Origin of the sequence: Flavobacterium chuncheonense (assembly GCF_042686145.1) — a bacterium.
GTDB classification, from domain to species: Bacteria; Bacteroidota; Bacteroidia; order Flavobacteriales; family Flavobacteriaceae; genus Flavobacterium; species Flavobacterium chuncheonense.
The window spans coordinates 202337-283942 of sequence record NZ_JBHUPC010000010.1 but is presented as its reverse complement, the minus strand read 5'-3'; the positions used below and the strand labels follow the sequence as shown (position 1 = coordinate 283942).

Below are 81606 nucleotides of genomic sequence, written 5' to 3'. Positions count from 1 at the left end.
ATTTTAGGAAATGATTTGCGGTTCCTTAAAAGGTTATTTTTAAGGAAACACCTTGGAAAAGGTTACGTATTTTTTGGTACTTTTTTGTACGAGCAAAAAAGTACACTATGTATATACTTACAAATCGAAGATTCATGGATTCCTTAGGCAAAATAGAATCAAGACATAAAAAAGAAAAATAATATAAAAACACCTCCCAAACCCTCCTCGAGGAGGGACTCCCTCGCATAACAAATCGCAGACCAATTACCGTAATACAATTACGAAGTCAAATTGTATATTTACTACTATTGTCCTTTTCCGCAGTGTAGCAAATCCTTTTCATTAATAAATCCCGAATCCTTGTAGGGATTTTAGGAAATGATTTGCGGTTCCTTAAAAGGTTATTTTTAAGGAAACACCTTGGAAAAGGTTACGTATTTTTTGGTACTTTTTTGTACGAGCAAAAAAGTACGCTATGTATATACTTACAAATCGAAGATTCATGGATTCCTTAGGCAAAATAGAATCGAGACATAAAAAAGAAAAATAATATAAAAACACCTCCCTAACCCTCCTCAAGGAGGGACTCCCTCGAACCACTGATCACCTAGGCTATAAAATATTGTAATGTGAGCAAAGATGCTAACACTTCTCAAGGAGCAAATTTCTCGTACGACTGATTACTGACCACTGAATACTGACTCCTGACCACGACATCACATTAACACAAATAAGTTTGGCGCTTCTTAAAAAAAAGTTAATTTTGAAGAGGCCTTTTTCTGAGTGTGGATTGGTGAGGGCTAAAGTGAATACAAATGGAAAAATGAGTTTAGCACAACGGACATATACGAGTACCAATAATTACAGCTTTAAGACTATTGTAAAGGACAGTTTAAAGGGATACAAAAACTCATTTTATTTAGCCAAACAATTGGCACAACGCGATATTAAAGCGCAATACCGACAATCTTTTTTGGGTATGTTTTGGGCTGTAGCTCCTTTGCTGATTAATTCTTTGGTCTGGATTTTTTTGCAAGCTTCTGGAACGGTGAAATTAACGGCAACTAATATCCCATACCCTGTTTTTGTTTTGGTTGGAACGACTTTATGGAGCATTATTGGAGAATGCATCAATCTCACCATGCAAAATGTTAATGCCAATAAAGGCATAGTAACAAAAATAAATTTTGATAAAGAAGCCTTAATAACCTTAGGACTCATAAAGTTTGCTTTCAATTTTACCATTAAAATGGGGTTAGTTGTAATTTTTTTAATTGCCTTTCAAATAGTGCCCTCCGTCCATCTACTTTTAGGATTACCCTTATTAGCCATTACGATACTTTTTTTTGTAGCCATTGGAGTTTTAATAATGCCTATAGGGCTACTTTATACGGATATTGGTAGAATTATACCTATTGGATTACAGTTTTTAATGTATGCTACACCAGTGGTCTATGCTATGCCAACAGAAGGAGTAATGCGTACGATCATGCTGTTTAATCCTTTAAGTTATATCATTGAAGATTTGAGAAATGTAATTACAGGTTTTGAAGTCATGCATCCTATATTTTGGTTGCTATTTACAGGTATTACATTTTTGTTATTAGCAGTTGCGATGGTAATTTATAGAGTAGCCATGCCAATATTAACCGAAAGAATGAGTGCCTAATGGGAGAAGTGTTGATAAAAGCAGAGGGGGTATCCAAAAAATTCGCCAAAAACCTGAAAAAGAGTTTATGGTACGGTTTGCAGGATGTATACCATGGAATATTAGGAAAAACCATTGACAAAAGTTTACGTGCCGACGAATTTTGGGCAGTAAAGGACGTTAGTTTTGAAGTGCGCAGAGGAGAATGCTTGGGGTTAATAGGCCATAATGGTGCGGGAAAAAGTACGCTGTTGAAAATATTAAACGGTTTAATTGCCCCCGATGCAGGAACAATAACCATGTACGGAAAAGTGGGCGCCTTGATTGAATTAGGAGCCGGTTTTAACCCGATATTGACAGGACGCGAAAACATTTACAACAACGGAGCGGTAATTGGTTTTACCAAAGCAGAAATTGAAGCAAAACTGGAAGCAATTATTGCCTTTGCGGAGTTGGAAGAGTTTATCGATATGCCGGTGCAAAATTACAGTTCGGGCATGAAAGTGCGTTTGGGCTTTGCCATCGCCGCCCAATTGGAACCTGATGTGTTGATTATTGACGAAGTGTTGGCAGTGGGCGACTTAGGATTTCGCGTGAAATGTATGAACCGAATTAATGAACTACTACCTACTACAGCTGTTATTTTTGTATCACATGCTATGGCCCAGGTAACTACAGTTTGTACAACTGCTTTGTTATTAGATCACGGGCGATTGGAGCTTATGAGTAGTGAAATAGGAGAAGTAGTGGAGCAGTATTTTTTAAAATTTAAAAATGAGGAAGAGCAATTTATTGGGGATGGAAGCGTGGCTTTGGAACGTTTTGAATTTGTAAAGAATAATGAAAAAGGTAGGGAGCTATTCATTGAAAACGGTGACGACATAGTGGTTGAATTTGAGTTAAAAGTGAAAAAAGAAATTACCGATTTAAAATTTCGAATAGGAATTTTTAATATTGAATACAAATTATTAGCAGAAGTAGACTCAAGTACAACTAGTTTTAAAGCAAATATTAAAGAGGGTAAAATGCTAGTGAGAGTGATACTAAAAGGCATGTATTTGAAGTATGGAAAGTACAGCTTGCATTTACATGTTACCAATGGTGAAAGTAGTAAGAAAATATTACGTCAAAGTAATGTAGCCCATTTTGTGGTAAAACCCACCTTAACTGTAGGTGCTGATTTTTTATTAGCAAGTGAGTGGGAATAAATGAAGATATATTAAGAATGGAAGCAATTTTTATTCAAGCTAGATTAGGCTCAACACGTTTGCCAAATAAAGTTATTTTACCATTTTATAAAGAGAAGTCTATTTTGGAATTGTTAATAGATAAAATAAAAAATGAATTCAAAGAGCTTCCAATAGTTGTTTGTACAACTACTAATAAAGAGGATGATAAAATTGAAAAATTATGTGTTAGTTCAGATGTGATTTGCTTTAGAGGCGATGAATATAATGTTTTGAATAGATTTGTAACGGCTGCTGTAAAACATAATATTACAACAATTATAAGAATATGTGCGGATAATCCTTTTTTAGATATTTCATTATTAAAAGACTTAATGGAAAAATATAAGGTTGATACCAAAAAGGATTATTGGAGCTATAAAAATCAAAAACAAATTCCAGTGATAAAAACGCATTTTGGTTTTTTTGGTGAAATAGTTTCACTAAATGCTTTGAAAGCAGTTCAAACAAAAACGGATAATCCAGTTTATTTAGAACATGTAACAAATTATATTTATTCTCATACAAATTTTGATTGTTCTTTTTATGAATTGCCGGATTATTTGAAAGAAAGGAATGATTTACGTTTTACGATTGATGATATAGACGATTTTGAGTTAATGCAGCAATTGTATAAGAAATATGAAGATTTTGAATTTAAGTTAAGTGAATTAGTGAGTTATGTGTCTACTAAGGAGAATATAACAGAAAAGATGATTTACAATATAAATAAGTATTCGAAATGACCTACATAATAGGGGAAATAGGACAGAATCATAACGGTTCAGTTGAATTAGCAAAAGTGATTATCGATTTGGCTTCTCGAGAAATTAAAGACGAGCTTTTTGGTAATGTACTAAAAGGAATGGATGCGGTAAAACTGACCAAACGCGATTTGAAACAAGAATTGTCACAATCGCAAATGAATCGTGTTTACGATTCGCCCCATTCTTTTGGAAGTACCTATGGCGAGCATCGTGAAAAATTAGAATTATCAGACGAGGAACATTTTGAAGTTTACAAGCATGCCAAATCTTTAGGATTGGATTTTGTTGAAACGCTGTGTGCGGAAGGTTGTTTGTCAATCTTAAACTATTTTACTCCCGATAAGCTCAAAGTAGCCAGTAGGGATTTAACCAATTTACCGTTGCTAGCCGCTTTGGCAGAAACACAAATTCCAATAATTATTTCTACTGGAATGGCAGGTAAAAAAGAATTGGATGAGGCGATTGCTGTAATCAGTAAGTACCATTCCAATTTGTCCATTTTACACTGTGTGTCACAATATCCTACGGAACCTAAAAATGTGAATTTGAATACCATTGCCTATTTGCAAAAGTATTATGGCGACTATACTATAGGCTATTCCGACCATACTATCGGTATTTCAACTCCTGTTGCTGCAGTAGCTATGGGGGCAAAAATTATAGAGAAACACATTACCCTCGACCGTAGAATGAAAGGTACAGACCAAGCGGGGTCCTTAGGTCCTGATGGAGTACACCGAATGGTACGTGATATCCGTATTTTAGACCAGTCAATGGGGGTGGAAGATATTTTTATTGTGGAAGAAACCAAGGCTGCCAAAGTAAAATTAGAACGTTCGATTGCCACTAAAGTACCCCTAAAAGCAGGTGCCGTAATACGCGAAGCAGACATCCATTTGTTGTCGCCAGGTGATGGATTCAAATGGACCGAAAGAACAAATGTAATAGGTAAAACCGCTATAAATGACATTCAAGCAAATGAGGTGATTTATAGTCAAAATATTAAATAATATGGCAATAGAAATTAAAAGCATTGCATCCCAAACAGAATTGGATAATAGAAATAGACTCTATCAGCTTTTTCATGATTGCCCTATACCCGATAATGAACGTCTGAATAATTCAGGTTTATTCGTTAAAAGACAGGATTTAACAAAGCAACTTTTTTTTAACGATTTGTACTCTAAAATTTTGAATGTGCATGGTGTAATTATGGAGTTCGGAGTGAGATGGGGACAAAATTTAGTGACTTTAAATAATCTAAGAGGAATTCATGAGCCTTTTAATCACAGTAGAAAAATAATTGGGTTTGATACATTTGAGGGGTTCGTTAATGTTGATGCTAAAGATGGGAATCATGAAATAATTAAACAAGGAGCATTTGCTGTAACTGAGGGGTATGAAAATTATTTAGAGCAGATTTTAGATTCACATGAAAAAGAATGTCCCTTATCACACATAAAGAAAAACAAACTGGTAAAGGGTGATGCTCCTCTTATGCTTGAACAGTATTTAAAGGAACATCCTGAAACGATAATTGCTTTTGCATATTTTGATTTTGATGTTTACGAACCTACCAAAAAGTGTTTGGAATTAATTAAACCTTATTTGACCAAAGGCTCAATAATCGGTTTTGATGAATTAAATGATCCACATTTTCCAGGTGAGACTGTCGCAGTAAGAGAAGCATTAGGTTTAAATAATATAGCTGTTAAGCGAAGTAAGTATAGTGGTATTCAATCTTATATCGAATTTTAATGAAACTACCGAAACTAATTTTAACGGATATTGATGGTGTTTGGACCGATGGAGGTATGTATTACGACCAAACCGGTAACGAATGGAAAAAATTCAATACTTCCGATAGCGCAGGAATACTATTCGCCCGCAAATTAAATATACCAGTAGGAATTATTACCGGTGAAGATACAGCCATAGTAAAACGAAGAGCCGAAAAATTAAAAATTGATTTTCTATACCAAGGCATTTCCGATAAGTTAGCAGTGGCACAACAACTTTGTGAGAACTTAGGTATAAGCTTGGCTGATGTTGCCTATATTGGAGATGATATCGGTGATCTCAAATTATTACAAGCCGTAAATATAAGTGCTGCGCCAAGCAATGCGCCCGAATATATCAAGAATAAAGTAGATTTTGTAACAACAAAAGCGGGAGGTGAAGGAGCTTTTAGAGAATTTGTGGAAACCATAATTGGGCTTGATCGCATTTTAGAATTAGTATGAATGTAGAAGAATTCATAGACAAGTTTCAAAAGGTTGATTTTGATTTCGAAGGAGTAAATTGGTGGCCTTTACTCAAGGTACAAGTCGCTTATCAAATTCATTTGAAAATCAATGCTACACCCAATTTTACTAAAGTCAACCCCTATCAACACAAAAAGTGTAAAGGCATCAGCATAAAGGATGAAATCAAACTCTATTGGTTACATTATCAAAAAACTACTACTTGTAAAAATTTAGTAGTTACAGCCAATCATTTAAACCAGCCGCAAGGAGCAAGTAACGATTTTTACAATCCTTTTACCGACCCATTCATACATTTTTTTAAAAAAGAAAATATTTCGTACCTACTGTATAATGTTGCATCAAACCAGCAACTAATGGGATATCCCATACAGTTGTTGAAACGTAAATATGAAAAAAAGGTTAGGCAAGCTTTTGATAAAAATCTAGAGTTTCAGCAGCAATTGAAAACGCTGACCACATTTTTAAAAACACAATACGGACAAGATTTTGATTTGTACAACCATCTTGTAGTAAACATAATAAACAATCAAGTTGAATATTGGGCCTATCGTACCATATTGAAAAAAGCTAGGGTTAAAAATATTTTGTTGTATTGCTATTACAATAATACCATGATGGCCATTTGTAGAGCAGCGCAAAGGCTGAATATAAAAGTGATAGAATACCAACACAGTCAGGTAACCTCCAATCATTTTGCCTATAGTAATTGGTCAACTATTAGCAGCAAGTCCATTGGTTTTTTTCCGGCCACAATATGGGTTTGGCGAAGTAGTGATGCAGCATATTTGCAAGAGCAGTTTTTTAAATTACCAGCGTTACAATTTGTTGTGGGAGGGAATTTAAATGTTGAAATGGTTAAAAGAAAAAATATAAAAGCCGAATCGGTAAACAATACCATTAAAGTTTTGATAACGCTTCAAGGGATTCAAGTACCCGATTTTGTAATGGATGTTTTAAGTGAAATTCCAAATTTGATTTTCTACTTACGCTTGCATCCACGTTATCCGAATGATAGAGAATGGGTTGTACAGATGAAGCAACAATACGGCAACCAAATAGAAATTGAGGAGGCTAATAGTTTGGATTTATATACGCTTTTCAATAACGTGGATTTCCATTTAACAAATTTTTCGGGTTCGGCAATTGAAGCAGATTATTTTGGGGTTACCAATATTATCTATGGAGATAAAGGATATCTAACGTATAAAGCAGATATAGAGAATAAAAGGTATGAGTTTGTAAATAATACAGATGATTTAAAAAATAGTATTATCAATACAAGAAAATACACAACAGGAAAAACAAGAAATGATTTAAATGTATCCGAAATAATTACAGGATATTTTAATTGATTTGAATTTAAATGACACAAAAACCTAAAATATTAGTTTTTGCACACGAGCCCTACCTTAACGGTGCTTCGCATTCCTTACTGAGCATTTTAGTAGGATTGCAAGCGCATTATGAATTTAAAGTAATTGTTCCCGATTATGGTTTAATGACAGCGGAATTGGAAAAGAAGACGATTGCTTTTGAGGTTATTAACTTGCCACGATGTGCTTATTTCAATTGGGTTTCGATTGTGGATCATTTAAAAAAAACAATACACTATTACAAAACGAAACGAAGTTTTGAAAAGCAATTGGAAGTTGTCGTACATCAGTTTCAACCCGACCTTGTGTATACCAATACCTCGGTGATGGAATTTGGTTATGCAATAGCTAAAAAATACAGATTGCCACATATTTGGCACGTTAGGGAGTATAGTGATAAATTTTTTAATATTGAATATTTACCTTCAAAAAAGAACATAGTCAATAAAATGAAAAATAGTGCGGGATGTATATTTACGACGCATATTTTAAAAGAACACTGGTACGGAACAGCAAAAGTAAATGCGGAGGTAGTTTACAATGGTGTTTTACATAAAACAGAAGAGGTAACTTCAATTCAAAAACAAACAGCAAATTTTACAATAGCGGTAGTAGGAAATGTAATAGCACCCAAAAATCAAGTATTGGCGTTGGAAATATTCAACGTTTGCTATAAAAAAAATAATAAGTTGCGATTGCAATTTTATGGGGCTTATGGTAATGCCTATTATCGTCAATTACTAGATTATATAAACAGACATAGCTTAAATGATGTGGTACAATTTTTAGGATATGTACCCAATACACAAATTTATCATGAAATAGATTTGTTGTTGAGCTGTTCCGAAAATGAAGCCTTTGGGAGGACAATTATTGAAGCAATGAGTAAAAAAATACCGGTGCTATCAAAAAATATAGGAGGTCCTTCTGAAATTTTAAAAGAGATTCGTGATTACACATTGTTCAATACTTTAGAAGAAGCAGTAGTCAAAATCCATAAATTAGCAAATGATAATATCTATTATGCAGATGCATCCCGTAAAGGGTATGAATTGGCAAGTTCCAATTTTACGGAAGCGCAATATGTATCAAAAATAGATTCGATTTTTAAAGCAGTATTACATGACCAAAATTAAACCCATAGCCATACATTTACCGCAGTTCCATCCGATACCTGAAAATGATGCATGGTGGGGTAAAGGTTTTACCGAGTGGACCAATGTAACCAAAGCACAACCGCGCTTTGAAGGGCATTATCAACCGCATTTACCCGCCGATTTAGGATTTTACGATTTACGTTTGGAAGAAGCGCGTTTGGCACAAGAGGCATTAGCGAAACAATACGGTATTTATGGTTTTTGTTATTACCATTATTGGTTCAATGGAAAACGAGTCTTAAACGAACCTTTAGATCGTAAATTGCAAAATCCCAAAGAGGATTTTCCTTTTATGTTGTGTTGGGCCAATGAAAACTGGACAAGAGCATGGGACGGAAAGGATAATGATGTTTTATTGAAACAATCGTATTCACCCGAAGACGATTTAGCACATATGAGATGGCTTTGTTCCAATGTGTTTTCTGATTCTCGATATATTAAAGTTGGAAACAAACCCGTTTTTGCCATTTATCGCCAAGAGTTGTTTCCCGATATTAAAAAAACAATTCATAGTTGGAGGCAAATAGCAAAAGAAGAATTTGGTTTTGACGATTTGTATTTGTGTGTGATGGAAAGTTTTAATCAGCATGTGAATCCTAATGATTATGGTTTTGATGCAGCCATTGAATTTTCGGCACACCAAGTTATTCGCAATAAAGTAGAAGTGAAACGAAAACGTTTTTCTTTGATGAAACACAACGGTGAAACAATTGACTATCGTGATTTTGAATTAGGGGTAGCTCAAGCTATTGCCCGAACATTACCGGATTATAAATTGTACCGAAGTGTAACCCCGAGTTGGGATAATTCTGCTCGAAAAGGAAGTAAAGGAATAGTTGCAGTAGGTAGTAGCCCAGAATTATATGAAAGTTGGTTGTATAAAGTAGCTACTGGTTTTAAAGCGTATAGCAATGATGAAAACTTTTTGTTTATCAATGCATGGAACGAATGGGCAGAAGGAAATCATCTGGAACCTTGTACAAAGTACGGTCACGCTTATTTAGAAGCAACAAAAAAGGTATTGCATAAAATTGAAGGTTAAAGTTTCCATAATAGTTCCAAATTACAACCATGCTTTATTTTTGGAGCAGCGGTTGCAAAGTATATTGAATCAAACGGTTCAAAATTTTGAAATGATTATATTAGATGATAACAGCACGGATGATAGTTGGTTTATCTTAAAACAATACCAAGGACATCAAAAAGTATCACATTTAATAATTAATGAAGAGAATTCGGGTAGTCCCTTCAAGCAATGGCAAAAGGGCATTGCTTTGGCACAAGGAGAATATATTTGGATAGCAGAGAGTGATGATTATGCAGCTCCTGAATTTTTAGAAAAAGTTTTGAAGCAATTTGAGAAAAATTCAGAGATAGGTGTAGTATATGTGCAATCGGAGGATGTTGATGAACATGGTGAAAAAGTAAGTGAGCGTTTGAATTACACAACTGTTTTTAACCCCAATATTTGGGAGTACAATTTCAATGCTAAAGGAGATTATTTTATACAAGAATATTTATCACAGTTTAATGTAATTCCCAATGCTAGTGCAGTAGTGTTCAAACGGGATATAGTAAAACAGTCTTTTTTTACAACGGATATATTACAAATGCGAATGTGTGGGGATTGGCTTTTTTGGATTAAAATTTTAGAAACAACGCATATTGGATTTATCGCAGAAAAGTTAAATTATTTTAGAACGCATTTGGCAATATCGAGAAATCATAATCAAAATGATAAAAAGATACAGCGACTTATAGAAGAAAAAAAGATAAGAGATTATTTGAATTCAAAAGGCTACCATTGTATGGAAAGAGAGAAACTTTTATATCAAAACTACTTATCGTATTTTAAATTTACCGACTTGATTTTTCAAAGCCGTAATATTAAATTAACCAAACATTCTTACAGTAGTTTTTGTCTTAAAATGATATCGGAAAAAATAAAAAGAAAAATTTAGAAATGGAACACGAAAAGATAAGAATAGCAATAGTATCTCCTAATCAAAATGTTTTTTCCGAAACTTTTATACAAGCACAAAAAGAAGGATTACAGGGTAAGGTGTATTATTATTATGGAGGGGACTTACCAAATCAATTGGAAGGGTATGGAAAAGTGTTGGCAAAAGGAAAAAAAAGACTGTACACAATTTTACGTTTGTTAAAGATAACAGATTTAAAACCAAATGAATTGGCATTTTATAATTCTTTAAAAAGAAATAAAATACAAGTGGTAATAGCACAATATGGATTTACGGCCAATCGAATAATAGAAATATGTAAAAGGGCAAATGTTGCTTTAATTACACATTTTCATGGTTATGATGCCGCAGTTAATTCCGTTATAGAAGCCAACCAAAATTACCAATCTGTTTTTAAAAATAGCCGTTATGTAATTGCCGTATCACAATTAATGTATGAAAATTTAGCAGTTCTAGGGTGTCCAAAAGAAAAGTTGGTGTATTGTCCCTATGGTCCGCATAATGATTTTTTAAAAGTTCATGCAAATCTAAACACACAAGTTTTTGTTGGAATAGGAAGATTTGTAAACAAGAAAGCCCCTTATTTAACAATATTAGCTTTTCAAAAAGTAGTTCAATCATTTCCTTCAGCAAAACTCGTTTTAGCAGGTACGGGAGAATTACTAGAAGTTTGTGTTAACCTAGTAAAGCAATTAGGCTTAGATAAAAAGGTGTCTTTTCCGGGTATTTTAAGTCGTGAAGGATTTATTGAATATTTAAAGCATTCAATCGCTTTTGTACAACATTCAGTTACGGCTTTAAATGGGGATCAGGAAGGAACACCTGTTGCGATTTTGGAAGCGAGTGCTGCTGGACTTCCTATAATTGCTACCAGACATGCAGGCATACCAGATGTAATTATTAATAATGAAACTGGAATTTTAGTTAACGAACATGATGTTGAAGGGATGGCAAATGCAATGATATCAGTATTAACCAACAATGAACTGGCACAACGGTTAGGAGAGAATGGTAAAAAAAGGATTCAAGAATCATTTTCTATGAAAAAGTATTTGGAGAACATAGATGAATTAGTGAAACAATGTTGTAATGAATAATCCTTTAATATCCATAATTATTCCTACGTTTAATAGGGCACATTTGATAGGGGAGACCCTTGACAGTGTGCTAGCACAAACCTACAGTAATTGGGAATGTATTATTGTGGATGATGGTTCTGTAGATAATACAATAGAAATTCTTAAGGATTATGTGAATAGGGATAAACGTTTCCAGTTTCATCAGAGACCCTTAGACAGGCTTGCTGGTGGAAATGCTGCAAGAAATTACGGGTTTGAGTTGAGTAAAGGCGATTATATCAATTGGTTTGATAGCGATGACATCATGTTAGATAATTTTTTAACAAATGCCATAACTTTATTTCAAGAAAATGAAATTGATTTTGTTCTTTTTGATTATAAGATTTTTAAAGAGTCAATTCACAATATCGTTTATGTTCAAAATAATGCAACGCAAAATTTAATTGAAGATTATATAACCCTAAAAGTCAATTTTGGAACTTGGGCATTTGTTTGGAAAAGAGATTTAGTTTCAAAACTAAGTTTTGATGAAAGCTTAGTAAAAGCTCAAGATTTAGATTTTAATTTCAGAGTACTTATTACGCAGAAATATAAATATAAAATCGCAAATCAATATGGATTATTGTTAAGGTTACACGCCGATAGTATTGTTCAAGACTATAAAAAGAATAATTTTAAAAGTGCGAAATCCGAATTATATGTGAGAAAGCAGGTGTTTGAATATATGCTGCAAAATGACAAAATAAAGAGTATACAAGCACGATGTTTTGAATTGTATGTTGAACCTTTTATGAAGGTTTTACGTGCAGGGAAAACTTTTTACCTATTTCGTGAAGTTTATTCGTTGCTAAAAAACAATAAATCCATTTCGTTTAGCAATTGTATTTGGGCTATAGAAATGGTTTTTTACTTGCTTCTATATTATGTGTGTAAAAAAGGAGAATATAAATTAAAACATGTACTTTTGAGTTTTCAGTACTATTGATAGCAATAATAATTCCATATTATAAAATAGCTTATTTTGAAGCAACCCTTGAATCGCTTGCCCATCAAACCGATAAGCGATTTCAGGTATATATAGGGGATGATGCTAGTCCTGATGCTCCGGATTCAGTACTTCAAAAATATGAAGGACATTTTCATTTTAAATACCACCGTTTCGAAACCAATTTAGGAGGGAAATCCTTGGTGCAGCAATGGGAAAGATGTATGGAATTGGCGAATGATGAACCCTGGAGGATGATTTTAGGAGATGATGATGTGTTAGGTGTAAATGCAGTAGAAGTTTTTTATGAAAATTTAGAAACAATTACACAAGAAAAATCAAGTGTAATTCGCTACGCCTCCCAAGTTATTGATGCCAATGGACAATCAATTTCAATAATACACAAACATCCAAAGTTAGAAAAGGGAATGGATTTCTTATTGCGTAAGTCAAAGGGAGGTACAAGAAGTTCCTTAAGTGAATACATTTTTAAAACGGAAAAAGTAGAGCGAATAAAATTTAAAGATTTTCCATTAGCTTGGTCCAGCGATGTTTTGGCAGTGGTTGAATTTTCCGATTTTAAAAATATTTACACCATAAATGAGGCACTGGTTTATGTTAGAAACAGTGGTGCAAACATATCCAGTCAAGATGACTCTGTAGAGAAAAATACGGCTTTGTTCAGTTTTAATTATTATCTATTGTCACAATACAAAAAACAATGTTCGCAAGAGTTGGTACAATTATTATTTAACAATATTGAGAAAATTCAACTGAACAATAAGAGAACCCCTTTAAGATGGTTAAAATTAGGAGTGTTATATCTAAATTACGCTGAATTTTCCAGACCATTTAAGTTATTTCCTAAAATTAAACAAAGTATCAAATGAAGTTTTTAGTATTGGTACAAGACTTAAGAGTCTCTGGAACAAGTGAAGGTATCGTTTCACGTTCGTTTTTGGCAAAGTTGCGTAAAATTTACCCAGAGGCGTATATTGAGGTACACTACATAATTCATACCGATACAGAAGATAAATTGGATTTGCTTCCCGTAAATGCAATCACAAAACACTTAGTAAATTCTAAAATACCGGCCTATGTTACGTTCTTGAATCGATTTTACTGGCGATTGTTTCATACATCCTTAAAGGAACGTTACATTCAAAAGCAATTTGCCAATTATATTAAAAAAATTGATTACAAAGCGTTTGATAATATATTGGTAAGAAGTGCAGGTATAAATCATGAAATGATTTTGGCATTGAAGGATTTGCCAATATTGAAAAAAGCAATAATCAATTTTCACGATCCTTATCCGTTAACCTGGTATTATGGTGGTAAGACAAAAGTAAGTGCTTTGGAGTTGTTTCGTTTGAAGCAAATGATGAATATTGTACAACAGGTCCATGGAATTACAAGTTCAGCTCAATGTATGGCACATGATTTACAGCAATTATACGCATACAATAAAAAAATATTCACACTGACACATCAATATGACGCAAGTGTTTTCGACTGGTCAGATAGAAACCCAATTCGAAAAAAAGAAAGGAATATCAGTATTTCATATCATGGTGCTTTGATGTTCGGAAGGAATATCAAGAATGTGTTATGGGCTTATGAAGAATTATTATTAGAAAATCCAAAATATGTAGAACTTACAGAATTTATTTTGAGACTTAGAGGTGATGGAATTGCTAATTTAAAGGAACAATTTAGAAATACGGAAAATATAAAAATTCTGGATTGTCTTAATTTTGTTAGTTCTGCTCAGGAACAAATACAGGAAAGTGATATAGTACTTATTCTAGAAAACGGACCATTATATTGCAATACCTTGGTCGGGAAAGCACCTTTTTTGGCTGCTAATGAGAAACCCGTATTATGCATTTCACCAGAAAAAAGTGAATTAAGGAATATCATTCAGGACGAACGTTGTATTGCAGACATGAACAACAAAAACGAAATAAAAGAAAAATTAAAGAATTTAATAGAAAATCGACTAGTAGCATCTGAACAGTTTTTCCCTTTCGGGAATTATTTTTCTGAGCAAAATTTCATGAAACAAGTTAAGGACGTTATTCAAAGCAATTAAGTTAAATGTTTGGAATAAAGGCTTTAAATTTTGTTGTTTGTTGATTAAAAAATGAGAATAGGCTTAAATCCACATAAAGACCAGTTTATAGTTGCAACTGATTATTTACATCAGGTTGTGATGCCGGTGTATATACCAAACTTGGAAGGGTATTTTGCCAATAGTTTGACGATATTACAATTAAGTCTTGAATCATTGTTAAAAACAATTCATGACAAAACATTTGTAACAATTGTCAATAATGGAAGTTGTAATGAGGTAGTTGCGTATTTGAATCAATTAAAAGAAGAAAATAAAATTCACGAACTAATTCATACGACGAATATTGGAAAAGTTAATGCAATTTTAAAAGGTATTACAGGAAATAACATTGAATTAGTAACAATTACAGATGCAGATGTTTTGTTTTGTGAGGATTGGCAATTAGAAACGGCCAAGGTATTTCAAAAAATTCCGCAAGTGGGAGTAGTTGGAATAGTACCACAGTTCTGCAATTTTAAAGTCAATGCAGAAAATGTATTATTAGCAAATTTGTTGAATAAAAGGGTAAAGTTCTTACCCGTTAAAAATAGAGAGGCACTAATACGTTTTTATGATAGTATAGGTTGGGATAGAAGTTATAATAAAGAGTATTTAAAATATACTTTGGGGCTCGAATATGATGTGGATTGTAAGGTTATAATTGGGGCGGGACATTTTGTGTCTACCTATAAACGAACAATCTTTGATGAGGTTAATACTTTTGTACCATATAAATTAGGAGGAAATAGTGAAGATTATATTGACAGACTTCCATTGTTAAGGGATTATTGGAGGGTTACAACTTATGATAATTACGCCTATCATATGGGAAATACCCCAGAAGATTGGATGTTCGATAAATTAAAGACTATGCATAAAAAAGGGCACAATGATTATTGTTGTAATTTTTTGACTAGTAAAAGTAAAAACTCAAAATGGATAGTTTTTAGAAATAAAGTTTTTCGAAAATTAATACTCAACAAAACAGTTTTACCCTTTTTATATGCTAAATGGGGATTGCCAAACGAAAGTGTCAAGGAGTTTTAAGAAAGAATAAATTTAGTAGCAAAAACATTTTAAATAAAAGAATACTAATCATCAAACTTTCTGATAAAAATTAATTTAATCTTACTTAATGAATCCCGAATATTCCATAGTTATTGTTTCCAAAAATAGGAAACAGGAATTATTAAAAACATTACAGATTTTGGATCCTCAATTGGTGGGTACAGATACTGAAATCTTGGTTTTTCTAGATGGATGTACAGACAACTCATCAGAGTTAAAAATGGATTTCACAAAAGTAAGATGGTTTGAATCGGATAAAAGTATTGGTGCATCGGCAGCAAGACATTTTTTGTATCCAAAAGCAAATGGGAAGTACTTAATTGGATTAGATGATGATGCACATCCATTGCATTCAAATTTTAAAGAAAAGGTCAAAGAAATATTCCAACAACATGTTGATACAGGTATAATTGCATTTCAGGAAATAAAAGGAAATTTCGAATCCGATGCATTAGCTTTAGAATCGGTTCCTTCATTGGATCAAGAATACAATACGAATGAATTTATAGGTTGTGGTTTTGCAATAAGAAAAGAGGTTTATGAAGTGACAAACGGTTTTCCTATTTGGATTGATATTTATGGAGAAGAAGCCTGTCTAGCTATTGAAGTATTATCAAAAGGTTTTGATATTCGATACTCAAGTTCAATTAAAGTAAATCATAGGGTAAATAAAGAAGACAGAAAGAAACAAGGGAGAAATTATTTTAGATTCGGAAAACAATTGAAGAATACAACATTTTATTATTTGGTGTATTATTCATTTCCTTTTTATAGAATTGCAAAGTTATATTGGCACAATTTAAATAAATACGCTTTGAAAGATAAAGAGTATTTCAAAGTATATTGTAAAGTAATTGGAGAAGTAGTCAAGAAGGCGCCATCAGTTTTGCGACATAGAAATCCTATTGATAAAGGAGTTTTTCGGAAAATAAAAGAATTAAAAAAAATAAATTTTTAATTAATTATAATTAAAAAGAGCTAATGAAAACGATAGCAATCATTCCGGCACGCGGTGGTTCCAAAAGAGTACCGGGAAAGAATATCAAGCAATTAGGAGATAAGGAATTGATAGTGCACAGTATCGCCTATGCACAACAAAATAAGACAATTATTGATGAAATTTACGTATCTACGGATGATGCCAAAATAAAAGAGGTGGCACTACAGCAGGGGGTGAAAGTGGTGGATCGTCCTCTGGAATTAGCGGGTGATTTAGAACCAACAGTAACGGCGTTACAACATGTGTTAGAAGGGATTGGTGATGCAGTAGAAAATGTAATTCTTTTACAACCTACCAATCCGTTGCGCCCAGAACACTTACTCAAAGAAGCATTTGAATCGTTCGAGAGCGGTCAATACGATAGCTTGTTTACAGTAACACGAAACGAGCAAAAGTTGGGAAAAATTGAAGCCAATACGTTTATTCCCTTTAACTATGCAATAGGGCAACGTTCGCAAGATTTGGAACCTTTGTATTTTGAAAACGGTTTGTTATACATCAGCAAAGCGAATTTGATTCGAAATGGAATAATTGTGAGCAAACAAGCCTATCCTATGATTGTCAAGCATCCATTTGCACACGTAGACATCGATACCCAGGAAGATTTCGATTACGCTGAATATCTTTATACTAAATTTATAACTCACAACCCATAACTCACAACTCACAATTCACAACTTATACTATGAACCCATATATAACCATAGCAGAACGCAAAATAGGTCTTGATTACCCACCCTTAGTTATAGCAGAAATCGGTATCAACCATGAAGGGTCCTTAACCGTGGCGAAAGAAATGGTGGATGCTGCCCACAGGGCAGGAGCAGAAGTGGTAAAGCATCAAACGCATATTGTAGCCGATGAAATGAGTGGAGCTGCAAAAAAAGTGATACCGGGTAATGCCACGGTTTCCATTTATGAAATTATGGAACGTTGTGCTTTAAATGAAGAAGAGGAATGGGAACTCAAAAAATATGTAGAAAGCAAAGGGATGATTTTTATTTCAACTCCTTTTTCTCGTGCGGCTGCGGATCGCTTGAAAAAGTTTGACATTCCGGCTTATAAAATTGGTTCTGGAGAGTGTAACAATTATCCATTATTGGAGCACATTGCCACTTTTGGTAAACCCGTAATTTTGAGTACGGGTATGAATACGATTGAAAGTATTCAAAAAGCAGTGGCAATTTTCGACAGACATCAAATTCCAGTGGCGGTATTGCATACCACAAATTTATATCCGACACCCATTCATCTGGTCCGTTTGGGGGCAATGCTAGAAATGCATCAGGCTTTTCCCGATAAGGTATTTGGTTTGTCCGATCATACCTTAAACAACAACGCGTGTTTGGGCGCTGTAGCATTGGGAGCAAGTATTGTAGAGCGCCATTTTACCGATCATATGCAACGCACTGGTCCGGATATTGTATGCAGTATGGATGAGCAAGCTTGTAAAGCGTTAATTGCAAACAGTGCAGAAATAGCATTGATGCGAGGCGGAACAAAAAAACCAGCCGCTGAAGAGCAAGTAACCATCGATTTTGCTTTCGCAACGGTTTGTACGATTGCTCCAATTCAAAAAGGGGAACCATTGTCCAAAGAAAACATCTGGGTAAAACGCCCGGGTACAGGTAAGATCTTAGCGGAACATTTTAATGACATATTGGGTAAAAGAGCAACCCGTAGCATCGAAAACGACGAACAATTGAATTTCTCAGATTTTGAGTAGTTAAATAGTTGATAAATTCTATTTACATACCTTTTTAGATAAAATACAAAGTAGTCTAAATCTAAAATTGATTTAAAATTAACTTTATTTTGCGATTTCGAAAGCCTAGTGTTTCGCAGTCGAACGTTTGAATTGGAAAGTTTCCGTTAAGCAAGAAAAGCTATTTGGGAACTTTTAAAAACGGTACGAGTGCTGCTTCTTTTTGGTAATAATCAAGAGTCAGACAGATGAGGTACAGCCATTGTTTTTTGATGAGACGTGTTAATAAATTTGAGAATTGAAAGCACTATTTAGTTTAAAGGATACTTAACGCTGCCTTAGATTCCGCAAACGAGTGTCAATTCTTTGAAATAGCCGTTAAAAAAGAAAAGCTGTTTGAGGCTTTTGCCGAGTTCTTTTCTTTTAGGCTATAAAAAGTTAATTGACCGTTGAGGAATCAGGCATCGCCTTTTGGTACTTTGTGGCGATACAAAGTACGAATAATAAGAAAAAAGGTAAAGTTACTGGCAAAGTATTTTTTTAATTATATTAGAAAAATAAAATTTGAACACAGTCATTTAATTAAGATTATAAAAAATCTCGATAAAATAGAATTGAGTGTTTCTGATATCAACTTGCATTTTGTATACTTACACATTGAAAAGTAAATTTGATACTTCAATTGTATAAAAATGAAAAAAATTCTTTTTCTAACCGGTACCCGTGCCGATTTTGGTAAAATAAAATCACTAATCCAAATCCTTGAAAACCATCAAGACTTTGAGCCTTTTGTTTTGGTTACCGGTATGCACTTACAAAAAGAATACGGATATACCTTAATTGAAGTGGAACGTTGCGGATTTTCGAACATCCATACTTTTGAAAATCACACCCACGAAACCACTATGGATTTAACTTTGGCCAAAACAATCGAAGGCGTATCTACTTTTGTAAAAGATACGAATCCTGATATGATTGTTATACACGGTGATCGCGTAGAAGCTTTGGCGGGTGCTATTGTAGGGAGTTTGAATAACATCTTAGTTGCTCATATTGAAGGAGGAGAAATTTCAGGTACAATTGATGAGTTAATGCGTCATGCAACTAGTAAAATGAGTCACATTCATTTTGTGTCAAACGAATTGGCGAAAAAGCGATTGGTGCAAATGGGAGAGTTGAAGGAATCTATTTTTGTGATTGGTTCCCCCGATGTAGACATTATGTTTTCCAATACATTACCCGATTTAGAGGAAGCAAAACACTATTATGAGATTAGGTTTCCAGAGTATGCGGTAGCCATGTTTCATCCAGTAACAACTGAGGTAAAGGAAATGCAACACTACGCGGCCAACTTTGTAGATGCGCTACTACAAGACACGCACAATTATATAGTGGTGTATCCCAATAACGATTTAGGGAGTAAAATTATTTTGGAGGAATACCAACGTTTGAAAGGTAATCCTCGATTTAGAATATTTCCATCACTTCGTTTTGAATATTTTTTGACCTTATTAAAAAAGGCCCAATTTATTATTGGAAACAGTAGTGCTGGCATCCGTGAGGCACCCTATTACGGTCTGCCTATAATAAACATTGGAACAAGGCAACAAAACAGAGCATTACACGCCGATATTGTCAATACAACCTATAAGCAAGAGGCTATTACAAAAGCACTAGCGGAAATGGATACACATAAAGTAAAAAGGACAAAGGCGGATTTTGGGCAAGGAAAGAGTGCCGAATTGTTTTTGGAATCATTAGAAAAAAACGATATTTGGAAATTGAATCATCAAAAGCAGTTTAGAGACATTTAAATGAAAAAATTAGGAGTAGTCATTACCGATGGTGTAGGATATCGCAATTTTATCTTAAGTGATTTTATAAAAGAAGCGCAGCAACAATTTTCGGAAGTGATTATTTTATCCTGTCTTCCCAAATCAGCTTATGATACAATTGACTTGAATTGTACGATTATAGAATTAGAAGTTTTTGAAGAAGCGTTTCCTACATGGTTTTTTCGAAAAGCAAAAGAAGTAGCACATCTACAATTACATCGAAAAGGAAATTTTGGAATTACGGATAACTTTAAGGCCAATTATTCCAAAAACAATACTTCCAGAGGACACGCAACACGATTAATTTACAAACTGACTAATTTTTTCCATTCTGAAAAGTGGATTAATAGATGCAACCGTTGGCAACAACAAACCTTTAAGTCAAGTCCATTGACGCAACAATACAAGCAACTGTTGAAAACTTTGCAATTGGACCAACTTTTTTTTACACATCAACGCCCTCCGTATATTGCACCTTTAGTGTGGGCAGCTGAAATAAATAAAATACCAACGACTACTTTTATTTTCAGTTGGGATAATTTAGCGTCAAAAGGAAGAATGGCAGCTACCTTTGACTATTATTTGGTTTGGAGCGAAACCATGAAAAAGGAATTGTTGCAATATTATACTGCAATCAGTGCTGACAAAGTACATGTGGTAGGGACGCCACAATTCGAACCGTATGTGTTAGCACGATATGGCTACACACAAGAAGAATTTCACAAGCGGTTTAATTTAGAAGCATCAAAACCAACAATTTTATTCAGTTGTGGGGATGTTTCTACAAGTCCTAATGATCCTGTATATATCGAAGCCATAGCAAAGGCAATAAAAGAAAATAAATTGTGTCAAAGCGTTAATTTATTAGTGCGTACCTCTCCTGCTGAGGAGCCAAAACGTTTTGAACATTTAGCAAACCAATACAGTTTTATACAATGGAACTACCCAAAATGGGTGCAGTCACGTGCATCACATCAAGAGTCTTGGTCACAGCGAATTCCTACAGTGGAAGATGTTCACGATTTAAAATCGGTACTACAGCATGCAGCAATTAATGTCAATATGCTATCCACTATGAGTTTGGATTTTATGTTGTTTGAAAAACCGGTTATCAATACAGTATTTGGAAATGGAAATAATGGTATGCCAAACGATCAACGTTTTTTGCAATATGCACATATAGAGTATGTTATACAATCAGGAGCAACTTACGTGGCTACAGATGAAGAAAAATTAGTGGATAGCATCAATCAAGCCCTAGAAAATCCGGTTAAAAAAGGGAAAGAGCAAGAGCAATTGTTGAACATGCAGATAGGGGTGCCTTTGGAAGGAACCAGTTCACGAATAGCAGAAACATTGGCAAAATGGAGTTAGGAAAAAAGAAACGGATAGCTGTAATTTGCGATTATCGCTTACTGCCGGAACGGGTAGGAGGTATGGATCGTTTTTTTTGGAGATATGATGAACGGGCCAAAGAACTTGGACATACAGTAGATTGGTTTTTTCCGAATAAGGGTACGCATGGGGACTACCAAAAACTTAAGATAACAGCAGCTAAGGAGACAAGTTTAGAAAACTGTTTTATCAAACAACTTGTAAAGGATAATAGTGAATACGATTATATCGTAACCCATTTCATAGAGTTGTGTACCCCTTTTTTCAAGCAAATTAAAAAAGCCCTACCATTAGCAAAAGTTATAGTGGTGGATCATAACCCAAGACCTATAGGAGGGTATCCATTTAAAAAACGATGGCAAAAAAGAATAAAAGGTTGGTGGTACAGTAGGTATATTGATAGTTTTGTAGGAGTGTCCAAATATACAGTTTCGGAATTGTTAAACGACTTTGGAAATCAAATTCAAAAAAAATGTGAGGTCATATACAACGGTATTGACACAGCCCAATACAAAAGACAAAAAGAACGCAGACAAATTTATCCTACTTTCGTAGTAGCATCACATTTGCGATTTTCCAAAGGTATTCAAGATTTAGTGGCTGCAATTGCGTTGTGGCCAATAGAACAAAGAGAAAACTTAAAAATAGACATTTACGGAGACGGACCGCAGAGAGTAGAACTGGAAAAACAAATTCAGGAACAACAACTAGAGGCCAACATACACGTAAAAGGAAGTGTGGCCAATTTAAATGAAACATATGCCCAATACGATTATATGATTCAACCCACACACATGGAGTGTTTTAGTTTGTCAATATTAGAGAGTTTATGTGCCAATGTACCAGTTATTACGACTCCAGTAGGAGGAAATGAAGAAGTAGTGCAGCATGAAGTAAATGGTTTTATTGTACCCGTTGCTGATAGTAAAGAACTGAGTCGTTTAATAGGGCTAGTGTACAAAGGGGATTTAAAAATAACCAAAGAGGTGGCGGAAACCATACGAAAGGATTTTGATATCGAAACCATGGTAGACAACCACATCAAACAAATTGGATCACGATAAAAAACAAAGACAATACAATGAAAATTGCCTTTTTAACACCCGAATATCCACATCCTGAATTAGGGAGTGCAGGCGGTATTGGAACAAGTATTAAAAATCTTGCGGAGAGCCTAACGGATTTGGGACATAGTGTGCGTATTTTGGTTTACGGACAAAAAAGCGAAACCAATTGGCAAGAAGGTGACATTACCATACAAAGCATAAAAAACGTAAAAGTGAAAGGCGTATCATGGTATGCTACACGTAAAAAATTGAAACGTATAATAGATGATTTGTTTGAAGCAAAGGAGATAGATATTGTTGAAGTGCCAGATTGGACGGGTATTTCGTCATTTATACAACCCAAGAAATGTCCATTGGTGATGCGCTTAAATGGGAGTGATACTTATTTTTGCCACTTAGACAAGCGACCAGTGAAATTCTGGAACAAATACCACGAGAAAAGAGCCTTACAAAAAGCTGACGGTCATATTGCTGTGAGTCAGTTTACAGCAAACAAAACTAATAAATTGTTTGGAACACAAATTCAATTTACCATTATTCCAAACGGGATAAACGTTAAGAAATTTCAAGCGACTACTGCAAACGAGGCAGATGAAAATACGATATTGTATTTTGGGACCTTAATTCGAAAAAAAGGCCTTTTGGAATTACCGTTAATTTTCAACAAAATAATAACGAAAAGACCACAAACAAAATTAGTGTTGTTGGGAAGAGATGCGAAAGATATTCAAACAGGTTCGGCATCTACTTGGCAGCTCATGCAACCCCTATTTTCAGAAGAAGCCTTAAAACAAGTTAGGTATTTAGGAGGTGCACCCTACGATGAAGTACGCCAACATATAGCAGCTGCAGGAGTATGCGTTTTTCCAACTTTTGCCGAAGCATTACCGGTTTCTTGGTTGGAAGCAATGGCAATGAAAAAAGCAATTGTAGCCTCGGTTATTGGATGGGGGCCAGAAGTGATGGAAACCAATAAAGAAGGCTTTTTAGTACACCCACAAGATCACGACAGCTACGCCAATGCAATTGTAGAAGTACTAGACAATAAAGAGCAAAACAGAAATTTTGGGGAAAAGGCTTTTGAAAAAGTGAAAGCGGTTTTTGACAATCAGTTGATAGCAGAAAAATCTTTACAATTTTATAAGGGAATAATAGAAAGTAAGCATAATGGAATTTAAAACATACACCAATTCAAGAGGTGAAATACTATATTATACAGGAGCTCCCGATTTGACAAAATTGGAAGTAGTATCGCTTGGGTATGGAGACCTTTGGCACAGCTCTTTCGAGCAAGGGTATAAAAATGCTTTTCCTGAAATTGTTTATTTTGCTGTAGTCTTTTTTTGGTATGTAAGGGATTTTGACAATTTAGACGAATGTGTGAGTTGGCGAATGAATCCAGGAGCATTTGCAATTCGAAAATCAGTTTGGGATACCTTAAAAGGTTTTGATAAGGAGTTTAAAAATCCAACCATGCAGGCATTGGATTTTGGTTATAATTTGTTGAAAAATTCAGGAGGAATACCACTTTACGTAAAAGATTTGTTCAAAGAGACAAAGAATACAATGCATCAGATTTCGGCATTAGATCGATATGTTTTTTTTAGAAAGAACTTTAAAAAAGAACATACGTTGTATATGCTGTTTAGAGAAGGTTTTTGGAAAATTAAGGAATGGGATGCTTATTTTAAGGCAAAAGCGTATAAATTTCGCTCCAATTATGAGCGAATCCCAGTTAGGGAATTACAAACAATAGAAGGAAAACCGAGAGTAAGTTATATTATACCAACAATGTTACGTCAAGATTTTACCTTGACATTATTAGAGGATCTGAAAAAGCAAACCTATTTGCCTTCTCAGGTAATCGTTGTGGATGCTACTCCAGAAGACCAACGCGATGAAAAATTGTATAATCCTAAAGAGTACCCATTTGAAGTAATATTCAATTGGCAAATAACAAAAGGTAGTTGTAGAGCACGAAATGAGGCTATAGCAATGTGTACAGGGGATTATATTATTTTTGGAGATGATGATATTCGTATACCTGCTGATTTTGTTGAGAATCAAATTCGTTTGTTACAGACCTACAAAGCAGATGCATGCAATGGTTTAGATATAAGGGCAGATCATCAGCAACAAACACTGTGCGATTTAGAACAAAAACTGCATGATTTAGGATGTAAACGTTGGAAAGTAGGAGTAACACCTAACTTCAGTAATGCGAATTCATGTGTGAAAAAAGAATTTGTAGACTTGTTACAAGGGAATGATATTAACTATGATGGCGGATATGGTGAAGACAGTGATTTTGGAATTTCGTTAGTAAAAAAAGGAATAACGGTATTGTATAACCCTTTTGCGGCAAATCTGCATCTAAAACCTCCAGTAGGGGGATATCGTTTTTGGGGAAGTCAAGCAAAAAAAACAGGAAAGAAGAGAAAAGTACAACCTTGGGAGTTAGATACACCAGTAAAAAGAATACGTCCAGTACCAAGTCCGACAATTATGTATTTCATACGAAAGCAGTTTGACAAGCGTAGTATCAGGGAATACAGTATTAAATATTTTGTATTATATCTATCCAAAGGTAAAATAATAGAATTACCACTGAAGCTTATAAAATTACCATATAAAATAGTACAATTTAGAAAAGCGGTATTTTATGCAGATAAATTGTTACAATTAGGTAAACGTACGTCATGATCATGAAGCTAAGTCTAATCATCTGCACCTATAAGAGGCCTAAAGCCCTAAAAACAGTTTTAAACTCTGTTAAAGCGCAATCGATATACCCTGATGAAATAATCATTGTAGACGGTTCACCTGATAAGGAAACAGCTATAATGTTAGAGGAAACTTCGTTTTCAAAGCTGAAGTATTACCAAGTACTAGAAACGGATAGAGGTTTAACCAAACAAAGAAATTTTGGAATTCAAAAGCGAGCAGCAGACACCAATATTGTTTGCTTTTTAGATGATGATACCATTTTAGCACCAACATATTTTGAGGAAATTCTAAAAACATATGAAAACTTTCCAGAAGCTTTAGGAGTTGGAGGCTATATTACCAATGAAGTGACTTGGCAAAAAGTGGAAGAGAATAAAAGCATAAAAAAAGAGGCCTTTGTTTTCGATGGGTATAAAAGAAAAGAAGGGGCACGTTGGTTGTGGCGCAGGAGACTGGGGTTAGATAGTGATGCACCACCTGGTTTTTTACCCGAATGCGGGCACGGTAGAAGTATAGGTTTTTTACCACCATCAGGTAAAACCTATCGAGTAGAACAATTGATGGGAGGTGTAGCCTCTTTTAAGAAGGAGGTATTGGATACGTTTCAGTTTTCCACCTATTTTGAAGGTTACGGATTGTATGAAGATGCCGATTTTACGCTAAGAGTGTCTAAAACAGGAAAATTATACGTGAATACAGCTGCGCAACTGGAACACCATCACGATGCGGCTGGAAGACCAAACCAATACCAATATGGTAAAATGGTAGTGCGTAACGGTTGGTACGTATGGCGGGTAAAGTACCCTAATCCATCATTTAATGCCAAAATAAAATGGCATGCAATTACACTACTCTTAATTGCAATTAGGGCAACGAATACCATGACCACAACAAAAAGAAAAGAAGCATTTACAGAAACCTTGGGAAGAACCATCGGTTGGTTTTCCCTTTTTATAAAAAAGCCAAAATAGAAGCGCTTTGTCAATCTGGTAGTGATAACGCAATCATAAATATACTCTTGACGACTTTTTCCCAATGTAGCAAATCCTTTTCTTTACGCAGGGTTTATACTGTGAAAAAGGGATTAAGAAAAGCGCATTGTAGTATATAAAAAAAATCATCTGCTCAGCATATTTTCAACCGACCTCTTTTACATTTGCGTAAGCCTGTGCTTCATTTTTAACCACTCGGAATTTTACTTTTAGTTATCCAATTCATGTATCGAAGCAAAACTCCTTTTCCGTAGTGTAGCAAATCTTTTTCGTTAAAAAATCCCGAATCCTTGTAGGGATTTTAGAAAATGATTTGCAGTTGCTTAAAAATGAATAATTTTTAAGGAAACACCTTGGAAAAGGGAAAGCCTTTCTTTGGTACTTTCTTTAGGCTAAAGAAATGCGAAGCATTCATGAATACAAATGAAAAACCATTAACACGAATGAATAAAGTACAAGTAATGTTATAAAAGCAGAACACCTCCTCGAGGAGGGACTACCTCGTACAACAAATACTAAATACTTAATTAATAGGTTTTCAGAGTAGTATAATTGCAGAGTAAAAAACAAAATAGTCAGTTCAGCACATTTTTAATCGGCCTCTTTTACATTTGCGTAAGCTTGTAGTGTTCTTTTGAAAAGGGAGTCGGGAGCAAGTCCGCGAGCATTTGAGATTAAGAGGAGAAACAAAGTTTCGGTAAAAATATCCGGTCACTGAGCGGAGTCGAAGTGATTAGGATGAAGTTTCGGTATAATAGGGATGTAGCCATTTGTTGTAAGAAAAACACCTCACTAACCCTCCTCGAGGAGGGACTCCCTCGCACAACAAATCACAGACCAATTGCCGAAATACAATTACGAAGTCAAATTGTATATTTACTACTATTGTCCTTTTCCGCAGTGTAGCAAATCCTTTCCGCAAAAAAAATCCTGAATCCTTGTAAGGAGTTTAGGAAATTAAAACCGGTCCCTGAGCATTTGAGATTAAGAGGAGAAACAAAGTTTCGGTAAAAAAGGGAGGTTCCTTAAAATGGATAAATTTTAAGGAAACACCTTGAGAAAGAACAAGCCCTTTTTGGTACTTTTTTATTCATTTATGTCTATTGTTTTTCATTTGTATTCATGAATGCTTCGTATTTGGGCTTTAAAAAAGTACAGAGTTGTAATAAAAAAGGAAAATACACCATCGCACCCCACCTTCAGGAGGACTCCCACTCTCCACTGAACACCAGTCACTAATCACAAAAAAACACACCCAAGGTCCCCTCTAGGGAGGCAATCCCTAGTAACACTGACCACTGATTATTGTAAAATCGACTAAATAGGATTCGGATTTTCTTTACGCAAGGCTTACGGTTACCATGCCAAAGTTTTTTAAAGTGCTTCGAACTGTTGGTTTGGTTTTACCAGCTGTAGGTGCGGTGGTAAGTTATACGATTTCGTTGGTGCTCAAAAGCCTTAAAAGAGCATAAAAAATAGTTTGCCTTAGCTCTGGTAACCTTTGGCTTAACCAAATGAAAGCCTAATCTTTTTGGATTAAGCTTTTATAGTTGTATAGGTAAGGGATAGGAAGCATTTTCGAGAGAAATGGGTATTTACAGCAATTGCTACATTTAAACAAAGAGCCTGAAAAAAGGAGGAAATGTAAGTATGTAACCTAAAACAATAAAGATTAAACCTATCTGGTATAGTTTTTTTCCCATTGGAGGTTTTCTGCTCAAGAGTACGTTAAAACTATACCACAATAGTAGCCAGACGAATACGGTTAGTCCAACTTTTCCCGACAATGGCCCTACTGCTTTTATCCATTCTAGGGATGTTTTAACAATGGGACTTATTTCAGAACCTACGACTGTTAGTCCGAAAATTGTACAAGCTATACCACTTGCTAATATCGCTGCACCAGCTTTGTTTTCTTGTGTTGAGTTGTTTATTGAATTCATATTATTGGTGCTTTTTTAGTGATTAAAGCCCCTAGAAGTGCAGCAACAGCTACGCTTATAAAAGCAAGGCTTAACAACAACATAAGCGCTTTTCTTAAGTATTCATTTTTAGCAATGGTTTCACCAGACATACTGGCAATATAGGCTACAGCGGTAAAAATAAAAGGGGATAACCAGCCGATATGTTCTTTCCATTCCATACCAAAAGAGTGCCAGCTTGATGTGTTTTTTGAAGCCTTTAATAAAGCTTGTGGATAGTTGATAAGTAAATCCCCTTCTTTGGGAACCGCTCTGTACCAAGGATAAGTGATAAAAGTACCGCTAATAACAGTAAACCAGCACATCAACGCTAAAAACCAAATTACAGCTTGCATGCGTTTGTTTCGAATAATTCTACCTTCTTCGCTTAATAGTTCCTGATTGTAGCTTCTTAGCCAAACAAAGGAAGCTCCAAATGATAGTAAAAATAATGAACCTAATACAATACCATGTAGTAAACCAAAAATTTCTTTTGTTGTTAATTCCATAAAAGAGTGTTTTATGTAAAAGGATGTGTAAATCAAATATATAAAAATATTTTTTATGATTTACGACTGTAGTATCCATTATGGTTTTGCGTTTGTAGCTTGATCTTTTTTAGGAATGGCCCAGAGTATTGTACTGAAGGGACTCTGGAACTGACAGCAGATATGCTGGTTTGTTGGGGTGGCTTTAGCAGCTCTGTAGTTGCTAAGGCAAGTTTTACGATTTCGTAAGTGCTTAAAAGTCTTCATAAGAAGCACAAAAAATAGTTCAACTTTAGTTGTGGTGACCTTTGAGTTAAACAAAAGAAAAGCCTAATCTTTTTGGATTAGGCTTTTCTTTAATAAGAGCGCTTTTCTTTAAAAAAGTGCACAGCAATAAGTTGTTAGTATGGTTTAATTTTTAGCATGCAAAATGGAGTTCCTTGTGACACGAGCATGTAGTGAGAAATGGCGCCAGGAAAAACCCTTTTTGGTACTTTTTTATTCATTCATATTTATTGTTTTTCATTTGTATTTAGGAATGCTTCGCATTTGGGCTTTAAAAAAGTACATAATTCTGATAAAAAAGAAAAAACACCTCACTAACCCTCCTCGAGGAGGTACTCCCTCGCACAACAAAACACTGAACACGGATTACTGAATTAAAAAGCAATATCACATCAAAAAGAAACGCTCTGCCGTGGCAAAGCGTTTGAAATATTGAGAGGTTAAATAACATCAAGTACACTTAAACTGTTAAATGCACCATCGTGCAGGGGGTATTGCATCCCATTGACGAGCTGAAAAAATTCCAATAAGAGGAAATGGAGTTGTAAGCCATTACCAGCAGGCACTGCGGTTGGAGTCAAAACCACATTTGCAACAGTCATGTCTAAAGGTAGATGCACAACGGCACTTAACTGCGTATCAAAAAGCCCAGTGGCCATATCCAAATTGACAAAGGCAGTACGGAAACCAACATGAGTAGCACCTTCAGGTGATAATATATGTTCTAAGGGTACCAAATCAGCAAAGCTAACAACTCCGGTAGTGGTACTTAGAGTATAAGGGGCATGTAATATAGTTTGCAGTAAAGCCCTTTGGTTAAAATTAAAACCTTTTAAGAGTGCTTTACCTGTTGGGGTTTGTAAACCTTCGCCAACCTTTCGAGCACCTCTTACGGAATTGGTATCTAAATTTTTAATGCGATGCAAGACCGATAGCATTCGGGAACTGAGTCTAGGATCTTTTGCACGTTGCAAAACAGTTGTGATAGTGTTTCGTATTAATTTACCAGCTTGTGCAGTAGCACCGAATTCAGCAATATTCTCTCGGGTACGGACATAAGCAGGATCTTTCATAATTCTGCTTTTAGAAACCCCACCTTTCATGCGAACCAAGTGTCCATCAATACTTTTGTAAAAGGTCAAACCATCCAGAGTACCTTCAACTTTTAAAATAGAATGTTGTTTTGCCATAATTTTTAAAATTTAAAATGAATAAATAGAATTTGGGCCCTAAATTCATTTCAAAGCTAAGAGGTTTAAAATCAGCAAACAAGAGTTTGGTTTGGTTCGTGTCCTAAATCGTACCAAATGTCTCAAATCGTACCAAATGTCCTAAAATGAACCAAATGGCACTTGTTTTTTTAATAAAATGAGAAGATTCAAGTATACTTATGACATGTTACGGTAAATAAATAGTGTTAGATTGTATGGAAATAAGTTAGGTTGTCCCGTACATATCCCATACATATCCCGATAAAAAGGAATAAATAAAAGCAGATATAAGGTAGCGCTAAAAGACGAAATAGATTTTTATAAAAGAAAGCTATCGCTTAAACGAGAAGCATAGTATATTTACACTTTATACGAAGAAAGTAAAAACAAATATGAATTTTGTAATTATTACACAAGTACCACATATGCATCAACATAATAGTTATTATGCCTATGCCCCTTATGTAAAAGAGATGAATATTTGGTTCAAGTACTTGGAAAAAATAACGGTTGTGGCTCCGATGTGTAAAGATACAATTTCGCCCATTTGGGAGGATTACCAACACAATAATTTGCAATTCATACCGGTAGCTGCATTTGATGTTACTTCTTTTAAAAATACTTTAAAGACGATTATTCAACTGCCAAGAATTGCATATTCGGTTTACAAAGCTATGGCAAAAGCGGATCATATTCATTTAAGATGTCCAGGTAACATGGGACTTATTGGAGCTGTAGTGCAAATAGCTTTTCCAAAAAAGAAAAAAACGGCCAAATATGCTGGTAATTGGGAGCCTAATAGCAAACAGCCTTGGAGTTACCGCTTGCAAAAATGGATTGTGAGTAATACTTTCTTAACACGCAACATGCAGGTATTGGTTTACGGAGAATGGCCGAATCAAACTAAAAATATAAAATCTTTTTTTACAGCGACTTACAGTAAAGAGGAAGTAATAAGTAAAAGTCAGGGGATTAGAAGTGTAAAGGATGAAACCATCCGATTTCTTTTTGTAGGTACCTTGTCAAAAGGAAAGCAACCCTTGTATGCCATTCAAATAGTGGAGCAGTTGAGCAATAAAGGGAAGAAGGTGGTTTTAGAGCTATATGGGGAAGGGGTACTACGATCCGAATTGGAAAAGTATATTACAAAGCAACAACTGCAAGATCAGATACAGCTAAAAGGGAATCAAAATAAAGAAGTCTTGAAAGAGGCTTATCAAAACAGTCATTTTTTAGTATTAGCTTCAAAAAGTGAAGGCTGGCCCAAGGCAGTAGCAGAGGCCATGTTTTGGGGATGTGTGCCGATAGCAACCCCAGTTTCCTGTGTACCACAAATGCTAGACAATGGTAAAAGAGGGGTAATGCTGACGGAAGCTATAATAGAGGATGTAGAAAAAGTTGCGCAATTACTAGAGGATGAACAAGCATACAAACGAACAAGTAGTGCAGCACAAAGTTGGTCACAACAATTTACTACGGAAGCATTTGAACAAGCAATAGCCCAAGTCTTGTTATCATAAGGAGAAGATATTTCTGAATTAATTTTCTATTTTTACAGCAATAACCGATAATTGTATAAGTGTCCCATTCTTCTAAAATACGTATTCTTCAAATGATTGACAGTTTAGAGCCTGGTGGCGCAGAGCGTATGGCAGTGAATTATGCCAATGCTTTGCATCAAAAATTGGGATTTGCGGCTTTGGTAGCAACGCGAGCAGAAGGTGATTTGAAACAACAGCTTGAAAACGGAGTTGTGTACCAATATTTGGCACGTAAGAGAGTGATGGATTGGAAAAGTTTAGCGCTTTTGCGCAAGATGGTAAAACAGCATAAAATCACACACATACAAGCGCATAGCAGTTCAATATTTTTCGCAGTACTATTGAAAATAGTGTATCCATCGATTACAATAATTTGGCACGATCACTATGGGAATAGTGAAAATATTCAATATAGACCAAAACAAGCCTTGCAATGGAGTTCATTGTTTGTAAAACAGATAGTGGTTGTGAATGAAATTTTAGGGCATTGGTCAAAGCAAAACTTATGGTGCAAGCAGGTGCTGTTTTTGCCAAATTTCACCATAGCAACAGAAACCCAGATAGCGGAGGCAACGATTTTAAAAGGATTAAAGGATAAACGCATTGTCTGTTTAGCCAATTTAAGACCACAAAAAAATCATAAATTATTATTGGAAGTAGCTAATATTGTTCACAGCCAACATCCCGATTGGACGTTTCACCTTATAGGTAAAGATTTTCAAGACAATTATGCAAAAGAAATAAAAGAAACAATTGTCAAATTGAAATTGGAGAATATAGTTTTTATATACGGAAGCAAATCCGATATAAACAACATATTAGAGCAAAGTACCATTGGTGTGTTGACCTCCAATTCAGAGGGATTGCCAGTAGCAATATTGGAATATGCAAGAAAGGGATTGCCGGTTGTAGCGACAAACGTAGGGCAGATAGCAACGGTATTAGAAGGAGGGGAGGCAGGTGCTTTAGTAGCATCAGGTAATACAGATGATTTTGTGAAGGAGTTGATGAGGTTAATAGAAAACAAGGATTTACAAATAGAATGGGCAACGAAACTGAAGGAGAAAGTGAATCGTGATTTTGGAGTAGATACTGTAATAAATGCCTATTTAAAACAATTATGAGAGGCAATAAATTTACGTATACAACAGTGTTAGCAGCTCATGTAGCTTTGGGAATAGCGGTATTTGCGGCACCACTATTGTCGAAAGTTTACGGTTTTTTGGTACTTATTATGGGGACGGTTTTACTACTGAATACCAAAAATAAGAACAATGAAGCGTTAGTTTTAGCAGCTTATGCAGTGGGTTCAGAAGTATTGTTACGGATGACAGGAGGAAATCTAGTACATGAAATCGGAAAGTATGAAGTATTGTATTTCCTCATTTTAGGGATGTTTTATACAGGGTTTTCAAAACGGAGCTGGATCTATTTGTTTTTCATAATGCTTTTAGTGCCTGGAGTATACATTGGAGCTACAACTATGTTGGATGGAGTTAACGTTCGAAAAGCTATTATGTTTAATATACTAGGTGAGTTAACGCTCGGAATAAGTGCTATTTATTGTTACCAGCGGAAAGTTACGTTGGAACAAATGCAATACATTATCAAAGCATTAGCGTTACCTTTAGTAAGTGTTTTAGTGTATTTATTTTTATACACTCCTTCAATAAAGGATGTAGTAACAGGTACACAATCAAATTTTGAAACATCAGGAGGCTTTGGTCCCAATCAGGTGTCAACGGTATTAGGATTAGGGATGTTTTGTTTTTTGGCACTTTTAATGATGTATTCCAAAACAAGAAAAGAACAACTAGTACATTTAGGATTATTATTGATTGCTTCTTATCGCGGTATTGTAACTTTTTCCAGAGGAGGTGTTTTTACTGCTTTAGCCATGATGGCTGTTTTCTTTTTCACACTTTTTTGGTTTGCCAAACTAAGAACAAGAAATTTTATACTACGACTAGTACTTATCGGATTTGTTTTGGGAAGTTTGGTGTGGAGTTATTCGGTTATTCAAACAGGCGGATTGATTGAAAATCGTTATGCCAATCAAGATGCTAGAGGTAGGGAAAAGGAAGATAGTTTGGGAGGTAGAGAACAAATTGCAGGGACAGAAATTCAAATGTTCATGGATAATCCTATTTGGGGTATAGGGGTTGGAAACAACAAAGGTTACCGGGAACAATTAACAGGAATAGTGGCAGCTTCGCATAATGAAATTACACGCTTACTTGCAGAACATGGCGCATTTGGAATAGTAGCACTATTGATATTGATAGTGACGCCTTTGTTTTTATACATCAACAATAAAGCCCATTTGTTTTTAGTGTCTTTTTATATCTTTTGGGCTTTGACCATCAACCATGCTGCGATGCGGATTGCGGCCCCGGCTTTTGTGTATGCACTTGCTTTATTAAACGTTCAAGTAACAAACGATGACAAAAATACTCTACATCGGGAACCAAGTGTCCCGCCACAGACGGAATAAGACCACAATCGAAACATTGGGGCCTGCTTTGGAGGCGGAAGGGTTTACGGTAGTGTACGCTTCCAGCCAGAAGTATTTTATTTTCCGCTTGTTGGTGATGCTATGGCGTTGTGTAACGGTTGCCAAAGCCAATGCTATTTTTATCGATACCTACAGTACCAAGGCGTTTTGGTATGCTGTGCTATGTGCAAGGATAGCACGCTGGCGTAAAATTCCCTATCTACCCTTATTGCACGGTGGTAATTTACCGCAACGTTTAAAACAAAATCCTAAAAGCTGTCAACATTATTTTTCAAATGCCTATCAAAATATAACACCATCTCATTTTTTAATGAAGGAGTTGGAAGCGGTCGGGTTGGATAAAGTACGCTATATTCCCAATGCCTTACCATTACAAGAGTATCGTTTTAAAGTGCGATTGACTTTTGAGCCCAACCTTTTGTGGGTACGTGCCTTTGCTACGATTTACAATCCAGAAATGGCAGTGCACGTTTTAGTTGAAGTACAGAAAGTATATCCAAAAGCAACCCTTACGATGGTGGGCCCGGATAAAGATGGAAGCTTGGTTGCAACAAAGACTTTAGCAAAGGAGTTGGGGGTGTCCGTTACTTTTACAGGCCAACTTTCGAAACAAGAATGGCGAGAATTGGCAGCAAAGCATGCGATTTTTATCAATACAACCCATGTGGACAATACGCCCGTTAGTGTGTTAGAAGCAATGGCTTTAGGTTTAGCAATTGTTTCCACTAATGTAGGTGGAATTCCCGATATGGTGACCAATGAAAGCGAAGGCCTATTGGTAGAAGATGCCGCAGTAAGTGCTATGGCAACAGCAATAATGGATTGTGTTAATAACCCTATAGCGACTCGAAATAGGGTGCAAACAGCAAGAAAAAAAGTAGAAAACTTTGATTGGACTAAAGTGAAGGGAAAATGGATACAACTTTTAGAGGATTTGCCTCAAAAGGAACCATAAAAGCTTTTTTTAAATAATCTTCATTTGTTTAGCGAATGGAATAATTTCCTTATTTTGCAATGAAAACCTAACCCTATAAAATGCCGGGCTTTACCTCCATACATTTTGAAATTTCCGAACGCAAAATTTTATTGCGGGTTTTTGATGTGTTTTTTGTTTTTCTGTTTTTATTTCTAATCGGTGAATTTTGGGACTTCAATTATTTTACCTTTAGAGGAAACAATTGTTATTGGACAATAGTTTTAGGTGTCTATATAGCCATATTCGGGACCGTTTTTGAAATGTACAATTTGCAGGTTTCGAGCAATCGTTTTTTAATTACAAGAAGCGTGTTGTTAACCACTTCAGTAACCACTTTATTGTATTTGTTAACGCCTTTCTTTACACCTGAACTTCCTGGAAATCGTTTGCAAATCCTACTTTTTTATGGCTCAATTCTTTTAGCTTTATTGTTGTGGCGCAATTTGTATTTGATTTTTTTGGCATCGCACCGTTTTGTAAAGCAAGTGATTTTTGTGGGGGATGCCACGAAGATTATGGATTTGGCCAATGATCTAAAGACGGTTAATCCACATTATCATATAAAGGGATTTGTAGCGACAACTACGGCGAATAGTACGACATCGGTTATACCTGAAATCACTTTGGAAGATTTAACAGCAATGGTGCGTAAGCATCCTATTGCTGAAATTGTGGTGACACACGATGTAAAGGCGCAAAACTCGAAAGCCTTGTATGATGTGTTATTAGAATTATTAGAAAATGGAGTGGTCATTCGGGATTATACCGAATTGTATGAAGCAGAAACCTATCGTTTGCCTTTGTATGATAAAGACGAAGAGGTGTACCGTTTTTTTCCGTTTAGCCGAAGCAATCAGAATAAATTGTATGCAATATACAGCCGTTTGTTGGATATCGTATTATCAGTGCTTGGGCTGTTGTTTTTTATTCCGATTGTTCCAATAGTTTTCCTTTTAAATTTGATAGGAAACAAAGGACCATTGTTGTACAAACAACTACGAGTAGGTAAAAATGGAAAAACATTTGGTATCGTAAAATTGCGCACAATGGTTCCCAATGCGGAACAAAACGGTGCCGTTTATGCCCAAACAAACGATGTGCGTATTACACCAATTGGTAAATTTTTAAGACGCTCGCGTATAGATGAAATACCACAATTTATAAACGTCTTAAAGGGGGAGATGGCGGTCATTGGACCGCGTCCAGAGCGTCCTGTTTTTGTGGAACAAATAGCAGAGCGTATACCTTTGTATCAAACGCGTCATGTTATCAAGCCGGGTTTAACCGGTTGGGCACAGGTGAATTACCCCTACGGACAAAGTTTAGACGATAGTTTAATGAAATTACGCTACGATTTGTATTACATCAAACACCGCAGTTTGTATTTGGATTTGAGTATTACGGTAAAGACAATCAGTACGATTTTGTTCTTCAGAGGACAGTAAATGTAAAACAATGAAAGCCTAATAGTTTTGTAATGCTTTTGGTTTTAGTTTTAAAATGAGGTCTCCTAGTAATAGCACGTTGGCTACAAGAAAGGGACTCATGATTCCCAAATGCACTTTATCCAGCATATACGCCAAATACGCCAACTGACAGAATAAAACAATTCGTGCAAACAAGCGAAGGGATGGCGTCTGTTTTTTAAGGGTGAAATAAGTTACTAATACAAAAAGAGGATTGAATAACAAAGCATTGTAATTCCATAAAACTTCTTGATGGAACGAATACAGTCCTACACAACAAAAGAACACTCCTAAAATTCCTTGAACAGTAAAATACGTTAAGGTAATGGCTTTTTTTCGAGCCAATACGATTAAGGCTAACACTAGAATGATAGTGTAAATGCTGTTTAATACATTCGGTTGAAAGTTGTTTTCTGGTGCTTGGTAAAGTGTTTTTACCGGTTGCGCCAACAGTTCACCCTTTACTTTTGTCTGTTCCAAAGATTTAATGAATTCCAAAGGTAAAAACAAGCGCTCTGCTGGTTGGTCTACTTTGGTTCCAAACATCATGTTAATCCCTAATTTTTCAAAAAAATGTTGGTCAACATAAGGGAAAAGGATATCACGATACGTAATAGATACGGGTTTTAGCGTGCTAATGTATTCGGCTCCCAAAACGGCGTTCACCTTATCGATAACCATAGTGGTACAATTACGATCGATAAATTTGTAGGTGTAATAGCGTTCATCACTTTTTAACGAATGATAAAGCTCTTGGAACAATTGCTGTTTTTGAGCGGTTGTAAGGTTTAAAACTTGTTCGTATATCGAGCGTTTGTCATAACGATAGCTGTATTCAAAATCGGCGTAGGAACTGGTAGTAACAAAGTATTGCAAATCACCCTTTACAAATTTTAGCATGAAATTAGGGGTGTCAAAATCAAACGCACCATAATTGAAGACTACATCAAGACCATTTTTTGAATCTTTAATTCGGATACCAGTATGCCCATATAAGGAGTACGATTCATTTCCTGTTCCACAATTTAAGATGCTTATGGTAGCATTGTCTGATAAAGTAATGTTTTGGGCAAACCCCCAATTCATTAGTAAAAAGGTAAACAGAAAAAGTAGTTTTTTACTCATTTTTGCTTTTTTTAGTTACGTTGTATGGGGTGCTTTAAAGACCAAATTTTAGTTAGCGTTCATCTGCTTTTTAACGAAATACACTAAAATCAATTTTTAGGGAAAAGATATTAGAATATAACGCAGCACTTTGGTTGCCTAAATCCGTTAAAGCGTAATCTACCTGTATGCCTTTGTATCGGAATCCAACACCAAAATTGGGTTGGAAACTTAGTTTATCGGAATTGTCGATTTGGGTAATTTGTTGAAAGTTACCAACACCGCCTCTTAAGAATACCAAATCCAAGTAACCCGCTTCAAAACCTACCGCTGGGTCAATACTCACCAAATCACTAGATACAATGTCATTTGTACGGGCAAACTGCATGTTCAAATTTGCAGCAGCTGTTATACTGTAGTCATAGCGAATAATGTACTTTTTGGAAACACCCAATTGTGCTTTAGGTAAAGTGATTTCAGTAGTTTCAGGAAGTTCTTGGTTTTCGCCAGGAACAGCATCTTTAATTTTCTGAAACTCCTCTTCGTTAATAATCCATGTATTGTAAGTGGTGGTAATGTCGCGCAACATTAATCCAAATTTCCAATCTTGCTCGTCACTGATGTATTGTAGACCTAAGTCAAAACCAAAGCCCCAAGAGTTGGCAAAGTCGCCAATAATGCGGTGAATTACTTTTGCGTTTACCCCGTAATTCAAACCTTGCACGGGTAAACTTCTAGCGTATGAAACCGTTAATCCGTAGTCGGCTGTTGAGAAAAGTGAAATACGGTTGTAATCGATATTACCTTGACTGTCGATTAATTGTGTGGTGTTTAAGATGTCATCTACTCCAAAACGGATTAAAGAAATACCCACAGCACTTCTGTCGTCGATAGGCATTGCAAAACCCGCATAATCGTATTGGGCAATATTGGCAAAATAATTGGCATGCATCAAACTAATTTGTTTGTCCTCCAATTGAATTAAACCAGCAGGATTCCAGTATCCGGCATTAACGTCGTTTGTTTGCGCCGTTACAGCATTACTCATACCCAATGCAGCTGCATCCACACCGATACTCATAAATTCATTGGAATATTTACGAACCGCTTGTGAATAACCGAGTTGGGATAATACAATAATAAAACAACCTAACGTTAACTTTTTCAATAGCACAATTTTTTACTTTTCTAGAACAGCAAAAATATAAATTTTAAATAAGCATACTACTTTTACGGAAGTAATTCTACCATTGATTTAGTAGTAAGCCTTTAAAATCTTACCTATTAAACTCGAAAAGTATTCTAATATTGTATTACATTTGCTTAAAATTTAAGGTTATTTTCATTATGAACATTACTAAATACATTCCTAATGCGCTTACTTTGTTAAACTTATTAAGTGGTCTATTGGCCTTGATAAGTGTGTTTAATGGTTTTTACGACCACGCGTTTACATTTGTGTGTTTGGGTATCTTTTTTGATTTTTGGGATGGTTTCTTTGCTCGAAAATTTAATGTACAAAGTGATTTAGGACTACAATTGGACTCTCTTGCCGATATGGTAACTAGTGGTGTTGTTCCGGGTTTGATGATGTTTAAACTTTTTGAGAATATCCAAATGAACCAATCGGCGTATATGCTTACAGAGGACACCTATTATATGGGAGTAGTGCCTTACTTGGGTTTTTTAATTACATTATCATCATGTTATCGTTTGGCTCATTTTAATGTTGACCCACGTCAATCTACTTCTTTTATCGGATTGCCCACTCCTGCAAATGCCTTGTTGATTATGAGTATTCCAATGATTCAGTATTTTGACCGTTTTCAAGGGTTAACCGATTTATTGGATAATCCATATATTTTATTGGGAATAACAGTATTGAGTACTTATTTGTTGAATGCAGAAATTCCTTTGTTTTCGCTTAAATTTAAAAAGTTGACTTGGGCGGATGCAAAATTGCAAATTCTATTTTTGGCATACAGTGTTATCTTATTAGCAGTATGGCAATTTGTTGCCATTCCTGTTATTATCTTCTCTTATATCTTAGTTTCTTTAGTGTTAAAAGCGGTAGATAAACCATAGACTTTGGCGGGTAAAAAGCGTAATTCAGGCAGAAATTTTAAAGCTAAGAAAAATTCAACTTTTTCGTTTTGGAAAGGTTGTTTGAGTTTTTTCTTGACGCTATTTATTTTAGGATTGGGTATTATAGCTTATGAGTATCGCGATGGTTTCTTGTATTATTTAGGGTTTAAAACCAATAAAAATATTGATGATTTATCACCATCTGAACGTAAAATAGCCGATATACGTATTTATGAAGTCTTGCAAAAACATGCAGATAAAGTGTATGGTTTTGATGTTTCAGAATACCAAGGCGCTATCAAATGGGACGAATTGGGTAAAGTGGAAGATACCTTCGCGTTATCGTTTGTGTTTGTTAGGGCTACGGCTGGAAAAGATAGAGTTGATTCACGATTCAAAGATAATTGGGAAGGTGCTCGTGAAGCAGAATTGGTTCGTGGTGCCTATCACTATTATCGTCCAAATGAAAACTCGCTGGAACAAGCTCAAAATTTTATTGCAAATGTGCCATTAGGAGTGGGTGATTTGCCTCCTGTTTTAGATATTGAACAATTACCCAAGAAACAATCTATTGATAGTCTTAAAGTGGGTTTACGTAGATGGTTGACGGCAGTAGAAAAGCATTATAAAGTAAAACCGATTATTTATTCTGGCGAAAGTTACTATAACGATTTTCTTAAAGAAAGCTTTTCCGATTACCCTTTTTGGATAGCAAATTATAATTTTTGGCGGCAAGAACCCGATGTGCATTGGTTGTTGTGGCAATTTACCGAAAAGGCAAAAGTTGAGGGTGTACCCAGCATGATAGACCTTAATGTGTTCAATGGTAGCAAGATTGATTTGCGAAACCATATTATGTATTAATACTTTTTGTATTTTTGTTTCATCAATTACTGTAAACCGATGAACAAAATACTAACTGTTTTTAGTGTAAAAGATCTAGAAAACTTATCTGGGATTAAAGCACACACCATAAGAATATGGGAAAAACGATACGAACTTTTCGCTCCACAACGTACCGATAATAATATTCGATACTACACAACCGATGATCTTAAGAAACTTTTAAATATTGCTTTTTTAAATAGTTTTGGATATAAAATTTCTAAAATAGCTGCCTTATCGGATGGTGAAATTAAAGACTTGGTGCAGCAAATTCATTCTGAGAAAACAAGCGCTTCAATTGCTATCGCTAATTTTAAATTGGCTATGTTTCATTTCGATTCGGCTTTATTTCATAAAACATATGATGATTTAAAGAAGACAAAATCATTTGAAGTAATTTTTGAAGAAGTGTTCATGCCACTATTGGATGAAATTGGTTTGTTATGGCAAACGGAAACTTTAAAGCCCATTCATGAGCATTTTATTAGTTCATTAATACGGCAGAAACTTTTTTCAGCAATAGAACATTTGCAGTTACAGCAAGAATCGGTTTCAAATGATGAGGTGTTTGTGCTTTTTTTACCTTTACAAGAGATACATGAATTGGGTATATTGTACGTTCACTATTTGTTGTTGCAAAAAGGAAAAACTGTTGTGTATTTAGGTGAAAATGTACCAGTTGCTGATTTGAAATCGGTGACTTCTCTTTTTGATAAAATTACCTTTGTTAGTTATTTTACAGTTTATCCTACTACTGATAAGGTGAATGATTATTTGCTCGATTTTCACTATGAAATTTTACAAGAAAAAGGCAATCAGTTGTGGATTTTAGGAAGGCAATCACAATTTTTAAATAAAGAAATTGAGGGTATACGATCTTTTTCGAGTATAAAAGATATGTTGATGCTTACATAATTTTTTTTGTTTCGTTTCATTTTGTTTAACTATTTCATTACTTTTGTTAGACAAAATAATTGTATGAAAAAGAAAATTGCCATAATTGGTTCTGGTTTTGCGGCTTTAGCAGCTGCTTCTTATTTAGCACAAGCAGGCCATGCGGTTTCAATTTACGAAAAAAATGCGACTTTGGGCGGTAGAGCAAGACGGCTTTCGAAAGACGGCTTTCATTTTGACATGGGGCCCACTTGGTATTGGATGCCAGATGTTTTTGAAAAGTTTTTTGGTGATTTTGGAAAGACCACTTCAGATTTTTACAAATTGCATAAGTTGTCACCTGCTTATCGTGTATATTTCAGTAAAGACGATAGTGTTACGATCTCGGATAATTTAAGTGCTATTATAAGTACGTTTGAAAGTATTGAAAAGGGAAGTGGGAAAAAGCTTGAAAAGTTTATAAAAACAGCGCAAATGAACTACAATATTGCTGTTGGTGAAATGGTGTACAAGCCAGGAGATAGTGTTTTGGAATTGGTGAGTTTGGAAACTATTTTACGCGTTAATCAATTTTTTTCTACAATAAGTACTGATGTTCGAAAACAGTTCAAAGACGAACGACTACGTCAAATCTTAGAGTTTCCTGTTTTGTTTTTGGGAGCCAAACCATCTGATACTCCTTCTTTTTATAATTTCATGAATTTTGCCGATTTTGGTTTAGGAACTTGGCATCCTGAAAAAGGTATGTATGCTGTAGTAGAAGCTATGGTTGGCTTGGCGAAAGGTTTAGGGGTTGCCTTTAAAACAAATGCTGCAGTTTCTGAGATTATAGTTGAGAATAATGCTGCTAAAGGAATTGTGGTTAATGGTGAAAGGATTACAGCCGATATCGTTTTAAGTGGAGCCGATTATCATCATACGGAAACTTTGTTACAACCGAAATATCGAATGTATAGTGAAGCGTATTGGAATAAGAAAGTTTTTGCACCCTCATCGCTATTGTTTTATGTAGGTTTTGATAAAGAAGTGGATAATGTGGTGCATCATAGTTTGTTTTTTGACACTCCTTTTGCTCCTCACGCGGCTGAAATTTATGATTCAAAAGTTTGGCCCCAAAAACCGCTCTTTTATGCAAGTTTTCCATCCAAAACGGATAGTTTTTTCGCTCCAGAAGGAAAAGAAGCAGCAATTTTTTTGATTCCAATTGCACCAGGATTAGAGGATACGCCTGAAATAAGGGAAAAGTATTTTGATATAATTATGGAGCGTTTGGAAGAAATTACCAACCAAGAATTAAAAAATTACGTAATTTTAAAAGAGAGTTTTTGCGTAAACGATTTTGTAAACGATTATAATTCGTACAAAGGCAATGCTTATGGCTTGGCTAATATATTGACACAAACGGCCTTTTTAAGACCAAAAATTAAGAGTAAGAAAGTAGCAAATTTATTTTTCACTGGACAATTAACGGTCCCTGGTCCAGGGGTACCTCCTTCTTTGATATCAGGAAAAATTGTAAGTGATAAAATTTTAAAAACCGTTTAACTATGAAAGCTTTATTTGATACCGCATCGCTAGAGTGTAGTAAAAAAATTACCAATTCTTACAGTACGTCGTTTTCATTGGCAATTAAGATGCTAGCACCAGAAATTAGAGATTCTATTTATGCTATTTATGGTTTTGTACGTTGTGCTGATGAAATTGTAGATAGTTTTGAGGGTTATGAGCAAGAAGTACTTTTGGATGAGTTTGAACTAGAATACCAAAAAGCATTGGAGCGCCGAATAAGTGTAAATCCTGTTTTAAATGCTTTTCAGGCTGTAGTACATCAATTTGATTTGTATGAATTAGTAACTCCATTTATGGCAAGTATGCGTATGGATTTAACACAAAAAGAATATGATACTAAAGAAGCTTATGAATCGTATATTTATGGATCCGCAGATGTAGTGGGATTGATGTGTTTGAAAGTTTTTGTGAAAGGAGATGTAAAACGTTATGAAGAATTAAAGGAAAGCGCCATGCGATTAGGCTCAGCTTTTCAAAAGGTAAACTTTCTGCGGGATTTAAAATATGACCACGATACACTAGGACGTATGTATTTTCCTGGCGTGAATTTTTCAAGTTTAACTGTAGCCGATAAACAAGCTATTGTTCGGGAAATTGAAGCGGATTTTCAAGAAGCTTTCAAAGGTATTGTAAAACTGCCAACCGAAGCTAAGTTTGGAGTATACACTGCATATCGATACTATAAGAGTTTGTTAAATAAAATTAACCGAACAGCACCACAAGCTTTTTTAAATACGCGTATAAGAGTGTCGAACCCCTTAAAATTATTAATTTTGAGTAAATCGTATTTGCGCTATCAATTTAATATTATAACATCATGATTTTTTTGATTTATGTAGTCGTTACTTTAATTACCTTTTTATTGATGGAAGGAATAACTTGGTGTACCCATAAGTTTGTGATGCATGGTTTTTTATGGTATTTACATGAAGATCATCATCAGCCAAAGTATCAAGGTGTTTTTGAAAAAAATGATGCTTTTTTTGTGATTTTCGCTATTCCTAGTATTGCTTTGTTTTATTTCGGTATTAACCCCGATTTGAATTTTATGTTTTTCATTGGTTTGGGTATATTGTTGTATGGAATTGCTTATTTTTTAATTCACGATGTTTTAATTCATCAGCGTTTCAAGTGGTTTAAAAATACTAAGAATAAATACTTAATAGGGTTGCGTAAAGCTCACAAAATACACCACAAACACTTAGGGAAAGAGGAAGGAGAATGTTTTGGAATGTTGAATGTTCCTAAAAAATATTTCAAAATATAGATGGAAAAATATCTCTATTTGTTTTTAGATATTGCTACATTGGCAATACCATTGTTAGCGAGTTTTTATCCTAAGCATTCATATTACAAAAATTGGATTTCCCTTTTCAAGGCAATCGTGATTGTAGCGGTGCCTTTTTTAATTTGGGATGCTTTTTTTACGGGGTTGGGTGTTTGGGGATTTAATGCAACCTATTTATCAGGTGTTTTTTTAGGGAATCTTCCTATTGAAGAAGTGCTATTCTTTTTCTGTATACCGTATTCTAGTGTTTTTGTTTATTTTTCAATGGAGTATTTGCTTAAGGAGAATTATTTCAAGAGCATTCACCGTTTTATATCAGTAACATTAATCTTAATGGGTCTCGTGCTATTAGTGTTTAATTATAATAAATGGTATACGGCTTCTACGTTTTGTTTGTTGGTTGTTTATTTAGTTTGTAATCTTATTTTGAAACGCGATTTGTCGCTTCATTATTTTGCCTATAGTGTAACTTTAGTCTTCTTCTTTATTGTGAATGGTGTTTTAACGGGTAGTTTTATAAGTGAGCCTGTGGTTTGGTATGATGATGCTCAAAATTTAGGTGTACGATTGGGAACGATACCTTTCGAAGATGTATTCTATGGCTTTTTGTTGATTGCTTTGGTAATCGACTTTTTCAATTATTTTAGAAACCAAAAAAGATTAGGACTAGCCTAATCTTTTTGTTTATTTTTTCTCTTGATTTTCTTTTAAAAGTTCTCCTTTTCCGTGTATGATAGTGGTTTTCGGAGCATCAAAATCGATTTTCTTTTTTCGTAATTCGAAGTTTTGACCCAAGTAAACTCTTCGTACCATTTCGTCTTCTACTAATTCTTCTGGCTTTCCAGCTTTTAGAATTCCTCCTTCAAACATCAGATAGGTTTTGTCGGTAATGGCAAGTGTTTCTTGTACGTTGTGATCGGTAATCAAAATTCCGATATTTTTGTTTTTTAATTGGGCTACAATGCGTTGGATGTCTTCAACTGCAACTGGGTCAACCCCCGCGAATGGTTCGTCTAATAAGATGAATTTTGGATCGGTCGCTAGTGCACGAGCGATTTCAGTACGTCTTCTTTCTCCTCCAGAAAGTAAATCCCCTCTGTTGGTGCGAATGTGTTGTAACGCGAATTCGTCAATTAACTCCTCCATTTTAGCTTCTTGTTCCGCTTTTGAAAGATTGGTTAATTGTAAAACACTCATAATGTTATCCTCGATGCTCAACTTTCTAAAAACAGAAGCTTCTTGCGCTAAATAACCAATTCCGTGTTGCGCACGCTTGTACATTGGAAAATTGGTAATATCCGTATTGTCGAGATAAATGTTGCCAGAATTGGGTTTGACTAATCCCACAATCATGTAAAATGAAGTGGTTTTTCCAGCTCCATTAGGGCCTAACAAACCGACAATTTCTCCTTGATTTACTTCAACGGAAATCCCTTTTACAACACTTCTTTTTTTATAGGTTTTAACTAAGTTGTCTGCTCTTAATTTCATGCTCCGATTTTTGTACTGTTGATTTTACAGTAGATTAGGCAAATAAACAAATAATCAATTAAACTAGTAAGTGAATTAACAATTATTTGATTTGTTCTAGGGCTTCCCAAAATTCGTACGCTCTTCTCAAATGTGGGATGACAATAGTACCTCCAACAAGTGTTGCAATGCTCATCGCTTCCATCATTTCTTCACGGGTAATACCGTTTTTATAAGCGGTTTCTAAATGGTATTTGATGCAATCATCACAACGTAAAACGGCAGAAGCTACAAGACCTAATAACTCTTTTGTTTTAACGTCAAGTGCTCCTTCTGTATAAGCATTCGTATCCAAATTGAAAATACGCTTAATCACTTTGTTGTTATCAGCTAATAATTTTTCATTCATTTTAGCACGATAATCGTTGAATTCTTTAACTAAATCTGACATAATTATTTTGTTATTAGATCGGTTGAATTGTTTTGACGTTTTAGTACTGCTGCACTTATGAAAATACTGATTTCGTATAATATTAAAATTGGTACGGCTACAATTATCTGACTTAGCACATCGGGCGGTGTTATGATAGCTGAAACAACCAAAATGGCAATTAAAGTATATTTGCGGTAGCTTCTCAATGCTGCAGGTGTTACAAGTCCGATTTTAGTTAAAAAGTAAATGATGATTGGTAATTCAAACAACAAGCCACAAGCTACGGTTGAAGAGCGTAGTAAACTTATGTAAGATGATAAGTCAATATCATTAAAAATTTCAGCACTTACATTGTAATTGGCTAAGAAATTTATTGAAAGCGGTGCAATTAAATAGTAGCCAAATAATACTCCCGCAAAAAATAAAATTGAAGCTACTATGATAAATGAACTCGCATATTTTTTTTCTTTTTCATACAAGGCAGGGCTGATGAATTTCCAAAATTCCCACAAAATAAAAGGAAAGGCGATGATGAATCCAGCAGTAATGGAGGTCCACATGTGAGCCGAAAATTGTCCTCCCATTTCTCTACTTTGTATTCGAATTGGAATTTCAGTAACACATAAACTTTGGTCTAATCCGAATTTTTGTGATAATTCACATAGCAATTGATACGTGACAAATGATGGGCTTTTAGGACCAAAAAGGATTTCGTTGAATATAAAATCACTAAAAAAGAAAGCAATAGTTGCGCCTATTAATACAGCTGCAGTGCTTCTTACCAATAACCATCTCAATTCCTCAAGATGGTCTAAAAAAGACATTTCGCCTAAGTTCTTTTTTTTCATTATACGATACCTTCTTTTAAAATGTCATGTAGGTGTAAAATACCTTTGTAGTTACCATTATCAATCACTACAAGCTGTGTTATGGCGTTGTTTTCTAGTGTGTTTAAAGCATCTGAAACTAAAATATCAGAGCTGATGTTTTTTGGATTATGAGTCATGATATCTTTAGCTACTAAATGCGTAAAAGTATCGTTGTTGTTTAACATTCTTCGGATGTCTCCATCCGTAATGATTCCTATTACAGTATTATTTTCAATCACTGCTGTCACTCCTAAGCGTTTTTCGGAAATTTCCATGATTACTTTTTTAATAGAAGCATCAGGTGTTACTTGAGGTGTATGGGTGGTGTCAAGCATGTCTTTCACGCGTAAAAGTAGTTTTTTGCCTAAAGCGCCACCTGGGTGATACAATGCAAAATCTTCGCTTTTAAAATTACGCATCTCCATAAGTGCTACAGCAAGAGCATCTCCAAGTGCTAATTGTGCTGTTGTACTATTAGTTGGTGCTAAGTTATTAGGGCAAGCTTCTTCTTCTACAAAGGCATTTAAGATATAATGCGATTCTTTTCCTAAGAAAGAATTCTTGTCAGCCGTCATCCCAATTAAAGTGTTGCCAAAACGTTTTAGTAAAGGCGTAAGTACTTTTATTTCAGGACTATTTCCACTTTTCGAAATACAGATTACAACATCGTCTTTTTGTAGCATTCCTAAGTCACCATGTACTGCTTCTGCTGCGTGTAAAAATAACGATGGCGTACCGGTAGAATTTAAAGTAGCTACAATTTTTTGTGCAATAATGGCACTTTTTCCAATTCCAGTAATTACCAGTCGTTGCTTCGATTGATAAATGATTTCAACACTTTTTACAAAATCGTCATCAAGGTAGTTTACAAGGTCTGCGACACTTTTGCTTTCTGATAGTAATGTTCTTTTTGCTGCGTTTAATATAGTTGTTTTTGCGTCCAATGCTGCCATTAAATTTATGTTTTGTACTTTTAAAGAAAGTTGTATCTTTATATTTGCAAATTTAGGTAAAATCATATTAATAGAGAATGAAACCAAACGAAATTGATTTACACAAAGAATTAAAAAAATATTTCGGGTTTAGCCAGTTCAAAGGACTTCAAGAACAGGTTGTTAACAGTATCATTTCAGGAAATAACACATTTGTAATAATGCCTACCGGTGGAGGGAAATCGTTGTGTTATCAATTGCCTGCATTGGTATTGAATGGTACAGCAATTGTTGTTTCTCCTCTTATAGCGTTGATGAAAAATCAAGTGGACGCTATAAGAAGTATTAGTTCTGAAAATGGAATTGCCCATGTTTTAAATTCTTCGTTAACCAAAACAGAAGTCAATCAAGTTAAAAGTGATATTAAAGCTGGTATAACCAAACTGCTTTATGTTGCACCTGAATCATTGACGAAAGAGGAGTATATACAGTTTTTACAGGAGGTGGAATTGTCATTCGTGGCTATCGATGAGGCACACTGTATTTCTGAGTGGGGACATGATTTTAGACCTGAATACAGAAATTTAAAAAACATTATCAAGCAATTGGGCGATATCCCAATTATAGGTTTAACGGCTACGGCAACGCCAAAAGTACAAGAGGATATCTTGAAAAACTTGGATATGCCAGATGCAAATACTTTTAAAGCATCGTTTAACCGTCCTAATTTATTTTACGAAGTACGCCCAAAAACCAAAAATATAGAAGGTGATATTATCCGTTTTATCAAACAAAATAAAGGGAAATCGGGCGTTATCTATTGTTTAAGCCGTAAAAAAGTGGAAGAAATTGCACAGTTACTTCAAGTAAACGGTATTAGTGCAGTTCCTTATCATGCTGGTTTAGATGCCAAAACGAGAGCCAAACACCAAGATATGTTTTTGATGGAAGATGTGGAAGTCGTAGTGGCTACAATTGCTTTTGGTATGGGTATTGATAAACCGGATGTACGATTTGTAATTCATCATGATATTCCAAAATCTCTTGAAAGTTATTATCAAGAAACAGGTCGTGCAGGTAGAGACGGAGGTGAAGGACATTGTTTGGCTTACTATTCGTATAAGGATATTGAGAAGCTAGAGAAGTTTATGACTGGTAAACCTGTTGCAGAACAGGAAATTGGTTATGCACTTTTACAAGAAGTGGTTGCTTATGCTGAAACTTCAATGTCGCGTCGTAAATACTTGTTGCATTACTTTGGGGAATCTTTTGATGAGATTAATGGAGAGGGAGCTGATATGGATGACAATATGCGTAATCCGAAGAATAAAGTAGAAGCGCAAGATGAAGTAAAGTTACTTTTAGAAGTAATTCGTGATACAAAAGAACAATTTAAAGCTAAAGAAATTGTCTTTGCTTTAATGGGTAAAATTAATGCAGTGATCAAAGCGCATAAGATTGATGCACAGCCTCTATTTGGAAAAGGAGCTACGCAAGATGAGCGCTTTTGGATGGCTTTAATTCGTCAAGTACTTGTAGCGGGACTTATCCGTAAGGATATTGAAACTTACGGTGTGATTAAATTACGTTCTCGAGGGTTGGCTTTTATTCAGTCCCCTGACTCATTTATGATGACTGAGGATCATGAGTATAGCGAAGCGGAAGATGATAATATTGTAGCGGCAGCAAAAGCAACGGGAACTACTGATGAAGTGTTGATGGGAATGCTTAAGGATTTACGTAAAAAAGTGGCTAAAAAACTTGGTGTACCTCCTTTTGTAGTGTTTCAAGATCCTTCTTTGGAAGATATGTCTTTAAAATATCCTATTACTATTGATGAAATGGGAAGTATTCATGGTGTAGGAGAAGGTAAGGCAAAAAAATACGGTAAAGAGTTTGTTGATTTAATAGCGCGATATGTTGAAGATAACGATATTATGCGACCAGATGATTTGGTTGTAAAATCAACCGGTGCAAATTCAGGATTGAAGTTGTATATTATTCAAAACGTTGACCGTAAATTAGCTTTAGATGACATTGCAAAAGCTAAAGGATTGGAAATGGATGATTTGTTGAAAGAAATGGAGCAAATTGTGTATTCCGGGACAAAACTAAATATTAGTTACTGGGTAGACGATGTGCTAGATGAAGATCAACAAGAAGAAATTCATGATTATTTTATGGATTCGGAATCTGATAGTATTAAAGATGCTCTTGAAGAGTTTGATGGCGAGTACGATACTGAAGAATTGCGCTTAATGCGAATTAAATTCATCAGTGAAGTAGCCAACTAAAGATTATTTATATTTGTGTTACTTTTTTGAAAGGCCCTAATAGTTTTATTAGGGCTTTATTTTTTGTAATTCCTAAAAGCATAAATCCAGATTAATCGTGATATTTTTAGATTGACAATTGATAAAGTCAACATTACAACTGCAATTATTGGAAAAATGCGTAAATCAAATGTTTTTTCAAAAAATGGTGCGACTAGGAAATAGGTGATTAGTGCCTCAGCACAACCTAATGCATAATTCACAAACATAGCTCCAAAGAAAAACCCGGGCTCTTTTTCGAATTTTGTCTGGCAATTTGGACATTGTTCGTGCATTTTCGGAAAACCTAGTCCAAAATTGATAATCCCATTTTGAAATACTTTACCTTTTCTACAATTAGGACATTCGTTTTTTAATATACCTTTAATTTCGTTTAGCATTGTTTTTAATTTTTAGCAAAGTTAGTGTAATTGTGGGTTTTAAAAGTTTTGTATCTTCGCTTAAAAGTGTACAAAAAAGACATTTTTATGAATAGGTATCCAATTTACAATATTAATAATTTCGAAAGGAATACGTTTTCGGAAGATTTGTACGTGAATTCATTTAGGATGCACTTTCAAAAGCATGGTTTTATAGAAAGTATGCATCGCCATAATTTTTATTTGTTAGTATTTTTTACAAATGGTAGTGGGATACATACTATTGATTTTGATACTTTTTCAGTCCAAAGAGGAAGTTTATTTGTAATGCAACCCGGTCAAATGCATACATGGTCGCTTTCGGACGATACTGATGGTTATATTGTTTTTTGTTCTAAGGAAGTTTTTAATTTGTATTTTCAAAGTAAGGCAATCGAAGATTATGCTTATTTTAAATCGTTTAAAAATGTTCCGGATGTTTTACTTTCTGATGCAGAAATTAAAAAAATCAACTTTTATTTTGAGTTGATGTTATTGGAATATCAAAATGAGATGTTGTACAAAAAAGATAAAATTTTAAACCTTTTAGATGTTGTTTTTATTGAGATTTCTCGATTGAGTACTATTCAAAAAGATAATGTAAAGTCAAATTATGGTAATAAATTGAAACAGTTTGAACTTGTTTTGGAGCAAAATTTTAAAACGGAAAAAGCGCCTTCCTTTTATGCGGATGCACTTTCCATTAGTTTGAAACATTTGAATAGGATTACAAAAGAAATTTTAAACGAAACCGTTACGGCTTTAATCACACAACGCGTACTTTTGGAAAGTAAGCGCTATATGGTTGAAGGTAACTTAACGACAAGTCAAATAGCTGATTTATTGGGTTTTTCGAGTGCCAGTTATTTTTTAAAATTATTTAAAAAGCACACGGGACAAACGCCTAAATCTTTTAAGAATGGATTAAAGGATTAATCCACATAAACTTCTCCTCGATGAGGTTTTAAAACATCACGAAATTTAATCATGTCTTTTTCTTCCACCACTAAATAAGCAATCGCATACATGTCATTCAGAATTTCAAAGCCTGTTATTTGTAAATTGTGTTGCTCCATTACTAAAAATTCTTTTAGATGGATTTCATGATGTTCGGCAGTTTTAGCAGCAGCTGGACCTCTAAAGTCCCAAATTAATTTTATTTTGCGCATTTTAAGACAAGTTTTGCGGTTTCGAAGCAGCAAAGTTACAAAGTCAACTTTCAAATTGCTATTTTTGCATTTTGATTTATTATCCAAATTTATAGTTTCCTTACTATGCCACGTGAATTTCAATTTCAAGTTTCTCCAGAAGTAGCTGCCAACGAAAGTTTGTTGCGTCAGCATGTAGCTAAATTATTCCACGTTTCACCAAGTGAAATACAGAAAGTTGTGGTGGTGAAACGTTCAATTGATGCACGTCAAAAGGCAATTAAGGTGAATATAAAAGCGAATGTTTTTTTAGTAGGTGAGCCATTTGTGCCCACTACAATTGAACTTCCCGATTATCCTAACGTAACGACCAAACAAGAAGTAATTGTTGTAGGAGCAGGGCCGGCGGGTTTGTTTGCAGCTTTACAGTTGATTGAGTTGGGGTTGAAACCAATTGTTATCGAAAGAGGAAAAGATGTTCGTGGTCGTCGTCGTGACTTGAAAGCGATAAATAGAGAAGGGATTGTAAATGAAGATTCCAACTATTGTTTTGGAGAAGGTGGAGCCGGAACTTATTCTGATGGTAAATTGTACACGCGTTCTAAGAAGCGTGGCGATGTAGATCGTATTCTCCAATTGTTAGTAGGTTTTGGTGCAACTTCAGAAATTATGGTGGAAGCACATCCTCATATCGGAACAAACAAGCTACCACAAATTATTCAAGATATTCGCGAAAAAATTATTGCTTGTGGCGGTGAAGTTTTATTTGAAAAAAGAGTCACCGATATTTTAATTAAAAATCAAGAAGTGGAAGGTGTGGTTTTGCATGATGGCAGTAGTATTCATGCAAACAAATTGATTTTGGCAACTGGGCACTCTGCTCGTGATATTTTTGAATTATTGGACCGAAAACAAGTTCATATCGAAGCCAAACCTTTTGCTTTAGGGGTTCGTGCTGAGCATCCTCAGAGTTTGATAGATAGTATTCAATATTCATGCGATTTTAGAGGGGAGTATTTGCCTCCCGCTCCTTATTCAATAGTGAAACAAGTTGGAGGTAGAGGAATGTATTCTTTCTGTATGTGTCCTGGAGGGGTTATTGCTCCTTGTGCTACAGCGCCGGGTGAAGTGGTTACTAATGGTTGGTCGCCTTCTAAAAGGGATCAAGCAACTGCTAATTCGGGGATAGTGGTAGAGCTGAAGTTGGAAGATTTTAAACCGTTTGCAAAATATGGAGCGTTAGCTGGAATGGAATTCCAAAAAGCCATTGAGCAGAAGGCATGGCATTTGGCTGGTGAAACTCAAAAAGTTCCTGCACAACGAATGGTAGACTTTGCACAAAAAAAAGTTTCTGCTGAAATTCCCAAAACTTCTTATGTTCCGGGTACTACATCGGTTGAATTGGGTGAAGTTTTTCCAAGCTTTTTAACCCAAACCATGCGTGAAGGCTTTGCTTTGTTCGGAAAATCGATGAAAGGTTATTTTACCAATGATGCTATTTTGCACGCGCCTGAAAGTAGAACTTCTTCTCCAGTGCGTATTCCGAGAGATCCAATTAGTTTGGAACACCTTCAGATTAAAGGATTATATCCTTGTGGAGAAGGAGCAGGTTATGCAGGCGGTATTATTTCTGCCGCTATTGATGGTGAAAAATGTGCGCTTAAGATTGCGGAATCTTTGTGAGTTGTAAATAGGCTTTTCCAAGGTTTTCTATAATGTCTGATGCGATAACAGCAGGTTCTCCCTTTTCGAGTGCTACCAAATCCCCTGCGCAACCGTGTAAGTATGTTCCTAGTAAGCAACTGATTTCTGAGCTATAACCTTGTGCTAATAATGCTATAAGAATTCCTGTAAGTACATCGCCACTTCCAGCGGTTGCCATTCCTGGATTTCCAGAACTGTTGAAAAAGAAATTTCTTTTAGGGGTAACAGTGGTAGTGTAGGCTCCCTTAATGATAATGTAAATACCGAGTTCTTCTGCTAAATTGGCGGTCAACTCTAGTTTTTCAAAATCGTTTTTCCAATGTCCAATCCAACGGCTTAGTTCTTTCGGATGTGGCGTAAGGATGCTAAATCTTGGTATTTTATCCCAATCTTCCTTGTGTTCGGCAAGTATGTTTAATGCGTCGGCATCAATTACTAAAGGTTCAGTTGTTCTGCTTATTAATCGGATTGTTTCTTTTTCAGTATCCTCGTTAATTCCTATTCCAGGTCCTATAGCAATATGGTAATCATCTAAATCGATACGTTTGTCAAGGTGTTTTTCGCCATTAGGAATAACCATTACTTCTGGGTTTGCTGATTGCATGGCGGTGTAGCCACAATATGGAATTTCTGCTGTTACTAAGCCTGCTCCAGTACGTAACGCTGCTTTTGAGCTCAGTATAGCCGCGCCTATTTTTCCTAAACTTCCCGCTACTATTTTAACGTGTCCAAAAGTTCCTTTATGGCTGAATTTGTTTCTTTTTGGAATACGGTTGTGAAAATATGCAGCTGTAACCCATTCATAATTTGATTCTTGTTGCGCAATTGCATTTTGATTGAGCCCAATAGAAAGTAAGTTTAGGGAACCACTAAATTCCTGGTTCTCGGGTAGTAATAATGCAATTTTGGGTAATTCAAAAGTGAGTGTGTGTGTGGCTCTAATTATTGGGGCGTGTAAATTAGTTGCGTTGTTGTCGGCATGTAACCCAGAAGGGATGTCTATAGAAATGATATCATTATCGGCATGATTAAGGGTGTTGATTAGAGTGGCGGTAAGACCTTTTACTTCTCGATTTAAGCCAATACCGAATAAGGCATCAATAATGACAATGTTTTTATTGCTTAAATCGGGAAAGTCATCATCACTATGGAGGGATTTAGTAGGTCCTCCTGTTTTTTGCCAACGCTCAAAATTTTCTTCAAATTCGTCGGAGTAAGCAGCATTTGAAACGATAAAAACCGATACAATATAATGTTTAAGTTTGAGTATTCGTGCAATAGCCAATCCGTCACCACCATTGTTACCAGACCCACAAAAAATATAGAAATTGTGATGGGTTTTGTAGTGCTTTATTATCCATTCAGCGCACGTATTTGCGGCGCGTTCCATCAATTCTATTGAGGTTATGTTTTCCTTTTCTAAGGTTATTTGGTCAACTCTTTTGAGTTGTTGAGCTGTTAGGATTTTCATACTGCCGGAATTATATTATAAAGTTACATTTATTTTGACGATTTTAGTTCCGATTAGACTCAGCTTTTCTATTAACTTGACACATTTGAAGCTTTGATTCTTATTAATTTTTGTATTTTTGACACAATTCAAAATACTATGAGAGAAGAGAAGGTTATTTTAGTAGATCAAAACGATGAGCCGATTGGTTTAATGGAAAAGATTGCTGCGCATGAACAGGCGTTGTTGCATAGGGCTTTTTCTGTTTTTGTTTTGAACGATAAAAATGAAATTATGCTTCAGCAGCGTGCAGCTCATAAATACCATTCCCCTTTATTGTGGACCAATACTTGTTGTAGTCATCAACGTCCGGGTGAGACTAACATTCAGGCGGGCAAACGCAGGTTGCAAGAAGAAATGGGTTTTGAAGTAGATCTAAAAGAGCTTTTTCATTTTATATACAAGGCACCTTTTGATAATGGTTTGACAGAGCATGAATTGGATCATGTAATGATAGGGTATTATAATGAAGCACCAAATATTAACAAAGAAGAAGTAGAGAATTGGAAATGGATGGAAGTTGAAGCGGTAAAAGAAGATATGGCAAATCGCCCAGAAGTTTATACCGTATGGTTTAAAATCATTTTTGATGAGTTTTACCATTATTTAGAAAACCACAAAAAAGCTTAGTTTATGCAGGTTACAGTTTCACGAAAGGCTCATTTTAACGCTGCACATCGCTTGTATCGTAAAGATTGGTCAATGGAGAAGAACGATACTGTTTTTGGGAAATGCAACAATCCTAATTTTCATGGTCATAATTACGAGTTAATTGTTTCAGTAAAAGGAGCAATTGATCCAGAAACAGGCTTTGTGATTGATATTAAAATACTTGCTGATTTGATTAAAGAACACATTGAAGATGCATTTGATCATAAAAATTTGAATTTAGATGTTCCTGCTTTTAAGGATTTAAATCCAACAGCAGAAAATATTGCAGTTGTAATTTGGCAATTGTTGCGTCCGCATATTGACGTAACTAAACAATTGGAGATTACGCTGTACGAGACCCCACGAAATTTTGTTACCTACAATGGAAATTAATTTATGAATTTATATCCGTTACAATTTTATCCGATTTTAAAAGAGCGTATTTGGGGCGGGACCAAATTGAATTCGGTATTGCAGAAACCGGTGGTTTCAAGTACCACTGGCGAAAGTTGGGAACTTTCAGCCGTACCTAATGATGTGAGTGTTGTGAGTAATGGTGCTTTTAAAGGAAAAAGCCTAACTACTATAATTTCCGATTTTCCAGAAGAAGTATTGGGTAAGGCGGTTTTTGAAAAGTATGGTTTCGATTTTCCATTATTGTTCAAGTTTATTGATGCACGTGAAGATTTGTCGATACAGTTGCATCCGAATGATGTTTTAGCAAAAAAACATCATAATTCTCTCGGTAAAACCGAAATGTGGTATGTGATGCAAGCAGATGAAGGAGCTCGTTTGATTGTTGGGTTTAAAGAAGATTCTAATCAAGAAGAGTATTTGCAGCATTTAGAGGATAAAAATTTAATTGTACTCTTACAAGAGTATGCTGTTTCCAAAGGTGATGTGTTTTTTTTAGAAACAGGAACGATTCACGCAATTGGAGCAGGGGTTTTAATAGCAGAAATCCAACAAACCAGTGATATTACCTATCGTGTTTACGATTGGGATCGGGTAGATGCTCAGGGTAATTACAGAGAATTGCATACCGATTTAGCATTAGAAGCTTTAAATTATACGTCACATACCACTAAAATTGATTATTCTACAACTGTAAATGTTCCCAATAAATTGGTGCATTGCCCTTATTTTAAGACAAATAGAATTGTTTTGGATGGTACAGTTGATTGGAAAAGTCATGAAGGTTCTTTTACAGTATTCATGTGTACGGAAGGTGAGTTTAGGTTTAAAATGAATGAAGAGCTTTATACGTACTCAAAAGGAGATACCGTGCTCATACCAGCTCAAATTGAAGGTTTTGAAATAAGCGGAAAAGCTTCCGTGTTAGAAATTTATCTTTAATTTAAAATAGGTATAAATATATTGTGTAATTTTGCAACAAATTTAAAATACATACAAAATGGCTAGCGTTAAAAATTTGAAAAAAGAAATCAACTACGTTTTAGGAGATTTAGTGAACATCGTGTACGTTTGGGAAATGACTCATGGTGGTCAACCAACAGAAACTACTGATGCAATTGTAGATGATATCTATGATAATTATGATGCTTTGGTTACAAGAATCAACAATAAAAAAGTTGAGAGCAAAAAAGCACATTTTAAACAAATCCGTAACGATTACGAAGTTATTGCAAATCAAATAGTTGAAAAAATCAACGCTTTGAACTAAAAAAAATGATAAAAAAATGCGGATTTTTTTTTGCAAATATGAAATACAGAATTATATTTGCACCGCATTAGAGTTGCCGGTGTAGCTCAGCTGGCTAGAGCAGCTGATTTGTAATCAGCAGGTCGTGGGTTCGAGTCCCTCCATCGGCTCTAATAAAAAAAAGGAAAGTTTAACTTTCCTTTTTTATTGAAGTTCATAAAAGTTTATTTATACAGTAAATTAAGTCTTTTTGTTATTTTTTAGAACATTGTTTCTTTTTTTTTGGAAATACAAAAAACAGGCTTATATTTGCATCGCATTAGAGTTGCCGGTGTAGCTCAGCTGGCTAGAGCAGCTGATTTGTAATCAGCAGGTCGTGGGTTCGAGTCCCTCCATCGGCTCTAATTAAAAAGGAAAGCGAAAGCTTTCCTTTTTTTATTTCTACTATTTTTTCATTACATCTCATTAAAAAAATCTTTTGCTCTTTATCGTTGAAAAGTGAAATTTAGATTTATAAAATCAATTTCTTTTGAATTGATTGACTACTTTCAGAATCTGTTATTTTTAAAATATAGATGCCTTTAGATTGCAAGGAAGTATTAATGCTATTATTTTCTTTTGTGATTGTACCATTGCTTATTTTTTGTCCTGTAATGGAATATAATTCATAAGTGTTTGCTTGATTTAAATTGTGTACTACTATGTTTTTGTTTAAAATGGATATTGTTATATCTTTTACTGTATCAGTATCGTTTAAACTAAGTGCAGTTGTTTGTCCTGCAAGAATTCCTATATTAGGTGTAGCCTGATAGGCATAGTCTTTAATTGTCCACTGTGAATGTGTTGATACATTTAGTCTTGCCCATCCATAATGTATTTGCCCATTAATAATAAATCGTACACCTAAGTATTTGTCACCTTTATCTTTCCAATCATAATTACAAATTGTTTCTTGGCAGCAACAATCTCCTGCAGTAATAAAACCTATGTTTTCAAAAGTTTGAAATGAAGAAGTAAGAGTTTGGGATATTAAGTCACCATTATTAAGAGGAATTGGATTCGCAAACCAAGGTGTAACAGCAATAAAAGTATTATTAGGACCTTGATTTGTATAGATATGAAACCAGTCTATAATTTCATTATATGAAATTAGAGTGAAATCGGTAGTTGAATCATTGTTTAAATCGAGATTATAAGAGTCTCCTAAATTTTGACTTACATAATCAGGTATAATATCTGTATAGATGATTTGCGCGTGTGCTTTTAAAAAAAGATTTAAAAAAAGTAAGATGATTATGGGACAATTGTACTTAAATGAAGTAAAATTTTTCATGTCATTCTATATTACAAAAGTTACTTAAATTTAAGCGTATTATTTTTCTTAACAACTTGATTATCAGTTAATTTTTTTTATAAATATTAGTTAATATTTATAAAATAAGTTTTTGTGTTCGGCTTTTCGTAGCACTTATATAACCTTTCATCTATTTACCTTTCATTTTTATGTTTTAAAGAGAAAATGATCTACAAAGTGGGGTTTTAAAATTATTTTAGAACTTATTATAGTTTGAAAGTGAAATAACAGATTGATTTGAAATTCAATTTTTTTCTTAATAAAAAAGAGCGGCAGATGCCGCTCTTTTTTAATTTTCTTTTTTACGATTTTCAATGTGTTCGTCAAGCATTTTGCCGTATTTCGATTTTTTGATCTTTGGTGACATTTTTTTCGAGATAGTGTCAAGGAATGCAATGTTGATATCAGCAATTTCTGTAAGTGCTAAAAATGGAGCAATTTCATGATCGGCATGTGTAACGGCAAAATTGGCTACATAACGGTACTTACGGGTTAAGAGCCTGTTGTAGGCTTCGTTTATACTGTCTTGTGTTTTTGGATTAAAGTTCATTTCGTTATACAAACGCTTTTCCATTATTTCTAAATTTTCATTAGTAAATCTAGAGTTCATTTGTTTGAATTCTTCCCATAATTCTTGGTTTTTAGAACCTGTAACTTTTGCTGCAGCATAAAACTCTTTTAGTTTTGTAGTAATGTTCATTTCGCCTGGTTCAGCAAAAAAAGCCATATTGTTGTCTATAGAATTCGTTTGTCCACGATCTAAAAACAAGTATAAAACTTCTGGTTCGTCAATATTAACATAGGTGTCAAATTTAGAATTACCTTTAAACTCAATGCTATCTAATATAACAAGAGCAGTATCTTGAATTTTTTGTATATAAAGTTTTCCTTGTCCAAGGCCTTTAATGTCGCCTGACAAATGTAGGTTTCCTGTTTTGTTATCTTTTTCACAAGAAATGAAGGTTAAAACACTCGCAGCTAAAAGCAAAAATTTCTTCATAAAGTTTTTAAATATTAATTTATTGGGGTGAAACGGTTTCCATTAAATATGTACAAAGGATAGCTCCATATGTGCCTGCAATATAACCAAATATTGCTAATAAAACACCTACGCTCGTTAGTGAAGGGTGAAATGCCGATGCGACTACTGGCGCAGATGCCGCACCTCCAACATTAGCCTGACTACCAACCGCGATAAAGAAATATGGTGCTTTAATTATTTTGGCAATACCAAAGATTATGACAAAGTGGAAAAACATCCAAATTAAGCCAACCAATATCAATCCTGGGTTGTCAAGTACTGCTGTTAAATCCATTTTCATACCAATAGAGGCAACTAAAATGTATATAAAAACACTACCGATTTTACTAGCTCCAGCACCTTCGTACGATTTTAAAGGCGTAAACGATAATGCAATGCCTAATATTGTGGCCAGCGTAATCATCCAAAAGAAAGTTCCTCCAAAAGTAGAGGCAAAACTTTTAGGGTCACGAACCGCTTCGAAGTTGTTGTTGAAGAAATCGGCGAATACTTGAGATCCCCAATGTGAAAGTCCAACTGTTGTAAAGGCTATAGCGGCAATAATCATGTAATCTGTTAGATTTGGGTTGCGTTTTACACTTTCTTGATAAGTAGAAACTTTTTCTTGTAATTCATCAATAGAAGAATTGTCGGCATTCAACCATTTGTTAATAGTTTCTTTTTTGCCAATTCCGTATAATAGTGCGGCCATTCCAATATTAGCGACTACAATATCCACAAGAACCATAGCGCCGTATTTTTCTTGATTGTATTTGAAAATTTCAAGCATAGCGGCTTGATTTGCTCCACCACCAATCCAGCTTCCAGCTAAAGTTGACAATCCTCTCCATACTGCATCAAATCCTGCTCCTCCAACAGTTTCTGGAGAAAATAGTGATACAATTAAAATAGCTAAAGGGCCACCTAAAATAATGCCAAAGGTTCCTGCTAGGAAAATGATTAAAGCTTTAGGACCTAAATTTAATAAGGCTTTAAGATCAATACTTAAAGTCATTAAAACTAATGCTGCGGGTAATAGATACCTACTAGCTACAAAATAGATTTTGGAACTTTTTTCCAAAACCTCTCCTTTGTCATTTACTTCTGTCCATTCGGGAGAAATGATGTGAAATGAGCTGAAAATAGCCGGAAGAAGGTAACATAATAGTAGGGCCGGTACTACGGTATAGAATTTTTTCCAAAAACCATTTTCTTTAGAAGATGTAAAGAAAACGATTCCAATTAAGAACATTAATAAACCAAAAACAATGGTGTCGTCAGTAAAAAATGGAGGATTGTGCATGATGAATAGTTTGGTCACAAAATAAAGAAAAAATCCTCAAAATACTTTGTACTTTGAGGATTTTGTATTGATATTTAATTTGTTTTAGCCTTTTAGCCAAGCTTCTTTTAATACCTTTTTGCTATCATCAGTTGCTTGATAACCATTAACCGTTTCTTTTGGCATCATTACTTTACCGTTGATATCCATAACTTCGTTGTTACGTTTGATTTTAACCGAAATTGCATCACCATCTTTCCATTCCATACTTGACATAATCAAATCGTAAATGTTATCTAAGTTATAGTTTGTGCCATTTACAGCTAAGATTTTATCGTCATTTTTAAGACCTAAAGTGGTCATGAAAATGTTTAAATCAACAGCTGGTAAAATTCTAATTTCTTTTGTTGAGGGATCAATGGTTATGTAAGGCATTTGTCCTTTTAAGAATGGATTTCCTGGTACTTCTAAAGTAGCTTTGATAACACCCATTTTAGCGAAATACTCTTGGTATGGTATTGGAGTTTCTCCTGCTACGTATTTGTTTAAGAATTCTCCAACTTCAGGATAAGTAAGTGCTGTAATTTTACCAAATAATTCCTCATCTTTGAAAGCTTTTTTAGTACCATATTCATTTGCTAATTCTTGCATTAAATACAAGATTCCTTTTTGTCCGTTGCTATTTTCGCGAATAATAATATCCATACACATAGCAATCAATGCGCCTTTTTGGTAAACATTAAGGTACTGATCTTTATATGGCGCTTCCAATACGTTTTTACTCATTTTGGTAAAGCTCATACGGTCATTCATTTGATTGGCTTGTTCAATTTTTTCAGTCATTCTTTGGTAGAATTCATTTTCATCGATTAAGCCTTGATTCACTTGAAATAAATTGGCAAAATATTCTGTTACCCCCTCATACATCCATAAATGTTCTGACATTTGAGGATTGTTAAAGTCAAAATATTGAATTTCGTTTGAGTGAACCGTAAGTGGTGTTACAATATGGAAAAACTCATGTGACACTACATCTTTTAATTGCTCTTGTAGCATTTCTAATCCCATCATTTCTGGCATAACTACCGTAGTAGATGTTGGGTGTTCTAATGCTCCAAATCCTTTAGCATCGTTTCCTTTAGCATTCGACAAATACAATAAGATAGCATATTTTTTAGTAGAATTGATTGGTCCTAAAAAACGTTTTTGCGCTTTCATCATGGTCTCCATGTTTGGTGTAATGTCTTTAGCCGTATATTTTCCTGTTGGAGAATACACACTAATGATGATTTCCATATCATCTACCATAAAAGAAGTAAAATCTGGTTTACTATACATTATTGGCATTTCAACCAAACTTGCGTAACGTGGCATGATAAACACATCAGAAGTGTTGCTGTTGTCGGCATCGGTCATGGCAGAAACTCCTAATAAGTTTTCTGGGTGAGTAACAGTTAATTTGTATGGAATTTCTTCTTTTCCTTTAAAGTAACCCACAAAACCATGTGTGTTTAACATAAAGTTTTCTCCAGCTTTAATATTTGTTCCTGCAGGAGAGAATACATCATTACTATGTCCAGAAAAAGCACCTCCTGTTTCAGTATCGAAAGTATCGTTTACCCAATAGGTTATTTTTGTTGCTTTTTTAGCATCAGAAATGGTATAAGAGTTTTCATTGATTTTGCTAACATTTAGTTTGTTGCCTTTTGCGTCAAAAACTTCTAATTTTTCAATAAAACGGCCATAGTTGTCTTCTGAATAAGTTCCAGGTACTGTTTTTGGTATGTTAAAAGTAACCGTTTCAGTTGTAAAAGTAGGAGGTGTAATGGTTACCATTACTTTGTCGTCTTTTACGTTTATAAGGTCAATTTTTACATCAACTTCATTTTGTTTTGTTAAAGTTGTAGAGGTTGTAGTTTTACAACTCCATAACATGCTAACGATAGCAAGTGAAAGAATTATTTTTTTCATTTTATAGTTTCATTATTGTTTATAAGTAGAAGATACTAGTGAAATGTTACAGTAGGATTATAATGTTTTGAGAAAGACTGTGATGCTATTTACTAGTTCTTGCATTATAGGTAATTCAGGATTGCTATATGTTGCGTAGTTTTCTGTAGTATCATCGTTTACTTTTTTTAAGATATGATTCATATCGGTTATAATTTGAAGTTCTGCTTTTGGTTGTGCTTGTTTTAAAAGTTCAGCATCTTTTGTGCCAACTTGAATGTCTCTTGTACCATTCAAAATCAAAGTTGGAATTGTAAGTTTTGCTATTTCTTCTTGCGGATTATAGTGTATCCAAGAAGTTAAAAATGGCTGGACCTCTTTATTGAAAATGGATTCTAACATAGGGTTTTTATTTTCAAATGTTTTGCCTTCTGATAGAATTTTAAAATTATCTTCTACTTCTTTTTTTAGAAAAGGAGCTTGTTTCGCAATTTGATCCGTAATGGTTTTATCAATAGAATGAGCAGGCCCCGCTATTGAAATGAATGCATCCCCTTTTTTCTGAATGGCAATCATCCCGATTAAAGAACCTTGACTATGTCCTGCAATGATAATTTTACGGTATTTTTTTTCTTTTTGAAAATGATTAAGTACTGTTTCAGCATCTGTAATAAAATCGTTAAAACTTATAGAAGTTGCCTCTTTGATTTTACCTTGTTTCAATAAAGCTACGGTTCGCTTATCGTAAGTGTAAACAGCAGTGTTGTTTTTGGCAAGTTCTTCAGCAAGAAATTTTAGAGAGTTATTGGCCATACCCACTTGATTTCCGTTTCGATCTGTAGGGCCAGAACCAGCTAGTAAAATAACTAAGTTTGGTTTTTTGTTTGTTTCCGGAGTATAAAGATTGCCTGTAATAGTTTCGTTTATCGTAATTTCTTTTTTCTCATATTGTGCAAACATCGTTAATGAGAATAGTAGAATGAAATAATATAATTTTTTCATCTTAATTAGGTTGGGTTAGAGATTTAAAAGTTATAAAGTTAATGTTTCTTCGTTTGAAATAAAAAAGCTCCGTTTAAGGAGCTTTAGTTTAATCGAATTTATTTTTAAAATAATATTTACTGTCTAAATCATCGTCTTCTATTGGGTTGTATTTAACTGGCTTCGGTTTTGGTTTACTTCCCGCTGCCTTTTTTTTCCAAAGTTCAAAATTATCTTTTGATAATTTTTTCTTCATTAATTCGGTAAGATCGTTTTCAGAAATACCAAATTCTTCTTTTATTACTTCAAAAGGTTTTTTTTCCTCTTGAGCCATACTGACAATGCGTTCTATTGATTCATTGTCAAAATCCGTAATTTTTCTTTTTTTCATTACATGAAAATTAATTCACAATAGTATTAAAAGTTTATAGTTCAATATTAATAAAAAAAACAATTAAATTTTAAGGTCTTACCTTTTTTTGTCAAAATTTATTTTAAGCTGTATTTTGAATATTTCCATTGCAAAATAATTATTGAATGCTTCTAAAAGTTATATTTATTCTAGGTTTTTTCATTTTGCTTGATTTTGGGATTTGATGCTTGTAATGCAGTTGACTACCTTCTTTCATCAGAATAAGACTTCCATGTTTCAAATCAATGCTTTTTTTTATATCCGTTTTTGTGTTGTGTTTCAATTGAAAAACCCTGGTTTCTCCCAAACTTAGTGAGGCTACAATCGGATCTAGTCCCAATTCTTTTTCATTATCGGCATGCCAACCGTTGCTGTCGTTCTCATTCCGGTAGAAGTTTAAAAGAGCGGCATTGAACTGTAATTGTGTTTTGTTTTCAATTTCGTTTTTTAAAAACATTAAAGGGGTGTTCCATTTGTTAGCATTTAAAGTTAATTTGGAATAAGTATAAGTCAAACCTTGATCTCCAAATAGCGCTGTTAAACGGGGTTGTGGAATTTTTTTACCAAATAGTATAATGTCATCTTGCTGCCATGGTGTTTCTTGCATTATTTTTTCAAATAGTATATCAGCAGTTTCATTGTCAATGAAATTAGGGTAGTATTCAAATACCGCGTCTGGTAATGGCAGTATAATTTTCTCGTTTGGAAATAAATTTAGCATGCTATAAAAATAAAAAAAGCGATGTAAAATACATCGCCTTTAACCAAAACTTAATACTAAAATTATTTACGTTGCTCCAGTAAATTCTTGTAAATTAGACCTCCTACGATTGCTCCTAAAATAGGGGCTACCCAGAAAAGCCACACTTGTGATAGTGGTGTTCCTCCTACAAACAAGGCTTGTGATAGTGAACGTGCAGGGTTAACAGAGGTATTGGTAATAGGTATGCTTATTAAATGAATCAATGTCAAAGCCAATCCAATTGCAACTCCAGCAAATTTTCCATTTGCAAATTTGTCTGTTGCGCCTAGAATAACAATTAAGAAAAACATGGTAAGTACAAATTCTGCAACAAATGCCGAAGCCATAGAGTATCCCTGAGGCGAGAATGCATCAAATCCATTTGAGGCAAAAGCGCCTGCTTGAGTTGCATCAATTATAAAGCCTTCTTTTCCCATAAGGATGAAGTAAAGTGTGCCAGCGGCAAATATAGCTCCTGCGCATTGAGCTATGATATATGAAACCAATTCATTGGAAGAAAATCGTCCGCCCATCCACAAGCCTACTGAAACTGCTGGATTAAAATGACCTCCCGAAATATGTCCTACAGCATACGCCATAGTTAATACGGTTAATCCGAATGCTAAGGCTACTCCTGCAAAGCCAATTCCTAATTCTGGTATTCCAGCTGCAAAGAGTGCGCTTCCACATCCGCCAAATACTAACCAATATGTTCCAAAAAATTCTGCTAATAGTTTTCTCATAATTATAAGGGATTAGTTAATGCTCATGTAGTTAATTGAAGTTGTATTCGTTTTGTAAAATAGTACCAATTTAACTTTTACATTAGGAGATAGTTTTAATGAAGTTCTTACGGTATTACAAAACGCTAAGTTTGAAACTTTAATTTTCTTGAAATATGATAGAGGTAAAAGTGTTGTTTTTTTTAAAAGACAAATTTCTGCATGCAGATAAAAAAAGTTAGTAGTGTAAATTTGTCTCTCTGTAAACATTTTTTATAAAGTTTGTTTACGAATTTACTTAAAAAAATATTAATTATACAATAAAAATGTTTATTTTTTATTGATTTTTACATTAAGTAATGCAATAGCTGCGATTATGAGGGTTATTCCAACCCATTGTGAAAAAATTACAGATTCGTTCAAAATACTAAAAGCCATAATTACGGATACAGGAAGTTCAAGCGCTGAAATAATACTACCTAAACCTAAGCCAGTAATTGGAAATCCGGCATTCATAAGTAGGGGAGGTATTATTGTTCCAAAAAGCGCTAATACAATACCCCATTTTTCAAAAATATGAAGGTTGAAAGGTGTGTTTTGAGATAAAAGGGCAAAAACACCAACAATAATAGCTCCCCCTAAAAGCATGTATAGACTTCTGTTTGTTGTTGAAACGCCTAGTGCTATTCGATTTGCAGTAAACATAGTAGTGGTAAAAGACGCTGCTGCCAATAAGCCAAAGGTTAAACCTTTCCAGTCTATTTCAACTTTATTGTTTAATAAGTTTGTTGCTAATAATGTTCCAATTATCACTATAATTACTGCGCTTATTTTTTGTGCCGATGGTTTCTTTTTTTCCAAAATCCATTCCAGAAAAACACCCATCCAAACGGTTTGCATTAATAACACGATGGCAATAGACACGTTGATGTATTTTACACATAAGTAATAAAATACACTTGTAAAGCCAATTGATGACCCGGCAATTATTAATTGTGTGATATTTTTTTTTGAGGGTTTTGCTGTTTCTTTTCGAGAATTGCGTTTGAAAAACAATTGAAGCAATAGCAATCCGATTATGCCATATACAAATTGTGCTGTAGTAACTTCTGCAGTTGTGTAACCTTCTTTATACGCAAGTTTTACAAAAGTGGCAAGCATACCATAACTGATAGCACCAAAGGCAACTAAGCTTATTCCTTTTAATTTGTTATTATTCATAATAAGACACTCTAGCAACAAAATTAGGGAAATAGCCGAGATAAATGCGAATTGAAATTTTTGAGATGTATTTTAATAAAAAAGCAGCATCATTGGGATGCTGCTTTTTTTAAGAATGTTTATCACTATTAAAGATTAATAGGGAATACTTGATTATTTGAATGTGTGTAACTCGCTTGGTTGTCACAAGTGTTGTCACCATAATCTAATACTCCGTCTAAAAAAGTACCTTGTAAATCTAATTTTCCTTGCGAAATGTAATTGCAGGCATATTTTTTAACCAAAGTTTCCAATACTGTCATGGTTAATGTTGTTCCATTTGGACGGTTGATAGTATGTGTACCCGATATAATTTCATAAATGTTATCACCAAGAGTTAGTGTTCCTGCTCCAGCTGTTTGTTGTGTAGTCCAGGTTCCTGAAAAAGTAAAAACACCGCCAGTCAAAGTTGTCATTTTGCCATTCGTAATGGTTCGTGACCATTGCGGAATACTAGAATTGGTAGTTTCATTTTGGTAAACAATTGTTCCTTCAAGTTTGCGACCGTTTATGTAATAATCGTTACCTCTCACTATAGTCATTGTACTTCCGTAATTGATGACATAATCCGAAAATGTTATGGTTAAAGTTCCAGATCGTGTAATACCATTGTAGGTACATGCTGTTCCAAAATCGATAGTAAATGTTTTTGGAAACTCACCTGGATTGGCATTATCAACTGTGATAGTTGCGCAGTTTGAATTGAACGTTTCAAAGTTTGAATTATTTCTTGCAGTATACACAGAGTTGTCATTTGCGATTTCCAAGCCACTATTAAAATCAACTTCGTTGGCATAATCAATTTGAGAATTCGCAATCAATAAATCTTGGTCTAATGTTGGGTTTTCATCGTTGTCGTCTTTACTACACGAGAGGAATAGTACTGATACTAGCAGTAAGCATTGTAGAAAATGTGATTTTAAAATTTTCATGGTTGTAAAATTTAGGGATTATTACTTTTGAAAAATACAAAAAATATTCAATTAAAAGTGTTTTTATAAAAAAAGCCTGCAAGTAAAATACTGCAGGCCTTAAAGTATGAATGAAAAAAATTATTTCAATGATTCAAAATTGCGTTTCACAAATGAAGTTAATTCTTCACCTTTTAACAATCCTTGAGAAAGTTTAGCCAAATCTAAAGCTTGTTTTACCAAGCTGTCTTTGGTTTCTTGGTTTTCTGTAGCCAAAATTGAAGTAGCAAGTTCAGAGTTTGTGTTGACAACCAAGTTGTACATTTCTGGGAAATTACCCATTCCAAACATTCCGCCTCCACCAGACTGACTCATTTCTTTCATTCTACGCATGAATTCTGGCTGCGTAATCATGAAAGGAGCAGCATTACTATCCATTGCTTCTAGTTGTACCGCATATTTTTCTTTTGGAACAATTGCTTCTAAAGTCGTTTTTAATTGTTCTTTTTCTTCTTCTGATAATTTAGAAATTTGCGTTTCTTCTTTTGCGATTAACTTATCGATATGATCAGCGTCAACGCGAGCAAAGGTTAGATTTTCATTGTCCGCTTCTAATTTTTGAATTAAATGCGAAACAATTGGAGAGTCTAATACTAATACTTGGTATCCTTTCTCTTTAGCAATGTCAATATAACTATGTTGAGCGTCTTGGTTTGAAGCATAAAGCACAACTAATTTTCCGTCTTTGTCGGTTTGATTTGCGGCTAAGGCTTCTTTTAATTCTGCTAAAGTATAGAATTTACCATCTGTTGTTGGGTACAATACAAAGTCACCTGCTTTTTCGTAGAATTTAGCTTCCGAAAGCATACCGTATTCCAATACAATTTTAATGTCATTCCATTTGCTCTCAAAATCCTCACGATTTTCATTGAATAACGATTTTAATTTATCAGAAACTTTTCGTGTTATGTAATTCGAAATTTTCTTCACATTACCATCCGCTTGTAAGTATGAACGTGATACATTTAATGGAATATCAGGCGAATCGATAACTCCTTTTAGCATGGTTAAGAATTCAGGTACAATTCCTTCAACATTATCCGTTACAAAAACTTGGTTTTGGTACAGTTGAATTTTATCTTTTTGAATTTGTAAATCCGCAGCCAACTTAGGGAAATATAAAATACCCGTTAAATTGAAAGGATAATCTACATTAAGGTGAATGTTAAACAAAGGCTCTTCAAATTGTGTTGGATACAATTCACGGTAGAAATTGGTATAATCTTCAGTCGTTAAATCTGATGGTTGTTTGGTCCAGGCTGGATTTGGGTTATTGATGATATTGTCTACATCGATGTATTCTGTTTTGTAATCATCAGCTGCATTTTCTGGTTTTGGAAGTGCCTCTTTTTTTGTTCCAAACTGAATAGGGATAGGCATGAACTTGTTGTATTTGTTCAATAAGCCACTGATTTTACTTTCTTCTAAAAATTCTAAAGAATCGTCTGCAATGTGTAAGATAATTTCAGTTCCTCTTTCTGTTTTGCTGTGAGATTCCAATGAAAATTCTGGACTTCCATCACAAATCCAATGCGCTGCTGGTTCATCTTTAAACGATTTGGTAATAATTTCAACTTTACTAGCCACCATAAAAGCCGAATAGAAACCTAAACCAAAATGTCCGATTACTCCTGAATCTTTGGCAGTGTCTTTGTATTTTTCTAAAAATTCTTCTGCACCCGAAAAGGCAATCTGGTTGATGTATTTTTCAACCTCTCCCATAGTCATACCTAAACCTTGATCAATGATGTGAAGTTTTTTGCCTTCTTTGTCAATTTTGATTTCAATTTTAGGATTGCCATATTCTACTGCTGCTTCTCCAATGCTAGTTAAGTGCTTTAATTTTAAAGTAGCATCGGTTGCATTTGAAATTAACTCACGAAGAAAGATTTCGTGGTCGCTGTATAAAAACTTTTTGATTAAAGGAAAGATGTTTTCTACTGAAACGTTAATTTTTCCTGATGCCATATTTTTGATATTTAGTTAAACATTTTGTAACTTGATGGTCAAATTGAATACCAAAACATTTTTTCTGACAAAATGACGTGTTAAATGTTTGTAATATTTATCGTTTGGTTCAAATAAATACAGCTTTTGATTATTACCTTTGTAAGAGAAATATTTAAAAAATGACTAATATGAGAAAAATTATTGTACTCCTTGTGTTTTCAGTTTTTGTCTTTGGATGTAAGTCTACAAGTTCACCAGTTACTACAAAACTGGATAATAAAACTGAAGTAGCCTTAAAAGGGAATTGGAACGTTACAGGGGTAACGTACCCAGGTTCTGAATATATTAAAGTGACTTCTTTTGATTTGGTAGATTCCAAATGTTTTGTTGGGAGTAGTTGGAAATTTGTATCCAACAACAATAAAGGACATTTTGACTTAACAGGAAGCGGTTGTACAGACTATTCGTCTGATATTACTTGGTACATTAATAAAGATGGGCAGTTTGTAATGAAAATTTTAAATGCAGCTAAAGCTAAAAATGTAAACCAAGGTTATGTGTTAAAAGTAGCTAATATTTCGGAGAGTAGCTTTCAATTGATAGATCATATCAATGTAGGAGGTAAGCCAACAGATGTAGTGTATCAATTTCAACGAATTAATTAATCCCAAATAAAATTATGAAAAAATCAGTATCATATATTGTAATCTTATCATTAGGCTTATCATTTCTTTCAACTAGTTGTGAAGCTATTAAAAATACAAACAAGACGCAACGTGGAGCAGCAATTGGAACTGCTGCAGGAGCTGTAATTGGTGGTGTTTTAGGGAATAACCTAGGAAAAGGTGGAAACGGTGCATTAGGAGCTGTAATCGGTGGAGCTGTAGGTGGTGTAACAGGAGGTGTAATTGGTAATAAAATGGATAAACAAGCGCGTGAAATCGAGCAAGCTGTGCCTGGTGCAGAAGTAGAACGCGTAGGAGAAGGTATTCGTTTGGTTTTAGGAGAAAGTTCAGTGAATTTTGATTTTAATCAGGCTACTTTAACGGCTAAAGCAAAACAAAATTTAGATAAGTTGGTTCCTGTTTTTAAGGAATATGCAGATACGGACATCAAGATTTTTGGTTACACAGACAGTAAAGGTTCTGATGAGTATAATTTGGGTCTTTCTGAAAAACGTGCCGCTTCAGTTAAAAATTATTTAACAAGCAAAGGGTTAGTTGTGTCGCGCTTTGAAGTTGTAGGTATGGGGGAAGCAGATCCTATAGCCGATAATGAAACGGAAGCTGGTAGAAGTAAAAATCGAAGAGTAGAGTTTGCTATTGTAGCAAATGAAAAAATGATTCAAGATGCTGAAAAAGAAGCTGGAAAGTAATTAGTTTTTAGTATATTAAAAAAGGGCATCCAAATGGATGCCCTTTTTTAATTGGTATCAAACTGATAGGCAATTCCACCAGATAAATTGTACATGATTCCGGTTATTGAATTTGGTGTTTTACCATCATAAGCTGGTAAGCCATCAAATTTATAATGTTGCGAAACATTAAAAATAACAGATGCATCAACAAATAAGAATAAATTATAGGCTAACTTAAAACGAGGCGTAAGTCCCATAATTACATTGACAGCATTGTCAGTTCCTGTATTAATATTAGATTTTAAAACCGAATAACCTCCACCTGCATGAGCTATTAAGTTTAAAGTGTTATACATGTTAGTTTCACGGATTAATGTTGAAATGTTAACAGTTCCTTGCAATGAAAATCGGGTTATATTTACTCCTGTTTCTTTTGAGAAATTGGGAAGTATGTCCCTAAATGTATCGGATCCGAAATCGGTTTTAAGACCGAAAGTTTCGTCAAAATCATAAGTTACTCCAGCTCCAAAATGGGAAAAATTTGAAATACTAGGTGATGTTACGCCGTTCAAGCCATAATTGACTTCAAATCCGAATCGTTGTGCAAAAGTAGTGTTGTTTGTTAATAATGTACATATCATTAATGTACATGAAAAAAATAGTTTTTTCATTTTTGTTAAAATTAGTAATTGTTAGGTTTTTAAAATTTGGAGTATTAAAAATGATATTTCTTTTGTTTAATATTTTAAATGGTTGAATACTAGTTTGGGGTATTTTTTTTGTTTGTGTTTTATCTGAAAGTTATTTGTAATGTTCATTCGAATTTGTAAACTTGTATACTTGTAAAACAAAAAAAACATGCTTTTAGTACAATCAATTTCATTTTCATATCAAAAAAAAATAGTTTTAGAGGGTATAGACTTCAAATTAGAGAGAGGTAAAACAATGGCCTTAATAGGAGAAAGTGGTTGTGGTAAAAGTACATTACTAAAACTTATTTATGGGTTGTTTGATTTGAATTCGGGGTCAATTTATTGGAATGATGTGCAAGTTTTGGGGCCAGAACATCATTTAATTCCGGGTGTTGATGAAATGAAGTATCTAGCTCAAGATTTTGATTTAATGCCTTATATAACAGTTGCTGAAAATGTTGGTAAGTATTTGTCTAATTTTTATCCTGAAATCAAGCAAAGTAGAATCAATGAATTACTTGAAGTTGTAGAGATGGATGATTATGCAGATGTAAAAGTAATGCATTTAAGTGGAGGGCAAATGCAACGCGTAGCTTTAGCTAAAGTGTTGGCAAAGGAACCTGAGTTGTTACTTCTTGATGAGCCGTTTAGTCATATTGATAATTTTAGGAGAAATAGCTTAAGGAGACGTCTTTTTGGTTATTTCGAACAAAAGGGTATAACTTGTATAATAGCAACACATGATGCACAAGATGTTCTTTCATTTTGTGATCAAGTATTGGTTTTGAAAGATGGTAAAATGTTGGAATTTGAAGACGCTAAAACCTTGTATAATGAGCCAAAATCATTTTATACAGCATCTTTGTTTGGTGATGTAAATATGATTAAAGTGAATGGAGAACCTTATTTTGTATATCCTCATCAATTGAAAGTTTCAGATACTCCAGATTTTGAGGTAAAAGTAATTGATGCCTTTTTTAGAGGGAGTTATTATTTAATTGATGCAGGAATGAATGGTCGTACACTTTATTTTGAACATGATAGCGCTTTGGAAAAAGGTGTTACAGTAGGTGTTGAAATACAAAAAAAGCTTGTCAACTAGTACAAGCTTTTTCAAGTAAAAAATCCTTAGGTTAGGATTAATTAGTGCATTTTTATATTCTTATTTTAATTCCCATCCTATTCCGGTTGTAAATACGTAATCGGTATCAAATCCTGATACTGCTGGCTGGTTGTCATAATTCAATTGTAACCCTGTTTTTATATAAATATCAAAAGGTAAATCGTATTTCAAGTAACTGTTAAAGTCTGTTCTAAAACGTCCTTTTTCTGATAAACTTGGGTATGCATTGATGGAAGTGTTAAAGTTGATATTTTTAAAATTAAACATATTAAATTGAACAGTGATAAGTCCCTCTGTGGATTTTTTGTTAAGATTAGAGTCTAAATATTTCTCCAAGTTGTACACAAAACCTACGCCAGTCAGTAAATATAGTTTAGTGTTTTTAAACAAATATTTACCAGTACCCACACCTGGAGTAAAACGTGATTCAAGACCTTGACTTGAATTGGATAAAAAGTTTATTGAAGCTCCAATAAACCATCGGTTGTGAAGAAAGTTTTTAGAATCAAATTGCCAATCAATACGGTCAATATTGTCTGCGTTTTCTTGATAGGTATGTAATAAATTGTATTGTAATTTATGATTCCAATGATCGCTTAAATAGGTAACTCCACCGGCAAACGTTAATTGTCGAGTATCATTTGACCGAGATAAATTAAAACCTAAGTCAAAATTAGCTTTGAACCTTTTGAAGAAACGATTGTGAATTTTTTGCATGCTCACAATTTCGGTAAGTTCGACTAATTGGTCTTTATTGTCTACTCCGTGCATGATTAATTGCCCGTATTTGTTGGTTTTTAATGCGCCATATAATCGGGTACCATTAATTAGTTCAATTGTGTAGTTGTTTTCGAGTTGTAGGCTTACAACTTTATCAAATTCAATTTTAAAATCAGCGTCACTATAACTTGTTTTAACCGTAATAATATTATTCTTAAGTTCTTTAAATTCCCCTACAATAACATCCTTGTTTTTAAAAACTAAAGTGTCTTTTTGGGCATAGGTTAAGCTTGTGATACAGATTATGATTAAAGTGAATATTTGCTTCATATATTATGTATTTAAGCCTTATAGATTTCTAAAGTTTAGGTTTTAAAATTAAAAGATTTTTGCAATTCCAATACCTATAGCAAAGCTGTCATACCCTTTCCATTTCAAGTCGTATCCAAAGTTTCCTAATAATTCAAATTCCTTTGGCAATTCAAGACTGTATTCAATTCCTACTCTGGTGACGAAAAAATTTTCTTCTTTAGCAAATTCACCGCCTAGTCCAAATTGATAGGTAAAGTGTTTTCCTGGTTTATAACCAACAGCTAATAAGGAAGCGATTGGTTTTGTACGTTCGATAACTTCATTTCCGTCTGTTTTTTCAACAGCAAAATTTTCTGTAATAATGTCATTGTGTAAACCAATACTCCATTCCGGATTGAAATGGTAATTGTAATCCAATCCTATTGAGGGTAAGGATAACCATTTGGTATCATTTTCACTAGCTCCTTTTCTTAAATGAGTATGTCCTAATAGTAGCGCAACAGAATGATGGGGTTTGAAATTTTCTTCTTTATTTGGGGATTCTTGAGCCCATGTTTCAAAGCTCAATAGTAATGCTAGGATTAGTGTGTATTTTTTCATTGAGTTTTATTTTTTATGATTGATAAAAAAACAATATAGTAATGATGATAAATACGATTTAAAACAAATTGTAGTATTACTAAGTAAAGTAGATATGGTAAAATACGCAATGTTTTAAACTATAGCAAGTTATGTAAAAAAAAGGAGATTTGAAATGAGTTGTAAAATTTTAATGTATTTATTTACAAAATTGATATAATAGAATCGTCGTTAAAAGGATATAGTATCAGTTTAAAATCACAGCTGTTTTTATAAAATGTTAAAATAGAGGGCTGAAAATCAAACTTTTTTGATAATTTTATAATTTTGTGGTCTTAAATTAATAATATGACAATGTATAATTCAAAGATATCGGGTTTAGGGTATTATGTTCCTGATAATGTGGTTACTAATGACGATTTGTCAAGGTTGATGGATACCAACGATGAATGGATTCAAGAACGAACAGGTATTAAAGAAAGAAGACATGTTAATAGTCCTGATGATACTACTACTGCAATGGGAGTTAAGGCAGCTATTATGGCAATTGAGCGTTCTGGAATTGCAAAAGAAGATATCGATTTTATTGTTTTCGCTACTTTAAGTCCAGAGTATTATTTTCCAGGACCTGGGGTTTTAGTACAACGTGATTTAGGCCTGAAAACAGTAGGAGCTTTGGATATTCGTAATCAATGTTCTGGATTTGTATACGGATTGTCAGTTGCAGATCAATTTATTAAAACTGGAATGTATAAAAACGTTTTAGTAATTGGTTCGGAATTACAATCTAAAGGTTTGGATATGACAACACGTGGACGTGGAGTTTCGGTTATTTTCGGTGATGGAGCGGGTGCAGCAGTTGTTTCCCGTACAGAAGATAAAACGAAAGGAATTTTATCAACGCATTTACATTCAGAAGGACAGTATGCTGAAGAATTGGCGGTTATTGCACCAGGTATGGGAAAACGTTGGGTAACCGATATTATAAAAGAGAATAATCCTGATGACGAAAGTTATTACCCTTACATGAACGGGCAGTTTGTTTTTAAAAATGCTGTAACGCGTTTTAGTGAGGTTATTAATGAAGGACTTCAAGCAAATAATTTAGTTGTTTCAGATATCAATATGTTGATTCCACATCAAGCAAATTTGAGAATTTCTCAATTTATCCAACAGAAATTCAAATTAGAAGACAATCAGGTGTATAACAACATTCAAAAATATGGGAATACTACTGCAGCGTCAATTCCAATAGCTTTAACAGAAGCATGGGAACAAGGTAAAATTAAAGAAGGTGATTTAGTGGTTTTAGCAGCTTTTGGTAGTGGTTTTACTTGGGGGAGTGCTATTATTCGTTGGTAAATTATACAACATGAAAATAAAAAAAGCGATTCAATCAGTTGAATCGCTTTTTTTATTAATTAACTTTTTTATTAAAACATACCGCCACTGCTTTGTGCTTCGTTGGCATCACGCTGTTTTCTGGATAAGGCTCTGCTTTTACCACCTCCAAAAAGGTAATTAACACCTAAATAAACCGTTTGGTTTTCCCAATGAAAAGCACCGTATTGTCTGTGAGGAATGTTTCCATCAAATGCAAATCGCATAGTATCGAAAACATCGTTAAAACGAGCGGTTATGGTTCCTTTGCCTTTTGCAAAATTGTAACTTGAACCAACGTCTATTTTGTACATTTCTTTTCTTTCAAACTGGAGACTTAAATCGCGTCCTCTATAAAAACCGAATAATTGAAAACGTAAATTTTTAGTAGCAGTAAAATTGTTATTCATTCTAAAATTGAATGCGGTTACATCTACTGCGGCATTTTCAAATTCTCCAGTATCGGCATTTTGAATGGTTCCTTTCACTGTTTTAAAGTAAACATCGGCACTGGTATTTACCGACCACCATTTTGCAAATTTTAAATTGGCAGAAGTTTCAAAACCATATGCTTTGTTGTTGTTAAAGTTGTCATATGATAAAATAAGCCCATTTTCATTATTAGGATCGTCAAATACTACTCTTGAAATTTCATCGTTAATTAAACGGTAAAACGCGCCACTTGTAATCGAGCCTATTTTTGTTTTTCGGGTATAGTTTGCTTCAAATGAATTGGTAAATTGTGGTTCTAGTTCTGGATTACCTCGCGACTCCAATTGTACTGTCCTCCATTCTCGAATCGGATTTAATTGACCAATACTCGGTCTGTCAACTCTTCTTGAATAATTAAAATTGAACGAATTTTTATCGTCTTTTGTGTATGTTAAAAAAGCGGAAGGATAAGCTGTAAAAATATCATCGTTTACATTTTGTGTGTTTATACCTGTAGAAGCAAAGTCGGCTTTTAAATCAAAGTATTCTAAGCGCACACCCAACTGACCACTCCATTTTCCTAGTTGTTTCCCAATATTCGCATAAGCAGAATAAATATCTCTATTAAAATCGAAAACATTATAAGTTGTGCCAGATGTTTGCACATCATCAAAGGTGTTGGAGGTAGTTTGCAAACGTGTTTCTACTCCTAATTCTAATTTTGATGATTCCGTTAACGGGTTTACATAATCAAGATTGAATTGGAAATAATCGGTATTTCCATCAATGAAATTGAATCTTGAATAGCTATTGTATGGTGAATATATAGCTTCATTGTATTGGGTGTCTTCTGAATTTTTAGTTTTAGAATAGTTAAATTGTACGTCTAAAATCTCATCTTTTTTATTAAAATCATGGTGATACGATAAATCGTAAGTTTGGTTGTAACTATCATTTTCGTTGAAAAAGAATTGATCTGAATCTCTATTGTTGGCAGATGGGTTGTAATAACGAACGAAAGTTGTGCCATTTCCATTTACATCAGAGATGTTTTGGTTCGTGTAAAACGAAATATTGTTTTTATCGTTGATGTAGTAGTCTACTCCAAGTTTTATTAAATGCGAATTGTTTAAATTTTTGAATTTAAAATCCTGACGGTTTTCGGCATTAGTTTTTTCATTCTCAATAAAGCCGTTGTTTGCATTTATCCCATGATTGTAACCGTAATTGGTGTAGAAATTGACTTTACCAACTCTATAGTTCAAATTCAAGTTTGAATTTGTTTTTGGTGTAATGCCAAAAGTTACCCCCGTATTGATAGAACCATTGAAACCATCTTGTGAATTTTTATGCAAAATGATATTAATAATTCCACTCATTCCCTCTGGGTTGTATTTTGCAGAAGGATTGGTAATTAACTCAATTTGTTTTATAGAGGCAGATGGAATTTGTTGTAACAATTGTTCAACAGGTATATTGGATGGTTTTCCGTCAATTAAAACGCGAACATTTGAGTTACCGCGCATGCTGATTTCTTTAGTCTGCGGATCGATACTCAAAGTAGGAACATTGTTCATTATTTCTGAAGCAGTTGTTCCAGATGCAATTAAATCTTTACCAACGTTTATGACTTTACGGTCAATTTTTTGAACCATTTGCGATTGTTCTGCGACCACTTCAACACCTTCAAGTTGGGCAACATCTTCTTCAATTACAATTGTTCCTAAGTCGATTCTTCTGATTTCAGATAATTCGCATTTTTTTACAACGGTTTTGTAACCAATAAATTGAATTTCAAGGGTGTAATTTTTTGGAGCCAGTTTGTCGATGTCAAAAATACCTGCTTCATTGGTTATTCCTCCAGTAACCATGGTTTCATTTTCCTTAAGCACAACAGTTACATAGGGAAGCGGTTCGTTTGTGTTTTTGTCCATTACTTTTCCAGTAATTGAACCAGAACTTTGAGCAAATAAACTCATAAAATTGCTCAAAAGTAGTACAATTAAAAATTTTAGTTTCATTTGAAAAACTGTTTTGTTCTTTGATTGATGATAGCTAAAAGACAGATTAAATTCAGTTTCGTTACAAGTGAGCAGTTGTTTTATGATTTCTTTAACATTCCAAGTCCCGTAATCCATAAAAAACTAATCATGAATCATGAATTACTAAGGACTAATTATTAAATTTGCACCTTATAAAATCAAAGAAAAATGACATTACAAGAAACACTTACCCAACACATTCAGACAGCTGTTCAAAATTTATTCGATTTAACCATTGATAAAGTTGAATTTCAAGCTACGCGTAGGGAGTTTGAGGGTGATATTACTATGGTTGTTTTTCCTTTGGTGAAACTTTTAAAAGGAAATCCAGTAGAAATAGGGACTAAAATTGGAACTTATTTAGTAGAAAATGTTGCTGATGTTGAAAAATTCAACGTGGTTGCTGGATTTTTAAATATTGTTATTTCTGATGCCTTTTATGTGAATTATTTCAATTCGATAAAAGATAACGCAACTTTTGGATTTGTTGCGCCTGCTGAAGGTTCAAAAGCGATTATGGTGGAGTATTCATCGCCAAATACGAATAAGCCTTTGCATTTAGGTCACATCCGTAATAATTTATTGGGGTATTCGGTAGCTGAAATTTTAAAGGCATCTGGTAAAAAAGTATATAAAACACAAATTATCAACGACCGTGGTATCCACATTTGTAAGTCAATGTTGGCATGGCAGAAATATGGAAATGGTGCTACTCCAACGTCAACTGGTTTAAAAGGCGATAAGTTGGTAGGTAACTTTTATGTTGAATTTGATAAACAGAATAAAAAAGAAATCAACGATTTAATTGCACAAGGTAAAACAGAAGAGGAAGCTAAAAAAGAAGCACCTTCTATTTTGGAAGCGCAAGAAATGTTACGTAAATGGGAAGCGGGTGATGCCGAAGTGGTTGCATTATGGAAAGAGATGAACCAGTGGGTATACGATGGTTTTGAAGAAACTTACAGGAATTTAGGTGTTGATTTTGATAGCTATTATTACGAAAGTAACACTTACCTGTTAGGGAAAGAAGTGGTACAATTCGGTTTAGAAAAAGGAATTTTTGAAAGAGATCCAGATGGTTCCGTTTGGATTGATTTAACAGAAGACGGACTAGATCGTAAAATTGTATTACGTTCAGATGGTACAGCTGTATACATGACTCAAGATATTGGAACTGCAATCCAACGTGTAAAAGATAATCCAGATGTTGGAGGTATGGTTTATACGGTGGGTAACGAGCAAGATTATCACTTTAAAGTATTGTTCTTAATTCTTAAGAAATTAGGTTTTGACTGGGCTGATAGCTTGTATCATTTAAGTTACGGAATGGTTGAACTACCTTCTGGAAAAATGAAATCGCGTGAAGGTACTGTGGTAGATGCGGATGATTTAATGCATGAAATGACTACAACAGCGCAATCGATTTCGGAAGAATTAGGGAAATTAGATGGCTATTCAGATGCTGAAAAGGCAGAATTGTATAAAACAATTGGTTTAGGTGCTTTAAAATATTATATGTTGAAAGTAGATCCTAAAAAACAAATGATGTTTAATCCAGAAGAGTCAGTGGACTTTAATGGAAATACAGGGCCGTTTATTCAATATACTTATGCACGTATTCAATCGATTTTACGTAAAGCAGATTTCGATTATTCACAAGCGGTAAATGCTTTAGAATTACATGAAAAGGAAAAAGAATTGATCAAACAATTGCAATTATTTCCAGAAGTAGTTCAAAATGCAGCAGCACATTACAGTCCCGCTTTGATTGCTAATTATTCGTATGATTTGGTTAAAGAGTTTAATTCATTCTATCAAAACGTTTCTATTTTGGGCGAAAGTGATATTGTTAAAAAAACATTCCGTGTACAATTAGCACAATCGATAGGATTAACGATTAAGAATGCGTTTCAGTTGTTAGGAATTCAGGTTCCTGAGCGCATGTAATTTATACTACCTTTGAAATCTACAGCTTACTTTTTCAAGACCTTCTTTGCACTTTTGGTTGCAACGGTTGCTTTTTTTGTTTTTAAATTAGTATTGCCGAAACACTTGTTTCCAGGTACCAGCGAGGTGTTGAAAAATGTAACCGTAGATAGTTTAATGCTAGAAGCCGTTGCTAAAACAAGTGGAATTCTACATGAAACAATAGATACTACTGTTATACAAGATAAAATTACTTTTGAAGCTATAGACGGTATTCAATTTCCTGCTGAAAACTATGAAACTTATGAAGGTCACCAATATTTAATTCCGTTTTATGAAAAACTATTTTTGTTGGAAACTCAGCAAAAAGGTAAAGTGCGTATTGCGTACTTTGGTGATTCGATGACGGATGGTGACATGATTGTAAAAGATTTTAGAAAGTTTTTGCAAGAGAAATTCGGAGGTGAAGGTGTTGGCTTCGTCAATATTACATCAGAGTCAGCGAGTTCTCGTAGTTCTCTACGTCATACGTTTTCACCAAATTGGTCTTCCGAATCCTATATGAAAGTACGTCAACCTTCTGCTTTTTTTGGGGTTAACGGGCATGTATTTTACGCGAATGATTCTCTTGTTTATCCTTGGGTGAAT

76 protein-coding genes and 2 tRNA genes (1 of these 78 running past the window's edge) are annotated in these 81606 nt (G+C 34.4%); 51 read left to right on the top strand and 27 right to left on the bottom strand.

Going from position 1 to position 81606, the window contains the following annotated elements; all coding sequences use genetic code 11:
- Nucleotides 1-745 precede the first annotated feature (745 nt).
- From ACFS5J_RS03225 to ACFS5J_RS03110, 24 genes are all read left to right on the top strand, one after another.
- Nucleotides 746-1651 carry an ABC transporter permease gene (locus tag ACFS5J_RS03225; RefSeq protein ID WP_379810550.1) on the top strand — a complete coding sequence of 302 codons (906 nt, stop codon included), beginning with the start codon at nucleotides 746-748 and terminating at the stop codon, nucleotides 1649-1651.
- A complete protein-coding gene (locus ACFS5J_RS03220; protein WP_379810549.1) occupies nucleotides 1651-2838 on the top strand; it encodes an ABC transporter ATP-binding protein in 1188 nt (395 codons plus the stop codon). The genes ACFS5J_RS03225 and ACFS5J_RS03220 overlap by 1 nt, the downstream gene beginning before the upstream one ends.
- 17 nt (nucleotides 2839-2855) lie before the next feature.
- Entirely contained in the window at nucleotides 2856-3602 is a 747-nt protein-coding gene (locus ACFS5J_RS03215; RefSeq protein WP_379810548.1) for a cytidylyltransferase domain-containing protein, read from the top strand.
- Nucleotides 3599-4633, top strand: coding sequence for an N-acetylneuraminate synthase family protein (locus ACFS5J_RS03210; protein ID WP_379810547.1), 1035 nt, complete (start codon nucleotides 3599-3601; stop codon nucleotides 4631-4633). Before ACFS5J_RS03215 ends, ACFS5J_RS03210 begins: the two co-directional genes overlap by 4 nt.
- Nucleotide 4634: 1 nt before the next feature.
- Nucleotides 4635-5381: a crotonobetainyl-CoA--carnitine CoA-transferase gene (locus tag ACFS5J_RS03205; RefSeq protein ID WP_379810546.1), complete on the top strand. Its 747-nt coding sequence runs from the start codon at nucleotides 4635-4637 to the stop codon at nucleotides 5379-5381.
- Nucleotides 5381-5866 (top strand): KdsC family phosphatase, encoded by a 486-nt coding sequence (locus tag ACFS5J_RS03200; protein WP_379810545.1) that lies wholly within the window; start codon nucleotides 5381-5383, stop codon nucleotides 5864-5866. The genes ACFS5J_RS03205 and ACFS5J_RS03200 overlap by 1 nt, the downstream gene beginning before the upstream one ends.
- Nucleotides 5863-7242: a hypothetical protein gene (locus ACFS5J_RS03195; protein ID WP_379810544.1), complete on the top strand. Its 1380-nt coding sequence runs from the start codon at nucleotides 5863-5865 to the stop codon at nucleotides 7240-7242. The genes ACFS5J_RS03200 and ACFS5J_RS03195 overlap by 4 nt, the downstream gene beginning before the upstream one ends.
- An 11-nt stretch (nucleotides 7243-7253) precedes the next feature.
- Complete coding sequence (locus tag ACFS5J_RS03190; protein WP_379810542.1) at nucleotides 7254-8399, top strand: glycosyltransferase family 4 protein; 1146 nt, start codon at nucleotides 7254-7256, stop codon at nucleotides 8397-8399.
- Nucleotides 8386-9462, top strand: coding sequence for a glycoside hydrolase family 99-like domain-containing protein (locus ACFS5J_RS03185; protein WP_379810541.1), 1077 nt, complete (start codon nucleotides 8386-8388; stop codon nucleotides 9460-9462). Before ACFS5J_RS03190 ends, ACFS5J_RS03185 begins: the two co-directional genes overlap by 14 nt.
- On the top strand, nucleotides 9452-10381 hold the full coding sequence (locus ACFS5J_RS03180) for a glycosyltransferase family 2 protein (RefSeq protein ID WP_379810540.1): 930 nt from the start codon (nucleotides 9452-9454) through the stop codon (nucleotides 10379-10381). Before ACFS5J_RS03185 ends, ACFS5J_RS03180 begins: the two co-directional genes overlap by 11 nt.
- Nucleotides 10382-10383: 2 nt before the next feature.
- A complete protein-coding gene (locus ACFS5J_RS03175) occupies nucleotides 10384-11499 on the top strand; it encodes a glycosyltransferase family 4 protein (protein ID WP_379810539.1) in 1116 nt (371 codons plus the stop codon).
- Entirely contained in the window at nucleotides 11492-12466 is a 975-nt protein-coding gene (locus ACFS5J_RS03170) for a glycosyltransferase family 2 protein (protein ID WP_379810538.1), read from the top strand. The genes ACFS5J_RS03175 and ACFS5J_RS03170 overlap by 8 nt, the downstream gene beginning before the upstream one ends.
- Nucleotides 12463-13356: a glycosyltransferase family 2 protein gene (locus tag ACFS5J_RS03165; RefSeq protein ID WP_379810537.1), complete on the top strand. Its 894-nt coding sequence runs from the start codon at nucleotides 12463-12465 to the stop codon at nucleotides 13354-13356. Before ACFS5J_RS03170 ends, ACFS5J_RS03165 begins: the two co-directional genes overlap by 4 nt.
- Entirely contained in the window at nucleotides 13353-14561 is a 1209-nt protein-coding gene (locus ACFS5J_RS03160; RefSeq protein WP_379810536.1) for a hypothetical protein, read from the top strand. Before ACFS5J_RS03165 ends, ACFS5J_RS03160 begins: the two co-directional genes overlap by 4 nt.
- Nucleotides 14562-14612: 51 nt before the next feature.
- Entirely contained in the window at nucleotides 14613-15629 is a 1017-nt protein-coding gene (locus ACFS5J_RS03155) for a glycosyltransferase family A protein (RefSeq protein WP_379810535.1), read from the top strand.
- An 88-nt stretch (nucleotides 15630-15717) separates the two neighbouring features.
- A complete protein-coding gene (locus tag ACFS5J_RS03150; RefSeq protein ID WP_379810534.1) occupies nucleotides 15718-16608 on the top strand; it encodes a glycosyltransferase family 2 protein in 891 nt (296 codons plus the stop codon).
- A gap of 23 nt (nucleotides 16609-16631) precedes the next feature.
- Entirely contained in the window at nucleotides 16632-17306 is a 675-nt protein-coding gene (locus ACFS5J_RS03145; RefSeq protein WP_379810533.1) for an acylneuraminate cytidylyltransferase family protein, read from the top strand.
- 29 nt (nucleotides 17307-17335) lie between these two features.
- Entirely contained in the window at nucleotides 17336-18376 is a 1041-nt protein-coding gene (gene neuB, locus ACFS5J_RS03140) for an N-acetylneuraminate synthase (RefSeq protein ID WP_379810532.1), read from the top strand.
- A 671-nt stretch (nucleotides 18377-19047) separates the two neighbouring features.
- Nucleotides 19048-20169, top strand: a complete 1122-nt coding sequence (gene neuC / locus ACFS5J_RS03135) for a UDP-N-acetylglucosamine 2-epimerase (protein ID WP_379810531.1) — start codon at nucleotides 19048-19050, stop codon at nucleotides 20167-20169.
- Complete coding sequence (locus tag ACFS5J_RS03130; RefSeq protein ID WP_379810530.1) at nucleotides 20170-21564, top strand: hypothetical protein; 1395 nt, start codon at nucleotides 20170-20172, stop codon at nucleotides 21562-21564.
- On the top strand, nucleotides 21555-22649 hold the full coding sequence (locus tag ACFS5J_RS03125; protein WP_379810529.1) for a glycosyltransferase family 4 protein: 1095 nt from the start codon (nucleotides 21555-21557) through the stop codon (nucleotides 22647-22649). The genes ACFS5J_RS03130 and ACFS5J_RS03125 overlap by 10 nt, the downstream gene beginning before the upstream one ends.
- Before the next feature lie 17 nt (nucleotides 22650-22666).
- On the top strand, nucleotides 22667-23830 hold the full coding sequence (locus ACFS5J_RS03120; protein ID WP_379810528.1) for a glycosyltransferase family 4 protein: 1164 nt from the start codon (nucleotides 22667-22669) through the stop codon (nucleotides 23828-23830).
- Nucleotides 23820-25355, top strand: a complete 1536-nt coding sequence (locus tag ACFS5J_RS03115; protein ID WP_379810527.1) for a glycosyltransferase family 2 protein — start codon at nucleotides 23820-23822, stop codon at nucleotides 25353-25355. Before ACFS5J_RS03120 ends, ACFS5J_RS03115 begins: the two co-directional genes overlap by 11 nt.
- 2 nt (nucleotides 25356-25357) lie before the next feature.
- Complete coding sequence (locus tag ACFS5J_RS03110; protein WP_379810526.1) at nucleotides 25358-26350, top strand: glycosyltransferase family 2 protein; 993 nt, start codon at nucleotides 25358-25360, stop codon at nucleotides 26348-26350.
- Between the two features lie 1634 nt (nucleotides 26351-27984).
- Here ACFS5J_RS03110 and ACFS5J_RS03105 read toward each other — a convergent pair.
- From ACFS5J_RS03105 to ACFS5J_RS03095, 3 genes are all read right to left on the bottom strand, one after another.
- Nucleotides 27985-28314, bottom strand: a complete 330-nt coding sequence (locus tag ACFS5J_RS03105) for a hypothetical protein (protein ID WP_379810525.1) — start codon at nucleotides 28312-28314, stop codon at nucleotides 27985-27987.
- Nucleotides 28311-28841, bottom strand: coding sequence for a hypothetical protein (locus ACFS5J_RS03100; protein ID WP_379810523.1), 531 nt, complete (start codon nucleotides 28839-28841; stop codon nucleotides 28311-28313). Before ACFS5J_RS03100 ends, ACFS5J_RS03105 begins: the two co-directional genes overlap by 4 nt.
- Before the next feature lie 704 nt (nucleotides 28842-29545).
- Nucleotides 29546-30295: a hypothetical protein gene (locus tag ACFS5J_RS03095; RefSeq protein WP_379810522.1), complete on the bottom strand. Its 750-nt coding sequence runs from the start codon at nucleotides 30293-30295 to the stop codon at nucleotides 29546-29548.
- A gap of 413 nt (nucleotides 30296-30708) precedes the next feature.
- On the opposite strand from ACFS5J_RS03095, the gene ACFS5J_RS03090 reads away from it, so the two are divergent.
- The 5 genes from ACFS5J_RS03090 (at nucleotide 30709) to ACFS5J_RS03070 (ending at nucleotide 36793) form a co-directional block, all read left to right on the top strand.
- Entirely contained in the window at nucleotides 30709-31836 is a 1128-nt protein-coding gene (locus ACFS5J_RS03090) for a glycosyltransferase (protein WP_379810521.1), read from the top strand.
- Nucleotides 31837-31928: 92 nt separating this feature from the next.
- Nucleotides 31929-32981, top strand: a complete 1053-nt coding sequence (locus ACFS5J_RS03085) for a glycosyltransferase (protein WP_379810520.1) — start codon at nucleotides 31929-31931, stop codon at nucleotides 32979-32981.
- Nucleotides 32978-34351, top strand: a complete 1374-nt coding sequence (locus ACFS5J_RS03080; RefSeq protein WP_379810519.1) for an O-antigen ligase family protein — start codon at nucleotides 32978-32980, stop codon at nucleotides 34349-34351. The genes ACFS5J_RS03085 and ACFS5J_RS03080 overlap by 4 nt, the downstream gene beginning before the upstream one ends.
- A gap of 16 nt (nucleotides 34352-34367) precedes the next feature.
- Nucleotides 34368-35327 carry a glycosyltransferase family 4 protein gene (locus ACFS5J_RS03075; protein WP_379810518.1) on the top strand — a complete coding sequence of 320 codons (960 nt, stop codon included), beginning with the start codon at nucleotides 34368-34370 and terminating at the stop codon, nucleotides 35325-35327.
- An 80-nt stretch (nucleotides 35328-35407) separates the two neighbouring features.
- Nucleotides 35408-36793 (top strand): exopolysaccharide biosynthesis polyprenyl glycosylphosphotransferase, encoded by a 1386-nt coding sequence (locus ACFS5J_RS03070; RefSeq protein ID WP_379810516.1) that lies wholly within the window; start codon nucleotides 35408-35410, stop codon nucleotides 36791-36793.
- A gap of 18 nt (nucleotides 36794-36811) precedes the next feature.
- On the opposite strand, the gene ACFS5J_RS03065 is transcribed toward ACFS5J_RS03070, so the two are convergent.
- Together ACFS5J_RS03065 and ACFS5J_RS03060 are read right to left on the bottom strand one after the other, a co-directional pair.
- Nucleotides 36812-37939 (bottom strand): lipoprotein N-acyltransferase Lnb domain-containing protein, encoded by a 1128-nt coding sequence (locus tag ACFS5J_RS03065; protein WP_379810515.1) that lies wholly within the window; start codon nucleotides 37937-37939, stop codon nucleotides 36812-36814.
- Nucleotides 37940-38009: 70 nt separating this feature from the next.
- A complete protein-coding gene (locus ACFS5J_RS03060) occupies nucleotides 38010-39086 on the bottom strand; it encodes a putative type IX sorting system protein PorV2 (RefSeq protein ID WP_449267430.1) in 1077 nt (358 codons plus the stop codon).
- Nucleotides 39087-39265: 179 nt separating this feature from the next.
- On the opposite strand from ACFS5J_RS03060, the gene ACFS5J_RS03055 reads away from it, so the two are divergent.
- The 7 genes from ACFS5J_RS03055 to ACFS5J_RS03025 all read left to right on the top strand — a co-directional run bounded on the left by ACFS5J_RS03055 (nucleotide 39266) and on the right by ACFS5J_RS03025 (nucleotide 45314).
- Nucleotides 39266-40003 carry a CDP-alcohol phosphatidyltransferase family protein gene (locus ACFS5J_RS03055; protein WP_379810514.1) on the top strand — a complete coding sequence of 246 codons (738 nt, stop codon included), beginning with the start codon at nucleotides 39266-39268 and terminating at the stop codon, nucleotides 40001-40003.
- A 3-nt stretch (nucleotides 40004-40006) separates the two neighbouring features.
- Nucleotides 40007-40867: a glycoside hydrolase family 25 protein gene (locus ACFS5J_RS03050; protein WP_379810512.1), complete on the top strand. Its 861-nt coding sequence runs from the start codon at nucleotides 40007-40009 to the stop codon at nucleotides 40865-40867.
- A gap of 39 nt (nucleotides 40868-40906) precedes the next feature.
- Complete coding sequence (locus ACFS5J_RS03045) at nucleotides 40907-41803, top strand: MerR family transcriptional regulator (protein ID WP_379810511.1); 897 nt, start codon at nucleotides 40907-40909, stop codon at nucleotides 41801-41803.
- A 63-nt stretch (nucleotides 41804-41866) separates the two neighbouring features.
- Nucleotides 41867-43327 (top strand): phytoene desaturase family protein, encoded by a 1461-nt coding sequence (locus tag ACFS5J_RS03040; protein ID WP_379810510.1) that lies wholly within the window; start codon nucleotides 41867-41869, stop codon nucleotides 43325-43327.
- A 2-nt stretch (nucleotides 43328-43329) separates the two neighbouring features.
- The gene (locus ACFS5J_RS03035) at nucleotides 43330-44172 is read left to right on the top strand and encodes a phytoene/squalene synthase family protein (RefSeq protein WP_379810508.1); all 843 of its coding nucleotides are present in this window, start codon (nucleotides 43330-43332) and stop codon (nucleotides 44170-44172) included.
- Entirely contained in the window at nucleotides 44169-44618 is a 450-nt protein-coding gene (locus tag ACFS5J_RS03030; protein WP_379810506.1) for a carotene hydroxylase, read from the top strand. Before ACFS5J_RS03035 ends, ACFS5J_RS03030 begins: the two co-directional genes overlap by 4 nt.
- On the top strand, nucleotides 44619-45314 hold the full coding sequence (locus ACFS5J_RS03025) for a lycopene cyclase domain-containing protein (RefSeq protein ID WP_379810504.1): 696 nt from the start codon (nucleotides 44619-44621) through the stop codon (nucleotides 45312-45314).
- A gap of 9 nt (nucleotides 45315-45323) precedes the next feature.
- Here ACFS5J_RS03025 and lptB read toward each other — a convergent pair whose 3' ends face one another.
- From lptB to ACFS5J_RS03005, 4 genes are all read right to left on the bottom strand, one after another.
- Complete coding sequence (gene lptB / locus ACFS5J_RS03020; RefSeq protein ID WP_379810503.1) at nucleotides 45324-46130, bottom strand: LPS export ABC transporter ATP-binding protein; 807 nt, start codon at nucleotides 46128-46130, stop codon at nucleotides 45324-45326.
- Nucleotides 46131-46212: 82 nt separating this feature from the next.
- On the bottom strand, nucleotides 46213-46560 hold the full coding sequence (locus tag ACFS5J_RS03015; protein ID WP_379810502.1) for a carboxymuconolactone decarboxylase family protein: 348 nt from the start codon (nucleotides 46558-46560) through the stop codon (nucleotides 46213-46215).
- Between the two features lie 2 nt (nucleotides 46561-46562).
- Complete coding sequence (tatC, locus tag ACFS5J_RS03010) at nucleotides 46563-47390, bottom strand: twin-arginine translocase subunit TatC (RefSeq protein ID WP_379810501.1); 828 nt, start codon at nucleotides 47388-47390, stop codon at nucleotides 46563-46565.
- The gene (locus ACFS5J_RS03005) at nucleotides 47390-48364 is read right to left on the bottom strand and encodes a KpsF/GutQ family sugar-phosphate isomerase (protein ID WP_379810500.1); all 975 of its coding nucleotides are present in this window, start codon (nucleotides 48362-48364) and stop codon (nucleotides 47390-47392) included. The genes tatC and ACFS5J_RS03005 overlap by 1 nt, the downstream gene beginning before the upstream one ends.
- 77 nt (nucleotides 48365-48441) lie before the next feature.
- On the opposite strand from ACFS5J_RS03005, the gene recQ reads away from it, so the two are divergent.
- Nucleotides 48442-50637 carry a DNA helicase RecQ gene (gene recQ, locus ACFS5J_RS03000; protein WP_379810499.1) on the top strand — a complete coding sequence of 732 codons (2196 nt, stop codon included), beginning with the start codon at nucleotides 48442-48444 and terminating at the stop codon, nucleotides 50635-50637.
- A gap of 56 nt (nucleotides 50638-50693) precedes the next feature.
- Here recQ and ACFS5J_RS02995 read toward each other — a convergent pair whose 3' ends face one another.
- Nucleotides 50694-51056: a DUF983 domain-containing protein gene (locus ACFS5J_RS02995; protein ID WP_379810498.1), complete on the bottom strand. Its 363-nt coding sequence runs from the start codon at nucleotides 51054-51056 to the stop codon at nucleotides 50694-50696.
- 87 nt (nucleotides 51057-51143) lie between these two features.
- Here ACFS5J_RS02995 and ACFS5J_RS02990 point away from each other — a divergent pair, with 87 nt between their 5' ends.
- The gene (locus ACFS5J_RS02990; protein ID WP_379810497.1) at nucleotides 51144-52010 is read left to right on the top strand and encodes an AraC family transcriptional regulator; all 867 of its coding nucleotides are present in this window, start codon (nucleotides 51144-51146) and stop codon (nucleotides 52008-52010) included.
- On the opposite strand, the gene ACFS5J_RS02985 is transcribed toward ACFS5J_RS02990, so the two are convergent.
- A complete protein-coding gene (locus ACFS5J_RS02985; protein WP_379810496.1) occupies nucleotides 52007-52243 on the bottom strand; it encodes a hypothetical protein in 237 nt (78 codons plus the stop codon). The genes ACFS5J_RS02990 and ACFS5J_RS02985 overlap by 4 nt on opposite strands.
- 105 nt (nucleotides 52244-52348) lie before the next feature.
- Between ACFS5J_RS02985 and ACFS5J_RS02980 the strand changes: the two genes are divergently transcribed.
- Nucleotides 52349-53905 carry an NAD(P)/FAD-dependent oxidoreductase gene (locus ACFS5J_RS02980; RefSeq protein WP_379810495.1) on the top strand — a complete coding sequence of 519 codons (1557 nt, stop codon included), beginning with the start codon at nucleotides 52349-52351 and terminating at the stop codon, nucleotides 53903-53905.
- Here the strand turns inward: ACFS5J_RS02980 and ACFS5J_RS02975 are convergent.
- Nucleotides 53883-55397 carry an NAD(P)H-hydrate dehydratase gene (locus tag ACFS5J_RS02975; RefSeq protein WP_379810494.1) on the bottom strand — a complete coding sequence of 505 codons (1515 nt, stop codon included), beginning with the start codon at nucleotides 55395-55397 and terminating at the stop codon, nucleotides 53883-53885. The genes ACFS5J_RS02980 and ACFS5J_RS02975 overlap by 23 nt on opposite strands.
- Nucleotides 55398-55535: 138 nt before the next feature.
- Between ACFS5J_RS02975 and idi the strand changes: the two genes are divergently transcribed.
- From idi to ACFS5J_RS02945, 6 genes are all read left to right on the top strand, one after another.
- Complete coding sequence (idi, locus tag ACFS5J_RS02970) at nucleotides 55536-56066, top strand: isopentenyl-diphosphate Delta-isomerase (protein ID WP_379810493.1); 531 nt, start codon at nucleotides 55536-55538, stop codon at nucleotides 56064-56066.
- Between the two features lie 3 nt (nucleotides 56067-56069).
- Nucleotides 56070-56480 carry a 6-pyruvoyl trahydropterin synthase family protein gene (locus ACFS5J_RS02965; protein WP_379810492.1) on the top strand — a complete coding sequence of 137 codons (411 nt, stop codon included), beginning with the start codon at nucleotides 56070-56072 and terminating at the stop codon, nucleotides 56478-56480.
- Between the two features lie 3 nt (nucleotides 56481-56483).
- Entirely contained in the window at nucleotides 56484-57443 is a 960-nt protein-coding gene (locus ACFS5J_RS02960) for a type I phosphomannose isomerase catalytic subunit (RefSeq protein WP_379810491.1), read from the top strand.
- A gap of 58 nt (nucleotides 57444-57501) precedes the next feature.
- Nucleotides 57502-57771: a hypothetical protein gene (locus ACFS5J_RS02955; protein WP_379810490.1), complete on the top strand. Its 270-nt coding sequence runs from the start codon at nucleotides 57502-57504 to the stop codon at nucleotides 57769-57771.
- A gap of 75 nt (nucleotides 57772-57846) precedes the next feature.
- A tRNA-Thr gene (locus ACFS5J_RS02950) sits at nucleotides 57847-57920 on the top strand.
- Nucleotides 57921-58077: 157 nt separating this feature from the next.
- Nucleotides 58078-58151 (top strand) — tRNA-Thr (locus tag ACFS5J_RS02945).
- A gap of 110 nt (nucleotides 58152-58261) precedes the next feature.
- On the opposite strand, the gene ACFS5J_RS02940 is transcribed toward ACFS5J_RS02945, so the two are convergent.
- From ACFS5J_RS02940 to htpG, 11 genes are all read right to left on the bottom strand, one after another.
- Entirely contained in the window at nucleotides 58262-59083 is an 822-nt protein-coding gene (locus ACFS5J_RS02940; protein ID WP_379810489.1) for a T9SS type A sorting domain-containing protein, read from the bottom strand.
- A 310-nt stretch (nucleotides 59084-59393) separates the two neighbouring features.
- Complete coding sequence (locus ACFS5J_RS02935; RefSeq protein WP_379810488.1) at nucleotides 59394-60104, bottom strand: DUF4369 domain-containing protein; 711 nt, start codon at nucleotides 60102-60104, stop codon at nucleotides 59394-59396.
- Between the two features lie 19 nt (nucleotides 60105-60123).
- Nucleotides 60124-61428 (bottom strand): DUF819 family protein, encoded by a 1305-nt coding sequence (locus ACFS5J_RS02930; RefSeq protein WP_379810487.1) that lies wholly within the window; start codon nucleotides 61426-61428, stop codon nucleotides 60124-60126.
- A gap of 84 nt (nucleotides 61429-61512) precedes the next feature.
- A complete protein-coding gene (locus tag ACFS5J_RS02925) occupies nucleotides 61513-63378 on the bottom strand; it encodes a M61 family metallopeptidase (RefSeq protein WP_379810486.1) in 1866 nt (621 codons plus the stop codon).
- A 57-nt stretch (nucleotides 63379-63435) separates the two neighbouring features.
- Nucleotides 63436-64359 (bottom strand): alpha/beta hydrolase, encoded by a 924-nt coding sequence (locus ACFS5J_RS02920; protein ID WP_379810485.1) that lies wholly within the window; start codon nucleotides 64357-64359, stop codon nucleotides 63436-63438.
- 88 nt (nucleotides 64360-64447) lie between these two features.
- Nucleotides 64448-64729, bottom strand: a complete 282-nt coding sequence (locus ACFS5J_RS02915; protein ID WP_379810484.1) for a TIGR03643 family protein — start codon at nucleotides 64727-64729, stop codon at nucleotides 64448-64450.
- Between the two features lie 139 nt (nucleotides 64730-64868).
- A complete protein-coding gene (locus ACFS5J_RS02910) occupies nucleotides 64869-65471 on the bottom strand; it encodes an alpha-ketoglutarate-dependent dioxygenase AlkB family protein (RefSeq protein ID WP_379810483.1) in 603 nt (200 codons plus the stop codon).
- 62 nt (nucleotides 65472-65533) lie between these two features.
- Nucleotides 65534-66235 (bottom strand): aquaporin Z, encoded by a 702-nt coding sequence (gene aqpZ / locus ACFS5J_RS02905; RefSeq protein ID WP_379810482.1) that lies wholly within the window; start codon nucleotides 66233-66235, stop codon nucleotides 65534-65536.
- A 309-nt stretch (nucleotides 66236-66544) separates the two neighbouring features.
- Nucleotides 66545-67438, bottom strand: coding sequence for an EamA family transporter (locus tag ACFS5J_RS02900; RefSeq protein WP_379810709.1), 894 nt, complete (start codon nucleotides 67436-67438; stop codon nucleotides 66545-66547).
- A gap of 125 nt (nucleotides 67439-67563) precedes the next feature.
- Nucleotides 67564-68406 (bottom strand): hypothetical protein, encoded by an 843-nt coding sequence (locus tag ACFS5J_RS02895; protein WP_379810481.1) that lies wholly within the window; start codon nucleotides 68404-68406, stop codon nucleotides 67564-67566.
- A gap of 120 nt (nucleotides 68407-68526) precedes the next feature.
- Nucleotides 68527-70413: a molecular chaperone HtpG gene (gene htpG, locus ACFS5J_RS02890; protein ID WP_379810480.1), complete on the bottom strand. Its 1887-nt coding sequence runs from the start codon at nucleotides 70411-70413 to the stop codon at nucleotides 68527-68529.
- Nucleotides 70414-70583: 170 nt separating this feature from the next.
- Between htpG and ACFS5J_RS02885 the strand changes: the two genes are divergently transcribed.
- Both ACFS5J_RS02885 and ACFS5J_RS02880 read left to right on the top strand, forming a co-directional pair.
- Complete coding sequence (locus tag ACFS5J_RS02885; protein WP_379810479.1) at nucleotides 70584-71060, top strand: lipocalin family protein; 477 nt, start codon at nucleotides 70584-70586, stop codon at nucleotides 71058-71060.
- A 14-nt stretch (nucleotides 71061-71074) separates the two neighbouring features.
- Entirely contained in the window at nucleotides 71075-71770 is a 696-nt protein-coding gene (locus ACFS5J_RS02880) for an OmpA family protein (protein WP_379810478.1), read from the top strand.
- Nucleotides 71771-71817: 47 nt separating this feature from the next.
- Here the strand turns inward: ACFS5J_RS02880 and ACFS5J_RS02875 are convergent, their stop codons facing one another.
- Entirely contained in the window at nucleotides 71818-72423 is a 606-nt protein-coding gene (locus ACFS5J_RS02875; protein ID WP_379810477.1) for a hypothetical protein, read from the bottom strand.
- 187 nt (nucleotides 72424-72610) lie between these two features.
- Between ACFS5J_RS02875 and ACFS5J_RS02870 the strand changes: the two genes are divergently transcribed.
- A complete protein-coding gene (locus tag ACFS5J_RS02870) occupies nucleotides 72611-73546 on the top strand; it encodes an ABC transporter ATP-binding protein (protein ID WP_379810476.1) in 936 nt (311 codons plus the stop codon).
- A gap of 60 nt (nucleotides 73547-73606) precedes the next feature.
- On the opposite strand, the gene ACFS5J_RS02865 is transcribed toward ACFS5J_RS02870, so the two are convergent.
- Both ACFS5J_RS02865 and ACFS5J_RS02860 read right to left on the bottom strand, forming a co-directional pair.
- On the bottom strand, nucleotides 73607-74617 hold the full coding sequence (locus tag ACFS5J_RS02865) for a DUF481 domain-containing protein (protein WP_379810474.1): 1011 nt from the start codon (nucleotides 74615-74617) through the stop codon (nucleotides 73607-73609).
- Nucleotides 74618-74665: 48 nt separating this feature from the next.
- Nucleotides 74666-75199 carry a hypothetical protein gene (locus ACFS5J_RS02860; RefSeq protein WP_379810473.1) on the bottom strand — a complete coding sequence of 178 codons (534 nt, stop codon included), beginning with the start codon at nucleotides 75197-75199 and terminating at the stop codon, nucleotides 74666-74668.
- Between the two features lie 333 nt (nucleotides 75200-75532).
- On the opposite strand from ACFS5J_RS02860, the gene ACFS5J_RS02855 reads away from it, so the two are divergent.
- Nucleotides 75533-76540, top strand: a complete 1008-nt coding sequence (locus ACFS5J_RS02855; RefSeq protein ID WP_379810708.1) for a 3-oxoacyl-ACP synthase III family protein — start codon at nucleotides 75533-75535, stop codon at nucleotides 76538-76540.
- 71 nt (nucleotides 76541-76611) lie between these two features.
- Here the strand turns inward: ACFS5J_RS02855 and ACFS5J_RS02850 are convergent, their stop codons facing one another.
- Entirely contained in the window at nucleotides 76612-79011 is a 2400-nt protein-coding gene (locus tag ACFS5J_RS02850) for a TonB-dependent receptor domain-containing protein (RefSeq protein ID WP_379810472.1), read from the bottom strand.
- A gap of 189 nt (nucleotides 79012-79200) precedes the next feature.
- Here ACFS5J_RS02850 and argS point away from each other — a divergent pair, with 189 nt between their 5' ends.
- Both argS and ACFS5J_RS02840 read left to right on the top strand, forming a co-directional pair.
- A complete protein-coding gene (gene argS, locus ACFS5J_RS02845; RefSeq protein ID WP_379810471.1) occupies nucleotides 79201-80979 on the top strand; it encodes an arginine--tRNA ligase in 1779 nt (592 codons plus the stop codon).
- Nucleotides 80980-80991: 12 nt separating this feature from the next.
- A protein-coding gene (locus ACFS5J_RS02840) for a hypothetical protein (RefSeq protein WP_379810470.1) crosses the window boundary here: on the top strand, nucleotides 80992-81606 show its 5' end (the start). 843 nt of this gene lie beyond the right edge of the window; only the first 615 of its 1458 coding nucleotides appear in the window; it begins with the start codon at nucleotides 80992-80994; its stop codon lies beyond the right edge, outside the window.

Bases quoted from the DNA above. Each gene is read 5' to 3' on its own strand.
- ACFS5J_RS03185 (WP_379810541.1), top strand. From the start codon at position 8,386: ATGACCAAAATTAAACCCATAGCCATACATTTACCGCAGTTCCATCCG.
- ACFS5J_RS03090 (WP_379810521.1), top strand. From the start codon at position 30,709: ATGAATTTTGTAATTATTACACAAGTACCACATATGCATCAACATAAT.
- ACFS5J_RS03110 (WP_379810526.1), top strand. From the start codon at position 25,358: ATGAAGCTAAGTCTAATCATCTGCACCTATAAGAGGCCTAAAGCCCTA.
- ACFS5J_RS03145 (WP_379810533.1), top strand. From the start codon at position 16,632: ATGAAAACGATAGCAATCATTCCGGCACGCGGTGGTTCCAAAAGAGTA.
- ACFS5J_RS02985 (WP_379810496.1), bottom strand. From the start codon at position 52,243: ATGCGCAAAATAAAATTAATTTGGGACTTTAGAGGTCCAGCTGCTGCT.
- lptB (WP_379810503.1), bottom strand. From the start codon at position 46,130: ATGAAATTAAGAGCAGACAACTTAGTTAAAACCTATAAAAAAAGAAGT.
- ACFS5J_RS03080 (WP_379810519.1), top strand. From the start codon at position 32,978: ATGAGAGGCAATAAATTTACGTATACAACAGTGTTAGCAGCTCATGTA.
- neuB (WP_379810532.1), top strand. From the start codon at position 17,336: ATGAACCCATATATAACCATAGCAGAACGCAAAATAGGTCTTGATTAC.
- ACFS5J_RS02925 (WP_379810486.1), bottom strand. From the start codon at position 63,378: ATGAAAAAAATAATTCTTTCACTTGCTATCGTTAGCATGTTATGGAGT.
- idi (WP_379810493.1), top strand. From the start codon at position 55,536: ATGAGAGAAGAGAAGGTTATTTTAGTAGATCAAAACGATGAGCCGATT.
- ACFS5J_RS02870 (WP_379810476.1), top strand. From the start codon at position 72,611: ATGCTTTTAGTACAATCAATTTCATTTTCATATCAAAAAAAAATAGTT.
- ACFS5J_RS03030 (WP_379810506.1), top strand. From the start codon at position 44,169: ATGATTTTTTTGATTTATGTAGTCGTTACTTTAATTACCTTTTTATTG.
- ACFS5J_RS02915 (WP_379810484.1), bottom strand. From the start codon at position 64,729: ATGAAAAAAAGAAAAATTACGGATTTTGACAATGAATCAATAGAACGC.
- ACFS5J_RS02935 (WP_379810488.1), bottom strand. From the start codon at position 60,104: ATGAAGAAATTTTTGCTTTTAGCTGCGAGTGTTTTAACCTTCATTTCT.
- ACFS5J_RS02860 (WP_379810473.1), bottom strand. From the start codon at position 75,199: ATGAAAAAATACACACTAATCCTAGCATTACTATTGAGCTTTGAAACA.
- ACFS5J_RS02895 (WP_379810481.1), bottom strand. From the start codon at position 68,406: ATGAAAATTTTAAAATCACATTTTCTACAATGCTTACTGCTAGTATCA.
- ACFS5J_RS02955 (WP_379810490.1), top strand. From the start codon at position 57,502: ATGGCTAGCGTTAAAAATTTGAAAAAAGAAATCAACTACGTTTTAGGA.
- ACFS5J_RS02930 (WP_379810487.1), bottom strand. From the start codon at position 61,428: ATGCACAATCCTCCATTTTTTACTGACGACACCATTGTTTTTGGTTTA.
- ACFS5J_RS03095 (WP_379810522.1), bottom strand. From the start codon at position 30,295: ATGGCAAAACAACATTCTATTTTAAAAGTTGAAGGTACTCTGGATGGT.
- ACFS5J_RS03120 (WP_379810528.1), top strand. From the start codon at position 22,667: ATGAAAATTGCCTTTTTAACACCCGAATATCCACATCCTGAATTAGGG.
- ACFS5J_RS02880 (WP_379810478.1), top strand. From the start codon at position 71,075: ATGAAAAAATCAGTATCATATATTGTAATCTTATCATTAGGCTTATCA.
- ACFS5J_RS02875 (WP_379810477.1), bottom strand. From the start codon at position 72,423: ATGAAAAAACTATTTTTTTCATGTACATTAATGATATGTACATTATTA.
- ACFS5J_RS03015 (WP_379810502.1), bottom strand. From the start codon at position 46,560: ATGTCAGATTTAGTTAAAGAATTCAACGATTATCGTGCTAAAATGAAT.
- ACFS5J_RS02855 (WP_379810708.1), top strand. From the start codon at position 75,533: ATGTATAATTCAAAGATATCGGGTTTAGGGTATTATGTTCCTGATAAT.
- ACFS5J_RS03025 (WP_379810504.1), top strand. From the start codon at position 44,619: ATGGAAAAATATCTCTATTTGTTTTTAGATATTGCTACATTGGCAATA.
- ACFS5J_RS03065 (WP_379810515.1), bottom strand. From the start codon at position 37,939: ATGAGTAAAAAACTACTTTTTCTGTTTACCTTTTTACTAATGAATTGG.
- ACFS5J_RS03190 (WP_379810542.1), top strand. From the start codon at position 7,254: ATGACACAAAAACCTAAAATATTAGTTTTTGCACACGAGCCCTACCTT.
- ACFS5J_RS02920 (WP_379810485.1), bottom strand. From the start codon at position 64,359: ATGAAAAAATTATATTATTTCATTCTACTATTCTCATTAACGATGTTT.
- ACFS5J_RS02990 (WP_379810497.1), top strand. From the start codon at position 51,144: ATGAATAGGTATCCAATTTACAATATTAATAATTTCGAAAGGAATACG.
- htpG (WP_379810480.1), bottom strand. From the start codon at position 70,413: ATGGCATCAGGAAAAATTAACGTTTCAGTAGAAAACATCTTTCCTTTA.
- ACFS5J_RS03105 (WP_379810525.1), bottom strand. From the start codon at position 28,314: ATGAATTCAATAAACAACTCAACACAAGAAAACAAAGCTGGTGCAGCG.
- argS (WP_379810471.1), top strand. From the start codon at position 79,201: ATGACATTACAAGAAACACTTACCCAACACATTCAGACAGCTGTTCAA.
- ACFS5J_RS03115 (WP_379810527.1), top strand. From the start codon at position 23,820: ATGGAATTTAAAACATACACCAATTCAAGAGGTGAAATACTATATTAT.
- ACFS5J_RS03150 (WP_379810534.1), top strand. From the start codon at position 15,718: ATGAATCCCGAATATTCCATAGTTATTGTTTCCAAAAATAGGAAACAG.
- ACFS5J_RS03200 (WP_379810545.1), top strand. From the start codon at position 5,381: ATGAAACTACCGAAACTAATTTTAACGGATATTGATGGTGTTTGGACC.
- ACFS5J_RS02910 (WP_379810483.1), bottom strand. From the start codon at position 65,471: ATGCTAAATTTATTTCCAAACGAGAAAATTATACTGCCATTACCAGAC.
- ACFS5J_RS03130 (WP_379810530.1), top strand. From the start codon at position 20,170: ATGAAAAAATTAGGAGTAGTCATTACCGATGGTGTAGGATATCGCAAT.
- ACFS5J_RS03040 (WP_379810510.1), top strand. From the start codon at position 41,867: ATGAAAAAGAAAATTGCCATAATTGGTTCTGGTTTTGCGGCTTTAGCA.
- ACFS5J_RS03210 (WP_379810547.1), top strand. From the start codon at position 3,599: ATGACCTACATAATAGGGGAAATAGGACAGAATCATAACGGTTCAGTT.
- recQ (WP_379810499.1), top strand. From the start codon at position 48,442: ATGAAACCAAACGAAATTGATTTACACAAAGAATTAAAAAAATATTTC.
- tatC (WP_379810501.1), bottom strand. From the start codon at position 47,390: ATGAAAAAAAAGAACTTAGGCGAAATGTCTTTTTTAGACCATCTTGAG.
- ACFS5J_RS02975 (WP_379810494.1), bottom strand. From the start codon at position 55,397: ATGAAAATCCTAACAGCTCAACAACTCAAAAGAGTTGACCAAATAACC.
- ACFS5J_RS02885 (WP_379810479.1), top strand. From the start codon at position 70,584: ATGAGAAAAATTATTGTACTCCTTGTGTTTTCAGTTTTTGTCTTTGGA.
- ACFS5J_RS02865 (WP_379810474.1), bottom strand. From the start codon at position 74,617: ATGAAGCAAATATTCACTTTAATCATAATCTGTATCACAAGCTTAACC.
- ACFS5J_RS03170 (WP_379810538.1), top strand. From the start codon at position 11,492: ATGAATAATCCTTTAATATCCATAATTATTCCTACGTTTAATAGGGCA.
- ACFS5J_RS03045 (WP_379810511.1), top strand. From the start codon at position 40,907: ATGAACAAAATACTAACTGTTTTTAGTGTAAAAGATCTAGAAAACTTA.
- ACFS5J_RS03205 (WP_379810546.1), top strand. From the start codon at position 4,635: ATGGCAATAGAAATTAAAAGCATTGCATCCCAAACAGAATTGGATAAT.
- ACFS5J_RS03220 (WP_379810549.1), top strand. From the start codon at position 1,651: ATGGGAGAAGTGTTGATAAAAGCAGAGGGGGTATCCAAAAAATTCGCC.
- ACFS5J_RS03100 (WP_379810523.1), bottom strand. From the start codon at position 28,841: ATGGAATTAACAACAAAAGAAATTTTTGGTTTACTACATGGTATTGTA.
- ACFS5J_RS02980 (WP_379810495.1), top strand. From the start codon at position 52,349: ATGCCACGTGAATTTCAATTTCAAGTTTCTCCAGAAGTAGCTGCCAAC.
- ACFS5J_RS02850 (WP_379810472.1), bottom strand. From the start codon at position 79,011: ATGAAACTAAAATTTTTAATTGTACTACTTTTGAGCAATTTTATGAGT.
- neuC (WP_379810531.1), top strand. From the start codon at position 19,048: ATGAAAAAAATTCTTTTTCTAACCGGTACCCGTGCCGATTTTGGTAAA.
- ACFS5J_RS03085 (WP_379810520.1), top strand. From the start codon at position 31,929: ATGATTGACAGTTTAGAGCCTGGTGGCGCAGAGCGTATGGCAGTGAAT.
- ACFS5J_RS03070 (WP_379810516.1), top strand. From the start codon at position 35,408: ATGCCGGGCTTTACCTCCATACATTTTGAAATTTCCGAACGCAAAATT.
- ACFS5J_RS03035 (WP_379810508.1), top strand. From the start codon at position 43,330: ATGAAAGCTTTATTTGATACCGCATCGCTAGAGTGTAGTAAAAAAATT.
- aqpZ (WP_379810482.1), bottom strand. From the start codon at position 66,235: ATGAGAAAACTATTAGCAGAATTTTTTGGAACATATTGGTTAGTATTT.
- ACFS5J_RS03215 (WP_379810548.1), top strand. From the start codon at position 2,856: ATGGAAGCAATTTTTATTCAAGCTAGATTAGGCTCAACACGTTTGCCA.
- ACFS5J_RS02995 (WP_379810498.1), bottom strand. From the start codon at position 51,056: ATGCTAAACGAAATTAAAGGTATATTAAAAAACGAATGTCCTAATTGT.
- ACFS5J_RS03160 (WP_379810536.1), top strand. From the start codon at position 13,353: ATGAAGTTTTTAGTATTGGTACAAGACTTAAGAGTCTCTGGAACAAGT.
- ACFS5J_RS02960 (WP_379810491.1), top strand. From the start codon at position 56,484: ATGAATTTATATCCGTTACAATTTTATCCGATTTTAAAAGAGCGTATT.
- ACFS5J_RS03195 (WP_379810544.1), top strand. From the start codon at position 5,863: ATGAATGTAGAAGAATTCATAGACAAGTTTCAAAAGGTTGATTTTGAT.
- ACFS5J_RS03155 (WP_379810535.1), top strand. From the start codon at position 14,613: ATGAGAATAGGCTTAAATCCACATAAAGACCAGTTTATAGTTGCAACT.
- ACFS5J_RS02965 (WP_379810492.1), top strand. From the start codon at position 56,070: ATGCAGGTTACAGTTTCACGAAAGGCTCATTTTAACGCTGCACATCGC.
- ACFS5J_RS03055 (WP_379810514.1), top strand. From the start codon at position 39,266: ATGAACATTACTAAATACATTCCTAATGCGCTTACTTTGTTAAACTTA.
- ACFS5J_RS03175 (WP_379810539.1), top strand. From the start codon at position 10,384: ATGGAACACGAAAAGATAAGAATAGCAATAGTATCTCCTAATCAAAAT.
- ACFS5J_RS03005 (WP_379810500.1), bottom strand. From the start codon at position 48,364: ATGGCAGCATTGGACGCAAAAACAACTATATTAAACGCAGCAAAAAGA.
- ACFS5J_RS03125 (WP_379810529.1), top strand. From the start codon at position 21,555: ATGGAGTTAGGAAAAAAGAAACGGATAGCTGTAATTTGCGATTATCGC.
- ACFS5J_RS02940 (WP_379810489.1), bottom strand. From the start codon at position 59,083: ATGAAAAATTTTACTTCATTTAAGTACAATTGTCCCATAATCATCTTA.